Genomic DNA, 115,343 nt, shown 5'->3' with positions numbered 1-115,343 from the left:
GTTTCTTGTTTATTTTTAAAGAAATACCATAGCATAGCCAGTGGCAGAAGCGCCAAAAGCCAAAAAAACTGAGGATTTGCAAAGGTTATATTCTCTAACATTTATTCTGTTTTAACTTCAATTGAATTAAAAATACGGGCTACAATTTGTTCTGCATATACATCTTCTGCCAGCCAAGAAACCAATACTTGTTGTTGAAAGCCTTTGCCACCAAAACTAATAATAGCATACTTGCCATTCACTAATTCTTTAGAATTTGGAACAGCAAACTTTCCTGTGCCATAAGTTTTTAACCCCTTAGTACCAGTAAGGGTTGTAAAATCTTCTTGTTTTGTAGTAATGTTTTTGGCGCCATTGGCTTCAAAACTTTTTAGCATTTGATCTGTGACCTGATTAAAATCTGGTTCTGTTTCTGGATTTGCAAAAGTGGTCGCCGATACACTAACCGTAAATAAACCCATACCACTGCGATAGGCAAACATTTGCAACTCCTTAATACTTTCTTTAGCTTCTGGCGGAAGCGTAATTTGCTGCCTGAGTAGCACTTGAGGTGTTTCTAAAGTAATGGGTGGATATCCATAGGTGCTAGAAACCCATTCTTCTTCTAATAACTCTTTAGTAGGATGACCAAAAACAGTATCCTTTACCGTTGCTAAACCATAGTAAGCAATGGCTGCAGCTGTACTTATAAGGATTGCGCCAAAAAATATCACTGTGGCTATTATCCATTTTTTCTTTTCTTTTTTGAGTGCCAATGCCTCTAGATATTCTTCATTTTCTAACAATTCTTCTTCCGTAGGTTCTGGTAGGGCATCATGGGTTTTTACAACTATTTGTTCAATAAGAGCTCTATCTTGCTCTGCCACAGATGTTTCTGGTTTTTTCTTTGCGAATTTTACTAAATCGGCTGTTTGTAAAACCTTTTTAAACTGTAGAATAGTTTCGTCATCTAGTTTTAACTCCCCAGCATCTTTGAGCAGTTCTAATTTATCGATAAGTTGGTCTGTAGTACTTTCTAGCGCAGAAACATGTGCATCCTCCTCCAAATACAACCGAACAATGGTCGTTAATTCGGAATAATACTCCTTGTATTCGTCTTGAATGATGTATTTGGAATTTTCTAATTTTTTCAACTCTAATAATGCCCGATCATAAGGCGGTAAAAGTGCAATTTTTTCTTCTTCAGTTAATGGTTTTTTACGCAACACAAACCAATAGATGAGTCCAGCCAAAAGTAGAATTCCCCCTAAGATTAACCCTATTTTTAACCATGGTAGATCGGTACTTTTGTCTACAGCAATTAAGGGTTTTATATCGTACATTTTTTGGGCAAATGTATCTACTGCAACCGTTCCTACATTTACCTTTATTGAGTCTGTAAAAAATGCCAATCCGTTGATGTCCAAGCGTTGTTGTGGAATGGTATAGGCCCCAGAATCGAACTGAGTTAAGGCATAAGTGCGTTGAAGGGTAATTCTATTTTGATATTTAGAAGTGTCTATTTTTAAGGCTTCTACCATTTCTAAAGGAGAAAAGGTTTGGTCTTCAGGGAAGATTACCTGTGCGGTAGAATCGGCTTCTACAAGAATAGTATAATTTATTTGTTCCCCGATTCGGATAGCGGTTGTATCAATATTCGCTGTAACCTTTGGTGTCGTTTGAGAATAACCAAAAATGGAGCAGAAAATAAAGAATAGGAAAGCGTATCGTTTGTAAAACGATAGGTTTTTTATACGTTGTAATTTTTTAAATTTTACGATCATTATCCTCTTCGCTTAAAATAACCTAATAGTTTTTTTACGTAGCTTTCATCTACCCTACAACTGAGCACACCACAACCAGATTTGGTAAAGGTTTCTGTAAAATAAGCCACCTTTTCATGGTAGTATTTGCTGTAGGCCTTACGTACTGACTTAGATTGCGTATTTACCAATTTTAAAGCCCCGGTTTCGGCGTCTTGCATTTGTACCATTCCTATGTTTGGAATGCTTTCTTCACGTTCATCAAAAACCCGGATGCCTGTAAGGTCATGTTTTTTTCCAGTGATACGCAATGTTTGTAAGTAATCTTCTGTAATAAAATCTGAAAGCACAAAAACAATAGCTTTCTTTTTCATCACGTTTGTTAAATACTTTAACGCTTCAGATAAATTGGTCTTTGTGCTTTTCGGTTTAAATTCTAAAAGCTCCCTGATAATACGTAGAGCGTGACTTTTTCCTTTTTTTGGTGGAATAAAAAGTTCTACTTCATCAGAAAATAAAATTAAACCCACCTTATCATTATTCTGTAAGGCAGAAAATGCTAATGTCGCAGAAATCTCAGTTATAATTTCGTTCTTAAATTGATTGGTAGTTCCAAAATGTTCGGAGCCACTCACATCCACCATAAGCATCATGGTAAGCTCTCTTTCTTCTTCAAAAACCTTAATATAGGGTTCGTTGTAGCGGGCTGTAACATTCCAATCTATGGCGCGCACATCATCACCAAATTGGTATTGACGTACTTCACTAAACGTCATACCCCTTCCTTTAAAGGTAGAGTGGTATTCCCCACCAAATATATGGTCGGAAAGACGTCTCGTCTTTATCTCAATTTTACGAACTTTTTTAAGTAATTCCTTGGTATCCATTTTTCAGCTTGCATTAATACGTATTCAGGCACAGTTTTTTTGGTAAACTGACAACTGGGACTAATTATTAACGACTGATTTAAGGCACTTCAACTTCGTTTACGATCTTATTAATGATGTCTTCCGAAGTTATGTTTTCAGCTTCAGCTTCGTAGGTAATTCCTATTCTATGTCTAAGAACATCATGTACAACTGCCCTTACATCTTCAGGAATAACATATCCTCTTCGTTTTATAAAAGCATAACATTTGGCTGCTGTGGCAAGATTAATACTTCCACGAGGAGAAGCTCCAAAGCTTATTAGTGGTTTTAATTTTTCTAGGTTGTACTTTTCAGGGTATCGTGTGGCAAATATTAAATCCAAGATGTATTTCTCAATCTTTTCATCCATATACACATCCCTTACTGCTTTTTGAGCATCAATGATTTGCTGTACACTTACAACGGGTTTCACCTCGTCATACGCCCCTTTTAAGTTTTGTCGCATAATTAATTGCTCCTCATTAAACTTAGGATAATCAATTACTGTTTTTAACATAAAACGGTCAACTTGTGCTTCGGGCAGTGGATAAGTACCTTCTTGCTCCACTGGGTTTTGGGTGGCCATTACCAGAAAAGGCTTTTCTAAAATAAAAGTTGTATCCCCAATGGTCACTTGTTTTTCCTGCATAGCTTCTAACAAGGCAGATTGAACCTTTGCTGGCGCCCTATTGATCTCATCAGCCAAAACGAAATTGGCGAAAATTGGTCCTTTTTTAATAGAGAAATCATTCTCTTTCATATTAAAAATCATTGTACCTACCACATCTGCAGGCAAAAGATCTGGTGTAAACTGTATTCTGCTAAATTTGCCTTGAACTGCCTTGGCCAAAGTGTTTATTGCTAATGTTTTTGCCAAACCAGGAACCCCTTCTAACAAGATATGTCCTTGACCTAATAAACCAATTAACAAGCGTTCTACCATATGTCTTTGACCTACAATAACCTTGTTCATCTCTAACATTAGTAGATCGATAAAAGCACTTTCTTTGGCAATCTTCTCATTCACTGCGCTAATATCTACTGTAGTATTTTCTTCCATATATATTTAAAAATTGTTGTGCAAAATATAAAAGTTATTAATAAGATGCAAAATCTAAATTAAATTGCGTTTCTGCTGTTAATAATAGGTTAAATATTATGGAATAGCGGAAGTTTTATGAACTATTTAAGGTTTTTATTTTTTATTTTCACATACTATTATGAAAACAACACAAAAATACTCAAAAATTATAGCGGGTACAATGACTTGGGGAAGTTGGGGTAAAAACTTACAAGAACAAAAAATGGGTGCTTTAATGAACCATTGTGTAGATGTAGGGATTACCACTTTTGATCATGCCGACATTTACGGTGGTTACACAAATGAAGCTATGTTTGGTGCGGCTTTTGCCAACAGTACTATTGCTAGAGAAAAAATACAGATTATAACCAAATGTGGTATTCAGTTTGTCTGCAAAGACCGAGATAATACCATTGGTCATTATCAATATGACAAGGCCTATATTATCGATGCCGTTTATGCATCTATAAAAAATCTGAAAACTGAATATATCGATTTTTTACTGCTGCACAGACCAAGCCCATTAATGCATCCAGAAGAAATAGCAGCAGCCGTCGAAGTGCTTCAAAAAGAAGGTAAAATTATTGATTTTGGGGTTTCTAATTTTACAGCATCACAGATTAAAATGCTGGAAACGGAAATACCCGTTTGTGGCAATCAAATTGAGTTTTCGCTAACGGAACATACAGCAATGTATGACGGCACATTAGATGATTGTATTACAGCCAAAAGAAGGGTAATGGCATGGAGTCCATTGGGTGTTTATTTTAAAGAAGAAAACGAACAAACCCAAAGAATAAAGGCGACCTTAAAAGCACTTGTAAGCAAGTATAATGTTGCCGAAGATCAATTGTTGTTGGCTTGGATTTTGCGACATCCAGCTGTTATATCTCCTGTAATTGGCACCACAACGCCAGAGCGAATACGGGCTGCAGTTCAGGCACAAGAAATTAATTTAGAATTAGAAGATTGGTTTTTGTTATTAAAAGCAAGCCAAGGACATTCGGTTCCATAAAAACAGAACAATGGGTACTACAAAGAAAATAGCAGTAATAACTGGTGCAACTAGCGGTATTGGGAGGGCAACAGCACAGCTTTTTGCTAAGCATGCGATACACCTTGTGCTCTGCGGCAGAAGACAAGATCGTTTAACGGCGCTTAAAGAGGAATTAATGCATTATACCTCAGTGCATACTTTAAATTTTGATGTGCGCGATAAGGATGCTGTTTTTGCTGCTCTTCAATCCTTGCCAGCGGAATTTACAGACATTGATATTTTAATTAATAATGCAGGTAATGCACATGGATTAGAACCTATACAAGAGGGTAGTCTAGACGATTGGGATGCTATGCTCGACATAAATGTTAAAGGGCTTTTGTATGTTTCTAAGGCTATTATTCCGGGGATGGTGGCCAAAAAAGCGGGACATATCATAAATATTGGATCTACAGCAGCCAAGGAAGTATACCCAAATGGCAATGTGTATTGTGCCAGTAAGCATGCTGTGGATGCGCTAAATCAAGGAATGCGCATCGATTTAAATCCGTTCAATATTAGAGTTGGTTCTATAAACCCAGGAATGGTAGAAACAGAATTCAGTAGTGTACGGTTTAAAGGCGATGAAGATCGTGCAGCAAAAGTATATCAGGGCTTTACTGCTTTACAGGCAGAAGATGTAGCGGATATTATCCATTTTGTAGTGACGAGACCCTACCATGTAAATATCGCTGATTTGGTGGTTATGAGTACGGCCCAAGCGAATAGTACTATTGTAAATAAAAGTAATGATTAACAAGCGCCTATTAGTAAAAAACTTGTTAGCTCATAATGATGAGAATAGTTTTTATGATAAAAAGCGATTTATAGACATTGGACAAAAGGAAGGAAAAGCAAAGTTTTTAAAACATGTTTGTGCTTTGGCCAATAGCAATCCCAAAAACAATTCTTTTATCGTTGTAGGTGTAGAAGATGAGGGTAATACTATTGTGGGAGTTGATTTTTTTGATGATAGCAAAATTCAAAATTTAGTAAACGCCTATATCAATAACGCTCCAGCTATATCTTATGAGAATATTCCGTTTCCACATCTTCCTGAAGGTAAGGTGGTAGGTTTGGTTACCATTAAATCTAACGGGAAAGTATGTGTCTTAAGTAAGAATATTTGGAAATATTATGGCGGCACTGTTTTTTTTAGGGAAGGAAGTATTAGTATGCCTAAGGCTTATGGAATAGAATTAAAGGATATTAATTCTAATGCTGTTACTACGATAGAACAACACGCTAAAAACAATATTGAGCTCACCCTTGACGGAGTAATCGATTTTATAAACAATAGGCATAAAGATCTGCCCAGTTACTACAAAGTTTTTAAGGAGCAGTTTGTGGTTTGTTGGGCCGGAAATCAGAATAAAATAAAGGAACAGCTGTATTATTCTCGAGTGGATATAGAGTTAATTAATGAACAGGTAAAATTGTTTTATTCCATTTTTGATGAAATCACCATTGCCTTCGATGAGGATTCTTTTACAACAACAGAATATGTGCAACTCGGCTTGGGAAAGCAACAAAAGTATTATCCATTTGAAAAAGTGGTGATTACCTTTAATCATAATGGAAAATACTTTATTCAGAGCGATTTAATTTTTGAACCACCCCAGTATGATAAAAAAACGCTGCATCACATTTTCAATACCAACGTTGCTTTGATTGACAAATTAGAAAAAAATATAAAACTAACAACCGCGGAACAGGAAGACCTTAATCATCTGCCTGATACGTATTTAATTTGTTACCTAAATGATTTTCTAGAGGCATTGCCGCAAATGGAAAAAGCAAAACCTATCATAAAAAAACACAACAAAGAAGTGTACCAATCTCTAAAAGAAGCTTTCCGAATTTTAAGAAAGGTGAGGTATAATTAGAGGGTACAATCCTTATGTTATTGTTTTGCCTTTTAGTTCATTTTATCCACATTTTGAAGATCCACAATCCTTACAGGTTAGACAGCCTTCTTGGTAAATAAGGGTCGTGGAATTGCAATTCTCACATTTTTGACCCTTAACTTTAGTTCCGTCTACTACATACTTTTTTAAAGCTCGTGCCACTCCATTTTTCCATGTATTTATAGATTCGTTGTTGAGCTGTAAACTATTGATTAAATCTGCTACTTTTTCAATAGGCATACCATGGCGTAAGGTCCCTGAAATTAATTTGGCGTAATTCCAGTATTCAGGATTAAATTTATGTGATAAGCCTTCAATGGTGGTTTTGTAACCTCGTTTATTCTTATATTGAAAATCATACCTAGAAATGCCATTTTCGTCTCTATTTTTAATGATCAATCCTTTGTTGACCCAGCGTGGTATTAAAATACCATCTTCATCATCTTCCAAGCCCGTAAATATCTCATAAGGATTCCCGTCAATTAGCCCTATGAAAGCAATCCATTTTTCTTTGTTGTTTTGAAATCGTACAATGTCGGCTTCAACAGTTTCAGGTCGTTTGGATGGAAAATTTGTTAGGGTTTCGGCATCGTTATCATCGTCACTTTTTTCGTCATTTGAAATCAAGACTCCAGATCTAGAACCGTCTCTGTAAACTGTAACTCCTTTACAACCTGCTTTCCAAGCTTCAAGGTACAATTCGCCAACCAGTTTTTCTGAGGCGTTGTTTGGTAAATTAATGGTAACACTTATAGAGTGGTCTACCCATTTTTGAACGGCGCCCTGCAGTTTAACTTTGCTCATCCAATCCACATCATTGGATGTGGCTTTGTGATATGGGGATTTCTGTACCAATTCATTTATTTCTTTCTGACTGTATTTTTTAGCAGTATCATATCCATTTACAGACATCCACTGTTTAAATCTGTGGTGAAATACAACATATTCTTCCCAAGAATCTCCAACTTCATCTACAAAATTTATATTCACCCCTACATCATTAGGGTTTACTTTTCTACGACGTTTATACACAGGTAGAAAAACCGGCTCTATGCCCGAGGTAGTTTGGGTCATTAAGCTTGTAGTGCCTGTAGGGGCAATAGTTAGTAAGGCGATGTTTCTGCGACCATATTTTAACATATCATCGTACAATTTTTCATCGGCCTCCTTTAGGCGTAAAATAAACGGATTGTTTTTTTCAAGATTTGCATCGAAAACCTGAAATGCTCCCCTTTCTTTGGCGGTATTTACAGATGCTCTATAGGCTTCTAATGCGATGGTTTTATGAACTTCAACAGAAAACACATTGGCGTCTTTGCTTCCGTATTGGAGTCCTAACGCTGCGAGCATATCGCCCTCTGCTGTAATGCCAATTCCGGTACGACGCCCTTGAATGGCTTTTTCTTTAATTTTTTTCCATAAATTGTACTCTGCACTTTTTGTTTCTTCTAGTTCTGGGTCTAAGTGGATTTTTTCTAAAATAGCATCAATCTTTTCTAATTCAAGATCAATAATATCATCCATCATACGCTGGGCTACTCCAATATGCTTTTTAAACAATTCTTGGTTAAAAGTGGCCTTATTGGTAAAAGGGTTGTCCACATATGAAAATAAATTGATGGCTAAAAGGCGACACGAATCGTAAGGACAAAGCGGAATTTCACCACAAGGGTTTGTAGACACGGTTTTAAAGCCAAAATCGGTATAACAATCAGGAACAGATTCCTTGATAATAGTGTCCCAAAACAAAATACCAGGTTCTGCAGATTTCCATGCATTGTGTACTATTTTATTCCATAGTTTATTCGGATTTATGGTTTTACTCACCTTTGGTGAAGGACTGTGAATTGGGAATTTCTGTACATAAGGGCTATTGTTTTCAACAGATTGCATGAATTCGTTGTCTATACGCACAGAAATGTTAGCTCCTGTTACTTTCCCTTGTTCCATTTTTGCATCTATAAAATCTTCTGCGTCAGGATGATTAATAGAAACAGAGAGCATCAATGCGCCTCTTCTGCCATCCTGAGCAACTTCTCTAGTAGAGTTAGAATAGCGATCCATAAATGGAACAAGGCCCGTTGAGGTTAAAGCCGAATTTTTTACGGCAGAACCCTTGGGTCTTATGTGAGAAAGGTCGTGGCCTACACCCCCACGTCTTTTCATTAATTGCACCTGTTCTTCATCAATTTTCATAATACCCCCATAAGAATCAGATTTGCCATCATTTCCAATTACAAAACAATTAGAAAGTGATGCTATTTGAAAAGGATTGCCTATTCCAGCCATTGGGCTGCCTTGGGGAACAATGTATTTAAAATCTTTAATAAGGTCGAAAATTTCACTTTCACTTAAAGGGTTTTTGTATTGTTGTTCTACGCGCCCAATTTCTTTGGCAATACGGCGATGCATATCATCTGGTGTTAACTCATAAATATTACCTTCAGAATCCTTTAGCGCATACTTGTTTAACCATACCTGTGCTGCTAAATCGTCTCCTTTGAAATAATTGGAGGTGGCTTTGAGTACCTCTTCTTGGGAGTGGGTTTTTCTTATTTTTTGTAGTATTTGAGTTGCCATTTTGCTTTTTTTTTGAAATTATGCTATGAAAAATATAATTCAAAGGTAGTGTGAAAATAGCAGAATAAATAAACTTTTAATCTGATTATTATCATACAAGTTTCAAAAAAAAAGCGGTATTAAACTGATAATAAGGATTATAAGTTATTTTTTATATAAAAAAGTTCTCAAAAAAAATTATTTTTAAAAAATTTAAAAATAATTTATGATAGAAAAAATACAACTTCAGGCTAGTTTTTGAATTTTAAGGTAAAAAAAGAATTAAACCTTTTTTTAAGTTTTACTAATTTCACTACCTTGTTTAAGAAATTTATAAAAACACAACCAAATGGGAATATTTGATGAAATTAAAAAGAAATTAAGTCACGAGTTTATAGATATCATAGAATGGTTAGACAATAGCAATGATACCATTGTACACCGTTTTGAACGTTACCAAAATGAAATTAAAAACAACGCCAAGCTTATCGTAAGAGAAGGGCAAGTGGCTGTTTTTGTCAATGAGGGTCAATTGGCGGATGTTTTTAAACCAGGAACCTACACGCTAAACACTCAGAATTTACCCCTATTAACCACCATAAAAGGTTGGAAATATGGTTTTAATAGTCCGTTTAAGGCCGAGGTTTATTTTGTAAACACTCGATTGTTTACAGATGAAAAGTGGGGCACCAAAAATCCAATAATGTTAAGCGATTCTCGCTTTGGACTTACAGAAATAAGGGCTTTCGGGACCTATAGTTTTAGGATCATAGATGCAGGTAAATTTGTAGTAGATGTCGTAGGAACTGATGGTAATTTCACAAATTATGAAGTGAATGAGCATTTAAAAAGTTTAATAGTTACACGTTTTACAGATACCGTAGGTGAGGCCAATTTGCCAATAGAGTTGTATGCGGCAAATACGTCTGAACTCTCTGAAACTTGTCAAGATGTTATGCAGCCAGAATTTGGTCGGGTAGGTATAGAGTTGGAGAAGTTTTATATAGAAAATGTATCCATGCCGGAAGAACTTAAAAAGGAAATTTTTGAGTACAGTAGGCTCGATAAGTTGGATATGGGTAAGTTAACCCAATTTAAAACAGCCAAAGCCATTGAAGCTGCAGCTAAAAACGAAGGGGGTACAGCAGGAGCAGGTATGGGAATGGGAATGGGTTTTGTATTGGCCCAACAAATGGGTGGGATGATAAATCCTCAGATGCAGCAGCCTGCAGCAGCACAAGTACCTCAGGGAGCAGCAGTGCCTCCTCCAATGCCGGTACAAACTATGTATTTTTATGCTACAAATGGCCAACAAATGGGCCCTGTTGGGTTTGAGAAACTAAAGGAACTTTTTGCCAACAGGACGATAAATAAAGAAACATTACTTTGGAAACAAGGAATGGCTAATTGGGCCGCACTAAATGAAATAGAAGAGTTAAAAGTATTTTTAGGGGGTAATACACCTCCGCCATTACCTGGAGCATAGTATGAAATTTTAGAAGTATGAAAAAAATGACATGTAAACAGTTGGGGGGAGCATGTGCAATGGAATTTTATGGTGCTACTTTTGAAGAAATAGCAGCACAAAGTAAAAAGCACGGTAGGGAAATGTTTCTGGAGGGTGATGTAGCTCATCTTGAGGCAATGGAGCAAATGCGAAGTATGAATCCTGTAGCAATGAAACATTGGTTTGATGAAAAGCGTAACTTATTTAATGTGCTGTAGCTATGTAGCATTGAAACAACTGATTGTGCAGGGAATTTCACCCTTTGCTATGAGGTAATTTTATGGAAGAATTAAAACAATCTGAACAAAATAAACCCTGTGCCAATTGTGGTGCTGAGTTAAAATACAAACCTGGTTCACAACAATTGGCGTGTGGCTATTGTGGCTATGAAGAATTTATTGAGCAAGCCAAAAGTAGTTTTGAAGAGTTAGAACTACAGCATTATCTAAAAGCTGTTGGTGATAATGCCTATACAGAAACTATAGATTTGTTACACTGTAAAAACTGTGGCGCCAATCAGCATATTGAAGAAAACTTTAAGTCGCTCCAATGTGTGTATTGTAGTGAGCCCTTAATTCGTGAAGATATTGAAAAGGAGGGGTGGATTTTGCCTAGTGCCGTTGTGCCTTTTCAATTGGATGCTAAAAAGGCAGGAAGTATTTTTAAAAAATGGGTAGGTGGTATTTGGTTTGCTCCCAATAAACTAAAAAGAGCAGCCTTAGATCCAGAAAGTATACATGGCTTGTATGTGCCGCATTGGACATTTGATGCTAATATGACTGCAGACTACCAAGGGCAAAGGGGTGAGTATTATTATGTAACACAAACCTACAAAACTAAAAATGGCACCAAAACAAGACAGGTTCGGAAAACAAGATGGCACCCTGCATCTGGTCGGGTAAACGGCTTTGTTGATGATATTTTAATCAATGCTTCAGAGAAAAAACAACGCGAAATTCCGACCAGTGTTTCCTTTTGGAACCTTAAAGAGTTGCAACCTTTTACTTCTAAGTATTTAGCGGGCTTTGTCACGGAAAAGTATACGATTTCGCTGAAAGAAGGGCATCATCAATCGTTTAAAAAAGCAAAAGAAATTGCGTATCAATGGATTCGACGTGATATTGGTGGAGATACACAACAGATACATCATGCAGATATAAAATTATCAGATGAAAAATTTAAACATGTTTTGTTACCCATATATATTAGTTCTTATACGTATAATGGCAAAGAATACCGTTTTTATGTCAATGGGCAAACCGGAAAAATAAGCAGTTCAAGGCCTTATTCTTTCTGGAAAATATTCTTTTTGGTCCTATTTATTGTGATTATTATTGCGCTATTTGCGTTCTTTGCCCAATGAGAAAATTAGTAATTGGAGATATTCATTCTGGACTAAAAGCATTGCAACAAGTGTTAAAAAATGCGGCTGTAACTCCTAATGATCACCTTATTTTTTTAGGAGATTATGTTGATGGTTGGAGTGAAGCTGTAGCGACAATCAATTATTTAATCGATTTAAAAACCACACATAATTGCACCTTTATTCGGGGAAATCACGATGAACTTTGTGCAGATTGGTTAAAGACAGGCAACCAAAACGCTACTTGGGTTTTACATGGCGGTCAAGCTACTATGGATTCTTATGCCTCTCTAGATCCGAATACAAAAGAGCAACACATTCAGTTTTTCGATGGTCTTGAAAATTATTATTTGGATGATGAAAATAGACTTTTTTTACATGCTGGTTTTACAAACTTAAAGGGAGTGGACTTTGAATATTTTGAAAAACTATTCTATTGGGATAGAACCTTATGGGAATTAGCACTTTCTGTAGACCCTAATTTATCGAAAGAAGACAAGCTCTACCCAAAACGTCTGTTGCAATACAAAGAAGTGTATATTGGACATACTCCGGTTACGCGCATCGGGGAAACTACGCCTCAAAATGGAGCCAATGTCTATAATATAGATACAGGAGCAGCTTTTAGAGGACCATTATCTGTAATGGATATTCGTACAAAAGAAGTGTGGCAAAGTAACAATGTCTTTACGTTTTATCCGAATCAAAAAGGTAGGAATTAAAAATTATTAACGACCTTTGTAAAAAGAACCATTAATATGTCTGCACACAATATACGATTAGAAGTAATGAAGGCCATTGAGGGCAAGGTAGAAGGTTTTATAGATTCTTACCTAGTTCCTATTGAAAAAATATGGCAGCCAACGGATTTTTTACCCGATTCTCAAAGCGATAACTTTTTTAATGAAGTAGAGCAAATTAGAGAAGAAGCGAAAGAACTTGGTTATGATTTTTGGGTAACTTTAGTGGCAGATACTATTACGGAAGAGGCCTTACCAACCTATGAATCATGGCTAATGGATGTTGAAGGTATAGACCAACATAGTGGTAATGAAAACGGGTGGTCAAAATGGGTTCGACAATGGACTGCTGAAGAAAACAGACATGGAGATGTGCTCAATAAATATTTGTATTTATCTGGAAGGGTAAATATGAGAGAAGTAGAAATTACGACCCAGCATCTTATTGCAGATGGTTTTGATATAGGAACAGATAGAGATCCATACAAAAACTTTATTTATACTTCATTTCAAGAATTAGCAACAAATATATCTCACAAACGTGTGGGACAAATGGCGAAGAAAAAAGGAAATACCTTATTGGGTAAAATGTGTACCATTATTGCTGGTGATGAAATGCGCCATCATTTGGCCTACCGAGAATTTGTGAAAACCATTATGGACCAAGATCCGAATGGTATGTTGCTTGCTTTTGCAGATATGATGAAAAGAAAAATTGTTATGCCAGCACATTTTTTACGGGAATCTGGCGGGGAAATTGGAACGGCATTTGAAACCTTCTCGAATTGTGCTCAACGATTGGGTGTTTATACGGCGCAAGATTATATAGAAATCCTTAAGAAGTTGAACAATTATTGGGATGTTGAAAATTTAAGAGGTTTAAATGATTCGGCAGAAAAAGCAAGGGATTATTTAACCAAGCTTCCTTCTCGATTAGAACGTATTTCGGAGCGAATGAAGTATGATCAGGACCAATACCATTTTAAATGGGTAGAGGCTAACGGAAGGATTTAATGCCATAAATGGTAACACTAAAAACCCCGATTCTTTATATATGAATCGGGGTTTTTAGTGTTACGGCGGGTACTAAAGTTTACCGTGTTTGTGTTTGTCTTGCCATTTTTTTAAATCTTCCCATTTTCCTTCATAACACATTTTGGCTTGCATTGGCCATGAAGAAGGATCGTGGATTCTATATCTGTCTCCACCAGAATTTAATACCTCTTGACACTTCGCAACAGAAACGTCAGAAAGTGCTTTCCATGTTTTTATGTCAAAACTATGAAATAGGCCTTCTATTTTGGGTCCAATACCCTCCACAACTTTTAAGTCGTCCTGTTTAATTTTTTTTCCGATGACCGCTTTGGCCGCTCCTGCATTAAAGGCCATAGCAGTGGCGGTGGCTACAGTTGGTTGTGCTGATGGAGCAACTACGGCGGAAGTCGCTACTTGTGCTCTACACGCATCTAAGTCGGCTGTAAGTTTTGCATTCTTATCCTTCCATATTTGTACCGAAGAAGTATTATCGATAACCTCCGTTTTTCCCTTGCCTAAGAAATAGCCTAGTATGCCACATATTATTCCAACTAAAATAGGGAGTAGCCAGCACCAAATACTCATATTTTCAAAATCCATCTTTATTTGTTTTAATGTTCTAAGTTACAATGTATTAAAAAAATACTATAAATGTTAAAAAAATTAAGAAAAACAAGGATGCTGCCTATAATTACTGTAGTTAATGGATTATTAAATTGTGTTTGAGTCATTTATGACAAAAAAGCAACCAGTTATACAATTCTGAGTTACAGTGGTATAATATGTGTTTGTAAATGAGAAATATTTCTTGAAATTTACAGTATCATAGTAGGAAAAAAAGCCCTTATTCTCCCGAAAAGTTCGGCATTGAATTTGGGTTTTTTTAAACGGTAATGAGTTAGTTTAGAGTATATCTGTAATTGATTAGTCTTCAAAATCAGATAAACGTAAAAACCTCTATTTGAGAAATCAAATAGAGGTTCTTTATGTTCTTATAAATCGAACTTAATTCCCTGTGACAAGGGTAACTCTGTTGTGTAGTTAATGGTGTTGGTTTGTCTGCGCATGTAAATTTTCCAAGCATCAGATCCTGATTCTCGTCCACCGCCAGTATCTTTTTCGCCTCCAAAGGCACCGCCTATTTCGGCACCAGAAGTTCCAATGTTTACATTGGCAATACCACAGTCCGATCCGGTAACAGATAAGAAGTGTTCTGCCTCACGTAAGTTGTTCGTCATGATGGCAGAGGATAGGCCTTGGGCTACCTGGTTTTGAATAGCTATGGCATTTTCCACATCACCCGTATAGGTCAGCAAATAAAGAACCGGAGCAAACGTTTCATGTTGTACAATTTTATAAAAAGGTTCTGCTTCGGCAATAGCTGGTTTAACGTAACAACCAGATTCATAGCCTTCACCAGAAAGAACACCGCCTTCTACCAAAATAGAACCTCCCTCAGCCACAACCTGTGTTAAGGCGTTTTCATACATGCTCACTGCTGCCTTGTCTATCAGCGGCCCAACATGGTTATTTTCATCTAAGGGGTTGCCAATACGCAATTGTTTGTACGCATCAACAAGAGCTTTCTTTACGGTGGCATACATGCTTTCGTGGATGATTAATCTACGGGTTGAGGTACAGCGTTGGCCTGCAGTGCCAACTGCACCAAAAACAGCGCCTATAACTGTCATTTTAACATCAGCGTCTGGGGTAACTATAATGGCGTTGTTTCCGCCCAGTTCTAAAAGTGATTTTCCCAAACGACCTGCAACTTCTTGAGCTACAATTTTACCCATTCTTGTAGAACCTGTTGCCGATATTAACGGAATACGAGGATCCTTGGTTAGAAATTCACCTACTTTATAATCTCCATTTATAAGGTTACAAATGCCTTCCGGTAAATTATTTTCAGCAAACACTTCGGCGGCAATATTTTGACAAGCAACACCACACATTGGTGTTTTTTCACTAGGTTTCCAAACACATACATCACCACATATCCATGCTAATGCGGTGTTCCAGGCCCAAACAGCAACCGGAAAATTAAAGGCAGATATAATCCCTACAACGCCTAATGGATGATACTGTTCATACATTCGGTGTCCAGGTCTTTCAGAGTGCATTGTTAAACCGTGTAGTTGGCGTGATAAGCCTACTGCAAAGTCGCAGATATCGATCATTTCTTGAACTTCGCCTAAGCCTTCTTGGTAACTTTTTCCCATTTCATAGGAAACAAGTTTTCCTAAAGCTTCCTTTTTTTCGCGTAATTTTTCACCAAATTGGCGAACAATCTCACCACGTTGGGGAGCGGGCATTGTTCTCCAAGTCTTAAAAGCAGCCGTAGCCGATTTCATTACTTTTTCGTAATCTTCCTTGCTTGTAGTTTTTACTTTACCAATGAGTTTTCCGTCTACAGGAGAATAGCTTTCTATCAAATTTCCACTAGAGAAATTTACAGATCCGGTTGAAGTACCTTCGTTACTATTTTTTAATCCTAATTGTTTTAAAGCATTGTCTATTCCAAATGAGGCTGTAGTTTTTGACATTTTATAACTTTTATATTAAAAATTGTTATTTTTATCAAAGTTACAAATAATTGCCTTTCGTTTAACAATCTGCTAATTGTCTTGTCCTAGAGATTCGTTTAGTCTTCATCGGCGACAAATTTTTTGTCTGTAGGCATTATGGTATGGCAGTTATCACAGCTGCGATGTTCTTTAGAGCCATAAAATATTTTAAAATGTTTAAGAAAATCTTTTTCAATATCATTCAAGGTAAAATACGCTTCGTATAGTTTGTGGTTGCAATTGTCGCAATACCATAGCAAGCCATCATCAACACCCATATCGGATCGCTTTCTTTCAATTACGAGTCCTATAGAATCTTTGTGGCGAACCGGGGAGTGCGGCACTTTAGCAGGATGCAAATACATGTCTCCAGGACCAAGTTTCATTGTTTTTTTTTCACCGTTTTCCTGAATATGAATTTCAATATGCCCTTCCAACTGATAGAAAAGCTCTTCGGTTTCATTATAGTGATAATCTTTTCTAGCATTGGGTCCTGCGACAATCATAACAATGTAATCACCAGCATCTTTGTACAGGTTTTTATTGCCAACAGGTGGTTTTAAGGTATCCCTGTTTTCTTTAATCCACTTGGTAAGGTTAAAGGGTGCTTTAATAGACATAATGCTTTTCTTAATTATAAAGTTGAGTAACTAGTAAACGTATTCCAAATTTAAGAAAAGAAAATAGGTTTGCTTATTTTATTTATAGAACATTTGAGTGAAATAATAATCGCCGGCATTATTTGGCTTAACACTTAATCCGGTATGTGTATAATCACCTACAATGTTTAATTTGTGTCCTGGGCTGCTTATCCATGAATCAAAGGCTTGTTGTGCTCCATTATAATCCTTGGCAACGTTTTCTGATATTAATTCGGCGTTGGTTTCAGTAGCTAAATTAGCAGCTCTTTTTGAAAAATTATCATGGTTAATTTCACCTAAATCAATCATATATATAGTATGTTGGTGGGCGTATCTGTAAGCGGCATCACTTAGTTGTAAATTATTTAAGCCCTCAGAAGTTCTGTAATCGTTAATTAAGGTAATTAGGTCTGCCTCCATTTTGGAAGCAACTAATTGCGAAGCCACAGTTGCTCCAAATAACTCTTCGCTATCCTTTTTAGAATTACAAGCAGCGATTAAAAAGGTTAGCATAATAATTGGCAATAACTTTATTCGTAGCATAGTGGGGGGATTTCTAATTAAAAATTTTGTGCAAAAGTACCCGTTCACTTAGCCTAATATTGGATAAATACTACGTAAGTAAATGTATCTTCGTTAAGGTGTATTATTTATAAATAAAATAGGGTTTTTACACAATTTTATTCTTTTTCAATCGATTAAAAATGCTGTTAAACAGGGTTTTAACAACTTGTCGGATTAAGAGGTAATAGGACTGAAAAGGTTGTGGTGTAGTAATTTAAGGTGCTAAAAAAAGAGAAGTGAACAAACATAAACCAATATAGTAGTCTTATTAGAAAAGCACTTTTTTATAGTAGACTACTATTTGTAAAATAATTGGGTAAAGTAGTAATTGCCTTCTGGTTTTTTCATTACACTAATGCCTGTATGGGTGTAATCTCCCTCTATATTTTCCTTGTGACCATCACTCAGCAACCAATTAATTATGGCTTCGTTTGCTGAAGTATAATTCCTGGCTACATTTTCTGAAACATATTTAGCATTTGTTTTTTCAGAAATTTGTTGTGCCCTATAGGGAAAGTCATTGTGGTTTAGTTCTCCTTTTTCAATCATATAGAGAGTGTGCTCACTGGCGTACTTTTGCGCAATACTACTTTGCTCCAATGTGTTTTTTCCCAAAGTCAATCTGTGTGCGTTTATGAGGCTTAATACCTCAGCTTCAAAAACGGAATTACTGGTGGCTATAACTTCATTTTCAACAGAATCTTTGGAGCAACTAGCGACCAATACAATAAGTATTACTAATGAAATTCGAAGTTTTTGAAACATATAAAGATTGTAAATAATAATGGCCCTCTTAATAGTCGCATAATATATGTGAAACAATTAATTTATTGCTATTTAGGATAATCTTATAGTTGAAGTGCAATTTATTTAGATAAAACACCCTTTTTGATGAATTCTTATAAGCTATAATAATATTACCTTTACCGTAAAATCTGTGCTATGAGAATAAAATTTGTGCTCTATTTCTTCCTTATTAGTTTAATAATTGGATGTAAAAAAGGACCTACAGTGGTAGATTCAGTTTCTGCAATTGATTATGCCGAATATGTTTCTCAATATACCCATGGGATAATATCGACCAGGACCAATATTCAAATTGTTTTGACCAAACCAGTTGCTGCATGGAGTAAGGAAACTAAGTTAGATCATACGCTACTGAAAATTTCCCCAAAAATTAAGGGAACATTAAAGGCTGTAAATAGCAAAACCTTAATTTTTACGCCCGAAGAGGCCTTACGGCAGCATACGAAGTATACGGTTCAATTAGATTTGGATAAAATTTACGATGATGTCCCGGATGATTTGGCTGAATTTGCATTTTTTGTGCATACAATTAAACAAGAGTTTAGTGTAAATACAAGTCCTATGCAAGCGTATTCTAAGGCGTACCAATATATAGAAGGACAGATTAGAAGTGCAGATGAACTTACTTTAGAAGTGGCAAAAAAGTTAATAAATGTTTCGCACAATGGACAAAATATTGCGGTTACATTTAGTAATCAACCGGAAAGTGGGACACAATTTCAATTTAAGATAGATAGTATTCCCCGTCTTACCGAAGATTCAGCATTAGAGATCGCATACAGTGGAAAAAGTTTTGATATAGAGACCGAGGGGAAAAGCAGTATAAAAGTTCCAGGAAAAAGTAATTTTTCAATCTTAAATATTAGTGTAGCACAAGCAGAAAGCCCTGTTGTTAAAATCAATTTTTCAGACCCCATAAAAAAAGATCAGAACTTTAAAGGACTAATTGTTTTGCCCAATGATCCCAATCCTAAGTTTTCAGTAAATAGTACCACCCTAAGTGTTTACCCTTCTACGAATCATACAGGTACAATTTTAATAGAAGTTTTTGATGGGATTCAAAGTGCAGATGGCTATAAGCTAAAAAATAAATATGAAGAACGCGTAGCCTTTGAAGAGATAAAGCCCCAGGTTAGAGTTTTATCAAATGGGTCTATATTGCCTTCTTCGTCAAACTTAAAGGTGAACTTTGAAGCCGTAAATTTAAGCGCTGTAGACGTAAAGATCTTTCGGATTTATGAGGATAATGTATTGCAGTTTTTACAAGTTAGCAATCTAGACGGCAGTAATGAGTTGCGCAGAGTTGCCCGGCCAATTGCGGGGAAAAAGCTACAATTGCAAGATAATTTATCGGTAAATAATGGGAAGTGGAACGCACATGCTTTGGACTTAACAGAATTAATTACACCAGAAAAAGGAGCAATTTATAGGGTCGTGTTTTCATTTAAACCACAGTATAGTCTGTATACCTGTGAAAGCACCAACTTTGAAGCTATAGAAGAGGAGGAAACAGATTCTTTTGATGATGAAACAGAAAATAGTTACTGGGACTATTCGGACTATTATTATGATTACGGGTATGATTATGATTGGAACGAAAGGGAGAATCCCTGCCATACCTCATACTACAGAACAAAAAATGCTAGTGTAAATGTGCTGGCAACAGATATTGGTATTACTGTTAAAAAGGGGGCTAATAATAGTTATTTGGTGGTAACATCAGATTTGTTGACTACCAAACCAATTGCCGGGGCTAAAATTAGTTTTTACAATTTTCAGGAACAAAACATTGGTTCTGTAACCACAAATGCAGAAGGGATGTCATTTTTTGATGCAGAAAGTGTTGCCTTTTTTGCAGTAGCCGAACACAAGGGCCAAAAAACATACCTAAAGCTCAATGATGGGAATACCCTATCTGTAAGTAAGTTTAAAGTGGCCGGTGTAAAATTACAAAAAGGGATTAAAGGGTTTATTTTTGGAGAACGCGGGGTTTGGCGACCAGGAGATGCCCTGTTTTTGTCTTTTGTTTTAAATGACAATGCTAATAAACTACCAGCAAATCACCCGGTTAAAATAGAATTGATAGACCCCTATAATAAAGTGGTTCATAGGGAGGTAAAAACAAGTGGGTTACATAATTTCTACAATTTTACACTTCAAACAGACCAAGATGCCCCTACCGGAAATTGGCTTGCAAAAGTTTCTGTAGGAGGTGCACAATTTTCGAAAACCATTAAAATAGAAACTATAAAACCCAATCGCTTAAAAATTAAAAATGATTTTGAAGCAGAACTGTTGGTTGGTGGAGAACCGATCAAGGGAACAATGGAAGTAAAATGGCTCCATGGAGCAATAGCTAAAAATTTGAAAACAGATATAGCCGCCAAGTTCAATGTTGTGACTACTGCATTTCCTACTTTTCCTGCCTATGTTTTTGATGATCCTAGTAGGAGTTTTTCAGTAGAAGAACAAGTAGTTTTTACAGGTAAGGTTGATGCTGAAGGAAAAGCAAAATTTTCTTTAAATCCACAACTTGGAAGTAACCCTCCGGGGATGTTACAGGCTGCCTTTGTTACTAAGGTGTATGAAAATGGAGGAGATTTTAGTACCGATGTATTTACAAAATCATACTCGCCTTACAACACCTATGTTGGACTTAATGTACCTAAGGGTGACGCCTCTAAAGGAATGTTGCTCACCGATGTAAAACATAATTTTGAGGTGGTTACGGTAGATGAAAAGGGAAAACCAAAAGCTACTAAAAATTTAAAAGTAAGTGTTCATAAAATAGAATGGAGATGGTGGTGGGATACTTCCGAAGATAACCTGTCTCATTATGGAAGCAGTGGTTATCGAAATAAAATTTTCGAAAAAACGATCAACACAAATGCCAATGGAAAAGCAAATTTTGAATTCGAATTAAAATATCCAGATTGGGGAAGATATTTAGTGCGTATTGAAGACGAATACGGAGGGCATGCTACAGGAGAAACTATATATATAGATTGGCCAGGATGGGCAGGGAAATCTAAAAAGAACGATCCGTCTGCAGCGACTATGTTATTGTTTTCAGCCGATAAGGAGAGTTACAACACTGGAGAAACAGCAACAATTACCTTCCCTAGTTCAGATGGTGCAAGAGCTTTGGTAACCGTAGAAAATGGAAGTGAAGTGCTAAAATCGCTATGGGTAGAAACTACAAAAGGGGAAACTAAATTTACAGTTCCTATGACGGCAGAATACACCCCCAATGTATTTATACATATCTCTTTATTACAACCCCATGCATCTACTTTAAATGATTTGCCAATACGAATGTATGGGGTAATACCTATTTCAGTATCAGATGAACATACAAAGTTAGCGCCTAAAATTGCAATGCCAGAGGTATTACGTCCAGAAGAGACCATTACTGTGGCCGTAAGTGAGCACAATAAAAAACCAATGACTTATAGTATTGCCATTGTAGATGAAGGTTTGTTAGATTTAACCCGATTTAAAACCCCTAACCCTTGGGACACTTTTTATGCAAACGAAGCTTTGGGTGTTAAAACATGGGATATTTACGATGATGTTATTGGAGCTTTTGGTGGCCGAATTAATCAGGTGTTTGCCATTGGAGGAGATGATGAACTGGCAGGCGCTAAAAACAAAAAAGCCAATAGGTTTGAACCAATGGTGGTGCATTTAGGTCCTTTTCAATTAAAGGAAGGGGAAACGAAAGCACACAAAATAAAAATTCCAAAATATGTGGGATCGGTTAGAACTATGGTCGTAGCTGCACAGGCAGAAAATGGAGCCTATGGAAGTACGGAAAAAACAACTCCGGTTCGCAAGCCCTTGATGATCCTTGGCTCTTTACCGCGTAAAATTACACCTGGAGAAAAAGTAACCTTGCCTATCACTGTTTTTGCAATGGAAAAAAATGTAAAAAACGTAAGGGTTACCATTAAGGATGATAAAGCATTTACTATTGAAGGAGGTAATTCAACATCCATTTCATTTGAACAGCCAGATGAAAAAATGGTATATTTTACCTTGAAAGTTGCAGATTTTAAAGGGATTGGAAAAGTGGTTGTTGAAGCAACTTCTGGAACGGAAAAAGCATCCTTTGAAATTCCTATTGATGTTGTAAATCCAAACCCTATGACGACGGAAGTTCAAGATTTTGTTTTAGAACCAAATAGTGAAAAATCAATCGCCTTGGAAACTTTTGGAGTAACCGGAACAAATTCTGCCTCTATTGAATTATCTACCTTGCCTCCAATGAATTTTAATGGGAGAATGCAATACCTAATTCGGTATCCACATGGGTGTTTAGAGCAAATTACTTCAGCCGCATTTCCACAGCTATTTTTAGCAGCTATTTTTGATGTTTCATTGCTTCAGAAACAAGAAGTGCAAAGGAACATAGATGGCGCTATAAATCGTTTGGCTGGATTTCAAATATTTAACGGTGGAATGGCTTACTGGTATGGACAAAATAACGCGAATGATTGGAGCACGTCTTACGTTGGACACTTTATGTTGGAAGCCGAAAAGAGAGGATATGTACTTCCTATTGGATTTAAATCCAAATGGTTAACCTATCAACAAAATTCGGCAAAAAACTATAGGGATAACAATGGAAATTCCGATTTGTCACAGGCCTATCGTTTGTATACCCTAGCCTTGGCAGGTAGTGCAGATGTGGCATCTATGAACAGATTACAAGAAACTAAAAACCTATCTAATGAAGCTAAATTAAGATTAGCAGCAACCTATGCACATATAGGTCAGAAATCTGTGGCAAACAAATTAATGAACACAGCAGTTTTAGAGTTTAATGCTACTAAGCATTATGAAACCTATGGTTCATCAGCTAGGAACAGGGCAATGGCTTTAGAAACAATGGTGTTGTTAGAAGAAAAAGTAAAGGCGCAACAATTAGCAAAAGAACTGGCAAAAAAGCTAAATACAAATGAGTATATGAGCACTCAAAGTACAGCATACAGCCTTTTGGCAATGACTAAATTTGCGGAAATGGTTGGAGGAAAAGGTGTTCATGCTAGTCTTACCGTTAACGGAAAGCAAGAAATTGTAGCTACAGAGAAGACCTTGGCGAATAGAAGGCTTAGTGTACAAAAAGGAAGCAATGCCCTACTGTTAAAAAACACAGAAGGAAATACCTTGTATGTAAGCCTCCTAAATAATGGGAAGTTGCCCGTTGGAACAGAAAAAACACTACAGAAGAACATAGAGGCCAAAGTACAATATAAGGCTAGAAATGGAAGTGTAATTAATGTTTCTGAGATGAGTCAAGGTTCAGATTTTGTGGCAGAGGTGACCTTAACAAATACAACAGCAGACAAAGTGAATGATGTTGCCTTAACTCAAATTTTTCCTAGTGGGTGGGAAATAGTAAATACTCGATTTACGGATTTCGGAGATTTTGCAGCCAATGATGTAACCCATACAGATTTACGTGATGATAGGGCAAACTTTTATTTTGATTTAGATGCGAAGGAAACAAAAACATTCCGAATTTTGTTAAATGCCTCGTATTTAGGCACCTATTATTTGCCAGGTATACAGGCGGAAGCAATGTATGATAATGGCTATGTTGTGCGTACAAAAGGAAATTGGGTTGAAGTTGTAAAATAAACTCCATTTTCACGCAACCTTTTAAGATTTTAGCCTCTATATATAAAGAATAACAAATATTGAAAACTATGAAAATTAAAGTATTAAGCGCTTGTTTGGTAAGTGTTTTATTGATGAATTGTTCTCCTAAGGATGACGATTCTAACGGTTGCGTTGAAGAATTTGTAGGTGCCGTATCGGCGACGGAAACATTTTTAGTTGGAGATTGGGTGTTAACTGCAACAGCATCTAATATAGATGTAGATTTAACAGATGATGGGGAAGATAATCCGTCTACAGATGTTTTTGCTCAAAGTACAGATTGTCAAAAGGATGCGGTTTATTCCTTTAATGTAGATAGAAAATACAGTTTTAAAAACGGTTATAGTGCTACTGATTGTGCTCAAAAATTCGAGAATAAAGGTACGTTCCAATTGGCAGGTACTAATTTAAGTATAACGAGTACTTGTGCTCTTTTTAATATTCCTATTGAAGTTAATGGTTCTGAAACAGAATTTACGGTAACTAATGTTGTAAATGTACCTTCAAATGGTCAAACAGTAGCTGCAGTTTTTACATATACTTATACTAAAATGTAATTTTGTATTGTTGATATAGAACCACCTAAGAAAACCTTAGGTGGTTTTTTTTGGTTAAATAATTTCAGGAATTTCAATAGAAATTGTTTCATTTTTCTGCACTAAGCCAAAAACAAACTCGCCAATATCTTTAACTGGCTTGTAGAGTACAGAGGTATTCATAGTTTCTTCTTTTACGAGGTTTAAACTCGTATTAGCCTTATCAAAGAACAGTAATAATGCCCCAACAATAATAGCCATTTTTAAGGCTCCAAATATAGCTCCAGCCAATCTATTCAGTGTGCCTAACATAGCAGCCTTAGCAACTTTCGTGAGTAACTTTCCCACAAGATTTATAATAAGCACCGCTAGAATAAAGGTAAGAATGAACGACGCTATATTTATGGTGCTTTCATTCCATAGCCATTGTTCAGTAATGTAATTTCCAATAATATAAGAAAAATGAAGAGCCGTATAAATACCGAGAATTAAGGCGGCTAAAGAGGCAAGCTCTATAAGTAGTCCGTTTTTAACCCCCTTGTATATCCCCCAAGCGAGTAACAATCCCAAAATAATATCCAAAAAATTCATCGTCTGTGTTTTTACAAATATAGTGTATTGATTTGTACCTTTACAATCTATAAAAACGGTATAAACAGGATACAAAGTGTTAAAAAGTAATGGCAAGAGATATAGAATTAAAAGAAAGATGGATAGTACTGGTAAAGAAATTATCTGCTCAGTTTGCCGATGGTGATCCTTTAGAGTTAGACGCAATTATATATTTGGTTGGCGTACAAGAGTTAGGTCAGTTTCATAAAAAGTATAAGAAAGACGAAAAACTAAATTTAATGCATATTGCAATCTGTAGATTGCTAGAACCGTATGGCTACTATGAATTTGAGATGTTTGATGACGATGGATGGCCACATTATATAATTAAAGAAGAACTACCAACCCTAAAAGCTGGAGAACAAAGCGTTTTAATGAAAGAAGCTTTGGTGCATTATTTTATGGAAAAAAAGTATATAGAATAGGGATGAGGTAATTTAATTATTCCTTTATATAATTTTAAGGATGTATGTCGCAATAGCTTATGAATAATAACAAACCATACTACGCTGTAATTTTTACATCAACACGAACCATTGGAGATAATGGTTATGGAGCTATGGCTACTTTAATGGAGGATCTAGCAAAAAAACAAACGGGATTCTTGGGTATTGAAAGCGCCCGAGAGGCTATAGGGATTACGGTGAGCTATTGGGAAAGTTTGGAGGCTATCGCCAGTTGGAAAAGAGATACAGGCCATAAAATAGCACAACAAAAAGGGCGTACAGATTGGTATACTTGGTATAAAGTGAGAATTTGTAAAGTAGAACGAGAATATGAGTTTACACCCTAAACTACAATCCTTTCGGTTCTGGGGGCTTATCAAGAGAAACCCTATAAAAACTAGTGTGCTGCTAGTTCTTATGGTCGGCTATTACTTTTGTTTGCCAAAACAACTTTTTAGTGCACCAACCGCCACTGTCGTAGAGAGTGCTAATGGAACACTTTTAGGTGCAAAAATTGCCACTGATGGCCAATGGCGATTCCCAAAAGTAGATAGTATTCCTAAAAAATTTGAGCAGTGCTTACTTCAGTTTGAAGATGCCCATTTTTACAATCATTTTGGATTTAACCCCGTGTCTATTGTAAAGGCGATACTACAAAACATTGAGGCGGGTAAAACCGTGCGTGGTGGCAGTACCATTACGCAACAAGTTATTCGATTAGCAAGGAATGGAAAAAAAAGAACTTATGCTGAAAAGGGAATTGAACTTATTTGGGCCACACGCTTAGAATTTAGGAATTCTAAGCAAGAAATTCTAAAAATGTATGTAAGTAATGCTCCTTACGGAGGAAATGTTGTGGGCTTAGAGGTGGCTGCATGGCGTTATTTTGGATTAAAAGCACACCAATTATCATGGGCAGAATCTGCTACTTTAGCGGTTTTACCCAACGCCCCTAGCTTAATATATCCCGGTAAAAATCAACAGAAATTAGTTGTTAAAAGAAATAGGTTGCTCCGCAAACTATTAGATAAGGAAGTAATAGATAGTATTACTTACACCTTGGCTTTGTTAGAAAAATTGCCGCAAAAACCCTATCCATTACCTCAAACAGCCACACATTTTGTAGAATATGTGGCAAAGACAAACAAAGGAGAACGAATAGTAAGTAGTGTTAATGCAAACCTTCAAGCCAATATAAATATGGTGGTTCAAAAGCATTATTCACATTTAAAACAAAACCAAGTGCATAATGCAGCCGTGCTGGTTTTAGACGTACATAGCCGTAAGGTATTGGCATATGTAGGCAACACCAAAACAGATAATGAACATCAAAAAGATGTAGATATGGTACTTGCAAATCGCAGTACAGGAAGTACTATAAAACCGTTGTTGTATGCAGCAATGTTAGATGCCGGTGAGCTCATCCCTACAATGTTGGTCGCAGATATTCCCACTCAAATTGCGGGCTATGCTCCAGAGAATTTCAACGAAGCTTATAGTGGTGCTGTTACCGCTAAAAAAGCATTGGCACGGTCTTTAAATATTCCAGCCGTACGATTGTTACAGACCTATGGATTGCAAAAATTTAGAGATCAGTTGGATTTTTTTCAACTCAAAGGCATTACAAAATCTGCAGATCATTACGGCCTGACGTTAATTTTGGGGGGAGCCGAAAGTAATTTGTTGGATTTATGTAAAACCTATGCGGCTATGGCTTCTACTGTAAATCACTTTAACGGGAGTTCTAGTGAATATTTTACAAATGAATTTGCGTCCCCTATTTTTAAAAAGGATGCTGCTATTGACTTTGGAGAACAATCAACCCAAAAAACCATTTTCGATGCTGCGAGTATTTATCTGACTTTTGAAGCGATGAAAGAGGTTAATAGGCCAGAAGGTCAAGAATCATGGGAGTTTTACGACTCTTCCAAACAAATTGCTTGGAAAACAGGAACTAGTTTTGGAAACAAAGATGCCTGGGCAATAGGGGTAACCAAAGACCAGGTTGTGGGTGTTTGGGTGGGTAATGCAGATGGTGAGGGTAGGCCAAACCTAACTGGCGTATCTAGTGCGGCTCCCATTTTGTTTGATGTTTTTGATATGCTGCCAAAATCTGATTGGTTTTTAAAACCACTGGATGAGTTTAGGGAGATAGAGGTTTGTGTGGATAGTGGGTTTTTGGCAACGAACATTTGCCCAACGAAAACAATTAGCATTCCCACAAAGGAAAATTATGTAAAAGCATGTCCGTATCACCAAATGGTACATTTAGATCGGGAGCAGCAATACCAAGTAAATTCCTCCTGTGAATCTATAGGAAATATAGTGTCTAAACCTTGGTTTGTGCTGCCACCTATACAAGAGTTTTACTATAAGAAGACCAATGCGAGCTATAAATCGTTGCCTGATTTTAGAAATGATTGTAGGAGTGAAAATGCTTTAGTAATGGACTTTATTTACCCTAAAAATGGGGCGAAAATTACCCTTACTAAAAATTTTAAAGGCACCATCAATGAACTGGTGTTGCAATTGGCACACGCCAAAAATAACACAACCGTTTTTTGGTATATAGATGATGTGTATGTAGCGCAGACCTCAGAATTTCACGAAATTGCCGTATTGCCTAAGGCGGGAAATCGTAAAATTACGGTAGTAGATGAGTTAGGGAATGATGCCGTAGTTTGGATTACGATATTAGATTAGTTTTTTTATTCTTTCAGTACATCGTATTGGAATGCATAGATTCCTCGGGTATTTGCTGTATACTGTCCCAATGTTCTACAATTTTTCCTTCTTTATTAAATCGAAAAAAATCCATCGTAATATATTCATCATTTCCAGGCCATATTTGGTGGGTGTGCAATGCCACCAGATTTCCCTCTGCTATACTGCGAACAAATTGAATGGATTTATTGGGGAATTCGCGTTGCATGCGATTAAAATAATCAATGAAAGGCTGTTTTCCATCGCCTACCATAGGATTGTGTTGGGTGTATGTATCACCTACATATAATTGCACAGCCCGTGTTGGATTACCCTCATAAGCGGTTTTATAAAAGGCAATTGCATTTTTCTTGTTTTGTGCTATATTCATTTTCTTAATATTATTGCTCCTTTTGGGAACTTATAAATGGTATTCTTGGCGCCAAGAAGTACCCTGTGAGACTCGCAAATAGGATGGGAATAAAATGCCCAAAACCGGTTAGTGTTGCAAGTAAAATTGTGGTACTCATAGGGGTTCGGGTTACACATGCATTAATGGCAGCCATACAACTAACTACAGCTAGAGTTAGATTAATTGCAGGAAATAATTTATGAAAAATTAGACCCAAAGTGGCACCTACAAAAAATAAGGGAATGATAAAGCCACCTCTCCACCCTGATGTTACCGTAATTGAAATGGCAATGATTTTAAAAATCAGGATAGCCACCAATAAAGCCAACGAAAATTCACTGGATAAGAGTTCGTTAATCTCATGATGACCAAAATAACGGGTTAATGGAAAGTAGTAGGCTATAATACCCAATAGAATTCCACCTGTTAATGTTTTGAGATAAATAGGAATGGATCTATATTCAAAAATGGATTTAAAAAACCGGGTACTAAATATAAATCCCCATCCAAATGCTGCCCCAATAATAGCGAATAAAACGGCATATCCGAAATCAAAAATTCCAGAATATTCATAGGTAGATAAATCCCAAATTGGACCTAATCCCAATTGAATAATTACTGCAAATACCAAATAACTAAAACAGCTTGCTACTAGAGCAGGGATAATCGCTTTGTAGTATTCAGCAGCATGTTTGTGATGCAGAATTTCTAATGCAAATAAGCTTCCGCCTAACGGAGCTCCAAACAATGCTGTAAAGCCAGAAGCCATTCCGGCAATGCTTAACGATCTCAATTCCTCTCCCTTAAGTCTAAATAGTTTTCCAATCCAAGTCCCAGTAGAACCTGTTATTTGCACCAAAGGAGCCTCTGGTCCTAGGCTTCCTCCAGATGCCACGCATACCAAGGAGGAAAGAATCATTGAGGGGTTGTTTTTAGGATCGAGTTTCCCTTTATTAAACCGGATATTGTTTACGATTAAATTTATTTCTCCTGGGTCACCAAAAAAATGAATAACTAGGCCTGCCAAAAGGCCACAACTTGCCATAACAGGAATCACCTGCCACCCATTAAAAAATGCTAATTTGTGCATTAGAAATTCCAATCCAATCCAATACGCTCCTGCGATTACTCCACCAATTAGTCCAAGTAATGCCCATAGCAAGAAAGTTCTACTAAAAAGGAATGGATTAAACCGTATGGGTTGGTCTAATAGGTTTAGATAGGTTACTAATTTTCTTCTTCGCTTTAATTTCACGGTATACCCTTTATGCTACAAATTTAAGATTAAACATAAATTTTTTGGGTTTTGATTTCTATTTTTTTGGGAATGAGTTTATGGATGGAAAGATCTTACTAGCTAGGCATCAATCTCTGATACTCCTTGTTTAGGCATTACTGCCTTGCTATTTTTCAAGTTTTTTTATACATGCTTCTCTAATTTCCCAAACTTTTTCAAAGCCTAAGGAAATAGCGGATACCTGTAGCCACTTTTTTAGATAATCTTTATGAAATTCAACTTTAAAAGTGTTTACCTGTTCTGGTTCAATTTCAATTTCTTCTAGTAGATCATTTGTTATATGTTCAAGAGACGCATTGGCTGTTGTTAGGTCAATCCGTTCATTGTTGAGTTTTAAATAACAATGGGCTTCTGGGATGTATTTTAATCCGCTTTTAACAATGGTTTGCTCTATTTTTGGCGTATTTAAATGATTCATTTTATACACGCCTAAAAATAGCTTTACATTTTCAATTTTATTTAGAGCAGCCACTTTTTTTAGAAAGGAATGTTTTGAACTACAACTTCCTTTCATTTCGTGCAGCACCAACGAATAATCGTGTCTATTTTGATTTCGTCCATAGGGCAGGTCTTTCGTAAAATCAATCAATTCACTCCAAGTAGCTATTCCTTTTTCACGGACCAAAGCTGTCAATGGATCATTGGAACTAAGCGGGATATGTTTTACAGAAAAAATTATTTTAAAGCCATCAGGATCGGAAATCATAATCCCATTTTTATGCCAATACGGATTTTTAGGAACTTCAATTTTAATACAATTTTTGTTGATTTTCTGTCTTATGGCAGATAATTCAACCTCAGAATTGACATAGAAAACAAGGATATCGTCTCCGTCAAATTTATGATCTGGTTTGGTGTTTGACCTCGTGAATTCAAGATGCCAATTTAAATTAGGGTGACCTAAAAAAATACCGTCATAGGTTTGGTGATTTTGAAATTCACCTAATTTTTCAAGCCTGACAATTTCGGTGTAGAATTGTTCAATTTGCTGTAAGTTGGTCGTATGTCTTGCGTATCTAAGTGTCATTCTGCACGCTTCTTTTTTAGTATTTCAGTAGGATTAGATTTTATATGTAAATCCATTTGTGGGAAAGGAATGGAGATCTGATGATTATCAAATTTGCGACTAATGCTTCTGCGGATATCACTTTTCACTTTACTTATTCCAAATATATTCTGACTGTAAAATAGAACTTGAAAATCTAATGAGGAATTACCGAAATTTACCAAACGTGCTTCGGTGCTAGCACCATCAGAATTAGCTGGATGCTCAGAGGCACTTTCTTCCAAAATTTGTACAACTAAATCGATATCACTGCCATAGGCAACCCCAACATCAATTCTAAAGCGTGCTTTCATCGTCTGGTGACTCCAATTTATTACTTTATCATTTGTAATCAGAGAATTTGGAATGATAATGGAAACATCATCTGTGTTTAAAGCCTTGGATGTGCGTAGCCCTATACTTTGTATCTTAACAATATCACCGTCTATTTCTAACACATCTTCAATTTTAATAGATTTTTCAGAAAGTAGAATTATTCCAGACAAAACATCGTTAAATGTTTGCTGTAATCCAAGGCCTACTCCTACAAGCAGGGCGGCAGAACCGGCAATTAAAACCGTTAATTGTATGCCAAGCGTTTCTAAAATGAGGCCTATGGCAACAATCCATAGTACATATTTAATAATTTGAAGTATCGCATATTTAGTTCCTTTGTCAAATTTACTATTCCTATTGCTTAATAGTGCTTTTCTAATGACGACTAGAATTAGTTTGGTGATCAATAAAATAAGGAAGATGGTCACTAGTGTATATACACGGATTGTAAAATCACCGACACTAATCAACTCTAATTCTAGAAAATGTTTAACTGTTTCCATAAGGCGTTGTACAAAAAATTCACGAAGGGCAAGGTGTGTTAAGTTTTACGATACCCCTGGATTATTAATTACTTTTAAGTTATTATTTTGTAAATGTATGGCAATTAAAGATAGCTCATTCGTCATTTATAATGGTTATTGCTCTTATATTTTCGGTACCATTTGCAAACAGGATAGAGTCCTATGACCAATAGAATCCAAATCACATACACAACACCATACTCTTGTAATTCTAGAATGATAAGCCATATACCGTGCTTTAGGAGCCAAAGACTCAATTCTTTTTTACTGCTTCGTTGTAAAACAAAAAAGGCGGAGGTGCCCGCCAAAAACACAAAAAAGGGGGCACAGAAATGGGTAATGAATCGGGTAAAAATAATCCTGTATTGGTTTGGAAAAGGTCTATAGGATCAAAAAAATAGGCGTCAAAATGAAAATAATCTCGTACGTGATCCAACACCATAATAACCGTTACTAACCCCCTTAAGAAATCTATGGAGGTTACTCTACTTTTGGTTGGTGCTTTCATTTGATTACTTGTTAGCACTAGGCCTTTGCTTTAGCATTCCAAATTTTTACTGCCAATTGTCTTTGCTTTAAAAGTAGGGTGTAAAAGGATACTATATTTTAAGTATAACTACTAATTGTCAATAAGATAGAAATAAAAAAAGTAATCAATTAGGTTGTGGGAACACTCCTTTTTTTACGTATTTTTTTGCTGTGTAAAGCGAACCTAAATCAATTTTATAATTAAATTAATCTAGGTAATACAGGGCTTCCAGGAATTTTTTAGAGGCTGTTTTTTCTTTTTTGTCAGATTTTAATTCTTTTAACACCCCTGCCACCTTTATTTTTTTCTCTGGGAGCTTGGTAGTCCCTTTTGCATGTGCAATTAGGAAACTTTGGGCATGGGCTTCATCTCTAATTTCATACACATCATATACATCTATTATGGGTACCATTGAAAATGTAGTTACCTTTCCGGAGACAATAGGAATCATTATAAATCCAATAAAATTAGTTTTAGATTCCGTTAACTTAGGAACACCTGTGAGGATGGTATTTGATGCTAGTATTCCCTTATTTTGGGCCTCAGAGGGCAACAGTTCTATAGGTTTGTACTTTGTATAAACCATTTTCAGATTTTCGTCTAATTTTGAAATAATACTATTTTGTTGTTCAGTATCTAAGTTAGAAATTGACAACTCAAGAAATAAAATCATTTGTTGTTTGTCGTAGAAAATTCCACCAACTTTTCCCAATTCAGATTTTGATATTATTCCGTCATCGGCCTTTGTAAGAATATTGTAAAACCGGCCGCCGTTATCTAAGGTAGAAATTGCTTCAATAGTAGATTTATAGGGTTCTATTTTATTCATAAAATTTTAGGTTTTTTGGTTAGCCTTAATTCTGTTTTTTGAATTTGGAACAGAATTCTGGTGGTTGGCTACACAACTTTAATTGCTTTAGTGCTTGTTAAAGTATTAAAATTCCTTAGATATAAAACAAATAAATACCTAAATTTAGACGTTATCAATTGTATAAAACCAAATTAACCAAGTCAGAGGGTTGATTCAAAAATAAGAAAAGATTGAACCTACTACAAGAAATGAGGAGGAATAAACCTCCCAAAACAGTACAACCCATGAGTCTTAAGCTAGCACCTTTTTTTGATCTTTCTGAGGATTGCCTCTGTATTGCTAACTATAAAGGTTATTTTGAAAAAATTAATCCAGCTTTTGTAAAATTATTGGGATATTCTGAAGCGGAGCTAAAGTCAATATTAATTTCAGAATTAATTTACCCAGAAGATAGGGAGCGTACGGCAGCGCACAGAAGAAACCTAAAAAAGAATGTGTCGCTGATTAATTTTGAAAACCGATTTGTGTGTAAATCAGGAGCAATAGTTTGGCTTCATTGGACCTCAATTCCGGTGGAAAATGAGGAATTAATTTATGCAATTGCCAAAGATATTACTCATAAAAAAGAGCTTGAGAACGATCGTATCTCGCATTTGAGTGAGCTTTCACAGGTTAATGAAAAGTTGAAGCAGCTTAATTATACAACCTCTCATGATTTACGTTCCCCAGTGAATAATTTAATATCTATGGTGAATTTAATCGACTTAAATAAAATTGATGACGAGGATACATTGGAAATTCTTAGTTTTATTCGACTTTCTGCAGAAGGATTAAAGTCTTCCTTAAACTCCTATATAGATGCGTTTAAACAAAATGATAGTCGGAGTGAAAAACTGGAAATAGTGAGTTTTGAGCCTGTTCTTCAAAAGGTGCAAAAATCTATAAGTGCTTTGATAGAGAAGGCTGAGGTAGAATTTGATGTAGATTTTTCAGGTTTGGAAAGTGTGTCTTTTAATTCAACCTATATGGAGAGTATATTTTTAAACTTCATAACCAATTCCATCAAATACGCACAACCTCATGTTTCGCCTGTTATCTCAATTCGGACCGATCATAAAAATGGGGAGAAAACGTTAACCTATTCTGATAATGGACTTGGTTTTGATATGGATAAAATAGGGCATCTTATTTTTAATTTAAACCAAAAATTCCACAACAATGAAGATAGTAAAGGTGTTGGTCTTTATTTAGTCTATAGCCATATTGCCAACCTTGGGGGTAGTATTAGCGTAGATAGCAAGGTGAATGAAGGTGCTACTTTTTCTATAAAGTTTAAGTAATAGATGCTATAATCAACAGTGCCCTTGTTCGCAGAATTAACTAAAAAATTACTGGTATACTTTTACATAGTCAACAATCATTTGTACAGGTAAGTCTTCTGATGTTACTTTTCCAACCCAGGACCCTCCTAGTTGTTGATCAATTAAAACATAAAAGGGTTGGTCATAGGGCCATTGTGAAGGGTCAACACCTTTAACTCTCGGATAGGTAAAAGTTACTTTATCATTTAGTGTAAAAACTAATTTATCTGGATACCACTCTAGGCCATAGGTATTAAACTCAGAAACATCCAACTCTGCAGTTCCAGAATGTGGCGGGTTGTCTTTTTGATGTAGTTCTAGGGTATAGTAGGAGTGGGTCGTTTGATAGATAATATCATCAAAATTGAGGTGTTCCATAATATCGATTTCTCCATTTTTAGGATAGGCTCCATATTTTTTTTGCTCTGCTAACATCCACATTGCGGGCCAAGCACCTTGTGCGCTCTCTAGCTTGGCATGTATTTCAATCTTTCCGTACTGAAAGGCAAACTTTCCTTTGGAATATACTCCTCCGGTTAAAAATGGTCTTGGATCACTTAGAGTATCTGGGTTAATAATTCCTCTTAAATACAGTTTTCCTTCAGATAGGTCATAGCATTGTTCGTCACTGCTCATATGCTTGCCCCAGTCTGCTCCATTGGGTGGGATTTTTGTCCATTTTGTGGTGTCTAATTCCGATTCATTAAAATTGTCTTCCCAGATAATTTTCCAATCCTTTTTCTCCCGGCCATTTTTTTGAACATAAATGTAGGAATCAACAATTTCCGAAGGTTCCTCGGAGCATCCTACAAACAAGACTGCTATAAGGCAATGGGTTAATATCCACCAGTAGTTTTTCATTTTTTTTTAAATTGAATAGGTTAATGTTATCTCGTTGTAAAAAATAAGGATTGCTAGTTTTTGGTTTACCAACCCTAATTTACGGATAAAAGTCCAACTGTTTTTACTATGGCCTAGTAATATTCCATTCCGTTGATAATGCTGAAGAAATTAAATATTTTTCGTATCTTGTAATTATGAGCTTACCAAATGAATTTTTCGAATTACTTATTCCAATTATTCTGGTTTCTGTTGGCTTGGCTTTAGTTGCTTACTTGACAAAAAACAGTAGGAATTTTAGAAGTAGTAGAAATAAAAAGGCAAGGAATCAGTTTTAGGGCGATAAATTTCTTGGATTCAAGGTGCGTACTTTTTTTCAGTAGCAGGACAGAGAATTTCAGGATGGTGATTTATTATGCTCCTTGACTAAAAATGTCCATCTAACGAATTTTAGGTTAGTAGATAGGCTTTTCTTATTATTCCTCACTTGTATATAGACCGTATTCATTATCACTTTACCCTATAAAAGGATAGTCACGGGAGCTTTAAAAGCAATTGAACACCTTATGTTTTATTTAAAATTTTTTATGGTTAGAACAGATTAATCCAGCTTCTCCGTTAAATTTTTAAACACCTTTTTAGCATTTTTACCTTCATATAATACGGCATACACGGCATCAATAATTGGTGTTTTAGTCTTTTTTGTGTGTTTTTCATTTAATAAATATGCACTTTTAGTAGCGTAATAACCTTCGGCTACCATACTCATTTCCATCATAGCACTTTTAACGGTATAGCCCTTGCCAATCATGTTGCCAAACATTCTGTTTCTACTAAAAACAGAATAGCCAGTAACCAATAAATCGCCCAAATAGGCAGAGTTATTTATATTGCGTTTCATATGATGTACCCGTTTTATAAAACGTTTCATTTCTCTAATGGCGTTACTCATAAGAACACTCTGGAAATTGTCACCGTATCCTAAACCGTGGGCCATACCCGCTGCAATAGCGTAAATATTCTTTAATACAGCGGCGTATTCTGTGCCGATGATATCATCTGAGGTTTTTGTTTTGATATAATCACTACTTAGCTTATCTGCTACTAATTTTGCCTTTTCTTCATCTGCACTGGCAATGGTTAAATAAGACAAACGTTCTAAGGCAACTTCTTCCGCATGACAGGGCCCAGTGATTACCCCAATATTGGTAAATGGAATGTTATAGGTTTCGTTAAAATGCTCCCCCACAATTAAACCTGTTTCTGGAACAATACCTTTAATGGCCGAGAAAATAATTTTATCCTCTAAAGATACAGTGAGTTTGGCAAGTTCAGTTACCAAAAACGCGGAAGGGATGGCAAAAATTAATACGTCTGCATTGTTTACTGTCGCATTAATATCTGCGCTTAATTCTAGTTTTTCTACATCAAACTCTACCGCACTTATATAGTTAGGATTGTGATGGTGTTCTTTTATATAAGCAATGGCCTCTGTATTGCGCATGTACCAATGTACCGAACTTAAATTCTCGGTGAGCATTTTTACAATTGCAGTAGCCCAACTACCACCACCTAAAACAGCAAATTTCATATCATTTTTCATACCTAGTAAATATAGCAATCAAAAGTAATTAAAAAAAGTGCCACCCTTAAAGATTCGCCTTCCTGTTCTTTAAAAATTGAAAAACACTTCTGATAATCAAGCTGTTATAATTTATGGCATGGCCTTTGTTTTACCCCTATTAAACCATAATACTTTTAATTATGAAAACAAAACTACTATTTGGAATTTTAATGATGGGAACCTTAGTTTCCTCTTGTTATACGGAGGTCTTTATTGAGGACGATTTTATAGAGACAGGAGTATCCGTAGATGCTGCGATACACGCCTATGACCTTTGGTATGTAGATATTAATGAAACCACAGGAAATGGTGAAGTGCCTTTTTTACAACGTGCTTTTACCATTACGTTTGATAATGGTAGCATATATGCCAACAATAATATTGTGGGTATAGGAAAAACTGGAGGTGGTTATGGAATAGAAATTGGTTATTTTGATATTATAAACGGAGGTATTCGAGTGAGGCATATTGCAGATGGAAGCTGGCCGTTGGAGGTTTATGTTGTAAATTCTAAAACCATAGAACTGTATGATGCCTCTTCAGATACTTCTTATTTTTTAAGAGGATACAATCAACGTACGTTTAATTATGATACTGTTTTCTACGATAATATAAAATATTTTTTACAGGAGTATGATGCTTGGGAAAAAACCTATACGAGCCAAGAAGGTGCTCTCAACGATTTTGATGCCGAAAATTATTTGCAATTTTTTTCCACGCCTACTAATGATGTATTTAAATCCTCTATAGATGAAAATAATATTCATGTTTCTAATCTAGTATGGGATTACGAGGGTGATTATCAGGTATATGATATAGAAAATGATGCCACCTTAAAAACATTGACCTTAGATTATGGGTATTTGGGAGACGATTATTTTGAGTTGTATGTGATAAATGATAGCACTATAGAATTGTATCATCCTAATTCTGGCACAATTTATGAGTTTAAAGGAAAAGGATATATTCAGTACTTGAAATCTGGAAAATCTACTAGTGAAAAGAAAAGAGTAAAGTCTACAAACAAGGTTATGCGTGTTACTAGGCAAAGAGTAAAATAAAAGAAGTTAGGTTGGTTATTAGTTGTAAACCGTCTTGAGCCCTAAAAGGTTCAGGGCGGTTTTTTGATTTTAGACAATGCTTGTTCAGGGGCTATTAAATTGTAAAATTTTAACCATACAAACCGTAAACTTCTCGATTACAAACTCCAGATTTTTTAATGATCTTCCAATTTTAATACTTCCGTAGTGTATTGGCGTGTATGCCTACATAAGCTAGCATCGGTAATGAGCGACCTGCCTATACTTGGAATCATTGCTTCTAATTTTTTTTGCCAGGTTGTAGATTTTAGTTTTTCCGGAAAGCATTCCTGAAGAACAGAAAGCATAATAGATACAGCGGTAGAAGCTCCCGGAGAAGCCCCTAGCAAAGCCGCTAGGGTTTTGTTTTTGTTGGTGACAATCTCTGTTCCAAATTTAAGCACCCCGCCTTGCTCAGCGTCTTTTTTAATAATTTGTACGCGCTGGCCTGCTGTAATAAGCTCCCAATCTTCAATCTTGGCAGTAGGATAATACTTTTCTAAAGCTTGGAGACGTTCTTTGGGCGATTGTACTACCTGTTCAATGAGGTATTTGGTTAAAGTAATATTGTGAAATCCTGCGCCTAACATTGGAAAAATATTGTGTGCATCTATGGACAGTGGTAAATCGAAATACGATCCATTTTTCAAAAATTTTGTAGAAAAACCAGCGTAAGGACCAAAAAGTAACGAGCGCTTGCCATTGAGCATTCGAGTATCTAAATGAGGAACAGACATAGGGGGAGCGCCTACTTCGGCCATACCGTACACCTTCGCTTCGTGTTGTAAAATAATAGCTGGGTTGTTGCATTTTAGAAATTGACCACTTACTGGAAAGCCTCCGTAACCGTTGGCTTCAGGGATATCAGATTTTTCTAATAGTTTTAATGCGCCACCACCGGCTCCAATAAAAACAAAGGAGGTATTCATTGTTTTTTCTACTTTGGAGTGTAAATCAGTAACTTCCAATTGCCAAGTACCATCTTTTTTATCAGTTATATCTTCTACTTGGTGACCTAGATGTATTGCTACCCCATCACAAGATGCTAAATAGGCAATCATACTTCTGGTAACCATTCCAAAATTTACATCAGTACCAATAGGCATTCGGGTGGCGCCAATTTTCTGGTTTCTATCTCGGCCTTCCATCATTAAAGGTACCCAGTTTTTAACTACTTGGTGATCTTCAGAATGCAGCATATCTTCAAAAATGGCATATTTGGTCAGTGCCTTATGTCTTTTTTTTAAAAATTCCATATTTTCATCACCCCAAACAAAACTCATATGGTCAATGTCGTTTATAAAAGGAGTCGTTGTGGGAATAAGATTATTTTTTACCAAATACGCCCACAATTGTTTTGAAATTTCAAAAGATTCACTAATTTTTAAGGCCTTCGAAATATCTACTTGCCCAGCTTCATTCTCTGGTGTGTAGTTTAATTCACAAAAGGCTGAGTGTCCTGTGCCTGCATTGTTCCAAGCATCAGAACTTTCGGCACCAACCTTATCTAGTCTTTCGTAGATGGTGATTTTAGCAGTAGGAATAAGTTGTTTTAAAAGCACACCTAAGGTTGCACTCATTATACCCGCACCTATTAAAGTAAAGTCGGTTTTTGTGTTCATTTGATTCTGTTTCTTACATTCCTATAAAACGTTTTGTTGCTTAATAAGGCGTTGAGTTATGTCTTTTAAAGATAGCATTTTTCAGTTTTACGGTGTTTATTTTCTCTAAAAGGCTAATTAGCACTACTTTTGCGCCCTCAAATTAAGGTAAGATGAAGAAGTATTTAAATTTATTTGATTTTTCACAGAAGGTAGATTATAAAATTGAAATTTTAGCAGGATTAACGGTGGCAATGACAATGATACCAGAATCATTGATGTTTGCCATTCTTGCAGGATTTTCGCCCTTAGTAGGTTTGTATGGTGCTTTTATTATGGGGTTGGTTACAGCAATCTTTGGGGGAAGACCGGGTTTGATTTCTGGTGGTGCTGGTGCAACTGTAGTTGTACTTATGGCTTTAATGGATTCTTATGGTTTAGAATACGTTTTTGCAGCAGTTGCTTTGGCTGGAGTTATTCAAATGATAATAGGTTTTTTAAAGCTTGGTAAATTCATTCGCTTAGTGCCTCAACCCGTAATGTTTGGGTTTGTTAACGGTTTGGCTATTATTATTTTTATGGCACAAATGGATCAATTTAAAATTGGTGTGGGTGATGCTGCAGTTTGGTTAACAGGAGGAACATTGTATACTATGGTGGGCTTGGTACTGTTTACAATTGCAATAATTGTTTTTGTTCCCAAACTTACTAAAGCAGTTCCTGCTTCATTAATAGGAATTATTGTTGTTTTTCTAGTAGTATATTTTTTAAATATAGAAACCAAGCAAGTAGTAGATATCATTAATCAAGATACGTTACCAGGAGAAAAGCTAAAGTCGCTAAGTGGGACATTGCCTTCTTTTCACATACCCACTATTCCGTTTACTTTAGAAGCTTTTAAAATTATTTTGCCTTACGGATTAATAATGGCAGCTGTTGGTTTAACTGAAGGCTTACTTACTTTGAACTTAGTAGATGAAATTACGGATACAAAAGGGAGTAGTAACAGAGAATGTGTAGCGCAAGGAGGAGCAAATATATTAAATGGTTTCTTTGGTGGAATGGGTGGATGTCCTATGATTGCGCAAACTTTGGTTAACCTATCAGCAGGTTCAAGGGCAAGACTGTCTGGTATAATTGCATCGTTAACAATATTGTTAATCATATTGTTTGGTGCGCCAATAATAGAGCTTGTACCTATTGCTGCATTGGTAGGTGTTATGGTAATGGTTTCTGTAGGTACTTTTGAGTGGGCAAGTTTTAAGGCTTTAAAAAGAATGCCTAAACCAGATATTTTTGTAATGATTTTGGTAACTCTTATTACAGTGCTTTTGCACAACTTGGCCTTGGCTGTATTAATAGGGGTAATAATTTCTGCATTGGTATTTGCTTGGGAAAATGCAAAACGTATACGGGCAAGAAAGTTTGTAGATGATAATGGTGTAAAACATTACGAGATTTTTGGACCTTTGTTTTTTGGGTCTACAACAGCATTTGCAGAAAAATTTGATGTTTTAAATGATCCTAAAGAGGTAGTTATAGATTTTAGAGAAAGTAGAGTAGCAGATATGTCTGCCATAGAATCTTTAAACAAACTTACAGAACGCTACCAAAAAGTGGGTAAAAAAGTACACTTAAAGCACCTTAGTAAAGATTGTCTAGTTTTATTAGATAATGCAGATCAGATAATAGATGTTAATGTATTAGAAGACCCTACATACAAAGTAGTCTCCAATAAGTAAGCTACTTTACTATGCTAAATTTATACAAAGTTACGCTGTGGTATTCTTCTTTAGGATGTAATACCACAGTTGGAAACTGTGGTTTGTTAGGACTGTCTGGGTAATGTTGTGTTTCCAAACAAAATGCGGACCTATACTCATAAGGCTTGTTACTTTTTCCGGTTACATCGCCATCAAGAAAATTTCCACTATAAAATTGAACACCGGGTTCACTGGTGTATAATTCCATAATTCTACCCGTAGTTGGTTCTGTTACCCTTGCAGCTAGGTGAATGCCCGTAGGGTTTTGCTCTAAAACATAATTGTGGTCATACCCTAGGCCAATGTTTAATTGCTCGTAATCTGCATTAATATCTTTGCCCAAAGGTTTAGTTGTTGTAAAATCCATAGGTGTATCTTTAACCAAAGCGAGCACCCCAGTTGGTATTAGAGAGGCATCTACAGGTGTAAACCGAGATGCGTTAATATGCACCAAATGATCATTAATAGTGCCATTACCTTCTCCTTTTAAATTAAAATAAGAGTGATGGGTTAAATTTACAATGGTTGTTTTATCTGTGGTTGCCCAATATTCAACTTTTAGTTCATTGGCATCCGTTAATTGGTATTGAACGGTTATTGACAAGTTCCCAGGATACCCTTCTTCCAAATCTGGTGATAGGTATTTTAGTTCAAGCGTTTGCGCATCCATTTGTTTTGCATCCCACACAACAGCATCATATCCTTTAGTACCTCCGTGTAAATGATTTTCATTGTTGTTGGTAGCTAACGAATATTCAATATTATTAATTGAAAATTTACCTTTAGCAATTCTATTGCCATACCTGCCAATTAAAGAACCAAAATAGGTTTTGGGGTTATTTAAATATTCAGCAATAGTATTGTGACCAAGCACCATATCACCATAATTACCTTCCTTATCTTGCACCCATAAGGAAACTACTGTTCCTCCATAATTGGTGATTTGAGTTTGGGCGCCAGACTTATTTTTTAAGGTGTATAGGGTAACCTTTTTTCCTTCTATGATGGTGTCAAAATTTGCAGCAGCGATTAACTTTGGAGTCATTTTGGAAATAGATTTTTTTTCGTTTTTACAACTAAACAGGCACAAGCTACTAACTAAGATAATAAGATATCGCATAGTTTATATTTTAATCAATTTGAACTAAAATAGGGCAATGGTCGCTGTGTTTGGCTTCCGATAAAATAAGTGCTCTTTTTAAGCGACTTTCTAAGGGCTTGCTTACCATTCCATAATCTAGTCGCCAACCTTTGTTATTGTTTCTTGAGTTTGCTCTATAACTCCACCAGGAATAATTGTGAGGTTCTTTGTTGAAATGTCTAAAGCTATCTATAAATCCATTATCCATAAAATTCCCAATCCATTCCCTTTCAACAGGTAAAAACCCAGAGACGTTTTTGTTGCGAACCGGATCGTGTATGTCTATGGCTTTATGACAAATGTTAAAATCCCCGCAAATAACCAAATTGGGGCGTTCTTGTTTTAGTTCATTAACATAGGTCTGAAAATCGGCCATATAAGTTAATTTAAAATCTAAACGAGCTAAATTTGTACCCGAAGGAAGGTATAAACTCATAATGGATAAATCTCCAAAATCTGCTCTAAGATTTCTGCCTTCAAAATCCATATATTCAATCCCGGTACCGTATTCTATATGATCTGGTTTCGTCTTAGATAATATAGCAACGCCGCTATAGCCTTTTTTTTGAGCACTGTACCAATAATTGTAGTGGTAGCCGGCTGCTTCAAACAACGATAAGTCTAATTGTTCTTCCATGGCTTTAATTTCTTGTAGGCAGATGACGTCTGGGTCTGTTGCTGTTAACCATTCTATAAAGCTTTTGTTTAGTGCGGCTCTAATGCCGTTTACATTGTAGGATACAATTTTCATTTTTCATTTTTAAGAATGTTAAAAATAGAAAAAACAATGGTGTTTAAGAAACATAAATGGAATAGATTCATTAAAAAAAGCTGTATTTTCGTTTTTCTGAAAATGATTTTTTTTAAACGAAGTGGTGTTGGTATGAGATTTATAATGGTTGCCTTTTTACTGGCTTATACACTACAAACGTACAGCCAGGAATCCCAGCAAGATACTATTACAAGGCTTAAAGGGGTTGTGGTTTACGATGATGCCATTCAGAAAAATCAAGCTATAGGTACAGTAGCATCTGGTGTAATAGGTGCTGCCGTTTTTCAAAATTACAGTCCGTTAGATGCTGTAGCGGCTATAAATCAAATCTCAGGGGTTTATATTTTATCGGGTGCCTTAAATACAAATAGGATTACCATTCGAGGGGTTGGCGCTAGAACACTATACGGAACAGATAAGTTACGACTCTACTACAATGAGATTCCCATAACCAACGGCACAGGTAGTTCTAGTATCGAGGCTTACGATTTAGAAAACCTAAACTCAGTTACTGTTATTAAAGGGCCTAAAGGGACTGCATTTGGAGCTAATTTAGGTGGTGCTATCCTCTTAACTGCAAAACAATACCAAGAAGAGCGAACCTTATTAACGAATAGCTTTACGGTGGGTTCTTATAACTTAATAAAAAATAATGTTGCCTTCTCTCATACTCAGGAAGATTTTACTTTGGGTATAACCTATGGTCATACGGAAACCGATGGTTATAGGGAGAATAGTGATTTTAACCGCGATGGTTTTTTACTAAATTCTACCTATACTATAGATGCTAAAAATAAAGTTTCGCTCTTGGTAAATTATATAGATTATACAGCCCAAATAGCATCTTCAATTAGTAAGTCCGACTTTGATACAGCTCCTCAAAAAGCTGCTTTTACATGGGGTGAAGCCCAAGGTTATGAGGCCAATAAGTACAGTTTGTTGGGGGTGTCCTATACGCATCAATTTACGCCCAACTTAAAAAATACAACAAGTTTATTTTATACGTATTTAGACCATTATGAACCTAGGCCATTTAATATATTGGATGAGTTTACCAATGGATATGGCTTTAGAACTCGCTTTATGGGATCATTTGGTTTTTTAAAATACAGTGGCAATTATACCATTGGTACAGAATTATACCAAGATGAATACAATTGGAAGACTTTTGAAAATTTGTATCAAGACACTGACGGAAATGGAAGTCTTCAAGGTGATAGAATAAGTAATAACAAAGAGTATAGATCTCAATTAAACACCTTTGGCACGGTAACCTTGCCGTTTTCAAAGAAATTTACAGCGCAACTTGGATTGGCAATTAATAATACAAAATACAATTACCGAGATTTATTCAATAGTGGTGCTGCTAATAAGAATGCAAGAAAAAGCTTTAGCGCCATTGTACTACCGAGTGTAAACCTAAACTATGATTTTTCTGAAAAATATGCAATGTACGGGAATATTAGCCGGGGTTTTTCCAATCCCAATATAGAAGAAACCCTCACTCCAGAAGGAGTGATAAATCCAGATATTGCCCAAGAAACCGGGATAAATTATGAGCTGGGATCCGTATTGTTTTTTGATGCTAATAGATTAAAAATAGATCTTGCTTTTTATCAGATGAATATTAAAAACCTATTGGTTGCTCAGCGTATTGGGAACGATGAATTTATTGGAAAAAATGCAGGAAGCACACAACATAAGGGGGTTGAAGTAGAAATGAATTACCAATTACCTTTGGGTAGAAAAGTAAAAGCAATTCCTTTTCTAGGGTATACCTATAACCATCATAAGTTTAAAGAATTTTTGGATGCAGAGCATACGTATTCTGGCAATTGGTTAACAGGTGTGCCAAAAAATAAAATTAATGTTGGGTTACAATTAAAGCATACTAATGGATTGTTTTGGAACACAACGCAGCAATATGTTGGTGAAATTCCTATGGACGATGCCAATACCTTATACAGCGATGCGTTTTCAGTTGTAAATAGTAAGATTGGGTTTGCGAAACATTTTGGGGCCCATTTTAGCGCGACAGTTAATATTGGGGTTCGTAATATTTTTAATGCCAAATACGCACAATCCGTATTGATCAATGCGGTAGGTTTTGGAGGAGCAGAGCCTCGCTATTATTACCCGGGAAATAATAGAAATTATTACGGAGGGTTACAGTTAAGGTATGTGCTATAAAGTTTTTGAAAACTTTGAATTAATATAAAAAAATAGCTTGTTGTAGTCTTTTTAACTAGCAACAAGCTATGATTGTATTTCTATAAATTGAGGAGATTAAATCCTTTTTAACCACTCTTTCATAGCTACCTCAGAATCAATAATGGATTTTAAATCTGCTATGGCTACACGTTTCTGTTCCATAGTATCTCTATGGCGTATGGTAACTGTCTGGTCTTCTATGGTTTGGTGATCCACAGTGATACAAAATGGCGTTCCGTTGGCATCTTGCCTTCTGTAACGACGGCCTACGGCATCTTTCTCGTCATAAATAACTTTATGATCCCATTTTAAATCGTCAATGATTTGATGTGCAATTTCTGGCAAACCATCTTTCTTAACTAGTGGTAAAATTGCTGCTTTGGTTGGTGCCAATACTGCAGGAATTTTAAGAACCGTTCGTGTAGAGCCGTTTTCTAATTCCTCTTCTTCTAAGGAGTTGGACAATACGGCTAAAAACATACGATCTACACCTATAGAGGTTTCTACTACGTAAGGCACATAGCTTTCGTTAAGTTCGTGGTCAAAATATTGTAATTTTTTACCCGAATGTTTTTCATGGCTACTAAGGTCAAAATCTGTCCTAGAGTGTATTCCTTCCAATTCTTTAAAGCCAAACGGAAATTTAAATTCTATATCGGCGGCTGCATCTGCATAATGTGCTAGTTTATCATGATCGTGAAAACGGTAATTGTCTTCACCCAATCCTAGTGATAAATGCCATTTAATTCTATTTTCTTTCCAAGCTTCATACCATTCTTTTTGGGTGCCAGGACGTACAAAAAATTGCATCTCCATTTGCTCAAATTCGCGCTGACGAAAAATAAATTGTCGCGCAACAATTTCATTTCTAAATGCTTTTCCTATTTGGGCAATTCCAAACGGAATTTTCATTCTCCCAGTTTTCTGAACATTTAAAAAGTTTACAAAAATACCTTGTGCAGTTTCGGGTCTTAGGTATAGGTCCATAGCACTTTCAGCAGAAGCACCCAATTTGGTGCCAAACATAAGGTTAAATTGCTTTACCTCTGTCCAGTTTTTAGTTCCGGAAATAGGGCAAACAATGTCTAGCTCTTCAATAAGGTTTTTAACATCTACCAAGTCTTCCTTCTCCAAAGACTGACCCATTCTGGAGAGGGTTGCATTTATTTTTTCTTGATAGCCAACAACCCGTGGGTTTGTAGCAACAAATTCGGCTTTGTTAAAAGCATCCCCAAAACGTTTAGCCGCTTTGGTGACTTCTTTCTCAATCTTGGTTTCAATTTTAGCGCAGTAATCTTCAATTAAGACATCTGCTCTGTATCTTTTTTTAGAATCTTTATTGTCTATTAATGGGTCGTTAAATGCATCAACGTGTCCGGATGCCTTCCATATTGTTGGGTGCATAAGGATGGCAGAATCTAGGCCTACAATGTTTTCATGCAACTGCACCATTGCTTTCCACCAATACTGTTTAATGTTGTTTTTTAACTCTACCCCATTTTGAGCATAGTCGTAAACAGCACTTAAACCATCATAAATTTCACTAGATTGAAATACATAACCGTATTCCTTTGCGTGTGATATAACCTTCTTAAATTTGTCTTCTTGATTTGCCATTCGGCAAAAATAGAACTTTAGTGGTAATTCATGGAATTATTTTAACTCAAATTCTTTAGAAGAAAGCAATTTTTCATCTTCAAATACATTCAAGGTATAGAAGCCAGGATGTAAAGAGCCAGCAGGAACATTAATTTCATCACAAACTTCTTTATTAATACCTGTATAAATAAGATCTAAACGCTTGCTGTATTCATTCCCGTTAAGTTGTATAATATTGGCATTATGAGCAATAACACGTTTGTTAGGGTCTAAGAATTGAAAATACAAGGTTTTAGCCGCATTACTTTCATTGGGATTGCCTTTAACAGTAGTACACCCATTAAGTTTTGTAATAATAGACGCCTTATTGGTATATATAACCTTCCCGTTTCGTATTCTTATACCAAGAGCGTCAGTTTTGTCAAGTTTTAGATAGGTTTTATTTTTGAGTTCGTTATTTAATTTTTTATTCGCTAGTCGCAATGCTTCTTCTCTATCTGCTAAAGTATTCGCATTGTTTTTGTACTCCTCTGCTTTCTCCTTTGCTTCTATAATACTTCTGCTAAGTACAATATTATTGTAATTAAGGGAGTTGTATTTAAGATTAAGGCTGTCATATTTAACTTCCCACATTCGTAATTGACGTTTACTTTCCGTATACTTGTCAATATCAAAATTTAACTGTCCAATAGAATCTAGTAAATTATTGATACGGTCATTTGCTACTTTTAGGTCAATATCGTTTACTTGGTTTTCAGATGCCAGGTTGTCAATATTAGCACGCATTAGAGTAAGCTTGTTTACCAAAATCTTTTTTTCCCCTTCAATAAAGTTGATTTTATTGTTAGATTGGGCGTTACTGTAATAAAACGCAATTAGAATACCTATGATGACCGCTGCCAAAGCTGCCGTAATTATTTTGTAATTGAAATTGTTATCTTGTGAGTCCATCAACTAAGTAGGATGCTTTTTAAGTAGGTTATAATTTGGGATAATAGGTTGTCAAATATACTAAATCATATTAATAAGATACTAATACCACTAGGGTGTTTTGGTTGTAATACACCTTTGGGTAAAGGTGAACGATTAATTTGTACCGTTTGTCGAAATCAGCTGCCACTCACCGAGTATAATTTCACCGATGAAAACCCAATTGATCGTATTTTCTATGGTAGAATTGATATAAAAAAGGCAAATTCCTTTCTGTTTTACACCCAAAATGGGATTGTAAAAAACATCATTCATCACTTAAAATACAAAAATCAGGCACAGCTAGGAACATTTTTCGGCCTTTGGTACGCGCCATTAATAAAAGAACGCTTAGAAATAGATATTGTTGTGCCTGTGCCATTACACAAGAGAAAATTAAGAAAAAGAGGGTACAACCAGGTGTCTTTATTCGCCCAAGAATTGGCAAATCATTTTAAGGCAGAATTCAATGAAAATATCTTGCTAAAAACGGCAAATACCAAGACGCTGACAAAGAAAAATAGATTTTCTAGGTGGAAAGCAAATCAAGAGTTGTATCAGCTAATAGAGAAAAAATACATAGAGAATAAAACCATTTTATTAGTTGATGATGTTATCACTACAGGCGCAACTATTGAAGCTTGTGCAACGGCTTTAAAAAAAGCAAAAGGCGTTGTCATTTATGTAGTTACAATAGCCGTAGTTCCATAATTTTATCTTTGTACAAATTGTTGTTTCTTTGTGCTAATATTTTGGTTATGGCAAGACGTATTTTAGGCTTTGTGTTTTTAGTGTTGATGGTGTTTGCGTTATTGCAATGTGCTAGAAGGGGTACACCTTCGGGTGGGGAAAAAGATGTCACCCCTCCTGTACTTTTAAAAGCAGAGCCTGCAAATAAAACAGTCAACTTTAAATCTCCTACTATTCGCTTGTATTTTGATGAGTATATAAAGTTGAAAGACGTCCAAAAACAGCTTATTATTTCTCCGCCTTTAAAAAACCAACCAGAAATTACTCCGCAAGGGTCTGCAAGCAAATACATAGAAATAAAAATTAAGGATACCTTGAGGGAAAACACAACCTATACCTTTAATTTTGGGCAAAGTATAGAAGATAATAATGAAGGTAATCCCAGTAGTTTTTTAAGTTATGTTTTTTCAACCGGAGATTATTTAGATTCACTTTCTATAACTGGGGTTGTCAATGATGCGTATAAAAAGGAGGTAGATAATTTTGTTAGTGTAATGCTCTATGAAGTAGATAGCTCTTATACAGATTCTACAATTTACAAACAACCACCGCTATATATCACCAATACCTTGGATAGCACGGCTATTTTTAGTTTAAAAAATCTAAAAAAGGGCAAGTATGCGCTTTTTGCTTTAAAAGACGAAGGAAGCAATTATAAGTTTGATCAAAATATAGATAGAATTGGCTTTTTGGGATATACCATTACGATTCCTACAGATTCAATATTTGTATTAGACTTATTTAAAGAGGTTCCTGAGTTTATAGCCTCAGTACCGAGTTACGCCGCAAAAAATAAAATAATTTTTGGATACCAAGGGGATGGGTCGGATCTTACGATAGAGCGATTAACTCCTTTACCCGATAGTGTAAAAACCATAGTTTCTAAGGAATTGGAAAAGGATACCTTAAATTATTGGATTAGTCCGTTTACGGCAGATTCACTAATTTTTAGAGTGGTCAATGATGTGAAAAGGACAATAGATACATTTACAGTAAAATCTAGAAAATTACCTCTAGACTCCTTGAGGATCAGTGCTACACAAAATAAGAGTATCAGCTTAGAAAATCCTTTTTGGGTGTCTGCCAACATTCCCATAAAAAAAATAGATACTTCTAAGATTACCATACTAGATAAAGATACTATTAGTGTCGCTGTAATTACTGCCTTAGATTCCGTAAAAAATAGGTTGAATTTTAATTTAGTAGTTCCCGCAGAAAATCAATACCGGGTGCGATTGTTGCCTTCTGCAATAACAGATTTCTTTGGGAATGTTAATGATACCATTGTTTTTGGGTTGTCTCCAGTAGATCCTGTAGAACATGGTGTTTTAAATGTGACACTAACAGGGGCTGTGACCTACCCAGTAATTGTTCAAATTTTAAATGAGTCTAATGATAAAATTGTTAGGGAAGAGTTTGCAGCAACAGAAAAGGTGTTTGTTTTTAAAAATTTAAAGCCTTCAAACTATCAAATTAGAGTTATAGAAGATCATAACGGTAATAAAAAATGGGATACAGGGAGCTACCTTCAAAAGAAGTTTCCGGAAAAGGTTAACTATGCACCCAATTCCATTGAGATACGAGCCAATTGGGAAGAAAAATATGAATTTGAAATCATAAAGTAAAAGGATCTCTATCTTCTAAGAACTTTAATTTTGCCCTAGTTTCATTAATATGAGATTTTTCTAAAACCGTAAAAATAACTTCGTTTGCAGTAGAAAAAGCAAGTTCTTTTCCAAGGCAATCATAGACCGCAGAATGTCCTGTATATTCATTTCCTAGGCTGTCTGTGCCAATTCTGTTGGCACCAATACAATACGCCATATTTTCAATAGCTCTTGCTTTTAGGAGAATGTCCCAAGCGTGTATCCGTTGTTTAGGCCAATTGGCAACATAGAGTAATACATCATAATTTTCCGTATTTCTAGCCCAAACAGGAAACCTAAGATCGTAGCATATTAAAGGGCATATTAGAAACCCTTTATATGGAATGCTTATTTTTTTAGTTCCTGCAGTATATATTTTATCCTCTCCGGCCAGGGTAAAGGTGTGTTTTTTGTCATAGCAAGAATATTCTCCATTGGGTAAAACAAAAAACAAACGATTGTAATGGTTGTTGTTATCTACAAACGGAATACTCCCGGTAATAGCAGCATTTTTTTCTTTTGCAAGGTGTTGCATCCATAATATTGTTAATTGTCCTTCTCGGGGGTCAATGTTGTTGGGATGCATTGTAAAACCAGTTGTAAACATTTCTGGAAGCACTATAAGATCTACCTGCTTAGAAAAAGAATCAATTGTTTGTTCAAGAGAATTTCTGTTTTTTTGGGGACTCTCCCAAAACAGGGAAGTTTGAACTACGGCAACTGTAAGGCGAGCGGGTTTTACCATTGGATCTATTTTAACAAGGGTATAAAATTACTAAATTTAAGGAAGATTTTTGTGACATACCTCTTGTTATGTTCGCAATTTATAGGCTTAGCTAGTGAGTAAATAAAATGAATTTAGGAAGAAGATCCATAATTCTACTTTCCTAGTATTGGTAGGCTTATAATGCTAATATCCCTATCAAAATTTTATTTTATGTTGTTTATTGTACTTTTCACAACAAAAATCCAAATAAAAAGAGGGTTTTTCTTACTTTATTTAAAATAGTATTACCTTTATTTTTTTACTAACATATATATTTTGAATACACTGCTTACAGACTGCTTTATTACAGATTCCCCCATAGAAATAGGAGTGTTTGATTTGGAAATGAATTTCATTCTATGTTCTAAACTCTGGCTCAAAACTATTAATGCTGATGAAATAGGTGTAATTGGAAAATCGTATTATGATATTTTTCCTACAACTTCTGTTGCAATTAGGGAAATACACGATCGCTGTTTAACAAAGAATTTAAAGATTTCTGAGATAGAGCATTTAACACTTCCAAATGGGAGTTTACAATGTTTGAACTGGAAAATTAACTCTTGGAAAAATGATAGTGGTGAAATAGGAGGCTTAGTTATAGTAAGGGAGGATATTACAAAGAAACTAATTGAAGAGAAGTATAGGTTAAAAGCTCAGGAAGTGGCTAAAATAGGTGGCTGGGAGGTTAATCTAATTAGCAATGAAGTCTATTGGACTAAAATAACCAAAGAGATTCACAATGCTCCTGAAGATTTTATACCCACTTTAGAAGATGGTATTAATTTTTATAAAGAGGGGTATTATAGGGAAATGATATTTGCCTATGTCAGTGAAGCAATTTCAAACGGAACACCTTGGAATGATGAATTTGTGATACTTACCGTTGATGGAAAAGAAAAATGGGTAAAGGTTATTGGAAAAGTAGAGTTGGTTGATGGGAAAGCAGTGAGATTAACGGGTACTTTTCAAGATATCGATGCGGAAAAAAAGGCGGAGATTAACTATAAGGAGTCTTTAGAAAGATTTAATTTGGCGGCTAAGTCTGCTCGTATTGGGGTATGGGATTATGATATTGTGAGCAAACAATTGAATTGTGATGATAACATGTATTATCTTTTTGAATTGGAAAAAGGGAATTTTTCCAATGATTTTGAGGCTTGGAAATCTGTGATCTATCCAGAAGATAAAGAAAGAGTCATTCATGAGATGTTAATATCTCTAAATCATGGAAAGGAGTTTAATACAGAATATCGCATACAAACCGAAGATGGTAAAATAAAACACATAAAATCAATTGCTCAGGTTCAGCATGATAAAAATGGGGTTCTAACAAAGGTAATTGGGGCAAAATGGGACATTACAGACCATAGAAATACAGAATTAAAACTACTTAAAAATAAAGAATCTTTTACTGGTGTTTTTGATAATTCTAGTGTGGGTATGGCACTTGTTAGTATAGAAGGTAAGTGGTTAAAAATAAACAACAGTTTATCCTCTAGTTTGGGTTATTCTTCTAAAGAACTTATAAAGCTAACTTTTCAAGATATTACGCATCCAGATGATTTGATCACCGATCTTACCCTTTTACAAGAATTGATAGATGAAAAAAGAGATGGTTATCAAATAGAAAAACGTTATTACCATAAAAATGGTCATATTGTTTATGTGATATTATCCGTAACAAAAGTTACTAAAATTGACGGTAGTATAGCTCATTTTATTACTCAAATAGTGGATATAACCTCTCGTAAACAGGCAGAGAATAAGTTAAAAGCTGTTTTAAAAATCACGGAAGAACAAAACAATAGCCTTACAAATTTTGCACATATAGTATCTCATAATTTAAGGTCGCATTCTACCAACTTATCCATGCTTACGGGTTTTTTGTCAACTGAAGAGGACGAAGCTGAAAAGAAAAATTTGATGGGAATGCTAAATGATTCAACAGAAAGTTTAGACGAAACTATTGTGCATTTAAATGAAGTTGTAAACGTTAAATTAAATATAATTGATAAATTAGAGAATGTAAATATTTCACATGCGTTTAACAATGTAAAAAAGAGTGTAGTTGCATTAGTAAATGATAATCAGGTAACCATAAATTGCACCATTCCTGAGGCGCACTCCGTTAGTGCTGTTCCTGCCTATTTAGAAAGTATTTTATTAAACCTATTAACCAATAGTATCCGGTATAGTTCCCCAACAAGATTGCCGGTAATTCATATTAAAACCAAAAGAGTAAAAGATAAAATAATCTTGACCTTTAAAGATAATGGTCTAGGTATAGATTTAAAGAAACACAAAGAAAAAATATTTGGAATGTATAAAACTTTCCATAAACACAAGGATTCTAAGGGGGTTGGATTGTTTATCACCAAGGGGCAAATGGAAGCAATGAATGGTAAAATTAAAGTTTCAAGTATTGTTGATGTTGGTACTACCTTTACCTTGTATTTTAAAATAAATTAGTTGTATGAAAAAAATTAGTAGCTCTTGTATTATAGATGATGATCAAATATTTGTTTATGGTACCCGACGCATAATGAAAGACGCAAACTTTTGTGAAACTATTCATGTCTTTGAAAACGGATTAGATGCTATTAATGCATTAAAAAAAATGATTGTTGATGGTATTGAGTTACCTCGGTTAATATTTTTAGATTTAAATATGCCCATAATGGATGGTTGGGAATTTCTTGAAGATTTTCTAAAAATCCCTAACAATATTAGAGAACAAGTCACCATATTTATTATTAGTTCTTCTATAGATCCAAGGGACATAGAAAGGGTAAAAGAATATGATGTGGTGAGTGATTATATATTAAAACCAGTTACTCCAAAAGACCTCAGAAATTTAATTGAAGAAATAGAATAAAATTACCTGACACCAGGGGAGAAATCTTGAGGTGCGTTCTGGGGTAGGTTTGTAGTTCCTAATGCACCAGTATCATTAAAAATAACCCATTCGTTAAAAGAATAAACCTTGTTGGCTTGCGTAATTTCGGGCTTTCTAAGGGCTCTTCCATCTTCAAATTCGTGATTTGTACCAGAACCATCTTCGCCAATAATACCAAAAACATCAATTACAGTACCAAAAGGATCTACCAATTCTAGGTTGTCATCTCCATTGGAATCTGCCGGACTATTAACGCCTACGGCTATGTCTGGAGGAAAACCATAAACAGTTTCAAATTCATTGGCATTTGGAGAAATAATCAACGCACTTTCCGCATTAATTGTATAGGCAGACAGGTCTATGGTAGAACTTACTTCAGTATTGTAATTCGTATATCTATTTAATTTCCAGTGGTTTAAACTTAGGTGTTCGGTGCCAGAATTATAGAGTTCCACAAAGCGAGCTCCCGTATTATTGTTGGGGTCTGCTATTTCAGAAATAAAAATGTTGGTAGAGGTAAACTCCGTTACAATTTCAGGACAACGGTTATTGGTAAAGTTAATGTCATGTAAACTTCTAATACGCAATTTATATTCATTACCCTCTTTTACTAGTACCGCACTAATACTTCCATTTTTGTCTGGTACTATACGCGCTTGAAAATCGGCATAACCGCTGTTTAAGAGTTTAATTTCATTGTTGTGACAGTCTTTGAGGGTGCGTTCTGTTTCTAGTTTGGGTTCCGCAAAACTAAGCCCCAATTCGTTATCCACAATTTCAAGGCTATCCAACTCAATTAAAGTATTTATCAATTGGTCTTTTAAGTTGCTTAAACTGGTTTTGGTTGGCGTGGCTTGTTGGTCATCACAACTTACGAATAGGTGTTCTGAAACCTGTAGACTAGGAAGTCTACCTACAGATTTATTTCCAAAAGAAGAAAACACGCCGCCAATTAAAATGGCATCATTTTTTGTATCTAGGTACAACCCTTTCAATTTAACAAAGACTTTACTATCACTTTTGTAAAGAAGGTGATGCTCTCTGAGGTCTATGTGAAATTCAAGCCCCATAGTTGGGTTGGTGTGTTTGTCTTGTAAGTGTATTGTGCCAAAAAAGTTGCCTTCAATATCCGAAGAAATTATATAGCCTTCAATAATTAAATCATCTTGAATATGTACAATGCCATCATCCGACAAACTTTTTAGCTCTTCAAAAGTAGTGTTGGCAAGTAATTCTGAACAAGTAGTTTTAGGGATATCAAAATCTTTATCTTTTACACATCCAAGGCAAATGATATTAAATAAAATAAGGGTGTATATGCTTTTTTTATTCATCATAATTAGAAACTTACAGCGATATTTAAAAAATAAGTACGCCCATATCCATACCAATATTTTGTTCCAAAGGAGGGTGTTCCACTAAGGTTGTCTTGTGCCAATTGACCATAATTACCATTTCTACTTTGTTCATACCCGCCTGTTTTATAAACAGTGTCAAATACATTGTTTATACTGGCAAAAATGCTAATGTATTTGTGATTTATTAACCACGATTTTCCTCCTACAAGATTGAGTAAGTAAAAGTCTTCCATTTTTTTCTGGGCTAATAAATTGTTCACATTTTCATTCGTTGCATCGGGGAAGTTTTGACCCGTTTCGGGATCTAAATAAAAACTAGCTGTTCTAGTAATAGTTGAAATATTGGCGTAATTGTTGCCTAAAAAATTGGCTGATGTTGCCACCCACCAATATTTGGGATCTCTATACTCTAGTCCTAAGGCCAATGCTTTTTGAGGGCCTTGAGCTAGTTTGTAGTCCGTGATATCTGCTTTTCCTAGGTTTACGGTGCCTTCTAAGTTAATGATGTCTTCTGTGGCGCCAGCCGTATCAAAATTTATGGCAACTGTTGGATTGTTGTTGTAGGTATATCTGGATAGGGCAGCTACGGCAGAGGCTTTTACTGTGCTAGAAAGTTGATATTCTAAGCCAATTTCAAGCCCTTTGTGTAGTTTGTTTATGTCTGTAACTACTTCCTGTACAAAATCCGAACCTACTCCAGACTCAACAAAGAAGAAGTTGATGTCTGTCATTGCATTGAATTCCGTATAAAAAGCGGATATTCGCCCAGTTAACTTAGGCATTCGTAAATAGTAATTAACGTCAGTGGTTATTATTTCAGTACTTTTTATTGCTGGAACCGTAGCATTGTTTTCTCTCGGATTAATAAATACATTTTGTAAAACAGGTGCCTTATTTATAAGTGCAAATTGTGAATTGAACCAATGTCTACCCGTTAATTTATAGGTAAAGGTCCCTTTTATATTCATATTGGAAAAATGAATTTTGTCACTTTCCCCTTTTGAAGTTTCTAGGTAACGTTCATTTTTAAATAACCCGTTTCTTTGGTAGTTGGTATTGCAAAGACTTGTGGTGATAGAGGCATTCCATTTATTATACCTGGCTTTAAATTGAGAAAAGGTTGTTAGGGTGCTGGCGTATAAATCATAGTTATAATTAAAAATATCATTTCTTGCCTTTTGCAGATTGCCTTCAATGTCATTTATTGTATTCGAGAAAGGATCTACATCCCTATGGAAAGCAGCACCTAACAAATCATCTATTTTGGCGTAATTGGAAGCATTCAAAGTTTTTACCATCAACCCAAAATCTAATGCAAATTTGTCGTTTAGGACAATGTTGGCAGTACTATTAACCGTTAAGATTTTGTCATCTGTTACATCGTTGTATAGAACATAAACAGCATCGTTGTTTGATATACTAGCGTTAGCAAGGTATGCATTGTTCCAGTTTAATTGCGGGTTATTTAGGAATGCCTTTTTTGCGGTTTCTGCACTTTCAAAATTGGCTCCTATAGGGCTGTTAATATGATAGCTCGGTAAGTATCTATAGTAAGTAGGGTCTGGGTTGGGGGAATTAAAATAGCCCATCCTACTTTTAGAGTGAGGCCCAAATTGATATAAAATTCCTGTGTTTATTCGTAAGGCTTTTGATTCGTAGCTGTGATTTATCATAACGATTGGTTGTTCAATTTCCCGTTCTCTAGAATTGCGAATGACATTATTTTGAGTTCCCCAATACGGGTTGTAGGTACGCCCCATCAGTTCAAATACTTCTTCGGTAATAGCTGAAGAGCGACCACGTCTGTTTGAAGCTAGGATGGCAGTAAGGGTAAGGCTATTTTTAGGGTTGAATTGATATTCAACTGCGCCAAAAACAGAAAAGGCATCATAAAGTGTACCGTTGATATAACCTTCTTTGGCCCATCTCCGCGAGGCAGATATGCTATAGCTGAATCCTTTTTTATTGGTTGGTACCGTCTGTGTTACCATTAATCTTCCAGCATAGGTTCTGTTAGATGCTGAGGTGGAAATTCTTGTCCCTGATCGCATTAAAGATGGTCTAGTGTCTATGTTTGTAGTTCCTAGGATACCGCCAAAACCATAATCTAAGGGTTGTAAACCATGTGTAAAATCTTGATTTTTTGTAACGTCGTTTAGTCCACCCCAGTTATTCCATTGAGGTCTGCCATCAGATAACTGGTTCATAAGAATACCGTTGATTAATACTTGACCGTATTGTGAGTCATACCCCCGTACCCGAAAAAAAGCTTGTCCAAAATCAAAAGCAGCTCTATTTAAAAAGACATCCTTTGTTGCTTGTAATAAACCAGAGGTAATGGTTGTACTTTCATCGGTAGAGAGATCATTGTCTGTTAATGCAATGAGATTGTCTGTTTGCTCTATCGTAATATCTTCTTCTAAATAGATATTGCCCAAATCCATAATTTCCTTGTCTATTGTAAGGGGTATTCTTTTGGTGATATAGTTAGGCGCAGCAATTTGTAGAATATGTTCGCCACTATATTTAGTGGTTAAATAAAAGGTTCCATTGCTTATTTTTTGATAATTTAATGTTCCTTCAATTTGTACTGAAGCATTGTTTATTTCCGTTTGAAGTTGGTTACTAAGAACCCGTCCCTTAAGAACATAAGTTTCTTGTCCTACACTATATTGTATGGCTGTAAAAAGTGTTAAAATACTAAGGAACAGTCTCATAAGTACGTTAATTTATAAAAAATTAATTATATTTTCTTACTTTTCATAAAATTTCTTATTAATGTGTGTAGGTAAAACCTGTATTAAATACATGTATTTTGTGGTTTTGTTTTGTCTTTTGATGTGTTTTGGGGTTCATTCTCAAGACAAAAGACAATACCAGGTAAAAACCATTGCTTTTTACAATCTTGAAAATTTATTTGATACCATTAATGATCCAGATACTTTTGATGATGATCGTACACCGGCAGGAAAAGACAAGTGGACAGCTATTCGATACCATAATAAGCTGCGTAACATGGCAGATGTTTTGTCTGGTATTTCACACCAAAAAATACATACAGCTCCGGATGTTATTGGGGTTTGTGAAGTCGAAAATAGGACAGTTTTGGAGGATTTGGTCAATGAGCCTACTTTACGAGACAAAAACTATGGGATTGTACATTTTGATTCTCCTGATGAACGTGGAATAGATGTTGCTTTGTTGTATAAAAAAGCAATGTTTTCACCAACCTCTTTTAAAAGCCATAGGTTGTTGCTCTTTAAGGAAAATGAGTTCCGAGATTATACAAGGGATCAACTTGTGGTTGGAGGGCTGCTAGATGATGAAGAATTCTTTTTTATAGTAAACCATTGGCCCTCTAGAAGTGGTGGAGAGGCACGTAGTAAACCAAATAGAATGGCCGCTGCTAAGCTAAATAGACGTATTATAGATTCTTTAGTGCGCTTAGATGCTAACGCTAGAATAATAAGTATGGGCGATTTTAACGATGACCCAATTGATGACAGCCTTAAAAAGGTGTTAAAAACTGTAGGAGAAATTGAAGGAGTAACTTCAGATCTTTTGTTTAATCCAATGGAGCAACTTTATAAGAAAGGAGAGGGCTCATTAGCATACCGTGATAAATGGAACATTTTTGATCAGATTTTCTTTACAGGAAACCTTCTAAGTGCTACTAAAGAGACCTACTCTTTTTGGAATGTGGGTATTTTTAACCCCAGTTATTTGGTAACTACTTCGGGGAAATACAAAGGCTATCCCTATCGTACCTACGCCGGTGGTAATTATACAGGAGGTTATAGTGATCATTTTCCCGTATACATCACTTTAATTAAGCTAGTAGAGTAGTCTTATAGCCATTGTCCCCATGGTAGGCGACTTAAAAATAGAACTAGTCCAATGCCATAAAAGATAGCAATACGCTTAAATTTTTTATTGCCTTCCATCACTTTTTTGTGTTTAGACCAGCCAATGGTAATAAATACGATAGCGATAATGTTAATAAAAGGATGTTCTACAGCTAACAATCGAGCGGCAGAAGTTAAACCTCCCATTCCGTTAGATTGTATCGCGTTTAGCCCATTAGGAGAAACAAAAAATAAAATAAGCCCAATTAATAATTGAATATGTGATACAATCAAGGCAAACAATGAAAGTCTAAAATCTTTAGTAAGGTTAAAAATTTTATTACCTGCAAGCCCCATAATAGCATTTGCTACGGCTAGGAATAAGATAGCCAATACTGCATAGGCTAAATAGGAGTGTAAGTTTAAAATAGTTTCGTACATAGTTGCTTTTTTTATATTTCAAAAATAGTGAATTTTTACAATAAAAAACCCTGCCGGCTGGCAGGGTTTAAATTTATTTAAGATTGTTTTGTTATATAATAGCGGTTAGGCAATCACGATAACAAAAGTTATTTGATTCTTTTGTTTAGAAAGAATACTTAACGCCTACTTGAAGTTTCCAAGTTTGACCAAAAAAGTAGTTATAGTCATAGGTGTTAACAGGATACTCTCCAGCAACTTGAACAAATGAATAGGAAGGAACGTTATTACCATCCACACCCTCGTATCTTAGAATTTGTCCTCTATTTGAGATGTTGTTGTTTTTTTCTACACCCCATTCTGAATTTAACATATTTCCTGCATTTATAAAGTCCAGCGTAAATTGTAAGGTATTTTTAGTTTCACCAGCACCTATATAATACTCACGTGCTAGTCTTAAGTCAAAACTATGAACCCAAGGACTACGTGCTGCATTTGCTTCAGCATATTTACCTTTATTTGCACTCAAGTATTTGTCTTGTTCCATAAAAGCAAAGAACGCATCTTCGTCTGCCGTAGAGGTAAAATTGATATCGCCTTTGGCACTTGGTATATAAATTAAATCTGTAGTGATACCATCGCCATTCATATCATTTGTATAGGTGTAGCTATATCCGTTAGGAGAGTAACCAGAGTAAAACAAATTAATTAAAGTAGCTGATTTTAAGGTATTATTAGACCAAGGTAGTTTGTAGGAAGCAGATGCAATTGCTTTGCTAGGTACTACATATTGTGAACGTTGAAGTTCAGGTAAATGTGGACCATTAACTGCAGCTAAACCGGAATAAGCTGAACCTGCATTACTACCAGGCATTCCAGAAATCTCTTTAGACTCTGTGTAGGTGTAAGCGGCCATTAATCTTAAATCTTGTATTGGTTGTGCGTTCACAGTAATATTGCTGATGGCACCCCAACCTTTGCTGGTGTTAGACAATACGTATGCATCCGTTGAAGTATAAGTGATGTCACTATTATCAGGATACATGTATCTGTCGTCAGGACCAGAAAAACGCTGCCATGTTGCATCTGGCTGTTCTATATTGTAATTTTTAAGCATTACACCATTGATATTTTTAGTGTAAATACCTTCCAAAGTAACAGACAATGGGAAAGAAGCAGGAACTTCAAAGTCGAGCGCCAAAGCAGTTTTCCATACTTGTGGCATTTTAAAATCAGAAGCTACACCATTAATATCTCTTGGTAAAACACCATCCTCAGGAGATATCGTATTTGGTAAGTTCAACCTGTCAATCATTTCATTTACATCTGTAATCATTGGACCGGCCAAGCCTGCTAAAGCAGGACTAGCAGTATTTACAGAACCATCGGCGTTATAGGTGGTAGTAGCAGCATAGCTTCCTTGTACCATTCCTGAATTGGTAGGCATATTGGTGAAAAACACCAATGGCAATCTTCCAGAAAAAATACCAGTTCCTCCTCGTAGTTTCATGGTTTGATCACCTTTTACATCCCATGTAAAACCAACTCTTGGTGAAAACTGAACATTAGCATCTGGCCATTTACCACTGTCAATTTGTCTACCGCCAAAATCTAGGTCGTATATTGAGTTATTTCTTATTAAATTATCTTTATACTTTAAATAATCAGCACGAACGCCAAAAGATAATTTGAAATCTGGATTAATGTTCCATTCGTCTTGAAGGTAAAAACCTAATTGACTAAATGCAACCTCTGCATTTGGATTTTCTTCACCATCATAACCATAAGTAAGGGCGAAATCTCTTGGTGCGGCTTCATTAAGGAAGTCATCAATACTCGCATAACGGTAATAACCAGTACCGTTTCTCATATAAGAATTGTTTGCCAATTGATGCTCAAAGCTAACCCCAGCAGTAATTTTATGATTGTCTAAATAATAAGTTAAGTTATTTGTAGCTGTGAAGGTATTATTGTTTACAGCGTTATTCCAAGTAAATAATTCATAACCGGCAGACATATAAGGTTCATCAATTTGATTCCCCGATCCATCAAGTCCATTCATAATATCAATAAATGGAAATGGAGAAGAGTTTGTACCACGTGCATCTTGTATTTTTGAATAGGTAGCAAGAAATTGATTTGAAATCTTATCTGAAATTCTACTATTTAAATCAAATGATATTGAATTTACAATATTATCCATAGAGTACGTAGAATTAGAGAACGCCATAGAATTTTGTGAAATACGATCCATTGATCTGTTACGGGAGCCCGCATTGTTTGAGTTACCATTAGTAGCATTCCACCCTTGGTTTTTAACGTAGTTATATCGTACGCTCAGTTTATTTCCTGGATTAATATTCCAGTCAATACGGGCAAGAAGTTTCTTGTTAGTTTCATCAGCAGGATAATCGCTGTATGAACCTGGATTATACCCATAATTAGTGATTAAATGCTGTTTTACTCTTTCCATATCTGCAATACTAGTACGTGAAAGCGACAAATCAAGGTTGGCAACACCATCTTCAGAAGGTCTCCAATTTACCACTTGTCCTGGACGAACTACAGATTCTGCGTTAACGAAAAAGAATAATTTATTTTTTATAATTGGACCTCCAAAAGTTGCACCGTACGTTGTGGTTGATTCTTCATTACGTGCTCCAAAATCAGTATCACCAATTCTATTGCCTCGCATTTCTTGGTTATTGTAATACGTATAAGCAGAACCTTTAAATGTATTAGTTCCTGATTTTGTAATCGCATTAATACCGCCTCCAATAAAATTTGTTTGACGAACATCAAAAGGTGCAATTACTACTTGTACTTCTTCTATAGCGTCTAATGAAATAGGATTTCCACCACCTGGTAAGCTAGAACTCAAGCCAAAGTTGTTGTTAAAGTTAGAGCCATCTACAGTGAAATTCGTTGAACGACCATCACCACCTGCAATACTCATCCCATTTGCGTATGGAGAAATACGGGCAATATCAGAAATACTTCTATTAATAGTAGGCATTGTAGACATTTGCTCGTTAGAGATATTCGTTGTTGCTCCAGTTTTCTCTGCTGAAAATTTTGTTCTTTTTGCAGAAATAACAACTTCATCCAAGGAAACATTTTCTTCACTTAATACTACATTATGAATGTACGCAGCACCCAGTCTGATCATTATATTATTGGTCGTGTTTTTTCCATAACCAATATAAGATACTTCTATACTATAAGGACCGCCAACACGCATGCCTGGTAAATTGAAACGTCCTTGGTCATTTGTAATTGCTCCATAAATAGAGCCAGAAGGTGTGTGGGTTGCAACTACAGTTGCGCCCATAACGGGCCCTTCAGTATCTGTAACTTGACCAGTCATACTGGACGAAGTTACCTGAGACATCATAACTGTAGTGCATAGGAATGCGACAGCTAATAATAAAAATTGAGAAATTTTTTTCATTGTTCTTTAGTTTTTTTTGTTGATGCTGCAAAAGTGAAAAATAACTATCACATGCACGTTAACAGTATGTTAAATTAGTCGGTGCAAAAATAGTGAAAAAAATTAAACCAGACTTGATAGACAATAAGTTATCAGCTGTATTTGGAAAATAATTAGAGGTGTTTTAATTCTTAAAATTTTGCAAAATATTCAATGTGGAGTGGTCGTGTTTTCCATTTTTATCAGAAGTTAGGTCTAAAAGGATGTTATTCGCTAATTGCTTGCCTAATTCTACACCCCATTGGTCGTAACTAAAAATATTCCAAATAATACCTTGTACAAATATTTTGTGCTCATATAAAGCAATTAACTTGCCTAAACTTTTTGGAGAAAGTTTGTTTATGAGTATTGTTGTGGTTGGTTTATTACCTTCAAAAACTTTAAATGGGAGTAGTGTTTCTATTGCTGAAGGAGCCAAACCTTGTGTTTTTAATTCTGAAAGTACCTCCTCTTTGGTTTTACCATTAAGTAGTGCTTCGGTTTGTGCAATAAAGTTAGCCATTAATTTATGATGATGATCTTGATCCCCATATAACGCTTTTTTAAAGCCAATAAATTCTGTAGGAATAATTTTGGTGCCTTGGTGTATGAGTTGAAAAAAGGCGTGTTGAGAGTTTGTGCCAGGTTCTCCCCATATTATTGTTCCTGTTTGATAATCAACGGGATCTCCATTTCTATCAACACTCTTGCCGTTACTTTCCATAATTCCTTGCTGTAAATAAGCAGAAAATCTGCTTAAGTACTGAGAATAAGGAATAATCGCTTCCGTTTCTGCTTGGTAAAAGTTGTTGTACCAGACGCTTAAAAGTGCAGATACTACTGGGATGTTTTCAGAGAATTCGGTTGATTTAAAATGTTCGTCCATTGCATTGGCGCCCATTAATAATTCATCAAAATTGGTGTATCCAACAGATAGAGCTATGCTAAGACCCACAGCACTCCATAATGAAAACCTACCTCCAACCCAATCCCACATTGGAAATACATTGTTTGCGTCTATACCAAATTCTGCAATTTTAGCAGTGTTGGTAGATACTGCTGCAAAATGTAAAGCGATGTCACTTTCTTTGGCATTAAATTCAGGTTTTAAAAACCACTTTTTAATCGTAGTTGCATTACTTAAAGTTTCCTGGGTAGTAAATGTTTTGGATACAACTACAAATAATGTTGTTTCAGGGTTTAACTCTTTCAGCGTTTCATAGACGTGGTCCCCGTCTACATTACTAACAAAATGCATTTTCAGGTGATTTTTGTAGAATTTTAAAGCCTCTACAACCATTGCAGGTCCTAAATCTGATCCGCCAATGCCTATATTTACAACATCGGTAAATGCTTTGCCAGTATACCCTTTGCTTTCTCCTGAAATTACACGTTCGGTAAACGTTTTTATTTTTTCTTTAACGGCATAGACTTCGGGCATTACATTTTCGCCATCAACAACAACTGTATCCGTTTTTTTTGCGCGCAATGCGGTATGCAAAACAGCCCTTCCTTCGGTTTGGTTAATAAGGTCCCCTTTGAAATAGCTTTCTATTGCACCTTTTAAATTAACTTCATTAGCTAATTCTAATAGGTGTTGCATAGTTTCTTCAGTTATCCTATTCTTAGAATAATCAAATAAAAAATCATCGTTTTTTAAGGTGAATTTTTCGGCCCTCTTGCTGTCTTCCGCAAACAAGTTTTTTACTTGAAGATTTTTGGTCTTCGTATAGTTTTCTTGAAGCTTTTTCCAGGCATTGGTTTTGGTTGGATTTGTATTTTGTAGTGCCATCTTAGAGGTTGGTTAGGGTTTCGTTATTGATAGGAGGAACCTCTTCAGGAAATCCCATCTTCATTAACTGTTCTTTTCTGGGAGCTATATGCTCTAAATAGTGAATTTTTAAAGTATCGGCCATAGCTTCAGCAACCGGTAACTTTTCGCGTAGCGGGTCTACCTGGTGTCCATTTTTCCAAAAGCGATAACAAACATGCGGTCCTCCGGTATTTCCGGTCATTCCTACCCATCCAATAATATCTCCTTGCAGTACGTGCTGTCCTTTTTTTACATTTCTGTTTTTCATATGTAAATATTGGGTGCTGTAGGTGCTATTGTGTTGAATCTTAACATATTTTCCGTTTCCTCCTCTTCTGGTAGATTCTACTACAGTACCATTGGCAGTTGCTATTATTGGAGTTCCAACGGCAGCTGCGTAATCTGTCCCTTTATGCGCTCTTACCTTATAGCCATAATAAGCTATTCTTCTGTTTAAGTTATAACGAGAAGATATTCTATAATTAAATTTGATTGGTGCCTTTAGGAAAGCTCTTCGTAAATTATTTGCTTCATCATCGTAATAATCTACTATTTGTTTTAATGAATCCGCTATGTATTCAAAAGCATAGAAGGGTTTTCCATTGTGTTCAAAATAAGCTGCATTAATTGGTTCTGCTCCTGCGTAGATAGTATCATTAATATAGCGTTCCTTGTAAATTACTTTAAATTTATCTCCTTTTTGAAGTCGGAAGAAATCAATGGCCCATGCATATATTTCGGAAAGGTTGTTCGTGATATTGTAATCTATGCCTTGCTCTAAAATGGCTTCAGACAAGGATGTAGATATTACCCCAGACGCCTCGCGCTCTACATAGGTTACTTTCTTTTTTTTCTTATAAACATTTACAGAATCCCTAAAATCTACAACGGTGTAATTGATACGGTCATTCTCATAGATGAATACTTGAGCGGCGCCAGTGGTGTCTTTAGACTTTAAAATAAGGTAAGGTTTACCAACGCCTATTCTGCGAACATCAAAAGTGTCTTTGTAGTCTTGTGATATTTTGTAAATCTTTGGATAATCTACCTTGTTGTTTGTCATTAGTTCACCAAAACTATCGCCGTTTTTTATGGTATCTTGTAACACCGTAAAATCATCCAAATTAAAACCGTATTCTAACGCAACTATTGGTTTTTCTATAGTTACGACCTCGGGTAGGTTGTCTTTGTTTTCCTCAATCTTACTTTCTTTGCAAGAAATAAAAGAGACTATTGCTAATAGCAGAATAATGGATTTTTGCATTGATATTATCATTTTTCAGGGTTAAAGATATGGTCTATCCATTCTTTCCCCCAATTATTTAACTCTTCTTTTGAGTATAGGTTAGGAAAAAATATTACTTTTTGAAAGCTGGGAGGAAGGTAGTCTTTCCAGTTTGTTCCACCAGTAGCCTCAATGGGTTGTTTGTCTTTGGCAAGATATCTATAGGCAGAGCCCATATGCATTAAGGGCCAATTTACATTTGCATTAATGTCTAGTGCTTTTAAGGCATCAATTAATTCTTTGTTTTCTCGACTTTTGCTAGGTAGCGCTAGATATTTTTGATAGATGGTGTTGTCTTTTACTTCTTTAGCAATACGTATAAGACGCGGAGTGTATCGGTATTCAAATTGTTTTAACGTAAGCGTTTTTTCTCCGGTGTTTCTATCTGTGGCTCCATTTTTCCAATAGATTTCTTCATAGAGTTCCTCTGTATTATTTTTTGAAGAAAATTGATCTCGTTTCGTGTGGTGTACTAAATTTTCAAGGGGTGCGGCATATATTTCAATCATTCTATATTGTGCCGATTGAAAACCACTAGCTGGCAATAATGCCATTCTATATTGTAAAAATTGTTCCCTTTCCATTCCGTTAATCATGATGCTAAATGACGAAATAAGGACTTTGTAATAACTGTTAATTCTATTCGCCTTTTCTATAAAGAAATCTACATTTTGAGACTTGTCATCAACAATTTGCTTTTGTTCATGTAAGATTAATTTAAAGTATAATTCCGTAATTTGATGATACATTATAAAAATTTCTTCATCAGGAAAATGAGTCTTGGGTATTTGTAAACTAAGTAGGGTATCTAAATGGATATAGTCCCAATACGTAAGATATCTTTGGTAAAGTAAGCCATCTAGGTAAGCACTTAAATCTTGACCAGAGCCTTTGTATTTCTCTTCTAATTTTAAAATTTGCGCTTTTATCTTCTCTTGGTCCTTCATCAAAGTTAATCCATTATTATTTTAAACTGATGTTTTAATCCGGCGTAACCGTCTAAATCTGCCTTTATGGAACCTACTGCCAAATCTGCTTTAATTCGAATAGGAATTTTATTATCATCATTAGAGACCCAAAGCGATAAACTTTCTTGTGCTTTAAATACTCTCCCAGATTCTACATAAGGTCTAAATTTATGACATTCTACTTTTCCGAATTTCGTTTTTAAAACTTCTGTTCCGAGATATTTAAGTTTAAATTTAAAAATACCGTCATCATCGTATAGCAAGTCTAGTTCAATAAACTCTCCTTTTACTAATTCTTCAGCTTTGTAATTGTTTCTTAGATAGTAAAAAGCAGATATTAAATCTTGGATATTATCTTGAATTGTAAATTCAATCTTTTTGCCTTTTTTATTGTCGTTTAAAATGGCTTTTTTCTTTTGGTAGTCAAAATCTATATCCAAGTCTATGGTGTAACCACCTTCACTAACTTTTCTTATAAATTTATAAGGTCTTCCGTTTTCTTTGTCAAAATAGCTTTCGTAAACATCATCTACTTTAAAAAATATTCTGGCAAGGCCTACCGTGCTCCCTTCCCCAGCAACATGGTATACAGGAATGTTGTTTATTTTGTCGTTTTTTACTTGAAGTGTGGCGTAACTGGCGTTGAATATTCCATAATGCAATCTAAACTTTAACCATTCCCCAGCCTTAAAAGCACTTTTGTTTTCTTGTGCGTTTGCAGAGAGAGTAGTTAGTACAAGCAGTATAATGTATATTTTTTTCATATCCCTTGGGTGTAAAATTACTAAAATTGAAAAAACAATCTATCGTCTTTACATTTATTTAAACAACTTTTGTTCCAAAGTATTGTATAAAAAAAAGCCCAGCTTTAAAACTGGGCTTTTCCTAAATAACCAACCAAACTTTAAATTATGAAAAACCAATACTTAAAGTTATAAGGGAACCACCCCTTATGCCGACAAAAATACTACAATATTCTATTGCATTAATAGGTTTTAACTTACTTTAACTAAACTGTTAACAGAACTTTAGCTTTTCGTAATAAAAATTAATAGTTTCCTATTAAATAACCGATTTTTATAGGGTTCCCCTAGCTTCTTGCTCTCTTTCTATGGCTTCAAAAAGTGCTTTAAAATTCCCTTTTCCAAAAGATTTAGCACCTTTTCGTTGTATAATTTCTATGAACATTGTGGGTCTGTCTAAAATGGGTTTTGTAAAGATCTGCAAAAGGTACCCTTCTTCATCCCTATCTATTAAAATACCCAATTCTTTTAGCGGGGCTAAATCTTCGTCAATTTCACCAACTCTGTCCAAAACGGTTTCGTAATACGAGCTAGGTACCGTTAAAAATTCTATGCCTCGATCTCTTAATTTTGTAACGGTTTCAATGATGTTATCTGTGGCTAACGCCATATGTTGTACCCCTGCTCCATTATAGAAATCGATGTATTCCTCAATTTGGGATTTTTTTCTTCCTTCTGCGGGTTCGTTTATGGGAAATTTAATACGGCCATTGCCATTACTCATAACCTTACTCATAAGGGCGGTGTATTCTGTAGAGATATCTTTATCGTCAAAAGAGACCAATTGGGCAAACCCCATTACTTTGGCGTAAAACTCACACCATTTGTTCATTTCGTTCCATCCTACATTGCCAACCATATGGTCTATGTATTTAAGGCCTACATCTGTGGGTTTATAGTGAGGGTTCCAAGCTTTGAAACCGGGCAAGAATACACCCTTATAATTGCCTCTTTCTACAAATATGTGAACGGTTTCTCCATAGGTGTGAATACCAGAGAAAACGGCCACTCCATTCTCATCTTCCTCTTTTTTTGGTTCAAAATAGCTGTCTGCGCCTCTTGAGGTGGTTTCTTGATAACTTTTAGTAGCATCATCTACCCAAAGGGCGATAGCTTTAACCCCGTCACCATGTGCGTCTATATGTCTATTGATGTCTCCTCCAGAATTTAAAGGAGAGGTAAGAACCAATCTAATTTTGTCTTGTGCTATTACATAGGATACGCGATCTTTTAATCCTGTTTCCAGACCTGCATATGCTAAGGGTTGAAAACCCCAGGCAGACATGTAATAATGAGCAGCCTGCTTGGCATTACCCACATAGAGTTCCACGTAGTCTGTGCCTAATAGCGGAAGAAAATCTTCAGCTTCTAAATTTTCTTTAGGTAATTGTAATGATGATTTATCTAATGTTGCCATACTGTTGTGATTTAAAATTAAGTGTAGTAGTATTCTCTTGCTTTATAAGTGAAAAACAAAAGGCTATGATAGGTGTCATCTATCACCACATTGCCCGTAAATGGGCAGTAATATCTATTCTCAATTGAAGCATAAAACGTAATATTAATATGCTAATATCGGAAAAAATAAGTGATTATTTAGTTAATCCCTTGCTTTAGCTAAATCAATTAGATTGTTAAAACCAATACCCTAAACTAAAAAAGAAGTTGCCTTTGGTTCTTTCTGGTGACCAAGAGTAAACTACTTGTATTGGCCCTATAAATGATTCTAGGCCATAACCAATTCCATACCCAGAATAGTTGGGTACTGTAAACCAGTTCGCAGTTCTATAAATGTCATCTGCTACGTTGGCATAATTGGCTGCAAATAACAAATGATTTTTTGGGCTAAATTCATAGTCTAACCTTCCGTAGGCTTTTATGTAGCTGTTGCCTGTTAAACTAAGAAAGTCATACCCTAAAAAGGGAATAAAATTATTGCTTAAATCATTGCCATAACCACCTAAAATATAATCTAAGGAGCGCACATTAGATGTTCCTAATTTAAAACCACCTCCAGTTTCTAAATTGATGGATAAATTTTTGGCTATGGTAAAGGCGGCACCCATATTTCCTTGGGTAATGGAAAACTCTTTAAAATTATTGTTGTAATCGGATGACAACATGTAAAAATGAAAATTACCATTAAAATACAGGCCTTTGGTAGGAAAATATTTGTCGTTATAGGTGTCTAATTTTAGTTTTCCAAACCCACTATAATAATTACTTTTTTCTAGAATGGTTCTAAAATTGTCGTTAGAAGGGGGATTGCCATCAGGATTTTCAGGTACATTTTCTACCAAAGTCCTTGAGCTTAATTTTAAAAAACGATGCTCTACACCTAGGCTAAGCGAAAACTCTTCATTCCACACTGTTTGAACATACATTTGATTGGTAAGATTAATAACATCTAAATTGATGTTGTTAATATTGTCATTCGGTACTTCAAAATTAGATTTGATGATATCGTAATCTATTTCAGAATTAAATGTATTGTAGATAGATTTAAATCCAAAGCTCCAATAAAATCCTTTGTCTACATAATATTCTATTTTGTACCTAATATTGTCACCTAGAATAAAATCGAAGGAACCCACATCATCTTGTAAAAAAATATTTTTCTTTGTCAGATTAATTATGGCTGCACTTTTGTATAAATCGTCATAATGAGCACCCATTTTAATAAACATTTTGTTTTTGTTCTCTTTTAAGGTGAGTTTAAAATTTAATTCACTCTCATCCGAATCTATAGATTCCTGAGAAAATAATTTGTACCGAATAGTTTTAAAATTATTAGTAGCAGCTAAATTATTGATGCCTTGTTGCAGTTTGCTGAATGTAATTTTTTCATCTAGATTTAACCGTAACTTTCCTTTTATGTAGGCTCTAGTGTAGTCTTTGTTTCCTTCTATAATTAGATTTTTAATTTGTAGTGAATCTATTGCTTCTAAAGGTTTGATTTTTAAGGAAGTAGTATTTTGTTTTATTGCTAATTTCTTTAAGTCATCATATTTGGTCATTGCCGCTTTTTCGCCATTTGTAATTATCGTTTTTCCATAGGCAAAGTCTATAACAGAAAAATTATCAATATTGGGTTTGATATAAATATCTGTTTCAGCTACTTTTTCTTTCATAGCGGCAACAGTTCGGTAATTGTTAATCTGCAGTAACACTTCCGTTGCAGATAATAGGTTTTCTCTTTTGGAAAGGCCATGTTGAACGTCTACACCAATAATAACCGTAGCTCCCATATTTTTTAATCTTTTAATGGGATAATTATTTACTACACCACCATCTATTAAAATTCTTCCGTCAATTTCCGAAGGCTCAAATAAAGAGGGGAAGGTGCCACTTGCCATAATGGCTTCGGGTAAATAGCCTTTATTTAAAAGAACTTCTTCACCGGTTTCTATGTCTGTTGCAATACAGAAAAAAGGTATGGGAAGGTTGTTAAAATCATTGATGTCCTTAACGGGGTATAATAATTCGGCCAAGAGATTATATATATTTTGTCCACTAGAAATGGCAGAAGGAAACGATATTTTAAAGTTGTTAAACGGTAGGCTTAGGGCATAACGTTCATTGTCTTCTTTGTCGTAAAAATTTCTTGCGCCTCTAGGTAGATTATCTTGAATTAATTGAGAGATATCTGTAGTGTTAAAAATAGAATCTAATTCTTTGGCAGAATACCCAGCGGCATAGAGTGCCCCAATAATTGCACCCATACTTGTTCCGGCAATGTAATCTATTTTTACTCCAGACTCTTCAATTACTTTTAAGGCGCCAATATGTGCTAATCCTTTTGCTCCACCCCCACTTAATACCAAGCCAACTTTTATGCTGTCATTGGTTTGTAAGGCTTGCCCATAGGTTGTTGTGCCTAGAATAGCGAAAAGTAATATTAGTATTTTTTTATACATTTTTAATGAAAAGTGTTGTGTATTTTTTTTGCTTTTGACATACCTATTATTGCTGCTAGTTGTTCTAAACTGGCTTCTTTAATTCGTTTTACAGATTTGAATGTTTTTAAAAGTTCCATTGTTGTTTTTTCTCCGATACCTTCTATATTTTCTAATTCGGAGTTAATAGCGGCCTTGCTTCTTTTTACTCTATGGAATGTAATCCCAAATCGATGTGCTTCGTTACGTAGCTGCTGAATTATTTTTAAGCTTTCTGATTTCTTATCTAAATATAAGGGAATTGAATCGCCTGGAAAATAAATCTCTTCTAATCTTTTAGCAATACCTATAATTGCTATTTTACCACGCAAACCTAAAATATCTAAACTTTTAAGGGCAGAGGATAATTGTCCTTTACCACCATCTATTACAATTAACTGGGGCAATGATTGTTCTTCATCTATTAATCTTTTATAGCGTCTGTATACAACCTCTTCCATAGAAGCGTAATCATCTGGTCCAACAACGGTTTTAATATTGTAGTGTCTGTAGTCTTTTTTGTACGGCTTGCCATTTCTAAATACAACACAGGCTGCCACTGGATTAGAACCCTGAATATTAGAATTGTCAAAACACTCTATATGCCTAGGTTCTTCGGATAAACGCAAATCCTTTTTCATTTGCGCCATTATTCTATTGGTATGTCTGTCTGGATCTGTAACCATTAATTGTTTAAAGCGCTCCATTCTGAAAAACTTGGCGTTTCTTTCAGATAACTCTAATATCCTTTTTTTGTCTCCTAATTTGGGGACTGTTACTTTTAACTCCTTGTCTACTGTAACTACAAATGGAAGATAGATTTCTGTGGAATGCGATTTAAATCGTTGCCTTATCTCTATAATCCCCAGCTGTAGTAATTCTTCATCGGATTCATTTAATTTTTTCTTTAACTCCAAGGTGTGCGATCTTATAATGGCTCCATGTGACAATTGTAAAAAATTAATATAGGCATAACTCTCGTCAGAAATGATAGAGAAAACGTCTACATTGTTTATTTTAGGATTCACTATGGTCGATTTTACCTGATAATTTTCCAATACTTCAACCTTTTCTTTAATTTCTTGAGCCTCTTCAAATCTCATTTCTGAGGCCAACTCTTTCATCTGAGTTCTAAAATAATGTACCGAAGATTTAAAATTACCCTTTACGATTTCTTTAATTTCAACAATTTGTCTTTGATATTCTTCGGAAGATTGATACCCTTCGCAAGGGCCTTTGCAATTGCCTAAATGATACTCTAGGCACACTTTGTATTTTCCGGCATTTATTTTTTCATCAGATAAATCATAAGAACAGTTGCGCAAGGGGTACACACTTTTTATGAGGTCTAAAAGCACCCTAACGGTTTTCATACTGGTATAAGGACCAAAATATTCAGAACCGTCTTTTACGAGATTTCGGGTGGGAAATATTCTTGGAAAGCGTTCGTTTTTTATGCAAATCCAAGGGTAGGTCTTGTCATCCTTTAATAAGACATTATACCTAGGTTGGTATTTTTTAATCAGGTTGTTTTCTAATAATAAGGCATCAGATTCTGTAGGAACTACAATGTGCTTTATGTGCACAATTTTTTTGACGAGCACTTTGGTTTTCCCGTACTCGTGATTCTTCGTAAAATACGAACTAACCCTTTTTTTTAAGTTTTTAGCCTTGCCTACATACAGAATTTTTTCACTAATATCATAAAACTGATAGACACCTGGAGTAGTAGGCAGTGTGCTTAACTGTAGTTTTATGGAAATCTCTTTAGACATGATGCAAAAATAATCACATTAGTAATTGAAGTAGTGAAATTACTATGTTTTTATTTAACGGAATAGATAGGGTTGCAATTAATTTTGAATCGGGTTGTTCTCTTCTGGATAAAAGTTTTATCTTTTGAGCATAGAAAGTGGAATACCAGGAATTCTATAATAGACTGCATTTTATCGATAAAAACAAGCACTTTATCGATTAATTATAATTTTTTTATCTACATTAGCTCCATAAAATTAGTAATTATGGAGTTATATGTGGTTGCAATGGGCGTCTATGTAATAATGATGATCTTTGTAGTTATATACGAAGCTATTTCATCTAGAAAATAAAATGGCTTTTTAAGCGTACCAATGAATAAAAAAGAACTACGGATTAAGTACAAGGAACAACGGGATAATTTATCAGCTATTCAAGTGGCTGATAAAAGTTTAGAAATATCCAATCAGATATTAAAATTGCCCATATGGCAGCATACGTATTATCATATTTTTTTATCAATTGTAGAAAAAAAGGAAATAGACACTAGTTATATTCTAACCATTCTTCAAGGGAAAGACAAAAACATTATTCTGCCAAAAATGAATGCAGATACTTCTTTAACTCACTTTTTACTTACCGATAGTACCCTATTAAAAAAGAATAATTTCAATGTACCAGAGCCTACTGATGGTATAGAAATTCATCCTCTACAAATGGATGTGGTTTTTATTCCGTTATTAGCGTATGACAAGTTAGGGAATAGAATAGGTTATGGTAAAGGGTATTACGACCAGTTTCTAGCCAATTGTAAGCCAAATGTTATAAAGGTAGGATTGTCTTTTTTTGAACCTGAAGCAGAAATTACAGATGTTTATACGGAAGATATTCCCTTAAACTACTGTGTTACTCCTCAGCAGATATTTCAGTTTTAGTTCCAAAAGCTTTTTTATTAAAAACCAAAAGGATACCCACGCCAGTACTAATAGCCATATCTGCAATGTTGAAAACGGGCTCAAAGAAACTAAAGGTATTGCCCCCGACAAACGGAATCCAAGAAGGCCAAATGGCATCTTGAATGATTGGAAAGTAAAGCATATCTACAACCTTGCCATGAAATAAACTACTATAGGGCTCATCGGAGAATAAAGTAGCTATTTTTCCATAACTTTCATCAAAAATGGCACCGTAAAAAACAGAATCTATAATATTACCTAAAGCCCCTGCAAAGATTAGGGAAACTGCCAGAATAAGTACACTTGGTGCATGTTTTTTAATTGTGCCGTAGAGCCAATACCCAATACCAGCAACTGCAAACAATCTAAAAACGGTTAGTATTAATTTCCCAGTACTATCTGACACCGGAAAAACATCGCTTAATTTTGCACCCCAGGCTGCACCTTCGTTTTCTATAAACAATATTTTAAACCAACTAAATACTTCTATAGATTGTTGATACGTAAAGTGTGTCTTTATGTATATTTTGCTTATTTGGTCTACTACTAAAAGTAGTATAATTACTAGGATAGATTTCTTTAGACTCATTCTTTACTAAATAGATTTGGCAAAAATAGGCATTTATTTCGTTTTAGAGATATGTATGTTTCCAGTAATAGAGGATAAAAGAAATACACCATTTCCTTTAGGAATATTGCTGTCGTATATTTTACCGTATTTGGTCGTTGCTGTTATGGTAGCAGTATTATTTTCTAAGAAAATATCACCACTTTGGGTAGTTGTAGATACATGATTCCCAATATTTGTTAATTTGCAATACCCATCAGACAGAGAGATGTCTAAATCATTAAAATTACCGGAAGCGTTAACGTTAGAACTTTTTCCATACAGTTTTACATTTTTATTGTTGGGTATAATAATGTGTAAGGATATAGAGATTACCTTGTGTGCGCTTAATTTGTCATTTGGGTTTGTGAAGTTTGGTGTAAATCCGGCACTGACAGATAAGGTAGATTCTTCTTCATTGATTTGTACTGATAAATCTCTTTGGTATTCACCATTTATAGTGGCTAAAACCGAAATTTCATTAACTGTTGAAGTTTCAAGAGTAACTTCAAAACAATTTTCTGAATTTATATTGATTAGATCAATGCGATTGTTGGCAAAAGATTTTTTAACAATTTTTTGAGCACTTAAAAAATTGGCTGTTACTATTATGGTTAGTAAAAAAAGAAAAACCCTCATTTGTGGTTGTAAAAAACGCCCTTTAAAGGGCGTTTTATTATTGTTGCATATTTTTAGCTTCAATGCTTAATGTTGCGTGGGGTACTAATTTTAATCGTTCTTTATTAATTAGTTTACCTGTAACTCTACATACACCAAAGGTTTTATTCTCAATCCGAAGTAAGGCATTTTTTAAATCGCGAATAAATTTTTCTTGACGAATAGCCAATTGCGTATTTGCTTCTTTACTCATGGTTTGCGAGCCTTCTTCAAAGGCTTTAAAGGTAGGTGAGGTATCATCAGTACCGTTGTTGCCATCGTTCATATACGAACTTTTTAAAAGTTCTAAATGCTCTTTAGCTTTATTTATTTTTTCGGTGATAAGAACTTTAAATTCCTCTAAATCTTTATCGCCGTATCTTACATTTAAATCTTGCGCCATAGTTTTAATGTTTTTGGATAAACAATTTTGTATTTACTTCGTCAAAAGCAATTGTTGTGCCATTGTCCAGTTTTTCCTCAAAATTAAGTTCCGCTGTTAATGTTTCTGTTTTAATATAAGCTATGTTATCTGCAACAGCATTTTCTACATAACCATCCTTTAATATTTTTATATCGATCTTATCTGTCACTTCAAAACCAGATTCTTTTCTCAGGTTTTGAATTCTGTTTACCAATTCTCTGGCAATCCCTTCTTTTCTAAGGTTTTCACTTATGGTAACATCAAGAGCAACTGTTAAATTGCCTGAGCTAGCAACGAGCCAGCCCTCAATATCCTGTGATGAGATCTCTACATCTTGTAACTGTAAATTAATACTTTTATTATCAATTGCAATAATTAATTCGCCATTCTGCTCAATTTTTTGGATGTCATCTTGGTTAAATTTACTTACAGCATTGGCAATCAGCTTCATATCCTTTCCAAACTTTGGTCCTAAAACTTTAAAGTTTGGTTTTATTTGTTTGACCAATATTCCAGAGGCATCATCCAAAAGTTCAATCTCTTTTACATTAACTTCGGACTTAATTAAGTCTGCAACAGCTTCTATCTCGCTTCTCTGCTTTTCGTCTAATACAGGAACCATTATTCTTTGTAAGGGTTGGCGTACTTTTATTTTTTCTTTCTGACGAATAGACAATACTAATGACGATATGGTCTGTGCTTTTTCCATTTTACTTTCTAGCGCTTTGTTAACAAGGGCTTCGTTGTATATTGGAAAATCAGCCAAATGTACGCTTTCAGCTTTTTCTTTGGTGGTTGCCTGCGTTAAATCTTTGTAAAGTCGGTCCATAAAAAATGGAGCAATAGGGGCAGATAGCTTTGCTACGGTCTCCAAACAAGTATAAAGTGTTTGGTAGGCAGATATTTTATCTTGTTGGTAATCTCCTTTCCAGAATCGTCTTCTACATAAACGAACATACCAGTTGCTTAGGTTTTCTTGAACAAAGTTAGATATAGCCCTAGCAGCTTTGGTTGGTTCATAATCACCATAAGCGAGGTCTACCTTGTGTATTAGGGAGTGTAGTTCTGATAAAATCCACTGGTCAATTTCTGGGCGTTCTGCCAAAGGAACGTCGGCTTCTTCATAACTAAAGTTGTCTATATTGGCATACAGTGAAAAGAAAGAATAGGTGTTGTATAGCGTTCCAAAGAATTTTCGCTTTACTTCTGCAATACCTTCTATGTCAAACTTTAAGTTATCCCAAGGGTTTGCATTTGAGATCATATACCAACGTGTGGCATCGGGCCCATGCGTGTTCATAGTCTCAAAAGGGTCAACTGCGTTGCCTAAGCGTTTAGACATTTTTTTGCCTTCCTTGTCTAATACCAAGCCATTGGAAACTACATTTTTATAGGCAACAGAATCAAAAACCATAGTGGCAATAGCGTGTAAGGTATAGAACCAACCGCGTGTTTGGTCTACCCCTTCGGCTATAAAGTCTGCTGGGTATGCCTTGTTCTCGTCTATAAGCTCTTTGTTTTCAAAAGGATAATGCCATTGTGCATAGGGCATTGATCCACTATCAAACCAAACATCTATTAAGTCATTTTCTCTTTTCATTGGTTTACCGCTCGCAGAAACCAAGGTGATTTGATCTACTATATTTTTGTGAAGATCTACTTTTTCATAGTTTTCTTCACTCATATCACCTACAACAAAATCTTCAAAAATGTCTTTTTCAAGGATGCCAGCTTTTAAAGCTTTGGCCATTTCTTCTTTTAACTCTGCAATAGAACCAATAATTAGTTCTTCCTTACCATCTTCTGTTCTCCAAATTGGTAATGGAATACCCCAATACCTAGATCTAGATAAATTCCAGTCGTTTGCATTGGCTAACCAATTGCCAAAACGTCCTTCTCCTGTAGATTTAGGTTTCCAATTTATGGTTTCATTGAGGCTAAACATTCTATCTTTAACGTCTGTTACCTTGATAAACCAAGAATCTAGTGGGTAATAAAGTATGGGTTTGTCTGTGCGCCAGCAGTTAGGGTAGCTATGTACATATTTTTCAACCTTAAATGCTTTGTTTTCTTCTTTTAATTTAATGGCTATTTCCACGTCTATAGATCGCTCTGGAGCCTCACCGTCGTTATAGTATTCGTTTTTAACATATTTGCCGCCAAATTCTTTTAGTTCTGGTCTAAATTTTCCTTGCAAATCTACGAGAGGTACAGGATTATCATTTTCATCCAAAACTAACATGGGTGGAATTTCGGGTGTGGCTTGTTTGGCAACCAAAGCATCATCTGCACCAAAGGTAGGTGCTGTATGTACTATCCCAGTACCATCTTCTGTGGTAACAAAGTCGCCTGCAATTATACGAAATGCATTTTCTGCATTTTGGTAAGGCAATACATAGTCTATTAACTGCTCATAGGTTGCATCTAATAGATCTGTGCCTTTAACTTCGGCAACAATCCTATACGGTATTTTTTTGTCTGACGATGTATAATTGGTAAAATCCTCATCATTTTCAGCAAGTTTGAATTTTCCACTAAACTGTTTGCCTACTAGGTTTTTAGCTAAAATTACATAGATAGGGTCAAAGGTGTATTGGTTAAATGTTTGCGCCAATACATATTCTATTTTAGACCCTACAGTTAAAGCTGTGTTAGAGGGTAATGTCCATGGTGTTGTTGTCCAAGCTATAAAATAGATATCGCCTTCTATATTTTTAAACTCCTTTGGTAAGGTTTCTTTGTTTGCTTTAAATTGGGCAGTAACCGTGGTGTCTGTTACATCTTGGTATGTGCCCGGTTGGTTTAGTTCATGTGAACTAAGTCCGGTGCCGGCCTTAGGGGAATAGGGTTGTATGGTATATCCTTTGTAAATAAGGTCTTTGTTGTAAATCTGTTTTAGTAACCACCAAACAGATTCCATATATTTAGACTTGTAGGTTATGTAGGGGTCTTCCATATCCACCCAATAGCCAACTTGCTCGGTCATTTTATTCCAAACATCGGTATAGCGCATCACGGCTTTTTTACAAGCGGCATTGTACTCTTCTACTGATATTTTTTTTCCAATATCTTCTTTAGTAATTCCCAATTCCTTTTCTACACCGAGTTCTATTGGTAGACCGTGTGTATCCCAACCAGCTTTGCGTTTTACTTGAAAACCTTTCATTGTTTTATAACGAGGAAAAATATCCTTAATGGTACGTGCCATTACATGGTGTATACCAGGCATGCCATTTGCAGAAGGTGGCCCTTCAAAAAACACATATCCTTCTCCGCCTTCTCTATTGGTAACACTTTTTTCAAAAATGTTGTTCTCTTTCCAATAGTCAAGTATGTTCTCTGCTACCTTTGGTAAATCTAATCCTTTATATTCCTCAAACTTCATATTAAGTGCTTCTGGTACTACATTTTAAGTTTGCAAAATTAGTGAATTTTACCTTAATACAAATGCATAAAAGTAAAAGAGACTGTCTTTTTTTAGTGGCCTCCATTACTTTGCGAAATACACTGTTTTTTAGGTTGTTGTAAACTAAGTGTTGTGAACTAGTGAGTACGTTTAGGGGTAATGTAAATGCCTATTTTGTTCTAAATTTTTATTTTTGAAAGAGCTAAGGGCAACCTATTAATTTAAAAATTGTTGTGTATTTTGTTATATTTTTTTTATCATTTACATCTAAATATAAGTTTTCAACGTAGATGAAGTATAATTTAACAAACAATAAAAACTAAGAAATGAAAAAATTAATTTTAGGTTCAGTATTAATGATGGTATTAAGTGTATCATTTGTTTCATGTAGAGAAGCAGTAGATAAAGCTAAAGATACATCAGAACAAGCTGGTGACGCACTAGAAGAAACGGCTAATGATATGAAAGAAGCTGGTGAGAATGCAGTTGACGCAGTAAAAGAGGCTGGTGAGGATGCAGTTGATGCTGTGAAAGAAGCAGGAGAAGAAGTAAAAGATGCTGCAGGAAATGTAATTGATGAGGCTAAAGAAGCAGGAGAAGATGTTAAAGATGCGGCTAAAAATGTAGCTGATAAAGCTAAGAAAACGGCAAATGAAGTAAAAGAGTCTGTAGAAAACTAATTAAGACGTAGGTATCGTTTTTGGTGGAAAAGGGCTTGGTGTAAACCAAGCTTTTTTTGTTTAAAAAGAATACTTTAGACTCGCGATAAAATTAATTCCAGGGGCTACAATACCGGAAGAATAGGTCCTGTATCTTTGGTTGGTAATATTTTCTAAACTAATTGTAGTCTTTAATTTATTTGAAATAGAGTAGCTCGTACGGGCATTTAAAGTGTGCCACTTAGGCGAATAGGGATTGCCATCGCTATTGGTAGCGTAAATATAGCTTTTACTTCTCTCAGAAGAGGACAGGTTGTTGTAAGGCACTGCGCCGTTAAAATTAAAGAAGAGATCTGTCTTTAGTTTTTCATTTTTCCAAATCAAATGAACATCGCCAAAAACAGGGGCCACATGTCTTCCCGGAGATTGGGTGCCATCGTCTTCTTCTTCAATTCCTTTGGTTATAGTTAAATTCGATGAGAAAGATATGTGTTCCGTAAAAAAGGCATCTGCACCAAATTCAAACCCATGTACATATGCTTTTGCGGCGTTTTGTATGGCTTGTACATTGCTGAGTTCGCCGTGATATTCTATTTCAGAAACGCCATTGAAAGTAAAATCTCTTCGAACAAGAGCGTCTACCAAATAGGTGTAAAAGGCGGCAGCGTTAATCACTAATTTGTCGTTAAAATTTTTCTGAATACCCAAATCAACATTATAAGCGTATTCAGCTTCTAAATCTGGGTTAGGAACTACCACAGAACCGGGTTCAGAATCAAAAATTTTACCCACATCATCTATGTTTGGGGCTCTAAAACCTGTAGCGCCGTTAAATGTAATTTGAACACTTTCTTTAGGAAACCAACTTAGTCCAATGCTTCCGGTTAAGGCCCCAGTGTTAAGATTTGCATCATCAAAAGGGAAGGGGTAAAACGTTTTGTCAAAAATAGCATTGATCCATACGTTGCTATAGCGTAACCCGGACAATAGTGTTAAATTTGGCTTTGCTTTGTATTCTGCATTTATATAGCCTGCAGCTGTTTGCCATGTAGACCCATCTGGATACCTGGAAGGGGCATTAGCAATAGCTTCTGTATCAATGTTTGTTTCATATCCATCAGAATATACCTTATTAAACAAGTACTCAAGACCATAGTAAAGTCGCAAGTCACCTATTCGTTTGTTTTCAAAATCAAGAGTAGTGGAAATTGCGTTTACTTTTTCTTCGGTTGTGCTTAAAGTTGTAGCTCCAAAATTTCGGTCATTTCTGCTCTCTCCAAAGTGTTGAAATGCTGTTATCAGCTTTAGGCGATCATAAAATTTTCCTTTACCGTGGTGCTGCATTTGTAACTTGCCCATAAACCATTGTTGTGGGCCGTAATACCATTCTGCTGAGCGTAGGCCCGTGCCGTCACTTGTTGGTCGTATTAATCGATCATATCGGTTGTAGTCGGAAGTTTCGGAAAAATAGAGTCCCAAATCATAATTCCAGTTAATGTTGGGTTTGTACTCAATTTTTTGCATTGCATTCACTTGGTTGTAGCCCGTGGTAACCTGGTTTTGAGGGTTCTTGTTAGGTACAAGCTGATCTACATTGTTTATGGTTTGCACATAATTGGTTCTTAAATAGGAGTCAGGACCATTCTGCCCCATTTTCAAATCTCCAAAATCAGTATAGGTAAAACTACTTAAGAAGCCCCATTTTTGTTTTCCATAATTCAGGTCTACATGCATGGTGTTTTCACCGTTAGCGGTAGACAACCTATAAACAGCATTTCCAGAAAGGAGCGGGGAAGTCGATTTAGAGAACTCTGGTTTTTCAGCATAAAAATTCATTACACCACCAATGGCATCGCTACCGTAAATAACAGAACCTGGGCCAAAAATAACCTCTGTTTTGTCAATAGAGAAAGGGTCTATAGATATGACATTTTGTAGATTTCCACCTCTAAATATGGCATTGTTCATACGTACGCCGTCTACTGTAATTAATAATCTATTTGTAGAAAACCCTCTAATCATAGGGCTTCCTCCACCCAATTGACTTTTTTGAACAAATATTTTTCCACTGTTTTGTAATAAATCTGCTGCCGTTTGTGGATTAGAAAATGCAATATTTTTAGCGTTGATACTAGCTATTTTTTGAGGAATATCTTTTTTTTGTTGTTCCCATTTAGAAACTGACATGACAACACCTTCTAGTTCTTCTGCTGTAAGGGTCATATAAATTGTGTTCCCGTGCTTTAAAATTGTATTTTTTGTAGTTCTCTTGGTTTGATATCCAATATGTTTTAGTGTGATGCGTTCATTTTTATCAAATAAAGTAAAATCAACACTTCCATCAAGGCCAGAAAGTGTTGTTCTACTCTTGTCGTGATTAAAAATAGCAACACTAGGAATAGGTTCATGTGTTTCCTGGTCTAAAATGACAACTTTTTGAGCAATGGTGTGTTCCAAACAAATTAAAAAAAGAAGTACTATTACTTTGTGCATACTAGCGGAAAATTTCATTTAAAACATCAAGTGATTTCGGTTTTCTAAAACCTTGTAAATGTAATTCAAAATACAGAATACAGGATTTTAATAATTCTTGCCTTTGTGTTTTGTTCATTTTTACAGAATGTATGGCATCAAAATTTATGCCTAAGAAGGTTTTAAAATAATTTAAATTTTCACCTTTCAGCATTGGGTTTAAAGTGGCTACATTAGTAAAACCTCCTTCTAGTAAATCAAAGTACAAATAAGCTTTGTTTTCTGTATCTGGATAAAAGCCTAGGTATTTGGTTAATCGCAGTAAAAAAAAGAGGTGAAAGTTAGCAATGTCGGTGTGATTGTCTAGCCATTGTAATGCCGCTTCAACAAAAAGGAATAAGCTTTCGTTGGGCTCTTCCTCGAGCAGGCTATTGCTAAGCATTTCAGCTAAAAATTGGGCCATTGTATTTTTCGCAATAGTGTTGTGCAAAGTTTGGTAATGGTAATTTATTTTAGCCTCTCGGATACTCTCTAAAGTTCCTTTGTTTTTGTGTACTGCAACAAGCTCAAGTTGTGTTAAGGGTTGAAAATATGCGGTTTTTAATTTGCCTCTTTTGGACGATAAAACTCCTTTTAGTAGGTATGGTTTTAACCCGTCGGAAAGGGTGTAAGCTTTAACAATTAAGCTATTGTCTCCATATTTTAGCGCAGAAAGTACAATTGCTTTGGTAGTAACTTGCATTGTTAGGTATTAGTTGATAACAAAGATAGAGATTTAGAAGTATTCAATTTTAAGTTTTGGCCTACAACAAAAAAATCGAGAAGGTGGAATGTAATACCCAACTTCTCGATTGTAATTTTGTCCACTAGCTAACTTCGACTCAAGGCTGTAGGCTAGATCACTCCCTGTGCTAACATAGCATCTGCAACCTTGACAAAACCGGCAATATTTGCTCCTTTAACATAGTTACAATACCCATCTTCATCCTTGCCATATTTAATACATGAACTATGAATATCTTCCATAATAACTTTTAGTTTATCGTCTACCTTTTCCCTTGTCCAGCTAATACGCAAGGAGTTTTGAGACATTTCAAGACCAGAGGTAGCCACACCACCAGCATTAGATGCTTTTCCTGGTGCAAATAATATTTTGTTGGTATGGAAATGGTGAATTGCTTCTGGCGTTGACGGCATATTTGCACCTTCGGCAATGCAGATACATCCGTTGTCAATTAAATTTTTGGCGTCATCTCCACCCAATTCGTTTTGAGTGGCACAGGGTAAGGCGATATCACAAGCAACTTCCCATGGTGTTTTCCCTTCATAGAAGGTTGCTGAGGTATATTTATCGGCGTACTCAGATATTCGACCTCTTCTATTATTCTTTAAATCCATAACAAAAGCAAGTTTGTCTTGGTCAATACCATCTTTGTCAAAAATATAACCTTGAGAATCTGATAGTGTTAAAACTTTTCCACCCAATTGCAATGCTTTTTCAGCTGCGTATTGTGCAACATTTCCAGAACCAGAGATCACTACCGTTTTGCCTGTAAAATCTTGATTTTGTGTTTTTAACATGCTTTGTGCAAAATACACCGTTCCGTAGCCTGTGGCTTCAGGACGAATGAGAGAACCACCCCAAGTACGTCCCTTACCGGTTAAAACACCTGTAAATTCATTTTTAATTTTCTTGTACATTCCAAAAAGAAAACCAACTTCTCTACTTCCAACACCAATATCGCCGGCAGGTACATCTGTATTAGGACCAATATGGCGACAAAGTTCTATCATAAAAGCATGGCAAAAACGCATTACCTCATCATCAGACTTTCCTTTGGGATCAAAATCAGATCCTCCTTTTCCACCACCCATAGGAAGGGTTGTTAGGCTATTTTTAAAAACCTGTTCAAAGGCTAAAAATTTTAGAATACTCGCGTTTACACTTGGATGAAAACGAAGACCGCCTTTATAAGGGCCTATGGCAGAATTCATCTGAACTCTATACCCTCTATTAACATGAATTTCTCCTTTATCATCTGTCCATGATACTCTAAAAGATATTAATCTTTCAGGTTCAACCATGCGTAGTAAGATTTTTTTGGCAGTGTAAATATTGCGATCTGCAATATAGGGGATTATTGTTTCGGCAACTTCTTGTACCGCCTGAATGAATTCTGGCTCGTGACCATTACGAATCCTTACTTCATCCATAAATGCATTTATCTGTGCTTCCATATAGAAACTTTACAACTGTTAATTTATTGAATTAAATATTAAATGGACAAAATTATACTTTTTATATAATTTACCCCTTGTTTTTTTAAAAATTTGATAAAAATTGCTATCCAATCGCCTGTTTTAGGTCTTCTATTAAATCTTCTTCATCTTCAATTCCAACGCTTAACCGAATTAAGGCATCGACCACTCCAATTTTTTCACGTTCTGCTTTCGGGATACTTCCATGGGTCATGCTGGCCGGGTGGCCTGCCAGACTTTCTACACCGCCTAAGGATTCTGCCAAGGTAAAAACTTGTAGTTTTTCCACTATTTTAATAGCAGCTGCATAGGTACCTCCCTTAGGAATAAAGGAGATCATTCCGCCAAAATCTTTCATTTGACTTTTGGCTATATTATGGTTTGGATGATCCTTAAATCCTGGCCAAAATACTTTTTCTACCTTAGGATGATTTCGTAAATAGGTAGCTATCGCCTTGCCGTTTTCACAATGGCGTTGCATTCTAACATGCAGTGTTTTGATACCTCGTAAAACCAAAAAACTATCCATAGGTCCGCAAATTGCACCACTTGCATTTTGTATAAAATAAAGTTCTTCTGCCAAGGCTTTGTCGTTTACTATCAATGCACCAACAACAACATCACTATGGCCTCCTAAGTATTTTGTGGCCGAATGCATAACAATATCAGCACCTAAATCTAACGGTCTTTGTAAATAAGGTGTAGCAAAAGTATTGTCAACTGCGAGTAATACATTGTGTTTTTTAGCCAAGCTGCTAACCGCAACAATATCTATAATGTTCATCATTGGGTTGGTTGGTGTTTCTACCCAAAGAAGTTTGGTTTTGTCGGTTATGTATTTTTCAATATTTGCAGCATTCTCCATCCCGATAAAATGAAAAATAATTCCATATTTTTCAAATATTTTCTTGAATAAGCGATAACTTCCTCCGTATAAATCGTTTGTAGAAACAACTTCGTCTCCAGGGTTGCAAAGTTTAATAACGGCATCTATGGCCGCTAGGCCGCTTCCAAATGCCATACCGTAATTGCCATTTTCTATACTGGCTATAGAGTTTTCAAGGGCAGTTCTTGTAGGGTTGGCGCTTCTAGAATATGCATATCCCTTATGAGTACCCGGCGTAGCTTGCGCGTAGGTTGAGGTCTGATAAATTGGAGGCATAACAGCACCATAAGCCTTGTCTGGCTGTTGGCCGCCATGAATCGTTTTACTGTTGAATTTTAAGTTATTTTTACTCATTCTTATCTGTAAGATAACACAAATGTATAGTTATCTTTGCATATTTCAATACCACTTTACAATCTTATTTTTATGAATAATAAATTTTTCTTATCGCTTTTTTTAATGCTGTTGGTTGGTTGTCAAAACAAGAATGAGATTTCTTTTGGAACCTTAAATTTATCCAATGAAAATGAAATTGACGCTCCTTTGGTTGTGGTAAATGTTCCCAATGCTCTAAAAGATACCAAGCTGGCCGTCGCCATAAATACATCCATAAAAGAAGAAATACTAGCGCTTCTGATTTTTGAAGAAAACAGTCCAATACACACCATCAACGAAGCCGCAAATTCGTTTAAAAAAGAGTTTTTTGCAGTAAAGGAAAAATTTCCTGGGCATGCTGCACGTTGGGAAGTAAAAGTTAAAGGCGCCGTATTATTTGAGAATGCTGAATTAGTGACAATTGCGTTGGAGTCTTATGTTTTTACAGGTGGGGCGCATGGCTATTTGTCTACTACATTCTTAAATTTTGATAAAGTAAAGGGAAGACAACTTAAAAAGGAAGAATTATTTTCTGATATGAAAGCTTTTGAGAGGCTTGCTGAACTTAGATTTAGAACACAAGAAGAGATTCCAGAAGATGTTCCTATCAATGATACAGGTTTTATGTTTGAGGAGGAAGAATATAGGCTTCCCTTAAATATAGGGTATACCAAAAACGGTATAAAGTTGTTGTACAACGCCTATGAAGTGGCATCCTATGCAGACGGACAAATAGAATTTAGTATACCGTATACAGAAGCCAATAGCTTATTAAAAATAAAAGTCGGGCAGTAGGTTTAGAGTCTAATGTTGATCATCTAAAGTCTGGACTCTTGATTCATTTTTGTCTCCTTTGTAGCTGTGGTTCTGTGTTTTGAATTTTCAACTAACAACTAACACCTAACACTTAATTCCCAATATTGCGTTTTAAGGCTAGAATGGCACCTAAATGAATGCCTTCGTGGAAACCGTTAAATTCCATTGCTTCTTCTACTGTGCTTAAAGTAATATTTACGCTTGTAGTATAGGTATTGTAGGTTGTAAATTTACCAGCCTTGTAGTCGGCTTCAGTTTGCTCTAGTGTAGCAAACAAAAGTGTTTTAATTAGTTGTATTTCTTCATCTGTAGCAGTACCATCTGGAGTAGAACCTTTCATGAATTTTTCAACCATTGTGTCATTTACAAGCATGGGTAAACCACTAAATTTATAGACTAATAATTGTTGGGTGACTACTACATGCGCAATGTTCCACCATATATTATTGTTGAAATTTTTTGGTATTTCTAACAATAGTTCGCGAGGTGTTTCTGTCAAAAATTTATATAAAATTTTTCTGTTTTGTAGGGTGATATGAGCGGTGTATTCCAAAATTATGTTTTGGGATAAAAATAGTACAATTCATTCAAATTGGGTTTCTTTGTGTAGATTTTTTTACATCGTTACTAGATTTAGTCCATATTTTTAAAAAATGAAAAAAATTTATTACTTAAGTACTTGCGATACCTGCAAAAGAATATTGAAAGAGTTGGCACCCTTAGACGACTTTTTGTTGCAAGATATTAAAACAGAATTAATGACTAAAAGTCAGATAGAAGAAATGTATAATTTAGCGGGAAGCTACGAAGCTCTATTTAGTAAAAGAGCGCGTTTGTACAAAGAAAGAAATCTTGGAGCTAAGGAGGTAACTGAAGCCGATTTTAAAGCATTACTTTTAGAACACTATACCTTTTTAAAACGCCCTGTAATTATTGTAGACACTACTATTTTTATTGGAAATAGTAAAAAAGTAATTGCTGGTGCAAAAGAAAAAATACACGCTTGAGCAAAAGAACACTAGCTATCGTTGCTTGTCTAGCGGCTACTACCATATATGCGATTAATCATACCATTGCCAAGGGAGTAATGCCTATGCATATAAAACCTTTTGGGTTTATTATGACACGTCTTTTGGGGGCATCTGTACTGTTCTGGATTTGCTCTTTTTTTGTGCCTAACGAAAAAATAGAACGAAAAGATTGGGGCAGAATACTTGTCTGTTCTTTGTTGGGAATGAGTGTTAACATGCTTTCTTTTTTTAAGGGATTAGAACTTTCTACGCCTATTAATAGCTCCGTTTTAATAACTTTAGTGCCTATAATTGTTGTTGTACTTTCGGCCCTATTTATAAAAGAAAGGATAACACTTCAAAAAGGGTTGGGTGTGGGTCTTGGCCTAATGGGGGCCTTATTTCTTATTTTATACGGGGCAGAATTAAGGCATGATGCTCCCAACATACCCTTAGGAAATGCATTGTTTGTTTTAAATGCATTGACATTTGGGGGTTATTTAATCTTAGTTAAAAAACTGATTGAAAAGTATGCTATTATTACGCTTTTAAAATGGTTATTTACCATTGGATGTATTATTAGTTTTCCAATTACCATTTCAGAATTTAGAGAAATACAATGGGCAACCATTCCTAAAGAGGGTATAGAAGCTATTGTGTTTGTTGTAGTAGGAACAACATTTTTAACCTATTTATTTAATGCTTACGGCTTGTCTAAATTAAAAGCATCTACGGTAAGTGCGTTTACTTATGCACAGCCGTTAATGGGAATTTTATTTGCTGTTTTTACAGGTAATGATCAATTGACCACCGTTAAAATTATAGGTACAATGATGGTGGTTGTTGGACTGTATTTGGCCACCAAACAAACCGAACAAAAAGTAAAACAGGCTCCAACAAAATTATAAGCTTAAATTTTTTGGAGACTTTGCAAATTTACGGGTGTCTTCCTTGGTAAGAACTTTAAATCCTTCTGCCTTGTCAATGGCAGAAAAAGCAGCTAAAAATACATCCGGAAGCCCTGTTAACGATCGTGATTTTAAATCGATCCAAGCTCCTAAAATTTCACAATGGGCAAAGTTATTCCCTTTTTCGTCGTAAAAATTATGATGAAATTCAAAGAATTTTCCATCTTCGCTCAGTCCTAATAGTTCTAATGAAACTTTTACAGGTTTGCCAAAAAAGGCTTCTTTAAAGTAGTAAATATGTTCGTAAAAAACTACAGGCCCAATATTGTGATTAGCCATTGTTTTTTGATTAAACCCCAATTCCATTAGAAACCCCATACGGGTATGACTCATAAAATTAACATAGGCAGAATTTGCCAAATGCCAATTGGCATCAATATCACTCCATCTTATTTCAAACTCTTTTAAATACATAGCTTTAAGAATTATTTGTTATGCACGCATAATAAATAACAAAAATAGCATAGTTTTGAAGAAGAGATGCAATTCGTTGTAAAAATTTATAGGAAAACCCTATATTTAAAGTAATTCAAAAATAAATCATAGTAATGCATACGCAAGCACCTTTTATAAAAGACCTTTCATTACCTGTAATTGCGGCTCCAATGTTTTTAATTTCTGGGCCAAAATTGGTAGTAGAATGTTGTAAAAATGGAATCGTTGGTACTTTTCCAGCGCTCAACCAACGAACAAGCGATGGTTTTGAAAAGTGGTTGGTGCAAATAAAAGCCGAATTGCAAGCCTTTGAAAAGGAGACGGGTAAAAAAGCAGCGCCATTTGGAGTAAATCTAATTGTACACGCTACAAACCCAAGATTACAAGCAGATCTAATGTTGTGTATAAAGCATAAAGTTCCATTAATTATAACCTCCTTGGGGGCAGTCTCAGAGGTTATTGATGCAGTTCATAGCTATGGAGGGTTGGTTTTTCATGATATTATTAAAAAGCGTCATGCAGAAAAAGCAGCAGAAGCTGGAGTGGACGGTTTAATACTTGTTGCCGCTGGTGCTGGAGGTCATGCGGGAACAATTAACCCTATGCCACTGGTGGCAGAAATCAAGAAATTTTTTAAGAAGACTATTATTCTTTCAGGTTGCATTAGTACAGGAAGGGATGTGGCTTCGGCCATGCAAATGGGTGCCGATGTTGCTTATATGGGCACTCGGTTTATAAATACAGTGGAAAGTAATGCCTCAGAAGAATATAAAAAAATGATAATTGATGCTGGTGCCAGTGATGTTGTGTATACGGCCTCCATATCTGGGGTGCATGCTAATTTTTTGGGAGCCAGCTTAAAGGCAGCAGGAATCACAGCGGAAGATCTTAAAAAAGACACGAAAATAGATTTTGGAAAGGAACTAGACACTGAAGCCAAAGCTTGGAAAACGATTTGGTCTGCCGGACAAGGGGTGACAACGATTGAAGATAATACTTCGGTGACCGATTTGGTAAACACCTTAAAATCAGAATTTTTAACCGCAATTGAAGAACAACAACTATTACTAGAGGTTTATCCTAAATAAAGGTTTTGAATATCCATTTGTAAAGAGCAATATGTTCCACAGGATAAAGGGTAATTGTTTAGGAATTATCTAAAGTAAATTAAAATATTTTTTATAAGGTTTTTGTTTAAAATAGCAAGCGTAAGTCTTGGACTGTTAAACGAATGGTTTGGATGTTATGCAGACTAAATTTTTAAGGTATCAAGGAGTTTTAAAAGCAGGGGTGAAATAAAAAATAGCTGCGGAAATGCAAATTATTCTTGTGATTTTTTACAATTTTCACAAAAGAGGATATAAATTTTTAGAAGAGAAGGTTTAAATTATACGAATGCTTATCTTAGTACCATTAAATATAATAGTCAGATGAAAAAAATACTTGTAATTCTAGCAGTAAGTGCTTTTGTAGTAAGCTGCGGTGGTAAAAAAGAAGAGAAAAAAGAAGATGGTTTTGAAATGAACAGAACCAAAAAAGCGGATAATGCTGCAAAGGTAGAAGAAGGTGTGCCAGTTGATATGGAAAACAAAGGGGTTGGTCCTATTACTTCGGTGAAATTAGATGCCGAAGTAAATACAGAATTAGCGGCAAAGGGTGAAGCTATTTTTGGTACAACTTGTATCGCTTGTCATACTGTTGAAACTCGTTTAATTGGCCCAGCTATTAAAGGTGTGATGGAACGAAGAAGTCCTGAGTGGGTAATGAATATGATTTTAAATCCTGAGGGCATGCTAAAGGAAGATGTTATTGCAAAAGCTTTGTTTAAAGAATATAACAATGCCTTAATGACGAACCAAGGTTTAACAGAAGAGCAGGCTAGGTCTCTTGTAGAGTACTTTAGAACTCTCTAAAATTCCTGCCTAAATTAAAAAAAAGCGTTTGTCATCCATGATAAACGCTTTTTTTTAATTATGAATGATGTTCTATTTGATTAGAATGCCAATTTTGGTACTTTTGATACGATTAAAACTATAACTTTTAGCACACTAAAATGAAATACAATAAGCTACCACATACAGATTTAGAGGTCAGTGAAATTTGTTTAGGAACAATGACATGGGGCAGGCAAAACAATGAAGCAGAAGGTCACCAACAAATGGATTATGCCATAGAACAGGGTGTTACTTTTTTTGATACGGCAGAAATGTATCCCATTCCTCCAAAGGCAGAGTTGTATGCGGAAACAGAAAAAATAATTGGTACTTGGTTTAAAAAAACAGGGAATCGTGATAAGATTATCTTAGCCTCTAAGATAGCAGGGAAGTCTGATTTTACAAAGCATATTAGAACAACTGGCTTTCAGAAAGAGGGTTTAATCACTGCTGTTGAAGACAGTTTAAAACGTTTGCAAACAGACTATATAGATTTATACCAATTGCATTGGCCAGAACGCCAAACAAATTTCTTTGGTAAAAGAGGGTATGAACATAAAATAGACGATTATTGGGAAGATAATATTCATCAAGTTTTAGAGACGCTAAGGGATCTGGTTACTGCAGGTAAAATTAAACATATAGGCTTGTCTAATGAGACACCTTGGGGAACAATGCGCTTTTTAGAAGAAAGCAAAGTACATAGAACATTACCAAGAATGGCTACCATACAAAACCCCTACAGTTTGTTAAACAGAACTTTTGAGGTTGGTTTAGCAGAAATTTCTATGCGAGAAGATATTGCCCTTTTGCCGTATTCTCCACTAGGTTTTGGAGTGTTAAGCGGAAAGTATCTTGGAGGTTTAAAACCGGCAAATGCAAGGATTACTATGTTTCCTAATTATAATAGATACAGTAGCGCTCCAGCAGAACTAGCAACCCAGAAGTATTACGATTTAGCCAGAGCACATGGTTTATCATTACCGCAAATGGCATTGGCGTATGTTCACTCTAGGCCTTTTGTAAAAAGCACAATCATTGGCGCAACCAATATGGAGCAACTGAAAGAGAATATAGGCAGTACAGCTATAGTATTAAGTGATGAAGTACTTCAAGGAATAGAAGAAATTCACAAAGAAATACCGAATCCAGCACCATAAATTAGGCTAATTTGGAGGTAAAAAAAGACCAGGCGGTAAACTGCTTGGTCTTTTTTTATGGTGGCTTGCTTATTTGTTGTGGTGAACCATTACTTTTTTGATGTAAAAAGTCAAAAAGCTGTGGTCAGTAGAAAAACTCAGAGCAGGGGATTTGTTTTAAAACAAACTAATCGGTTTTTTTATGCATATTGAGATAGTATTTTTCTATTGGAACAAATGAGCAACTACATCTTCAATTTTTGATACCAATTGTATTTTGATCGCTGTATTTTTTAAGGTTATCTTGTTGTTTTTGGAAACAAAAATAGTAGTAAACCCAAGTTTTTCGGCTTCAGAGATTCGTTGATCTACTCGCTGTACAGATCGTATTTCTCCGGCTAAACCTACTTCGGCAGCAAAGCATATTCTTTTTTCAATAGCAATATCAGCATTGCTCGATAGGATTGCGGCTATAACAGCTAAGTCTATTGCAGGATCATCTACCGAAATACCACCAGTAATATTTAAAAAAACATCCTTGGCACCCAATTTAAAACCAGCTCTTTTTTCCAAGACTGCCAAAAGCATATTTAAACGCTTGGCATTGTATCCTGTGGTAGAGCGTTGTGGTGTGCCGTAAACCGCAGTACTTACCAATGCCTGTATTTCTATAAGCAAGGGGCGCATGCCTTCTAAGGTGGCAGATATGGCGGTACCGCTTAAGCCTTCATCATTTTTAGAAATTAATATTTCAGAAGGATTGTTCACTTCTCTTAATCCACTGCCTTGCATTTCGTAAATCCCTAATTCTGCTGTAGAGCCAAACCTGTTTTTAAGAGCGCGTAGTATTCGGTAAACATAATTTCTGTCTCCCTCAAACTGTAAAACGGTATCTACCATATGCTCCAAAATTTTGGGACCTGCAATGGTACCGTCTTTTGTGATATGGCCAATTAAGATCACTGGGGTGTTGGTTTCTTTGGCAAATTTTATTAGTTCTGCAGTGCATTCCCGTATTTGTGAGATGCTCCCGGCTGCAGATTCTATATAATCGGAATGTAAGGTTTGTATCGAGTCTATAACCACAATGTCTGGTTCAATAGCTTCAATTTGCTTAAAAATATTTTGTGTCTTTGTCTCTGTAAGAATAAAGCAATTTTCACTATTGGGAAAAATACGGTCTGCCCGCATTTTAATCTGCTTCTGGCTTTCTTCACCAGAAACGTAAAGGGTTTTATAGGGTAACTTTAGAGAGATTTGTAAAAGCAATGTGCTTTTTCCAATACCTGGTTCGCCCCCCAATAAGGTTAGGGAACCAGGGACTAGGCCGCCGCCCAAAACCCTGTTAAACTCAAGGTCGTACGTATTGAGGCGTAATTCTTTTTCAGTGCTTATTTCTTTAATCCGCAAAGGTTGTGCTACTTTTTTAGCAGTAGCAGAAGGAGTTTTCCAGCCGCTTTTTTCTTCTTTTTGGATTACTTCTTCAATAACGGTGTTCCATTCTTTGCAAGTACCGCACTGTCCTGCCCATTTTGCGTGTTGTGTGCCGCAATTCTGACAGAAAAAAGCTGTTTTTGTTTTAGCCATTACCTAATTCATTGGTTTTGGCCAAAGGTACTATAAAGTTTGAAAATTTAATTTTTTGTGAAGCACCATTTCAGATATGTTCTACAAAAAATTGAAATTATTTAATATCCAAAATCTGCTTTTAGGGCATCCATTTTTTCTAGCGCCATATCCTTGGTTAGGAAATCTATTTCGGCCATACCAAATGCTTTTTCAAAAGTTCGCAAAGCTTTTTTAGGTTCCCCTATTTCCTCTAAATACTCTCCTTCAAAATAGAAGCCCAGCATGGTTTCTGGAAATTCTTTTTTACATAAATCTGACAGTTCTTTTAGAGATTCTGGTTCTTCTTTCTTTTTAGAAGCAGCGTAAATGGCCATAATATCATTGAGGTCTACTTTTTTAGTAAAACCAAAGGTTTCTTCTATAAGAATGTATTTGTTTTTTAAATAATCAAAAACCGGTTCGTCTGATGTTATAATTTTTTGCTTGTATTCTTTGGGGCTGATGGGTTTAAATATTTCAAAAATATCTTCAAAAGCCTTGCCTAATCCGTAGGCCGCTATAGAGGTATGGTCCGTTTCATATTCGTCGTAATAATAATGAAAAGTTTCCTTATCTATTGCCGCTAGAGCAGTGTGTAATTGAGTAATTTGTTGTGTGCTGTTGCTTTTTTCTGTCTCCGTAATTAAATGATAGAAAATTTCTTTGTCTAATGCATTTATTCTTTCTGGGACTCTACTTTCCATTTCAGGAGCAAGTGTTGGAGAAATACTAATATAGGAGTTAAACAAAGGGTTTTCTTTAAATAAGAAGTAGTTTTCAAAATTAGCAGTTAGGTCATAACCTACAATCATTTTAAAGGGAGAAATGGTATAGGTAGTTTCTAATTTTGGAATAATTTCCATTCCAAGAAACTCAAAAAACAGTTTTGCTTTTTCTGTAGGCAATCCGTTTTCTGCATCAAAAGCACAGTCTTCATAGCGCAGTTGATTCTTACTTTGGTTTATTCCAACAACAATTGCAGGCGGCATTCCATTAAACCTATGGTAGAATTTGGCCTTGGCAACAACGGCATCAAATAAATAGTCCCCATCTAAAACCACTATTAGGGTATGCTGCTCTTCTTCGTCATAATCTACAGGAATATAGTAGCTAACATCTCTTCTTTCTTGAAGTTTAAAAGATTCAAAAATTTCTTCTTGTACTTGAGCAAAGGTGTTTAGCCCTAAAAACAGGGTAAAAGCTAGAATAAGATATTTCATTATTTTGGGGTATTGACTATTGAAAAATTATTTGTTTCCTTTCAATAACGGTAATACTAGAAAAGATATTGCACCAAAAACAACAACTAGTAGGGTTTGTGAAATCCACATAATCCACCCAAATGCATCGCCAGAAACGCTGCTAATGCCAAAAATGGCCAAGGCGCTACTTACAACAATTGGATATAGGCCTATTCCACCATTGGTTGCGGTCATAGCAAATGCTCCAAAAACAAAGGCTACTAATAACTGGCTAAGGGATAAATGTATGGTTTCGGGTACAGTATATTTTATTACCCAAAACATACCAACATAAACAGTCCAAATAACAATAGTATGAAAGATAAAGGCCCACTTATTCTTCATTCTAAAAATACTAGTGACCCCTTGTAATAAGCCGGTAACAAAGGTTTTTATTTTTAATAAAAATGGATGTGTGGATTTTTTGATAAAGTAAATAAATACAATTGCTAGTATGCCAAAAACACTTATAAGTAGTGCTATTTTACTAAGGTTAAAACCTTTGTTTGTAAAGAACTCTATAATGATATCTGTTTGCAAAAAGAAGGTGGTTACAACGATGAGCAGTAACATAATTAAGTCTACTACTCGTTCTGTTACGATAGTTCCAAACCCTTTTTCAAAAGGGACGTCTTCATAGGTTGTTAAGGCTGTGGCTCTAAGTATTTCTCCAGATCTAGGGATTCCTAAATTAGCAAAATAAGAGGTTAAAATAATGAGAATGTTGTTTGTTATTTTTGGTTTGTAGCCTAATGGTTCTAAAAGATAATTCCATCGGATTGCTCTAGATATGTGACTCAAAATTCCCATACCTAAAGAGATGCATACCCAAAATAAATCGGCCTCTTTAATATAATAGATTATCTGTTTTCTATCTTCAGCAGAGGTAGAATTATAAGAATACCAAACTAAAAATAAACCAATAGCAATTGGAAGTACTGTTTTTAGTGTTTTTTTTAAAGAACTAGTCAATGTTAGGTAAGCAGATTATTTTCTTCATTAGGAAAAACCAAAGCAGGGTTAAATGTTTTGGCTTTTTCAATATCCATACGTGCATAGGTAATTAATATAAGGATATCACCAACAGCTACTTTTCTAGAAGCCGCTCCGTTTAGTGTAATTTCTCCGCTTTTTCTTGGACCTGGAATGGCGTATGTTTCCAGTCGCTCTCCATTGTTGTTGTTTACAATTTGTACTTTTTCGCCTTGAATAATATTGGCTGCATCCATTAAATCCTCATCAATGGTGATGCTCCCAATATAATTTAGGTCTGCACCTGTAACTTTTACACGGTGTATTTTAGATTTTACAACTTCTATTTGCATAGGGCAAAGGTAATTAATTTAAAGAAATATTGTCAATTAGCCTAATGTCATCCGCATAAACGGCAATAAATGCTCTGTATTTCCTGTTTTTAGATTTTCTTTTAAATGGCTGTAGTTCGTTGGCTTCAGTGATGTTAAAATATTCTAATTGCAATAATTTGTTTTGTTGAAACTGATCGGTAACCCAGGCTGTAACTTGTACTGCACTTTTTGTGCCAAATTTTTGTTTGGCAGTTTTTAAGGTTTTGTAGATAAAAGCGGCTTCTATTCTTAGTTCAGGAGTTAGTCTTTCGTTTCTAGAACTCATGGCTAATCCGTTTTCTTCTCTAACTATGGGGCATCCTATTATGCGTACAGGAATATTTTTTAATTGAACGAGCTTTTTAATAATTTGTAGTTGTTGGTAATCTTTTTCACCAAAATAGGCGGTATTTGGTTGTGCAAGGGTAAGTAATTTTTCAACTATAGTTCCTACCCCATCAAAGTGTCCATCTCTAAAAGCACCTTCCATTACTTTTTCTAAGGATCCAAAATTATAACTACTAGATTTTATCGTGCCATTGTATATTTCTTCGGCAGAAGGGGCAAAAACAATAATTTCTTTAGAGACTTCCTTTTGTAATAATGCAACATCTGCAGCTAAAGTTTTAGGGTATTTTTCTAAGTCTTCTGGGTTGTTAAACTGTGTTGGGTTCACAAAAATGCTTACAATTGTATGTTTATTTTCTTTAAAAGCCTTTTTTACTAGTGAAATATGTCCCAAATGTAAGGCGCCCATTGTGGGTACCATACCTATGGTATCTCCTTTAGAAATGGCAGAAAAATGATTTTTTAAAGCGTCAGTTTTGTGAAATATTGGCATAAATTAAATTTAAAAGCTAGCAAACTTACTATAATTACTGCTAATCTCTATAATTTTTGTAATTTTGCACTCACGCTTTTTTGATTAATAAAATTCAGCTTCTATGAATGGTAAAAAGATATTGTTTGTATCTTCAGAATTAATGCCCTATCTCCCAGAGAATCAAGTTTCGCAAATGTCTTATGAAACACCACGTATGGTGAATAGTAAAGGAGGGCAAATTAGAATTTTTATGCCTCGTTACGGGAACATCAATGAAAGAAGGCATCAGTTGCACGAAGTTATCCGTTTGTCTGGTATGAACTTAGTAATTAATGATATGGATATGCCTTTAATTATAAAGGTGGCTTCAATACCAAAAGAACGTATTCAGGTTTATTTTATTGATAACGAAGAGTATTTTAAAAGAAAGGCAACCTTTACAGATGAAAATGGAGATTTATTTCCAGATAATGATGAAAGGGCTATTTTCTTTGCAAAAGGAGTAGTAGAAACTGTAAAAAAATTAAACTGGTCTCCAGATATAATTCATGTACACGGTTGGATGGCCTCATTAGTGCCTTTGTATCTAAAACAATTTTATGCTGATGAACCCTTGTTCGCAGACAGTAAAGTTGTAACTTCTGTTTACGGCAAAGGATTTGATAATGAGCTAGATAGCGGTATTATTAATAAGATAGGTTTTGATGAAATAGCTGAAGATAAGATAAGTTCTTTAGCAACGCCTAACTATAATAATTTGTTAAAAGTAGCGGTAGATTATTCAGATGCAGTTATTTTAGCCTCAGAAGAAGTTCCAGAAGAATTAGATGCATACATTGCCAACCTCAAAAAACCTGTGTTGTCTTACGTTCCTCTTCAAGAGTTTGAAGAAGCGTATACAAATTTTTACAGTAATGAAGTCTTAAAATAAGTTACATGAATTTTTATAAGAAATTAATTTTTTCTGCTGTAGCGGGAATTGTATTAATGACCACTTTTGTGGCCTGCGAGGATGAATTAGAAACAATAGGTAATGGCGTAATTTCAGGTCAACCCTTTTCAACCAATAAAGCAGAATTTAATGTTTATGCTTATAATAAAAAAATAGAGGCAGTACAGACTAATAATTTACCAATTTTTCAATTGGGAACATTTAATGACCCTGTTTACGGAAAAACCAATGCCTTTGTGAATACACAGATAAGATTAGCCAGCGGAGTTGGTAATCCTATATTTGGATTGTATGCACAGTCTACTGAAGATGGTGCAGATACAGATGAAAGTATTACAACGATACCAGAAAATGAAACCGTAACTAGTGTTTTGTTATACATTCCATACCTTGTAAAAGATGATCTATTACGAGACGCGGATAGTGATGGTGTTGACGATGAATTTGATTTGGATTCTTCAGACGCCAATAGTGATTCTGATGGCGACGGATTAACAGATATCCAAGAACAATCTTTTGGTACAGATCCTTTAAATGCGGATACTGACGGTGATGGTACTCTTGATAATGAAGATGTTGATACCGTGGCGAATACCTATCCAAAACAATACGATTTGGATAGTATTTATGGTAATAGAGTTGAGCCGTTTAATTTAAAAGTAGAGCGTTCTACTTATTTTTTAAGAGATCTAGATCCTGATTCAAACTTTGTAGACCGACAAGCGTATTATTCAAATCAAGAATTTTCACCAACTTTTGTTTCAGATGTTTTGTATGACGGAACCGTTACCATTTCAGATATGGAAACATTGATTTTTAAAGAAGATGATGCTGATACGGAAGATGTAGATGAGTCAGAAGAGGTAGCGACACGTCTTTTTCCAGGTGTAATGGCGAACCTTGATACCGCCTTTTTTCAGGAGAACTTTTTAGATAAAGAAGGGCAATCAGAATTGTTAAGTCAAACTAATTTTCAAGATTTTATTAGAGGAATTTACCTTTCAGCTTCAGGAAACTCAGAAGATATTATGTTGTTATTAGATTTTAATAATGCAAAAATTAGAGTCAATTACGAGTATGATAGAGTTAATACTAACAATACGGTAAGTGATACTTCAGACGATACTATAGAGCAGGCTAATTCTACCTATATTTTAGAGATTAATGCAAGTATTTCCAATGCGGTGAATATTTTCGTCAATGAAGACTATCCTGCAGAGATCCTGAATAAAATGAATACTGGTGAAAATACAGATAAAATTTATTTAAAAGGTGGTGCTGGTGCGTTTGCAGAGATTAAATTGTTTGATGAAGTAAACGGTAGAACTGCTATAAATCAAATTAAAGCAAATAATTGGATCGTTAACGAGGCTAATCTTGTTTTTTATGTAGATAGAAATTCATTAGATGCTGCGGGTGGTACAATTGAGCCGCCAAGATTATACCTGTATAATTCTGAAACCTATTCTCCGTTGTATTTTGTTCAATACGATCCTTCTATTGATGAGTCTGCCTTGGGTGTATTGCCTAATCACGGTGGTGTTTTAGAAGAAACGGCAGGAAAAGGATTAAAGTATACTATACGAATAACAGAATACCTAAATAATCTTATTATTCGAGATTCTACCAATGCTACTTTGGGATTATCTGTAACCTCTGATATTCGATTTGCGAATATTACAGGAGCAATGTTAAATGATGACCCTGAGGCTTTTTTACCTAGCTATTCAGTAATAAATCCATTGGGTACTATTTTGCACGGTAGTGATGTTACTCCAGAAAATGAAGATAAAAAGCTGAAACTAGAAATTTTCTATACAGAGACTAATTAATAGACTAATCACATACCACTTATAGTATTTTTACGTTATACAGCAGTAAATTGATACTTTTTTTGCACTTTCTGATTAAATTTGTGCATCATCAGTTTTTGTAATTGTTTAAATAACATAAAAATATGTGTGGAATAGTTGGTTATATAGGTCATAGAGAAGCTTATCCTATAATTATAAAAGGGTTAGAGCGTTTGGAGTATAGAGGATATGACAGTGCAGGTGTTGCATTATTTGATGGGAATCAAATAAACTTATCTAAAACGAAAGGGAAAGTCTCTGACCTTAAAAAGAAATCTACCGAAAACATATCAGTAAAAGGAAACCTTGGTATAGGTCACACTAGATGGGCTACACATGGGGTACCTAATGATGTAAATTCACATCCACACTACTCAAATTCTGGAGACTTAGTTATTATTCATAATGGAATTATTGAAAATTATGAATCAATTAAGACCGAGCTTATTAATAGGGGCTATACCTTTCAATCGGATACCGATACCGAGGTTTTAATAAATCTTATTGAGGAAGTTCAAAAAAAGGAACAGGTAAAACTCGGTAAAGCAGTTCAACTCGCCTTAAACGAAGTGGTAGGTGCTTATGCTATTGCTGTTTTTGATATTAAAAAACCAGACGAAATAGTTGTCGCAAAGTTAGGGAGTCCTTTAGCCATAGGTGTTGGTGAAGATGAATTTTTTATTGCCTCAGATGCATCTCCTTTTATTGAGTTTACAAATAATGCAATTTATTTAGAAGATGAAGAAATGGCTATTATTAGACTGGGCAAAGAAATAAAGTTGCGAAAAATAAAGAATGATGCAGTGGCATATCCTAATGTTTTGGAGTTGCAAATGAATCTTGAAGAAATAGAGAAAGGTGGTTATGATCACTTTATGTTGAAAGAAATATACGAGCAGCCAAGAGCAATTTTGGATACATATCGCGGTAGATTGTTAGCCGAAAAAGGGCTGATAAAAATGGCGGGTATAGACCAACATTTGGATAAATTTTTAAATGCCAATAGAATAATAATTGTGGCTTGTGGTACATCATGGCATGCGGGCTTGGTGGCCGAATATATTTTTGAAGATTTGGCGCGTATCCCAGTTGAAGTGGAATATGCTTCAGAATTTAGATATAGAAACCCAATTATTACAGACAAAGATGTTTTAATCGCAATTTCTCAATCGGGTGAAACTGCAGATACATTGGCAGCAATTAAGTTGGCAAAAGAAAACGGAGCTTTTGTCTTTGGAGTATGTAATGTGGTTGGTTCTACAATTGCAAGGGAAACACATGCTGGTGCATATACCCATGCCGGACCAGAAATAGGCGTTGCATCTACAAAAGCGTTTACCACTCAAATTACGGTACTTACCTTAATCGCGTTAAAGTTAGCGCAAGAAAAAGGAAGTATGTCAAAGGAAAAATTAGATGAATTCCTTACAGAATTAGAGTATATACCAACCAAGGTTGAGGTTGCCTTGAAATCTAATGATGCCATTGAAAAAATTGCAGCGGTATACAAAGACTCTCCCAACTGTTTGTATCTGGGTCGTGGTTATAATTTTCCAGTAGCCTTAGAGGGGGCCTTAAAATTAAAAGAGATTAGTTATATACACGCAGAGGGGTATCCAGCAGCAGAAATGAAACATGGGCCAATTGCATTAATAGATGAGCATATGCCCGTAATTGTAATCGCTACAAGTCGGGGGCACTATGAAAAAGTGGTAAGTAATATTCAAGAAATAAAATCTAGAAAAGGGAAAATTATTGCGATTGTAACAGCAGGTGATGAGCAGGTAAAAGCTTTGGCAGATTATGTTATTGAAGTTCCTGATACCTTAGAGGCTTTAACACCATTGTTAACAACAATACCCCTGCAGTTATTGTCTTATCATATTGCTTTAATGAGAGGGTGTAATGTAGATCAGCCAAGAAATTTAGCAAAATCAGTAACGGTAGAATAAATCACTATCCATAAAGAAATGCAAATAAGCCTAGAAATGAAAATTTCTGGGCTTATTTGTGTTTGCTAATGTAAGATTAGAACCACAAAGCTTGTTAATTTAAAGATATACCACATTAATTTTGCGGAATAGTGAAAATATAACACCTATTTATGTTAAAAAAATACTATGCACGCATAATTTATTTGGTTTTTCCTTGCTAAAATGAAAAATTAATATAACTTAACAACCTAAACTAATTTAATTTAAGACTAGAATGAGAAATTTAATTCTTTTTTCTTTCCTAATTTTTGGTGCTTTGGGTTTTTCGCAAACAACAATTAAAGGAAAGGTTGTTGATCAAGACGATCAGCCAGTACCGAGTGCCAACGTTGTAATTGTTGGTAAGGCAGAAGGTACAGTAGCAGACTTTGATGGTAATTTTGTTTTAACGACATCCGAAACACCACCGTTTAAACTAAAAATTACAAGCATTGGCTATGCAGATGCTATGGTAGATGTAACTACTAACAATCAAAACGTAACGGTAAAACTTGAGGAGACAACTAGTCTATTAGACGAGGTTGTTATTTCTGCTTCTAGAACTCCGGAGCGTGTTTTTGAATCCCCTGTAACCGTAGAGCGTTTTGGACTTAAAGAAATACAAAATACGGCATCTGCAGATTTTTATGGAGGGTTAGAAAACCTAAAAGGAGTAGATGTTAATACCAATAGTTTAACATTTAAATCGATAAACACACGTGGATTTGCAACTTTTGCAAATACGCGTTTTATGCAGTTAGTAGATGGGATGGACAACTCAACTCCAGCCTTAAATTTTCCTATAGGGAACTTGGTAGGTATGATAGAGACCGATGTGCTTAGTGTAGAGCTATTGCCAGGAGCCTCTTCGGCATTATACGGTGCAAACGCCTTTAATGGTGTTTTGTTTATGCGTAGTAAAAATCCATTTGATCATCAAGGAATAAGTACGTTTATTAAACGAGGAATTACTTCGCAAGAAGCAGCCGGAGATAATACGTATACCGATTTTGGTATTCGCGCAGCACATAAATTTTCTGATAATTTTGCGGCCAAGGTAAACTTTGGATATTTAAAAGGAACAGACTGGGCAGCAACTAGCGAAGTAGATAAAATTGACCCAACAAGAACTAGAACAAGTACCAATTATGATGGTATTAATGTATATGGAGATGAAGTATCTACAAACATTAGAGCTGCTTCGGGAATAGGAGCAATTCCTGATGTGGTGGTTAGTAGAACAGGATACAATGAGCGCGACTTAACCGACTATAATGCGGAAAGTGTAAAGGCAGATTGGGGCTTGTATTACCGACCAATCCTAGACAATAATTTGGAAATATCTTATGTTGGTAAGGTTGGAACAGGTTCTACAATTTACCAAGGTACAAACAGGTATAATATAGATAACTTCTTTCAAGAGCAGCATAAATTAGAGGTAAGAAATGATAACTTTTTTGTTCGGGGTTATGTTGTAGCTGATAAGGCGGGTGATTCCTATGATATGGTGTTTACAGGGATTAATATCAATAGAGCATGGAAAAGTGACGAACAATGGTTTGAGGAATATATTGCGACCTATGCTGGTATTGAGTTTTCAGGGAACCCACAAGGGTTAAGTGAACAGCAAAAACATGACACGGCCAGAGGTGTTGCTGATACGGGGCGTTTCTTACCAGGAAGTGCAGGGTATAATGCGGCTTTTAACCGAAGTATTAATGATCCAGATTTAACAACAGGGTCTAAATTTCAGGATGCTTCTAAATACTATCACGCAGATGCAAATTACAATTTTGAGCATTTAATTGATGTGGTAGATATTCAAGTAGGTGGATCGTACCGAAAGTACAATCTAAATTCTTCTGGAACCATTTATACTGATTATGATGCCCCAATTCAATACTCAGAATATGGTATTTATACGCAAGTTCAAAAGGAATTTGATTTAAACGAGCAAGCAAAATTAAAATTAACAGGGTCTGCACGGTATGATAAATCAGAATTCTTTGATGGATTTATATCCCCAAGATTATCAGCTGGGGTAACTCTAAATAGAAATCATAACGTAAGGGCGTCAGTGCAAACAGGCTTTAGAAATCCTACTACCCAAGATTTATTTATTGGATTAGATGCGGGTAGGGCAATTTTAGTAGGGTCTGCTCCTAGCAATTTGGATCGTTATTCTAGAACTTATGATGTCAACAATCCTTCTCAGCCAGATCAACTAACTCAAACAGGAGGTGCAGCTTATAGTAACTCCTATAGTGCGCAATCTGTAGAGAAGTATAAAATAACCAAGAATGCAGCCGATTTGGTTGTTTCTAATCCTGATATCGTAACGCCAGAGCAAGTAACTTCGGTAGAGGTTGGGTACAGGGGTAAAATAGATAAGTTAGTTGTAGACTTTAGCGCTTATTATAACTCTTATAAAGATTTTATATCTCAAGGGGTGGTAGATGCTCCTTTGTATGGCGTTGTAGGTGATGGAGGGTTGTCTATAGATGCAATTGATTTTGACGATGTTACTAGGTACAGTGCTTATACAAACTCAGATGCTGATGTTAATTCATATGGTGCTTCTATAGGGTTAACGGCAAAAGTATTGGGGGATTTTGATTTAAGTGGAAGTTATACGTTTACAAAGCAAGACTTTGATCAGGCTGCTAATCCAGATTTTCAAACCAACTTTAATACCCCGGAACATAAATTTAAAGCATCATTTGGAAATACGGAAGTATTTAAAAATTTCGGATTTAATGTAGCCTATAGGTATAGTGACGATTATTATTGGGAAGCTACTTTTGGAAGTGGTGTAGTTCCAGAATTTCATACCGTAGATGCACAGATTAACTACAAAATACCAAGTATCAAAACATCGTTAAAAGCAGGTGCAACTAATCTTTTAGGAGAAGAGTATTTTACCGCATTTGGAACAGGATATATTGGATCTATGTACTATGTTGGAATTACAATTAATAATCTATAATACCATGAAATGAGCCATAGCTGTGCTTAGAATGAACTAAGATAGTCCGTGGTGAATTACATCTGACTTATAAAAAATACTAAAAAATTAAACAGATGAAACTAAATATTATGAAAACTAAATATATATGGCTATTAGCAGGATTGATAGGATTTTCTGCATGTAGTGAGGAAGCTGATTTTCTTGAAGAAGAAGTAGTGGCAGTAGAATTGCCAGCCTTAACTGCAGGTTCAGCAGATTTTTCAAACTATGTGGCCTTAGGGGCTTCTTTTACTGCTGGCTTTACAGACGGTGCTTTATTTAAGGCTGCTCAGGAAAATTCATTCCCAAATTTACTGTCAAAAATGTTTGCCAATGCTTCGGGGGGTCCTTTTACACAACCTTTAATGGCAGACAATACGGGAGCAATGGCTGTGGGGTCTTCGGTTCTAGTGCCTTACCGATTAATTTTTAATGGTGAAGGACCGCAACGATTAGATGAGTTTTATACAGATTTGGGAGCTCCAGCGCCAACAATAACTACAGATCCAACAGTTAACCTGGGAAGCACTTTTAATAATGTAGGTGTTCCGGGAGCCAAGAGTTTTCATGTAACCTTTGCTGGTTACGGAACCCTAAACCCGTATTTTGGGCGTATGGCTACTTCTGCAGGAGCAACCATGTTAGGAGAGGCAGCTAAGCAGGACCCATCCTTTTTTACCTTATCTGAAATTGGGGGTAACGATGTATTAAGTTATGCTACTTCTGGTGGTATGGGAGTAGACCAAACAGGGAATCCAAATGCTGCTGAATATGGAACAAATGATATTACAGATCCTGGACTTTTTGGAGCTGTATTAACAGGAATTGTTGCGCAATTAACAGCAAACGGTGCAAAAGGGGTAATTACCAATGTACCCTATATTACAAGTCTACCTCATTTTACTCAGGTTCCTAATAATGCGTTGGTTTTAGATGCAGAAAAAGCAGCAAACCTTACTGGTTTTTATCAAGCCGTAGCAGGGATATTTACCCAGGCTTTAATTGGGCAAAGCGTACCGCCGGCAAGTGCACAAGCATTAGCTGCACAATATGCCATAACATTTAATGAAGGGCCAAATCGCTTTCTTATCGATGTTCCCGTTACTCCCTCTAACCCTTTAGGCTTTAGACAAATGACTGAAAATGAGTTGTTGCTGCTTACTATAGATCAAGATGCCTTAAAACAAGGATATGGATCGGCAATGATAACGCCAGAAGTACTTCAGGTTTTAGGAAAGCTCCAACAAAATATAGCTATTACTCCTGAAGAAGGCGGGCTTGTTTTAGGAGCAGTAAGTGGTATCGATGATCAAAATGCATTGGATAGTGATGAGCTTATGGCGATAAAAGACGCTACAGATGCTTACAATAGTACAATAGCTTCAGTAGCCTCCACAAATGGATTAGCCTTGGTAGATTTAAATGCGATATTGATTCAAGCCTCTACGACAGGTATTAAATTTGACAATTACACCTTAAACACCGCTTTGGTAAGAGGTGGCCTCGTGAGTTTAGATGGTATACATTTAACGGCTAGAGGATATGCTCTTATGGCAAATAAGTTTTTAGAGGCAATTGATGCAACCTACGGTTCTAACTTTATAGCCTCCGGAAATGTTACAAAGGCATACGACTATCAAATAAATTACGCAATATCCTTACAATAATAGGAAATAATGCTAGAGTTGTGATAGCAAAAGCGCCTTCGTTTCGAAGGCGCTTTTTTTATAATTTAAGAAAAGGTTTTAAGGAACTTAAAAAAACACAAAAAAGTAGTTTTTATTTAAAATTGAAAGGCCTATCTTTGCAGCCTGAAAATCATAAGGACTGTGTGTTACAGGCTTGTGTTTTACAAATAAGAATTTTTTTATAAAATAAATACTGATAGCAATGTCTAAAGTTACAGGTAAAGTTTCCCAAATTATTGGCCCAGTTATAGATGTGGAGTTTCAAGAAGGAGCAGAACTTCCAAAAATCTATGATTCGTTAGAAATTAAAAATGCAGATGGTTCTATTTTAGTTTTAGAAGTGCAATCACATATTGGTGAAAACACGGTGAGAACTATTTCTATGGATTCTTCAGATGGTTTAAGTCGTGGAGCTGAGGTTGAAGCAACAGGAAGCGCTATACAAATGCCAATTGGTGATGATGTTTACGGACGTTTGTTTAATGTAATTGGAGATGCTATTGACGGTCTTGGAAATTTACCTAAAGCAGGTAAAGATGGATTGCCAATTCACCGTGAAGCTCCAAAATTTGAAGATTTATCTACTTCTACAGAGGTATTATTTACAGGTATTAAAGTAATTGACCTTATTGAGCCTTATGCAAAAGGTGGTAAGATTGGTTTATTTGGTGGTGCTGGTGTAGGTAAGACCGTATTAATTCAAGAATTAATTAACAATATAGCCAAGGGGCACGGTGGACTTTCAGTTTTTGCTGGTGTAGGTGAGCGTACTCGTGAAGGGAACGATTTACTACGTGAAATGTTAGAATCGGGTATTATTAAATACGGTGATGATTTTATGCATTCTATGGAAGAAGGCGGATGGGATTTATCTAAAGTAGATAAATCAGTGATGAAAGAAAGTAAGGCTACTTTTGTTTTTGGACAAATGAATGAGCCACCTGGAGCACGTGCACGTGTTGCATTATCTGGTTTAACTATTGCAGAATATTTCCGTGATGGTGCTGGTGAAGGACAAGGGAAAGATGTACTTTTCTTCGTAGATAATATTTTCCGTTTTACACAAGCTGGTTCAGAGGTTTCTGCGCTTTTAGGTCGTATGCCTTCAGCAGTAGGATACCAACCAACATTAGCAACAGAAATGGGTGCAATGCAAGAGCGTATTACATCAACAAAAAGAGGTTCTATTACATCGGTACAGGCGGTTTACGTTCCTGCGGATGATTTAACAGATCCAGCTCCTGCAACAACCTTTGCTCACTTAGATGCAACAACAGTTTTGTCTCGTAAAATTGCTGAACTAGGTATTTACCCAGCGGTAGATCCTTTAGATTCTACTTCTAGAATCTTAGCTCCTGAAATTTTAGGGAAAGAGCATTATGGTTGTGCACAACGTGTAAAAGAATTGTTACAACGTTATAAAGAATTACAAGATATTATTGCAATTCTTGGTATGGAAGAATTATCTGAAGAAGATAAAATGGCAGTAGGTAGAGCAAGACGTGTACAACGTTTCTTATCTCAGCCTTTCCACGTAGCAGAGCAATTTACAGGTCTTAAAGGTGTTTTAGTTGACATTAAAGATACTATTAAAGGATTTAATATGATTATGGATGGTGAATTAGATCACTTACCAGAATCGGCATTTAACCTTAAAGGTACTATTGAAGAGGCTATAGAGGCAGGAGATAAAATGTTAGCGGAAGCGTAAACTAGTTCGTAGTCTTCAGGGCTCAGTCTTTAGTTTAAGACTGTCAACTGTCAACTGCCAACTGTAAACTAATAGATTATGTATTTAGAAATTGTATCCCCAGAAGCAACATTATTTGCTGGAGAAGTTGTCTCAGTAACGGTTCCTGGAATTAATGGTGAGTTTCAAATCTTATCAAATCACGCTCCAATTGTATCCTTATTACAAAATGGTAATGTTAGGATTCAAGGAAATGTGACAGTAGATGAAGCTTTTGAAAGTAAGTTTTCTAAGGGGAGTAATGGAGAAACTGTATTGGCCATTTCTAGTGGTACTATTGAGATGAAAGACAATAAAGTTATTGTCTTAGCAGATTAATTACAGACATATATAGAATTAAAAAACGCGAAGCCTTAGCTTCGCGTTTTTTGTTTTATCCAATTTTCTATACGTTTATATTTTGTTTGCAATTGTTTTTGGTAGGGCATCTTTATGGATCATAATACTTATGGCTTTAAGACGCATATACGCTTCGCTAAAAAACACATAGCCTCCATTGGCATTCCGGCTTTCATCGGTACCCCAACTATTCTTTACTTTATAATACGTTGTGCCGTTTTGGTCTTTTAACAGTCCGGTAATATGCTTAAGGTGGTCATCCGTGGTGGTAAAATTCTCAAACTCAGTCTGACGATACTCTTGGGTAATGATTTGTTCAGGATATACTCCTTCCAAAGCTTTTGTGTTATTATCTGAACTAGCAGGAATAACCGCAACACCATGCTTAGAGGAGAATGTACGTTCACTTACATCACAATCTAACTCTACCGTAAACCCGTTTTTTAAGGCGTTATCTAGCGTCTGCATCATTTCATCCAAAGGAACATTAAACATGCTTCCATTGCTCCAATTGTCAGGAATGTTTAATATAAAGGATTCGTAAAAAGGCGCATGAGTAAAAGAGGTTATGGTGGTATAATCTTCTGGGACAATCTTGGTCATTGCAAGAAAAGAAGTGGGCGTGTATTGCTTGCCATTATATGCAAAAGACATTGTATTTTCTCCTAAGTAAACATCCAATACCGCAGCGATTGCTTTGGTCCAATTGCTGCTTAATTTTCTTCCGGGGTTGGCGGCGTAGGTTTTAACCATAGCCTCTAATACAGCAACCATTTCTGCGTGGTTGTGAGATGTGCTTTCGCCTAGTAGGCCATTGTAAGCTTCTTGGGGAACTAACCCGTAATCCCGTACAGAATTGATCACATCATGCGCTAAGCCTCCTTCGCTAAATTGTGCTTTGCCTTGGCGCATAACAAAATTTTCAGCCTTTTTTGGATAGGTGTTCCGAACCGTATACATCTCTGATAGATCAATGTGTTTTCCACTAAGCCTTATAATTTCCGATTCTAAGAAGGAAGAGGTAGAAAAACTCCAACATGTTCCGGTGGCGCCCTGACTAATAACAGGGGTAGTTTCTAAATCTATTATTTCGGTAAATGTATAGGCTTTTTGAGCAGTAGTATATAACGTACTTAAGAAGGTTAAAAGAAAGAGAAGTTTGCGCATTTACTATGTTTTTTAGATTTCGTTAAGGGCTTCCATTTTATTGATCAAAGGATGTGAAATAATCCATTATTTCTTGCTGCTTATATTTTTTAGCATAGTCTAATGCAGATCTTCCCTTGCTGTTTCTGGCTCTTAATTTTACACCGGCTTTTATTAAAGCCTTGGCCATATCTAATCGGCCATACTTTGCCGTATACATAAGTGGGGTTTTGTCTCCACAGGCCTTTTCTATATTTGCCTTTTCTGCCAACAAGCTGGTAAAGCACCCTTTTGCATTTGTTTTAATTGCTAGTGCCAAGATTGTATATTCAAAAGTTTCAATTGTATGGCAATTGTTTATGTTTTCTGAATTGATTAACTTTTTTAAAGCAGTTGTGTTATCTGTTTTAAGCGCATTTTTTAGATCGTCGTTTATGGCTTGTGCTGTTGCAAAAGTTGTGATCATCAGAAAGGTAAAGAATAGGGATTTTTTCATTTTGGATGAGTTTTGATTGCTTAAAATTATTCATTTTCTTCCACATATTCTAATATATCCGATGGCTGACAGTCTAAGGCGTTACAAATTGCTTCCAAGGTAGAAAAACGAATGGCTTTGGCCTTACCCGATTTTAAAATGGATAGATTGGCGGTAGTGATGTTAATAATTTCTGCCAAGTCCTTACTTTTCATCTTGCGTTTAGCAAGCATTACATCTAAATTCACAACTATGGGCATAGTTATATTGTTAAATCGTTTTCTTTTCGCAGCATGTTGCCTTCTTTAAAAATTTCAGCCAAAATAAAAGCTAATAGCATAAGAATTAGTGGGGTAAATGATATTTGAAAACCACTTGTAGCTGTGTGTTGATAGGTAATAAAGGTAAAGCTTGATAATATAAAAATTATGAATGCATATTTTCCTATGCGTCGAAAAGAATTTACATTGTTTAATTGAAACGTTTTGAGGTGTTTTACGGACTCAATGACCTTTTGAAATTCTTTAAGTGATAAGAAATAGAAAAGCAGTACCGCGGTAAACTTAATATAGTTAATATAGAGTGAGGCTGTTGTTATTTGCTGAATAGAGCTTGACTTTTTATCGCCTTCAGAGTTTTGTGTAAATAATGTTTCGGAACTGCTGATATTAAAGCCACTAGGTTCATTGAATTTTATCTCCATATCCTTATAGAAATCTTTATTTATTTGAAAATGAATAAAGAATAGGGTTGAGATTGTAAAAATAAAAATCCATAGTATTCTAAGGCCTTTGCATGCAAGTATGGCAATGTTCAGTAGTTTGTTTTTGGTCATAAGTGATGAATATTATTGTTATTCGATAACAAATATATAAAAATTATTGAAAAACAATAATAAGATATTGAAAAAGAAATAGTTTTTATTTGTTTTTACTATTGTAAATGACAACTTCCTTTTTTGTTTTATGCAAATCGAACCAAAAATAGCTTTCCCTTAATTTTTTTGTAACAAAGTCACTACTATAACTACCAATAAGTAGAAAATAGAATATTCTTTTATTTGTTTTGACGAAAATGAAGCGCCTATTTTATAACTGAAATAGTTTTAAGAAAGTGAATGAATAGCGCTTTTTACCTAGTGGATTTTCACTATCTTTCAAATTCAATAATTAACAAGTTAGAGGACATAAGCCCTCTATAAGGATTTAAATTTATTTTTATGGAAGAGTGGTATGTCGGATTAGAATTATTTCCAAAAATTTATTGGAGCATCGCCTTAATTGGTTCAGTTGTGCTTATTGTTTTTTTAGTGTTGACGTTAATTGGGGGAGATGCGGATGATTTGGGAGGTGATGTTGATGCCGAAATTGAAGGAGATGCTGGAGTTGGATTTCAATTTTTGTCCATAAAGAATTTGTCGGGTTTCTTGGCTATTTTTGGATGGACAGGTATTGCTTGTATTGAGGCAGGGCTGTCCAACATACTCACGATATTTATTTCGATAGTGTGTGGACTCCTAATGATGATTGCAATGGCAGCATTATTTTACTACCTCAGTAAATTGCAGAGTAGCGGTACCTTAAAATTAAAAAATGCATTAAATCAGGTTGGTGAGGTGTATTTAACCATTGGAGCAAATAGGTCTTCCATTGGTAAGGTAAGCGTTAACGTACAAGGTTCTTTGCGAGAATTAGATGCGCTTACTGATGAAGCCAAAGACCTAACACAGGGTAATGTTGTTAAAGTAAAAGAGATAACCGATAACGGAATATTAATAGTTGAATTTCTAAATAAATAAACATATGATTTTAGTACCCTTACAATTGGGCGGTAATGCTGGCTTAATAGCAATCGCCGTAGCCATTTTATTCTTTTTTATAATTATCATTTCCTTTATACGGAGGTACAAACGCTGTCCGTCAGATAGAATTTTAGTGGTGTATGGTAAGGTGGGTACTGGTAATTCAGCAAGGTGTATTCATGGTGGTGCAGCTTTTATTTGGCCTGTAATTCAAGATTATGAGTTTTTGGATTTAACTCCTATTTCTATAGAGGTAAATTTAAAAAATGCATTGAGTAAGCAGAATATTCGTGTAAACGTACCTTCTCGTTTTACCATTGGTGTTTCAACAGAGCCAGGAATTATGCAAAATGCTGCAGAGCGTTTGTTAGGGCTTGGGCAGCAAGAAATTCAAGATCTGGCTATGGAAATCATTTTTGGTCAGTTACGTTTGGTTGTAGCATCTATGGATATTGAAGAGATCAACAATGACCGTGACAAGTTTTTAACGAACATATCTAATAGTGTCGAGAGCGAACTTAAAAAAGTAGGTCTTAAGTTAATCAACGTAAACATTACGGATATTGTTGATGAATCTGGATATATTGAGGCATTGGGTAAGGAGGCAGCAGCCCACGCCATTAATGCGGCCCGTAAATCTGTTGCAGAGAAAAATAGGGATGGTTCCATTGGTGAGGCAAATGCAGTTCAAGATGAGCGTACACAAGTAGCGGCAGCCAATGCAAAGGCAGTAGAAGGAGAAAATATTGCCAAAATTAATGTGGCGAATTCAGATTCGTTACGTCGCCAGAGAGAGGCAGAAGCAGAACGTACAGCAATAGCATCAGAAAAGGTACAAACAGCAAAGGCATTGGAAGAGTCCTATGCGGCAGAGCAATTGGCTGAATTGGCTAGGGCAGAACGGGTACGTAGCTCACAAATGGCAGATATTGTGGTTCCTGCAGAAATAGATAAGAAAAAAGTAGAGATAGATGCAGAAGCTGATGCAGAAAGAACTAGACGTATTGCAAAAGGGGAAGCAGATGCCATATTGTTTAAAGCACAAGCAGAAGCTCAGGGGATTTTGGAGGTATTAACAAAACAAGCCAAAGGTTTGGATGAGATCGTAAAAGCTGCGGGGAACAACCCTAAAGATGCCGTATTATTACTGATAGCAGACAAATTGCCAGAATTGGTAAGAACACAGGCCGAAGCCATTAAAAATATTAAGATAGACAAGGTTACCGTTTGGGATTCAGGAGCAAAATCTGCAGATGGCAAAGGTTCTACGGCAAACTTTATCTCTGGGATGTATAAATCGGTACCACCATTACAAGAAATGTTTAATATGGCAGGTATGCAATTGCCAGAGTATTTAAAGGGCAAAGATTTAGAAGCGGAAGAGGTAAAAGCAGAAGTTGCAAAAAACCAGTCTAAGGAAGACAACTTAGAAGGTTAAATAAGTTATTTGTTTTTAAACCAGCTTGCTTACAATTAGTGTAAGCAAGCTGGTTTTTAGGTTTATAAAACGAACAACTAAGGAAGAATATTCATATTCATCTTTTGAGGGATGTAATTCCAACAATCAATAAAAAGGATATCTTTGAAGCCTTATATGGAGGGATACACCATAGCGGAAGTTAGGAGAATAAAGAAGGCAGATTTTGCTTACATTCGTATAAACCCTCAAAACAACAACAACCATAGTAAGGTTATTTGCTAAAATTATAAACCATGAGTGACACGTTTAAAACCATCGCAAAATTTCAATATTCAGCAGAGGCTCTAATTGTTAAGGGCCGATTGGAGGCAGAAGGAGTACAAGTTTTTTTAACTGATAACCATACCATAGACACTGATCCATTGGTGAGTAATGCTATAGGAGGAGTAAAACTAAAGGTGCTATCGGAAGATGTAGAAAAGTCGCAAGGAATTTTAGATTCTATTCAGAAGTATTCCGTTGATGACGAAGGTCAAGCGCTACATTGCCCATACTGCAATAGTGAAAAAATAGAATTGTATTCTAAGATGAGTGGTGTTAAGGCCTTCTTTTGGGTGATTCTGGGGTTTCTTGCTAGTATTCTTCCTTTGGGAATTAAACACAAATATATTTGTGAAGACTGCAAAACAGAATTTGCTGTAAAATAAAGCAAATTTTTAGTATTGGTATCTCTAGGGAAACCGTACCTAGTGGTTGATTGTAGTATGATTCTTAAAAACCGTCACCCTGAATTTATTTCAGGGTCACATAATTATTTTTATGCAAACTAGTTTGTTTACAACTAACATGTTAGGACAGAGTTAAAGTGTTTAGG

The 115,343-nt window shown here is 35.6% G+C and carries 95 protein-coding genes (1 of these 95 running past the window's edge); 40 read left to right on the top strand and 55 right to left on the bottom strand.

Annotation, left to right across the window (positions count from 1 at the left end):
• From MWU65_RS09870 to MWU65_RS09855, 4 genes are all read right to left on the bottom strand, one after another.
• Positions 1-101, bottom strand: the start of a protein-coding gene (locus MWU65_RS09870; protein WP_247077475.1) for a VWA domain-containing protein. It extends 898 nt beyond the left edge of the window; only the first 101 of its 999 coding nucleotides appear in the window; its start codon is at positions 99-101; its stop codon lies beyond the left edge, outside the window.
• Positions 102-1,763: a BatD family protein gene (locus MWU65_RS09865; protein ID WP_247077473.1), complete on the bottom strand. Its 1,662-nt coding sequence runs from the start codon at positions 1,761-1,763 to the stop codon at positions 102-104. It abuts the gene before it with no gap.
• Positions 1,763-2,629, bottom strand: coding sequence for a DUF58 domain-containing protein (locus tag MWU65_RS09860; RefSeq protein ID WP_247077470.1), 867 nt, complete (start codon positions 2,627-2,629; stop codon positions 1,763-1,765). Before MWU65_RS09860 ends, MWU65_RS09865 begins: the two co-directional genes overlap by 1 nt.
• A gap of 79 nt (positions 2,630-2,708) precedes the next feature.
• The gene (locus MWU65_RS09855) at positions 2,709-3,710 is read right to left on the bottom strand and encodes a MoxR family ATPase (RefSeq protein ID WP_247077469.1); all 1,002 of its coding nucleotides are present in this window, start codon (positions 3,708-3,710) and stop codon (positions 2,709-2,711) included.
• 160 nt (positions 3,711-3,870) lie between these two features.
• Here MWU65_RS09855 and MWU65_RS09850 point away from each other — a divergent pair, with 160 nt between their 5' ends.
• From MWU65_RS09850 to MWU65_RS09840, 3 genes are read left to right on the top strand one after another with little or no spacing between them, the layout of a single operon-like run.
• Positions 3,871-4,746, top strand: coding sequence for an aldo/keto reductase (locus MWU65_RS09850; protein ID WP_247077466.1), 876 nt, complete (start codon positions 3,871-3,873; stop codon positions 4,744-4,746).
• 10 nt (positions 4,747-4,756) lie between these two features.
• The gene (locus MWU65_RS09845) at positions 4,757-5,524 is read left to right on the top strand and encodes an SDR family NAD(P)-dependent oxidoreductase (protein WP_247077464.1); all 768 of its coding nucleotides are present in this window, start codon (positions 4,757-4,759) and stop codon (positions 5,522-5,524) included.
• Positions 5,517-6,653: an ATP-binding protein gene (locus MWU65_RS09840; RefSeq protein WP_247077461.1), complete on the top strand. Its 1,137-nt coding sequence runs from the start codon at positions 5,517-5,519 to the stop codon at positions 6,651-6,653. The genes MWU65_RS09845 and MWU65_RS09840 overlap by 8 nt, the downstream gene beginning before the upstream one ends.
• A 42-nt stretch (positions 6,654-6,695) precedes the next feature.
• On the opposite strand, the gene MWU65_RS09835 is transcribed toward MWU65_RS09840, so the two are convergent.
• Positions 6,696-9,254, bottom strand: coding sequence for an adenosylcobalamin-dependent ribonucleoside-diphosphate reductase (locus MWU65_RS09835; protein WP_247077458.1), 2,559 nt, complete (start codon positions 9,252-9,254; stop codon positions 6,696-6,698).
• A 328-nt stretch (positions 9,255-9,582) separates the two neighbouring features.
• Between MWU65_RS09835 and MWU65_RS09830 the strand changes: the two genes are divergently transcribed.
• The 5 genes from MWU65_RS09830 (at position 9,583) to MWU65_RS09810 (ending at position 13,857) form a co-directional block, all read left to right on the top strand.
• Positions 9,583-10,719 carry an SPFH domain-containing protein gene (locus tag MWU65_RS09830; RefSeq protein WP_247077456.1) on the top strand — a complete coding sequence of 379 codons (1,137 nt, stop codon included), beginning with the start codon at positions 9,583-9,585 and terminating at the stop codon, positions 10,717-10,719.
• Between the two features lie 17 nt (positions 10,720-10,736).
• Positions 10,737-10,958 carry a DUF1059 domain-containing protein gene (locus MWU65_RS09825; protein WP_247077454.1) on the top strand — a complete coding sequence of 74 codons (222 nt, stop codon included), beginning with the start codon at positions 10,737-10,739 and terminating at the stop codon, positions 10,956-10,958.
• A 62-nt stretch (positions 10,959-11,020) separates the two neighbouring features.
• A complete protein-coding gene (locus tag MWU65_RS09820) occupies positions 11,021-12,103 on the top strand; it encodes a DNA helicase PriA (RefSeq protein ID WP_247077452.1) in 1,083 nt (360 codons plus the stop codon).
• Positions 12,100-12,825, top strand: coding sequence for a metallophosphoesterase (locus MWU65_RS09815; RefSeq protein WP_247077450.1), 726 nt, complete (start codon positions 12,100-12,102; stop codon positions 12,823-12,825). Before MWU65_RS09820 ends, MWU65_RS09815 begins: the two co-directional genes overlap by 4 nt.
• 36 nt (positions 12,826-12,861) lie before the next feature.
• Positions 12,862-13,857: an acyl-ACP desaturase gene (locus tag MWU65_RS09810; protein ID WP_247077447.1), complete on the top strand. Its 996-nt coding sequence runs from the start codon at positions 12,862-12,864 to the stop codon at positions 13,855-13,857.
• A 72-nt stretch (positions 13,858-13,929) separates the two neighbouring features.
• Here MWU65_RS09810 and MWU65_RS09805 read toward each other — a convergent pair whose 3' ends face one another.
• From MWU65_RS09805 to MWU65_RS09785, 5 genes are all read right to left on the bottom strand, one after another.
• Positions 13,930-14,478, bottom strand: coding sequence for a hypothetical protein (locus tag MWU65_RS09805; protein WP_247077444.1), 549 nt, complete (start codon positions 14,476-14,478; stop codon positions 13,930-13,932).
• Positions 14,479-14,870: 392 nt separating this feature from the next.
• The gene (locus MWU65_RS09800; protein WP_247077441.1) at positions 14,871-16,424 is read right to left on the bottom strand and encodes an aldehyde dehydrogenase family protein; all 1,554 of its coding nucleotides are present in this window, start codon (positions 16,422-16,424) and stop codon (positions 14,871-14,873) included.
• Positions 16,425-16,522: 98 nt separating this feature from the next.
• Positions 16,523-17,065 carry a 3-hydroxyanthranilate 3,4-dioxygenase gene (locus tag MWU65_RS09795; RefSeq protein ID WP_247077438.1) on the bottom strand — a complete coding sequence of 181 codons (543 nt, stop codon included), beginning with the start codon at positions 17,063-17,065 and terminating at the stop codon, positions 16,523-16,525.
• 78 nt (positions 17,066-17,143) lie between these two features.
• Positions 17,144-17,629 (bottom strand): CAP domain-containing protein, encoded by a 486-nt coding sequence (locus MWU65_RS09790; RefSeq protein WP_247077435.1) that lies wholly within the window; start codon positions 17,627-17,629, stop codon positions 17,144-17,146.
• 318 nt (positions 17,630-17,947) lie between these two features.
• A complete protein-coding gene (locus MWU65_RS09785; protein WP_247077434.1) occupies positions 17,948-18,415 on the bottom strand; it encodes a CAP domain-containing protein in 468 nt (155 codons plus the stop codon).
• A gap of 177 nt (positions 18,416-18,592) precedes the next feature.
• Here MWU65_RS09785 and MWU65_RS09780 point away from each other — a divergent pair, with 177 nt between their 5' ends.
• Positions 18,593-24,100 carry an MG2 domain-containing protein gene (locus tag MWU65_RS09780; protein WP_247077433.1) on the top strand — a complete coding sequence of 1,836 codons (5,508 nt, stop codon included), beginning with the start codon at positions 18,593-18,595 and terminating at the stop codon, positions 24,098-24,100.
• Between the two features lie 68 nt (positions 24,101-24,168).
• Positions 24,169-24,678, top strand: coding sequence for a DUF5004 domain-containing protein (locus MWU65_RS09775; protein WP_247077431.1), 510 nt, complete (start codon positions 24,169-24,171; stop codon positions 24,676-24,678).
• A gap of 54 nt (positions 24,679-24,732) precedes the next feature.
• Here MWU65_RS09775 and MWU65_RS09770 read toward each other — a convergent pair whose 3' ends face one another.
• The gene (locus MWU65_RS09770; RefSeq protein WP_247077429.1) at positions 24,733-25,248 is read right to left on the bottom strand and encodes a CvpA family protein; all 516 of its coding nucleotides are present in this window, start codon (positions 25,246-25,248) and stop codon (positions 24,733-24,735) included.
• Between the two features lie 89 nt (positions 25,249-25,337).
• Here MWU65_RS09770 and MWU65_RS09765 point away from each other — a divergent pair, with 89 nt between their 5' ends.
• Genes MWU65_RS09765 through pbpC form a run of 3 tightly spaced genes read left to right on the top strand, consistent with a single transcriptional unit; the run spans position 25,338 to position 28,418 of the window.
• Positions 25,338-25,694 (top strand): hypothetical protein, encoded by a 357-nt coding sequence (locus MWU65_RS09765; protein ID WP_247077426.1) that lies wholly within the window; start codon positions 25,338-25,340, stop codon positions 25,692-25,694.
• A gap of 59 nt (positions 25,695-25,753) precedes the next feature.
• Positions 25,754-26,062, top strand: a complete 309-nt coding sequence (locus MWU65_RS09760) for an antibiotic biosynthesis monooxygenase (RefSeq protein ID WP_247077423.1) — start codon at positions 25,754-25,756, stop codon at positions 26,060-26,062.
• Positions 26,046-28,418 carry a penicillin-binding protein 1C gene (gene pbpC, locus MWU65_RS09755; RefSeq protein ID WP_247077421.1) on the top strand — a complete coding sequence of 791 codons (2,373 nt, stop codon included), beginning with the start codon at positions 26,046-26,048 and terminating at the stop codon, positions 28,416-28,418. Before MWU65_RS09760 ends, pbpC begins: the two co-directional genes overlap by 17 nt.
• A 13-nt stretch (positions 28,419-28,431) precedes the next feature.
• Here pbpC and MWU65_RS09750 read toward each other — a convergent pair whose 3' ends face one another.
• The 6 genes from MWU65_RS09750 to MWU65_RS09725 all read right to left on the bottom strand — a co-directional run bounded on the left by MWU65_RS09750 (position 28,432) and on the right by MWU65_RS09725 (position 33,390).
• Positions 28,432-28,809, bottom strand: a complete 378-nt coding sequence (locus MWU65_RS09750; protein WP_247077419.1) for a nuclear transport factor 2 family protein — start codon at positions 28,807-28,809, stop codon at positions 28,432-28,434.
• 10 nt (positions 28,810-28,819) lie between these two features.
• A complete protein-coding gene (locus MWU65_RS09745) occupies positions 28,820-30,085 on the bottom strand; it encodes a chloride channel protein (protein ID WP_247077416.1) in 1,266 nt (421 codons plus the stop codon).
• Between the two features lie 148 nt (positions 30,086-30,233).
• Positions 30,234-31,154 (bottom strand): VOC family protein, encoded by a 921-nt coding sequence (locus MWU65_RS09740; protein WP_247077414.1) that lies wholly within the window; start codon positions 31,152-31,154, stop codon positions 30,234-30,236.
• On the bottom strand, positions 31,151-32,011 hold the full coding sequence (locus MWU65_RS09735; protein WP_247077411.1) for a mechanosensitive ion channel domain-containing protein: 861 nt from the start codon (positions 32,009-32,011) through the stop codon (positions 31,151-31,153). Before MWU65_RS09735 ends, MWU65_RS09740 begins: the two co-directional genes overlap by 4 nt.
• Before the next feature lie 274 nt (positions 32,012-32,285).
• On the bottom strand, positions 32,286-32,540 hold the full coding sequence (locus MWU65_RS09730) for a hypothetical protein (RefSeq protein WP_247077409.1): 255 nt from the start codon (positions 32,538-32,540) through the stop codon (positions 32,286-32,288).
• Positions 32,541-32,766: 226 nt separating this feature from the next.
• Positions 32,767-33,390 (bottom strand): hypothetical protein, encoded by a 624-nt coding sequence (locus tag MWU65_RS09725; protein WP_247077407.1) that lies wholly within the window; start codon positions 33,388-33,390, stop codon positions 32,767-32,769.
• A gap of 266 nt (positions 33,391-33,656) precedes the next feature.
• Here MWU65_RS09725 and MWU65_RS09720 point away from each other — a divergent pair, with 266 nt between their 5' ends.
• Positions 33,657-34,712 (top strand): PAS domain-containing sensor histidine kinase, encoded by a 1,056-nt coding sequence (locus MWU65_RS09720; RefSeq protein WP_247077405.1) that lies wholly within the window; start codon positions 33,657-33,659, stop codon positions 34,710-34,712.
• Between the two features lie 48 nt (positions 34,713-34,760).
• Here MWU65_RS09720 and MWU65_RS09715 read toward each other — a convergent pair whose 3' ends face one another.
• Complete coding sequence (locus tag MWU65_RS09715; RefSeq protein WP_247077402.1) at positions 34,761-35,594, bottom strand: glycoside hydrolase family 16 protein; 834 nt, start codon at positions 35,592-35,594, stop codon at positions 34,761-34,763.
• A gap of 580 nt (positions 35,595-36,174) precedes the next feature.
• Positions 36,175-37,176, bottom strand: a complete 1,002-nt coding sequence (locus tag MWU65_RS09710) for an NAD(P)H-dependent glycerol-3-phosphate dehydrogenase (RefSeq protein WP_247077399.1) — start codon at positions 37,174-37,176, stop codon at positions 36,175-36,177.
• 161 nt (positions 37,177-37,337) lie between these two features.
• Between MWU65_RS09710 and MWU65_RS09705 the strand changes: the two genes are divergently transcribed.
• Positions 37,338-38,258 (top strand): nicotinic acid mononucleotide adenyltransferase, encoded by a 921-nt coding sequence (locus MWU65_RS09705; RefSeq protein WP_247077397.1) that lies wholly within the window; start codon positions 37,338-37,340, stop codon positions 38,256-38,258.
• 155 nt (positions 38,259-38,413) lie between these two features.
• Here the strand turns inward: MWU65_RS09705 and mqo are convergent, their stop codons facing one another.
• A complete protein-coding gene (mqo, locus tag MWU65_RS09700; RefSeq protein ID WP_247077394.1) occupies positions 38,414-39,898 on the bottom strand; it encodes a malate dehydrogenase (quinone) in 1,485 nt (494 codons plus the stop codon).
• 152 nt (positions 39,899-40,050) lie between these two features.
• Here mqo and MWU65_RS09695 point away from each other — a divergent pair, with 152 nt between their 5' ends.
• Positions 40,051-41,619: a SulP family inorganic anion transporter gene (locus tag MWU65_RS09695; protein WP_247077393.1), complete on the top strand. Its 1,569-nt coding sequence runs from the start codon at positions 40,051-40,053 to the stop codon at positions 41,617-41,619.
• Position 41,620: 1 nt separating this feature from the next.
• Here MWU65_RS09695 and MWU65_RS09690 read toward each other — a convergent pair whose 3' ends face one another.
• Positions 41,621-42,760, bottom strand: coding sequence for an aldose epimerase family protein (locus MWU65_RS09690; protein ID WP_247077391.1), 1,140 nt, complete (start codon positions 42,758-42,760; stop codon positions 41,621-41,623).
• Positions 42,761-42,770: 10 nt separating this feature from the next.
• On the bottom strand, positions 42,771-43,532 hold the full coding sequence (locus MWU65_RS09685; protein WP_247077389.1) for an exodeoxyribonuclease III: 762 nt from the start codon (positions 43,530-43,532) through the stop codon (positions 42,771-42,773).
• 132 nt (positions 43,533-43,664) lie between these two features.
• Between MWU65_RS09685 and MWU65_RS09680 the strand changes: the two genes are divergently transcribed.
• A complete protein-coding gene (locus tag MWU65_RS09680; RefSeq protein ID WP_247077387.1) occupies positions 43,665-45,743 on the top strand; it encodes a TonB-dependent receptor in 2,079 nt (692 codons plus the stop codon).
• A gap of 96 nt (positions 45,744-45,839) precedes the next feature.
• Here MWU65_RS09680 and MWU65_RS09675 read toward each other — a convergent pair whose 3' ends face one another.
• Positions 45,840-47,381 carry a glycine--tRNA ligase gene (locus MWU65_RS09675; protein WP_247077386.1) on the bottom strand — a complete coding sequence of 514 codons (1,542 nt, stop codon included), beginning with the start codon at positions 47,379-47,381 and terminating at the stop codon, positions 45,840-45,842.
• 36 nt (positions 47,382-47,417) lie between these two features.
• On the bottom strand, positions 47,418-48,314 hold the full coding sequence (locus MWU65_RS09670; RefSeq protein ID WP_247077385.1) for a hypothetical protein: 897 nt from the start codon (positions 48,312-48,314) through the stop codon (positions 47,418-47,420).
• Positions 48,315-48,362: 48 nt separating this feature from the next.
• Here MWU65_RS09670 and MWU65_RS09665 point away from each other — a divergent pair, with 48 nt between their 5' ends.
• Together MWU65_RS09665 and MWU65_RS09660 are read left to right on the top strand one after the other, a co-directional pair.
• Entirely contained in the window at positions 48,363-49,043 is a 681-nt protein-coding gene (locus MWU65_RS09665; RefSeq protein WP_247077383.1) for a ComF family protein, read from the top strand.
• A gap of 47 nt (positions 49,044-49,090) precedes the next feature.
• The gene (locus MWU65_RS09660) at positions 49,091-50,707 is read left to right on the top strand and encodes an Ig-like domain-containing protein (protein ID WP_247077380.1); all 1,617 of its coding nucleotides are present in this window, start codon (positions 49,091-49,093) and stop codon (positions 50,705-50,707) included.
• On the opposite strand, the gene MWU65_RS09655 is transcribed toward MWU65_RS09660, so the two are convergent.
• Positions 50,697-51,473, bottom strand: a complete 777-nt coding sequence (locus MWU65_RS09655) for a nitrilase family protein (protein WP_247077379.1) — start codon at positions 51,471-51,473, stop codon at positions 50,697-50,699. The genes MWU65_RS09660 and MWU65_RS09655 overlap by 11 nt on opposite strands.
• A gap of 297 nt (positions 51,474-51,770) precedes the next feature.
• Between MWU65_RS09655 and MWU65_RS09650 the strand changes: the two genes are divergently transcribed.
• Both MWU65_RS09650 and MWU65_RS09645 read left to right on the top strand, forming a co-directional pair.
• Positions 51,771-53,966, top strand: a complete 2,196-nt coding sequence (locus tag MWU65_RS09650) for a PAS domain S-box protein (RefSeq protein WP_247077378.1) — start codon at positions 51,771-51,773, stop codon at positions 53,964-53,966.
• A 4-nt stretch (positions 53,967-53,970) separates the two neighbouring features.
• Entirely contained in the window at positions 53,971-54,372 is a 402-nt protein-coding gene (locus MWU65_RS09645; RefSeq protein ID WP_247077377.1) for a response regulator, read from the top strand.
• 2 nt (positions 54,373-54,374) lie between these two features.
• Here MWU65_RS09645 and MWU65_RS09640 read toward each other — a convergent pair whose 3' ends face one another.
• Together MWU65_RS09640 and MWU65_RS09635 are read right to left on the bottom strand one after the other, a co-directional pair.
• Positions 54,375-55,730, bottom strand: a complete 1,356-nt coding sequence (locus MWU65_RS09640; RefSeq protein ID WP_247077376.1) for a DUF5689 domain-containing protein — start codon at positions 55,728-55,730, stop codon at positions 54,375-54,377.
• 2 nt (positions 55,731-55,732) lie between these two features.
• Positions 55,733-58,468 carry a TonB-dependent receptor gene (locus tag MWU65_RS09635; protein ID WP_247077374.1) on the bottom strand — a complete coding sequence of 912 codons (2,736 nt, stop codon included), beginning with the start codon at positions 58,466-58,468 and terminating at the stop codon, positions 55,733-55,735.
• 61 nt (positions 58,469-58,529) lie between these two features.
• Here MWU65_RS09635 and MWU65_RS09630 point away from each other — a divergent pair, with 61 nt between their 5' ends.
• Complete coding sequence (locus tag MWU65_RS09630; RefSeq protein WP_247077373.1) at positions 58,530-59,597, top strand: endonuclease/exonuclease/phosphatase family protein; 1,068 nt, start codon at positions 58,530-58,532, stop codon at positions 59,595-59,597.
• Positions 59,598-59,599: 2 nt separating this feature from the next.
• Here the strand turns inward: MWU65_RS09630 and MWU65_RS09625 are convergent, their stop codons facing one another.
• From MWU65_RS09625 to uvrC, 9 genes are all read right to left on the bottom strand, one after another.
• On the bottom strand, positions 59,600-60,037 hold the full coding sequence (locus tag MWU65_RS09625) for a hypothetical protein (RefSeq protein ID WP_247077371.1): 438 nt from the start codon (positions 60,035-60,037) through the stop codon (positions 59,600-59,602).
• Positions 60,038-60,182: 145 nt separating this feature from the next.
• A complete protein-coding gene (locus MWU65_RS09620) occupies positions 60,183-63,467 on the bottom strand; it encodes a carboxypeptidase regulatory-like domain-containing protein (protein WP_247077370.1) in 3,285 nt (1,094 codons plus the stop codon).
• 163 nt (positions 63,468-63,630) lie between these two features.
• On the bottom strand, positions 63,631-65,277 hold the full coding sequence (pgi, locus tag MWU65_RS09615) for a glucose-6-phosphate isomerase (protein ID WP_247077368.1): 1,647 nt from the start codon (positions 65,275-65,277) through the stop codon (positions 63,631-63,633).
• A gap of 1 nt (position 65,278) precedes the next feature.
• Positions 65,279-66,562 carry a peptidoglycan DD-metalloendopeptidase family protein gene (locus MWU65_RS09610; protein ID WP_247077365.1) on the bottom strand — a complete coding sequence of 428 codons (1,284 nt, stop codon included), beginning with the start codon at positions 66,560-66,562 and terminating at the stop codon, positions 65,279-65,281.
• Positions 66,563-66,570: 8 nt separating this feature from the next.
• Positions 66,571-67,530, bottom strand: a complete 960-nt coding sequence (locus tag MWU65_RS09605) for a tryptophan 2,3-dioxygenase family protein (protein ID WP_247077556.1) — start codon at positions 67,528-67,530, stop codon at positions 66,571-66,573.
• Positions 67,531-67,535: 5 nt separating this feature from the next.
• A complete protein-coding gene (locus tag MWU65_RS09600; protein ID WP_247077362.1) occupies positions 67,536-68,315 on the bottom strand; it encodes a DUF3108 domain-containing protein in 780 nt (259 codons plus the stop codon).
• Between the two features lie 313 nt (positions 68,316-68,628).
• A complete protein-coding gene (gene hppD, locus MWU65_RS09595; protein WP_247077360.1) occupies positions 68,629-69,771 on the bottom strand; it encodes a 4-hydroxyphenylpyruvate dioxygenase in 1,143 nt (380 codons plus the stop codon).
• A gap of 217 nt (positions 69,772-69,988) precedes the next feature.
• Positions 69,989-72,271: a patatin-like phospholipase family protein gene (locus tag MWU65_RS09590; protein ID WP_247077357.1), complete on the bottom strand. Its 2,283-nt coding sequence runs from the start codon at positions 72,269-72,271 to the stop codon at positions 69,989-69,991.
• 2 nt (positions 72,272-72,273) lie between these two features.
• Complete coding sequence (gene uvrC / locus MWU65_RS09585; protein WP_247077354.1) at positions 72,274-74,064, bottom strand: excinuclease ABC subunit UvrC; 1,791 nt, start codon at positions 74,062-74,064, stop codon at positions 72,274-72,276.
• 354 nt (positions 74,065-74,418) lie between these two features.
• On the opposite strand from uvrC, the gene MWU65_RS09580 reads away from it, so the two are divergent.
• The gene (locus tag MWU65_RS09580) at positions 74,419-74,979 is read left to right on the top strand and encodes a 5-formyltetrahydrofolate cyclo-ligase (RefSeq protein ID WP_247077353.1); all 561 of its coding nucleotides are present in this window, start codon (positions 74,419-74,421) and stop codon (positions 74,977-74,979) included.
• On the opposite strand, the gene MWU65_RS09575 is transcribed toward MWU65_RS09580, so the two are convergent.
• The 4 genes from MWU65_RS09575 to ileS are packed head-to-tail and all read right to left on the bottom strand — an operon-like array spanning position 74,951 to position 80,073.
• Complete coding sequence (locus MWU65_RS09575) at positions 74,951-75,589, bottom strand: lipoprotein signal peptidase (RefSeq protein ID WP_247077352.1); 639 nt, start codon at positions 75,587-75,589, stop codon at positions 74,951-74,953. The two genes, MWU65_RS09580 and MWU65_RS09575, sit on opposite strands and share 29 nt — an antisense overlap.
• Before the next feature lie 33 nt (positions 75,590-75,622).
• Positions 75,623-76,246: a DUF4097 family beta strand repeat-containing protein gene (locus MWU65_RS09570; protein ID WP_247077351.1), complete on the bottom strand. Its 624-nt coding sequence runs from the start codon at positions 76,244-76,246 to the stop codon at positions 75,623-75,625.
• A 37-nt stretch (positions 76,247-76,283) separates the two neighbouring features.
• The gene (locus MWU65_RS09565) at positions 76,284-76,667 is read right to left on the bottom strand and encodes a TraR/DksA C4-type zinc finger protein (RefSeq protein WP_247077350.1); all 384 of its coding nucleotides are present in this window, start codon (positions 76,665-76,667) and stop codon (positions 76,284-76,286) included.
• A 4-nt stretch (positions 76,668-76,671) separates the two neighbouring features.
• On the bottom strand, positions 76,672-80,073 hold the full coding sequence (gene ileS, locus MWU65_RS09560; RefSeq protein ID WP_247077348.1) for an isoleucine--tRNA ligase: 3,402 nt from the start codon (positions 80,071-80,073) through the stop codon (positions 76,672-76,674).
• A 347-nt stretch (positions 80,074-80,420) separates the two neighbouring features.
• Here ileS and MWU65_RS09555 point away from each other — a divergent pair, with 347 nt between their 5' ends.
• Entirely contained in the window at positions 80,421-80,774 is a 354-nt protein-coding gene (locus tag MWU65_RS09555) for a hypothetical protein (protein ID WP_247077346.1), read from the top strand.
• A 60-nt stretch (positions 80,775-80,834) separates the two neighbouring features.
• Here the strand turns inward: MWU65_RS09555 and MWU65_RS09550 are convergent, their stop codons facing one another.
• The 4 genes from MWU65_RS09550 to MWU65_RS09535 form a co-directional block, all read right to left on the bottom strand.
• Entirely contained in the window at positions 80,835-83,246 is a 2,412-nt protein-coding gene (locus MWU65_RS09550; protein WP_247077344.1) for a TonB-dependent receptor, read from the bottom strand.
• Position 83,247: 1 nt separating this feature from the next.
• Positions 83,248-83,967: a DNA repair protein RecO gene (recO, locus tag MWU65_RS09545; RefSeq protein WP_247077342.1), complete on the bottom strand. Its 720-nt coding sequence runs from the start codon at positions 83,965-83,967 to the stop codon at positions 83,248-83,250.
• A 152-nt stretch (positions 83,968-84,119) separates the two neighbouring features.
• Positions 84,120-85,463, bottom strand: coding sequence for an NADP-specific glutamate dehydrogenase (gene gdhA / locus MWU65_RS09540; protein ID WP_247077340.1), 1,344 nt, complete (start codon positions 85,461-85,463; stop codon positions 84,120-84,122).
• Between the two features lie 106 nt (positions 85,464-85,569).
• Positions 85,570-86,724 (bottom strand): cystathionine gamma-synthase, encoded by a 1,155-nt coding sequence (locus MWU65_RS09535; RefSeq protein WP_247077338.1) that lies wholly within the window; start codon positions 86,722-86,724, stop codon positions 85,570-85,572.
• Positions 86,725-86,796: 72 nt separating this feature from the next.
• On the opposite strand from MWU65_RS09535, the gene MWU65_RS09530 reads away from it, so the two are divergent.
• Positions 86,797-87,540: a DUF3298 and DUF4163 domain-containing protein gene (locus tag MWU65_RS09530; protein WP_247077335.1), complete on the top strand. Its 744-nt coding sequence runs from the start codon at positions 86,797-86,799 to the stop codon at positions 87,538-87,540.
• A 112-nt stretch (positions 87,541-87,652) separates the two neighbouring features.
• Here the strand turns inward: MWU65_RS09530 and MWU65_RS09525 are convergent, their stop codons facing one another.
• On the bottom strand, positions 87,653-88,114 hold the full coding sequence (locus MWU65_RS09525; protein ID WP_281501026.1) for a DinB family protein: 462 nt from the start codon (positions 88,112-88,114) through the stop codon (positions 87,653-87,655).
• A gap of 100 nt (positions 88,115-88,214) precedes the next feature.
• Between MWU65_RS09525 and MWU65_RS09520 the strand changes: the two genes are divergently transcribed.
• On the top strand, positions 88,215-88,568 hold the full coding sequence (locus MWU65_RS09520; RefSeq protein ID WP_247077331.1) for an ArsC/Spx/MgsR family protein: 354 nt from the start codon (positions 88,215-88,217) through the stop codon (positions 88,566-88,568).
• The gene (locus MWU65_RS09515) at positions 88,565-89,479 is read left to right on the top strand and encodes a DMT family transporter (RefSeq protein ID WP_247077329.1); all 915 of its coding nucleotides are present in this window, start codon (positions 88,565-88,567) and stop codon (positions 89,477-89,479) included. The genes MWU65_RS09520 and MWU65_RS09515 overlap by 4 nt, the downstream gene beginning before the upstream one ends.
• Here the strand turns inward: MWU65_RS09515 and MWU65_RS09510 are convergent.
• A complete protein-coding gene (locus MWU65_RS09510) occupies positions 89,474-89,953 on the bottom strand; it encodes an acyl-CoA thioesterase (protein WP_247077327.1) in 480 nt (159 codons plus the stop codon). The genes MWU65_RS09515 and MWU65_RS09510 overlap by 6 nt on opposite strands.
• A 134-nt stretch (positions 89,954-90,087) precedes the next feature.
• Here MWU65_RS09510 and MWU65_RS09505 point away from each other — a divergent pair, with 134 nt between their 5' ends.
• The 3 genes from MWU65_RS09505 to MWU65_RS09495 all read left to right on the top strand — a co-directional run bounded on the left by MWU65_RS09505 (position 90,088) and on the right by MWU65_RS09495 (position 93,068).
• A complete protein-coding gene (locus tag MWU65_RS09505) occupies positions 90,088-91,062 on the top strand; it encodes a nitronate monooxygenase (protein ID WP_247077325.1) in 975 nt (324 codons plus the stop codon).
• A 342-nt stretch (positions 91,063-91,404) separates the two neighbouring features.
• A complete protein-coding gene (locus tag MWU65_RS09500) occupies positions 91,405-91,887 on the top strand; it encodes a cytochrome c (RefSeq protein ID WP_247077322.1) in 483 nt (160 codons plus the stop codon).
• 140 nt (positions 91,888-92,027) lie between these two features.
• On the top strand, positions 92,028-93,068 hold the full coding sequence (locus tag MWU65_RS09495; RefSeq protein ID WP_247077320.1) for an NADP(H)-dependent aldo-keto reductase: 1,041 nt from the start codon (positions 92,028-92,030) through the stop codon (positions 93,066-93,068).
• A gap of 204 nt (positions 93,069-93,272) precedes the next feature.
• Here the strand turns inward: MWU65_RS09495 and radA are convergent, their stop codons facing one another.
• From radA to panC, 5 genes are all read right to left on the bottom strand, one after another.
• Positions 93,273-94,634 (bottom strand): DNA repair protein RadA, encoded by a 1,362-nt coding sequence (gene radA, locus MWU65_RS09490; protein ID WP_247077318.1) that lies wholly within the window; start codon positions 94,632-94,634, stop codon positions 93,273-93,275.
• Positions 94,635-94,735: 101 nt separating this feature from the next.
• Complete coding sequence (locus tag MWU65_RS09485; RefSeq protein WP_247077316.1) at positions 94,736-95,875, bottom strand: alpha/beta hydrolase-fold protein; 1,140 nt, start codon at positions 95,873-95,875, stop codon at positions 94,736-94,738.
• A 27-nt stretch (positions 95,876-95,902) separates the two neighbouring features.
• Complete coding sequence (locus MWU65_RS09480; RefSeq protein WP_247077314.1) at positions 95,903-96,868, bottom strand: lysylphosphatidylglycerol synthase transmembrane domain-containing protein; 966 nt, start codon at positions 96,866-96,868, stop codon at positions 95,903-95,905.
• Positions 96,869-96,870: 2 nt separating this feature from the next.
• Positions 96,871-97,221: an aspartate 1-decarboxylase gene (panD, locus tag MWU65_RS09475; RefSeq protein WP_247077312.1), complete on the bottom strand. Its 351-nt coding sequence runs from the start codon at positions 97,219-97,221 to the stop codon at positions 96,871-96,873.
• Between the two features lie 13 nt (positions 97,222-97,234).
• A complete protein-coding gene (gene panC, locus MWU65_RS09470; RefSeq protein ID WP_247077310.1) occupies positions 97,235-98,083 on the bottom strand; it encodes a pantoate--beta-alanine ligase in 849 nt (282 codons plus the stop codon).
• A 103-nt stretch (positions 98,084-98,186) separates the two neighbouring features.
• Between panC and MWU65_RS09465 the strand changes: the two genes are divergently transcribed.
• The 7 genes from MWU65_RS09465 (at position 98,187) to MWU65_RS09435 (ending at position 109,606) form a co-directional block, all read left to right on the top strand.
• Positions 98,187-98,996 carry a glycogen/starch synthase gene (locus MWU65_RS09465; protein ID WP_247077308.1) on the top strand — a complete coding sequence of 270 codons (810 nt, stop codon included), beginning with the start codon at positions 98,187-98,189 and terminating at the stop codon, positions 98,994-98,996.
• Positions 98,997-99,001: 5 nt separating this feature from the next.
• Positions 99,002-100,849, top strand: coding sequence for a DUF4270 family protein (locus MWU65_RS09460; RefSeq protein WP_247077306.1), 1,848 nt, complete (start codon positions 99,002-99,004; stop codon positions 100,847-100,849).
• Between the two features lie 125 nt (positions 100,850-100,974).
• Positions 100,975-102,822, top strand: coding sequence for a glutamine--fructose-6-phosphate transaminase (isomerizing) (gene glmS / locus MWU65_RS09455; protein ID WP_247077304.1), 1,848 nt, complete (start codon positions 100,975-100,977; stop codon positions 102,820-102,822).
• 256 nt (positions 102,823-103,078) lie between these two features.
• On the top strand, positions 103,079-105,829 hold the full coding sequence (locus tag MWU65_RS09450; RefSeq protein ID WP_247077302.1) for a TonB-dependent receptor: 2,751 nt from the start codon (positions 103,079-103,081) through the stop codon (positions 105,827-105,829).
• A 110-nt stretch (positions 105,830-105,939) separates the two neighbouring features.
• Positions 105,940-107,517 (top strand): G-D-S-L family lipolytic protein, encoded by a 1,578-nt coding sequence (locus MWU65_RS09445; RefSeq protein ID WP_247077300.1) that lies wholly within the window; start codon positions 105,940-105,942, stop codon positions 107,515-107,517.
• 223 nt (positions 107,518-107,740) lie between these two features.
• Positions 107,741-109,249: a F0F1 ATP synthase subunit beta gene (atpD, locus tag MWU65_RS09440; RefSeq protein ID WP_247077297.1), complete on the top strand. Its 1,509-nt coding sequence runs from the start codon at positions 107,741-107,743 to the stop codon at positions 109,247-109,249.
• A gap of 78 nt (positions 109,250-109,327) precedes the next feature.
• Positions 109,328-109,606 carry a F0F1 ATP synthase subunit epsilon gene (locus MWU65_RS09435; RefSeq protein ID WP_247077295.1) on the top strand — a complete coding sequence of 93 codons (279 nt, stop codon included), beginning with the start codon at positions 109,328-109,330 and terminating at the stop codon, positions 109,604-109,606.
• Between the two features lie 75 nt (positions 109,607-109,681).
• Here the strand turns inward: MWU65_RS09435 and MWU65_RS09430 are convergent, their stop codons facing one another.
• The 4 genes from MWU65_RS09430 to MWU65_RS09415 are packed head-to-tail and all read right to left on the bottom strand — an operon-like array spanning position 109,682 to position 112,083.
• Positions 109,682-110,794, bottom strand: a complete 1,113-nt coding sequence (locus tag MWU65_RS09430; protein WP_247077293.1) for a C1 family peptidase — start codon at positions 110,792-110,794, stop codon at positions 109,682-109,684.
• Between the two features lie 37 nt (positions 110,795-110,831).
• Positions 110,832-111,269, bottom strand: coding sequence for an ankyrin repeat domain-containing protein (locus MWU65_RS09425; RefSeq protein WP_247077291.1), 438 nt, complete (start codon positions 111,267-111,269; stop codon positions 110,832-110,834).
• 26 nt (positions 111,270-111,295) lie between these two features.
• Entirely contained in the window at positions 111,296-111,508 is a 213-nt protein-coding gene (locus MWU65_RS09420; RefSeq protein WP_247077289.1) for a helix-turn-helix transcriptional regulator, read from the bottom strand.
• A 2-nt stretch (positions 111,509-111,510) separates the two neighbouring features.
• Positions 111,511-112,083 (bottom strand): DUF2975 domain-containing protein, encoded by a 573-nt coding sequence (locus MWU65_RS09415; RefSeq protein WP_247077287.1) that lies wholly within the window; start codon positions 112,081-112,083, stop codon positions 111,511-111,513.
• A gap of 384 nt (positions 112,084-112,467) precedes the next feature.
• On the opposite strand from MWU65_RS09415, the gene MWU65_RS09410 reads away from it, so the two are divergent.
• The 3 genes from MWU65_RS09410 to MWU65_RS09400 all read left to right on the top strand — a co-directional run bounded on the left by MWU65_RS09410 (position 112,468) and on the right by MWU65_RS09400 (position 115,176).
• Positions 112,468-113,046 carry a hypothetical protein gene (locus tag MWU65_RS09410; protein ID WP_247077286.1) on the top strand — a complete coding sequence of 193 codons (579 nt, stop codon included), beginning with the start codon at positions 112,468-112,470 and terminating at the stop codon, positions 113,044-113,046.
• Between the two features lie 4 nt (positions 113,047-113,050).
• On the top strand, positions 113,051-114,487 hold the full coding sequence (locus MWU65_RS09405; RefSeq protein ID WP_247077285.1) for a flotillin family protein: 1,437 nt from the start codon (positions 113,051-113,053) through the stop codon (positions 114,485-114,487).
• A 275-nt stretch (positions 114,488-114,762) separates the two neighbouring features.
• Positions 114,763-115,176 (top strand): DUF2007 domain-containing protein, encoded by a 414-nt coding sequence (locus tag MWU65_RS09400; RefSeq protein WP_247077284.1) that lies wholly within the window; start codon positions 114,763-114,765, stop codon positions 115,174-115,176.
• Positions 115,177-115,343: the final 167 nt, after the last annotated feature.

The sequence above is a fragment of the Cellulophaga sp. F20128 genome, from assembly GCF_023015805.1.
Lineage (GTDB): Bacteria > Bacteroidota > Bacteroidia > Flavobacteriales > Flavobacteriaceae > Cellulophaga.
This window is presented reverse-complemented; position numbering and strand designations above follow the sequence as displayed.

Excerpts from the sequence above, each read along its gene's own strand:
- recO (WP_247077342.1), bottom strand. The coding sequence starts at position 83,967 with ATGCAAGTTACTACCAAAGCAATTGTACTTTCTGCGCTAAAATATGGA.
- MWU65_RS09535 (WP_247077338.1), bottom strand. The coding sequence starts at position 86,724 with ATGAGTAAAAATAACTTAAAATTCAACAGTAAAACGATTCATGGCGGC.
- MWU65_RS09645 (WP_247077377.1), top strand. The coding sequence starts at position 53,971 with ATGAAAAAAATTAGTAGCTCTTGTATTATAGATGATGATCAAATATTT.
- MWU65_RS09720 (WP_247077405.1), top strand. The coding sequence starts at position 33,657 with ATGAGTCTTAAGCTAGCACCTTTTTTTGATCTTTCTGAGGATTGCCTC.
- MWU65_RS09580 (WP_247077353.1), top strand. The coding sequence starts at position 74,419 with ATGAATAAAAAAGAACTACGGATTAAGTACAAGGAACAACGGGATAAT.
- MWU65_RS09825 (WP_247077454.1), top strand. The coding sequence starts at position 10,737 with ATGAAAAAAATGACATGTAAACAGTTGGGGGGAGCATGTGCAATGGAA.
- MWU65_RS09685 (WP_247077389.1), bottom strand. The coding sequence starts at position 43,532 with ATGAAAATTGTATCCTACAATGTAAACGGCATTAGAGCCGCACTAAAC.
- panD (WP_247077312.1), bottom strand. The coding sequence starts at position 97,221 with ATGCAAATAGAAGTTGTAAAATCTAAAATACACCGTGTAAAAGTTACA.
- MWU65_RS09670 (WP_247077385.1), bottom strand. The coding sequence starts at position 48,314 with ATGGACTCACAAGATAACAATTTCAATTACAAAATAATTACGGCAGCT.
- MWU65_RS09815 (WP_247077450.1), top strand. The coding sequence starts at position 12,100 with ATGAGAAAATTAGTAATTGGAGATATTCATTCTGGACTAAAAGCATTG.
- MWU65_RS09610 (WP_247077365.1), bottom strand. The coding sequence starts at position 66,562 with ATGCAAAAATCCATTATTCTGCTATTAGCAATAGTCTCTTTTATTTCT.
- MWU65_RS09620 (WP_247077370.1), bottom strand. The coding sequence starts at position 63,467 with ATGAAAAAAATTTCTCAATTTTTATTATTAGCTGTCGCATTCCTATGC.
- MWU65_RS09430 (WP_247077293.1), bottom strand. The coding sequence starts at position 110,794 with ATGCGCAAACTTCTCTTTCTTTTAACCTTCTTAAGTACGTTATATACT.
- MWU65_RS09750 (WP_247077419.1), bottom strand. The coding sequence starts at position 28,809 with ATGAATATAGCACAAAACAAGAAAAATGCAATTGCCTTTTATAAAACC.
- MWU65_RS09830 (WP_247077456.1), top strand. The coding sequence starts at position 9,583 with ATGGGAATATTTGATGAAATTAAAAAGAAATTAAGTCACGAGTTTATA.
- MWU65_RS09725 (WP_247077407.1), bottom strand. The coding sequence starts at position 33,390 with ATGAATAAAATAGAACCCTATAAATCTACTATTGAAGCAATTTCTACC.
- MWU65_RS09780 (WP_247077433.1), top strand. The coding sequence starts at position 18,593 with ATGAGAATAAAATTTGTGCTCTATTTCTTCCTTATTAGTTTAATAATT.
- MWU65_RS09660 (WP_247077380.1), top strand. The coding sequence starts at position 49,091 with ATGGCAAGACGTATTTTAGGCTTTGTGTTTTTAGTGTTGATGGTGTTT.
- MWU65_RS09505 (WP_247077325.1), top strand. The coding sequence starts at position 90,088 with ATGCATACGCAAGCACCTTTTATAAAAGACCTTTCATTACCTGTAATT.
- MWU65_RS09740 (WP_247077414.1), bottom strand. The coding sequence starts at position 31,154 with ATGACACTTAGATACGCAAGACATACGACCAACTTACAGCAAATTGAA.
- MWU65_RS09690 (WP_247077391.1), bottom strand. The coding sequence starts at position 42,760 with ATGCGATATCTTATTATCTTAGTTAGTAGCTTGTGCCTGTTTAGTTGT.
- MWU65_RS09820 (WP_247077452.1), top strand. The coding sequence starts at position 11,021 with ATGGAAGAATTAAAACAATCTGAACAAAATAAACCCTGTGCCAATTGT.
- pgi (WP_247077368.1), bottom strand. The coding sequence starts at position 65,277 with ATGGCACTACAAAATACAAATCCAACCAAAACCAATGCCTGGAAAAAG.
- MWU65_RS09800 (WP_247077441.1), bottom strand. The coding sequence starts at position 16,424 with ATGTCAAAAACTACAGCCTCATTTGGAATAGACAATGCTTTAAAACAA.
- MWU65_RS09550 (WP_247077344.1), bottom strand. The coding sequence starts at position 83,246 with ATGCACAAAGTAATAGTACTTCTTTTTTTAATTTGTTTGGAACACACC.
- mqo (WP_247077394.1), bottom strand. The coding sequence starts at position 39,898 with ATGAACACAAAAACCGACTTTACTTTAATAGGTGCGGGTATAATGAGT.
- MWU65_RS09450 (WP_247077302.1), top strand. The coding sequence starts at position 103,079 with ATGAGAAATTTAATTCTTTTTTCTTTCCTAATTTTTGGTGCTTTGGGT.
- MWU65_RS09500 (WP_247077322.1), top strand. The coding sequence starts at position 91,405 with ATGAAAAAAATACTTGTAATTCTAGCAGTAAGTGCTTTTGTAGTAAGC.
- MWU65_RS09835 (WP_247077458.1), bottom strand. The coding sequence starts at position 9,254 with ATGGCAACTCAAATACTACAAAAAATAAGAAAAACCCACTCCCAAGAA.
- MWU65_RS09715 (WP_247077402.1), bottom strand. The coding sequence starts at position 35,594 with ATGAAAAACTACTGGTGGATATTAACCCATTGCCTTATAGCAGTCTTG.
- gdhA (WP_247077340.1), bottom strand. The coding sequence starts at position 85,463 with ATGGAAGCACAGATAAATGCATTTATGGATGAAGTAAGGATTCGTAAT.
- MWU65_RS09465 (WP_247077308.1), top strand. The coding sequence starts at position 98,187 with ATGAATGGTAAAAAGATATTGTTTGTATCTTCAGAATTAATGCCCTAT.
- MWU65_RS09850 (WP_247077466.1), top strand. The coding sequence starts at position 3,871 with ATGAAAACAACACAAAAATACTCAAAAATTATAGCGGGTACAATGACT.
- hppD (WP_247077360.1), bottom strand. The coding sequence starts at position 69,771 with ATGGCAACATTAGATAAATCATCATTACAATTACCTAAAGAAAATTTA.
- MWU65_RS09710 (WP_247077399.1), bottom strand. The coding sequence starts at position 37,176 with ATGAAAAATGATATGAAATTTGCTGTTTTAGGTGGTGGTAGTTGGGCT.
- MWU65_RS09405 (WP_247077285.1), top strand. The coding sequence starts at position 113,051 with ATGATTTTAGTACCCTTACAATTGGGCGGTAATGCTGGCTTAATAGCA.
- MWU65_RS09435 (WP_247077295.1), top strand. The coding sequence starts at position 109,328 with ATGTATTTAGAAATTGTATCCCCAGAAGCAACATTATTTGCTGGAGAA.
- MWU65_RS09705 (WP_247077397.1), top strand. The coding sequence starts at position 37,338 with ATGAAAACAAAACTACTATTTGGAATTTTAATGATGGGAACCTTAGTT.
- atpD (WP_247077297.1), top strand. The coding sequence starts at position 107,741 with ATGTCTAAAGTTACAGGTAAAGTTTCCCAAATTATTGGCCCAGTTATA.
- MWU65_RS09575 (WP_247077352.1), bottom strand. The coding sequence starts at position 75,589 with ATGAGTCTAAAGAAATCTATCCTAGTAATTATACTACTTTTAGTAGTA.
- MWU65_RS09625 (WP_247077371.1), bottom strand. The coding sequence starts at position 60,037 with ATGTACGAAACTATTTTAAACTTACACTCCTATTTAGCCTATGCAGTA.
- MWU65_RS09420 (WP_247077289.1), bottom strand. The coding sequence starts at position 111,508 with ATGCCCATAGTTGTGAATTTAGATGTAATGCTTGCTAAACGCAAGATG.
- MWU65_RS09460 (WP_247077306.1), top strand. The coding sequence starts at position 99,002 with ATGAATTTTTATAAGAAATTAATTTTTTCTGCTGTAGCGGGAATTGTA.
- MWU65_RS09510 (WP_247077327.1), bottom strand. The coding sequence starts at position 89,953 with ATGTATTTAAAAGAGTTTGAAATAAGATGGAGTGATATTGATGCCAAT.
- MWU65_RS09630 (WP_247077373.1), top strand. The coding sequence starts at position 58,530 with ATGTGTGTAGGTAAAACCTGTATTAAATACATGTATTTTGTGGTTTTG.
- MWU65_RS09865 (WP_247077473.1), bottom strand. The coding sequence starts at position 1,763 with ATGATCGTAAAATTTAAAAAATTACAACGTATAAAAAACCTATCGTTT.
- MWU65_RS09400 (WP_247077284.1), top strand. The coding sequence starts at position 114,763 with ATGAGTGACACGTTTAAAACCATCGCAAAATTTCAATATTCAGCAGAG.
- ileS (WP_247077348.1), bottom strand. The coding sequence starts at position 80,073 with ATGAAGTTTGAGGAATATAAAGGATTAGATTTACCAAAGGTAGCAGAG.
- MWU65_RS09495 (WP_247077320.1), top strand. The coding sequence starts at position 92,028 with ATGAAATACAATAAGCTACCACATACAGATTTAGAGGTCAGTGAAATT.
- MWU65_RS09680 (WP_247077387.1), top strand. The coding sequence starts at position 43,665 with ATGAGATTTATAATGGTTGCCTTTTTACTGGCTTATACACTACAAACG.
- MWU65_RS09855 (WP_247077469.1), bottom strand. The coding sequence starts at position 3,710 with ATGGAAGAAAATACTACAGTAGATATTAGCGCAGTGAATGAGAAGATT.
- MWU65_RS09530 (WP_247077335.1), top strand. The coding sequence starts at position 86,797 with ATGAATAATAAATTTTTCTTATCGCTTTTTTTAATGCTGTTGGTTGGT.
- MWU65_RS09600 (WP_247077362.1), bottom strand. The coding sequence starts at position 68,315 with ATGAAAAAAATATACATTATACTGCTTGTACTAACTACTCTCTCTGCA.
- MWU65_RS09425 (WP_247077291.1), bottom strand. The coding sequence starts at position 111,269 with ATGAAAAAATCCCTATTCTTTACCTTTCTGATGATCACAACTTTTGCA.
- MWU65_RS09675 (WP_247077386.1), bottom strand. The coding sequence starts at position 47,381 with ATGGCAAATCAAGAAGACAAATTTAAGAAGGTTATATCACACGCAAAG.
- MWU65_RS09775 (WP_247077431.1), top strand. The coding sequence starts at position 24,169 with ATGAAAATTAAAGTATTAAGCGCTTGTTTGGTAAGTGTTTTATTGATG.
- MWU65_RS09785 (WP_247077434.1), bottom strand. The coding sequence starts at position 18,415 with ATGTTTCAAAAACTTCGAATTTCATTAGTAATACTTATTGTATTGGTC.
- MWU65_RS09415 (WP_247077287.1), bottom strand. The coding sequence starts at position 112,083 with ATGACCAAAAACAAACTACTGAACATTGCCATACTTGCATGCAAAGGC.
- uvrC (WP_247077354.1), bottom strand. The coding sequence starts at position 74,064 with ATGTCTAAAGAGATTTCCATAAAACTACAGTTAAGCACACTGCCTACT.
- MWU65_RS09695 (WP_247077393.1), top strand. The coding sequence starts at position 40,051 with ATGAAGAAGTATTTAAATTTATTTGATTTTTCACAGAAGGTAGATTAT.
- MWU65_RS09555 (WP_247077346.1), top strand. The coding sequence starts at position 80,421 with ATGAAAAAATTAATTTTAGGTTCAGTATTAATGATGGTATTAAGTGTA.
- MWU65_RS09445 (WP_247077300.1), top strand. The coding sequence starts at position 105,940 with ATGAAAACTAAATATATATGGCTATTAGCAGGATTGATAGGATTTTCT.
- MWU65_RS09860 (WP_247077470.1), bottom strand. The coding sequence starts at position 2,629 with ATGGATACCAAGGAATTACTTAAAAAAGTTCGTAAAATTGAGATAAAG.
- MWU65_RS09590 (WP_247077357.1), bottom strand. The coding sequence starts at position 72,271 with ATGTATAAAAAAATACTAATATTACTTTTCGCTATTCTAGGCACAACA.
- MWU65_RS09810 (WP_247077447.1), top strand. The coding sequence starts at position 12,862 with ATGTCTGCACACAATATACGATTAGAAGTAATGAAGGCCATTGAGGGC.
- MWU65_RS09845 (WP_247077464.1), top strand. The coding sequence starts at position 4,757 with ATGGGTACTACAAAGAAAATAGCAGTAATAACTGGTGCAACTAGCGGT.
- MWU65_RS09760 (WP_247077423.1), top strand. The coding sequence starts at position 25,754 with ATGAATAATAACAAACCATACTACGCTGTAATTTTTACATCAACACGA.
- MWU65_RS09520 (WP_247077331.1), top strand. The coding sequence starts at position 88,215 with ATGAAAAAAATTTATTACTTAAGTACTTGCGATACCTGCAAAAGAATA.
- MWU65_RS09410 (WP_247077286.1), top strand. The coding sequence starts at position 112,468 with ATGGAAGAGTGGTATGTCGGATTAGAATTATTTCCAAAAATTTATTGG.
- MWU65_RS09635 (WP_247077374.1), bottom strand. The coding sequence starts at position 58,468 with ATGAGACTGTTCCTTAGTATTTTAACACTTTTTACAGCCATACAATAT.
- MWU65_RS09735 (WP_247077411.1), bottom strand. The coding sequence starts at position 32,011 with ATGGAAACAGTTAAACATTTTCTAGAATTAGAGTTGATTAGTGTCGGT.
- panC (WP_247077310.1), bottom strand. The coding sequence starts at position 98,083 with ATGCCAATATTTCACAAAACTGACGCTTTAAAAAATCATTTTTCTGCC.
- MWU65_RS09805 (WP_247077444.1), bottom strand. The coding sequence starts at position 14,478 with ATGGATTTTGAAAATATGAGTATTTGGTGCTGGCTACTCCCTATTTTA.
- radA (WP_247077318.1), bottom strand. The coding sequence starts at position 94,634 with ATGGCTAAAACAAAAACAGCTTTTTTCTGTCAGAATTGCGGCACACAA.
- MWU65_RS09790 (WP_247077435.1), bottom strand. The coding sequence starts at position 17,629 with ATGCTACGAATAAAGTTATTGCCAATTATTATGCTAACCTTTTTAATC.
- MWU65_RS09765 (WP_247077426.1), top strand. The coding sequence starts at position 25,338 with ATGGCAAGAGATATAGAATTAAAAGAAAGATGGATAGTACTGGTAAAG.
- pbpC (WP_247077421.1), top strand. The coding sequence starts at position 26,046 with ATGAGTTTACACCCTAAACTACAATCCTTTCGGTTCTGGGGGCTTATC.
- glmS (WP_247077304.1), top strand. The coding sequence starts at position 100,975 with ATGTGTGGAATAGTTGGTTATATAGGTCATAGAGAAGCTTATCCTATA.
- MWU65_RS09485 (WP_247077316.1), bottom strand. The coding sequence starts at position 95,875 with ATGAAATATCTTATTCTAGCTTTTACCCTGTTTTTAGGGCTAAACACC.
- MWU65_RS09730 (WP_247077409.1), bottom strand. The coding sequence starts at position 32,540 with ATGAAAGCACCAACCAAAAGTAGAGTAACCTCCATAGATTTCTTAAGG.
- MWU65_RS09795 (WP_247077438.1), bottom strand. The coding sequence starts at position 17,065 with ATGTCTATTAAAGCACCCTTTAACCTTACCAAGTGGATTAAAGAAAAC.
- MWU65_RS09655 (WP_247077379.1), bottom strand. The coding sequence starts at position 51,473 with ATGGTAAAACCCGCTCGCCTTACAGTTGCCGTAGTTCAAACTTCCCTG.
- MWU65_RS09640 (WP_247077376.1), bottom strand. The coding sequence starts at position 55,730 with ATGATGAATAAAAAAAGCATATACACCCTTATTTTATTTAATATCATT.
- MWU65_RS09565 (WP_247077350.1), bottom strand. The coding sequence starts at position 76,667 with ATGGCGCAAGATTTAAATGTAAGATACGGCGATAAAGATTTAGAGGAA.
- MWU65_RS09605 (WP_247077556.1), bottom strand. The coding sequence starts at position 67,530 with ATGAAGGACCAAGAGAAGATAAAAGCGCAAATTTTAAAATTAGAAGAG.
- MWU65_RS09770 (WP_247077429.1), bottom strand. The coding sequence starts at position 25,248 with ATGAATTTTTTGGATATTATTTTGGGATTGTTACTCGCTTGGGGGATA.
- MWU65_RS09570 (WP_247077351.1), bottom strand. The coding sequence starts at position 76,246 with ATGAGGGTTTTTCTTTTTTTACTAACCATAATAGTAACAGCCAATTTT.
- MWU65_RS09840 (WP_247077461.1), top strand. The coding sequence starts at position 5,517 with ATGATTAACAAGCGCCTATTAGTAAAAAACTTGTTAGCTCATAATGAT.